This is a genomic window from Rhizobium sp. F40D2 (genome assembly GCF_051810745.2).
In the GTDB taxonomy this organism is placed as follows: Bacteria; Pseudomonadota; Alphaproteobacteria; order Rhizobiales; family Rhizobiaceae; genus Rhizobium.
Genome location: NZ_JBPWQX020000002.1, coordinates 230,687 through 345,358, shown reverse-complemented (window position 1 = coordinate 345,358; position 114,672 = coordinate 230,687). Strand labels below are relative to the sequence as shown.

Annotated in this window: 97 protein-coding genes and 18 pseudogenes (2 of these 115 only partly in view); 56 read left to right on the top strand and 59 right to left on the bottom strand. The window is 59.9% G+C overall.

Going from position 1 to position 114,672, the window contains the following annotated elements; genetic code table 11:
- From ACS4RS_RS26365 to ACS4RS_RS26355, 3 genes are all read left to right on the top strand, one after another.
- Window positions 1-1,376, top strand: partial view of an aminotransferase class V-fold PLP-dependent enzyme gene (locus tag ACS4RS_RS26365; RefSeq protein WP_439012983.1) — the 3' portion only. The gene continues 124 nt to the left of window position 1, outside the view; only the last 1,376 of its 1,500 coding nucleotides appear in the window; its start codon lies off the left edge, out of view; its stop codon occupies window positions 1,374-1,376.
- A complete protein-coding gene (locus tag ACS4RS_RS26360; protein WP_439012982.1) occupies window positions 1,369-2,247 on the top strand; it encodes an MBL fold metallo-hydrolase in 879 nt (292 codons plus the stop codon). Before ACS4RS_RS26365 ends, ACS4RS_RS26360 begins: the two co-directional genes overlap by 8 nt.
- A gap of 86 nt (window positions 2,248-2,333) precedes the next feature.
- Window positions 2,334-3,113, top strand: coding sequence for a TSUP family transporter (locus tag ACS4RS_RS26355; RefSeq protein WP_439012981.1), 780 nt, complete (start codon window positions 2,334-2,336; stop codon window positions 3,111-3,113).
- A gap of 235 nt (window positions 3,114-3,348) precedes the next feature.
- On the opposite strand, the pseudogene ACS4RS_RS26350 reads toward ACS4RS_RS26355, so the two are convergent.
- Window positions 3,349-3,594 (bottom strand): annotated as a pseudogene (locus ACS4RS_RS26350) (molybdopterin-dependent oxidoreductase); the annotation flags it as partial.
- A gap of 71 nt (window positions 3,595-3,665) precedes the next feature.
- Between ACS4RS_RS26350 and ACS4RS_RS26345 the strand changes: the two are divergent.
- Together ACS4RS_RS26345 and ACS4RS_RS26340 are read left to right on the top strand one after the other, a co-directional pair.
- Window positions 3,666-4,364: a DUF1223 domain-containing protein gene (locus ACS4RS_RS26345; RefSeq protein ID WP_439012979.1), complete on the top strand. Its 699-nt coding sequence runs from the start codon at window positions 3,666-3,668 to the stop codon at window positions 4,362-4,364.
- A 387-nt stretch (window positions 4,365-4,751) separates the two neighbouring features.
- A complete protein-coding gene (locus ACS4RS_RS26340; protein ID WP_439012978.1) occupies window positions 4,752-4,886 on the top strand; it encodes a hypothetical protein in 135 nt (44 codons plus the stop codon).
- Window positions 4,887-5,060: 174 nt separating this feature from the next.
- Here the strand turns inward: ACS4RS_RS26340 and ACS4RS_RS26335 are convergent.
- From ACS4RS_RS26335 to ACS4RS_RS26320, 4 genes and pseudogenes are all read right to left on the bottom strand, one after another.
- A pseudogene (locus tag ACS4RS_RS26335) lies at window positions 5,061-5,270 on the bottom strand (hypothetical protein); the annotation flags it as partial.
- A gap of 115 nt (window positions 5,271-5,385) precedes the next feature.
- Window positions 5,386-5,967, bottom strand: coding sequence for a hypothetical protein (locus tag ACS4RS_RS26330; protein WP_439012977.1), 582 nt, complete (start codon window positions 5,965-5,967; stop codon window positions 5,386-5,388).
- Window positions 5,968-5,998: 31 nt separating this feature from the next.
- On the bottom strand, window positions 5,999-6,604 hold the full coding sequence (locus tag ACS4RS_RS26325) for a hypothetical protein (RefSeq protein WP_439012976.1): 606 nt from the start codon (window positions 6,602-6,604) through the stop codon (window positions 5,999-6,001).
- Window positions 6,605-6,766: 162 nt separating this feature from the next.
- Window positions 6,767-7,195 (bottom strand): SyrB2 regulator, encoded by a 429-nt coding sequence (locus ACS4RS_RS26320; RefSeq protein ID WP_439012975.1) that lies wholly within the window; start codon window positions 7,193-7,195, stop codon window positions 6,767-6,769.
- Window positions 7,196-7,515: 320 nt separating this feature from the next.
- Between ACS4RS_RS26320 and ACS4RS_RS26315 the strand changes: the two genes are divergently transcribed.
- Both ACS4RS_RS26315 and ACS4RS_RS26310 read left to right on the top strand, forming a co-directional pair.
- On the top strand, window positions 7,516-7,833 hold the full coding sequence (locus ACS4RS_RS26315) for a PepSY domain-containing protein (protein WP_439012974.1): 318 nt from the start codon (window positions 7,516-7,518) through the stop codon (window positions 7,831-7,833).
- 28 nt (window positions 7,834-7,861) lie between these two features.
- Window positions 7,862-8,455, top strand: coding sequence for a general stress protein (locus tag ACS4RS_RS26310; RefSeq protein WP_439012973.1), 594 nt, complete (start codon window positions 7,862-7,864; stop codon window positions 8,453-8,455).
- 107 nt (window positions 8,456-8,562) lie between these two features.
- On the opposite strand, the gene ACS4RS_RS26305 is transcribed toward ACS4RS_RS26310, so the two are convergent.
- The 4 genes from ACS4RS_RS26305 to ACS4RS_RS26290 all read right to left on the bottom strand — a co-directional run bounded on the left by ACS4RS_RS26305 (window position 8,563) and on the right by ACS4RS_RS26290 (window position 14,408).
- Window positions 8,563-8,829: a DUF2277 domain-containing protein gene (locus ACS4RS_RS26305; protein ID WP_439012972.1), complete on the bottom strand. Its 267-nt coding sequence runs from the start codon at window positions 8,827-8,829 to the stop codon at window positions 8,563-8,565.
- Window positions 8,830-9,180: 351 nt separating this feature from the next.
- Window positions 9,181-11,025 (bottom strand): glycoside hydrolase family 15 protein, encoded by a 1,845-nt coding sequence (locus tag ACS4RS_RS26300; RefSeq protein ID WP_449314089.1) that lies wholly within the window; start codon window positions 11,023-11,025, stop codon window positions 9,181-9,183.
- 7 nt (window positions 11,026-11,032) lie between these two features.
- Window positions 11,033-11,815: a glucose 1-dehydrogenase gene (locus ACS4RS_RS26295; RefSeq protein ID WP_439012970.1), complete on the bottom strand. Its 783-nt coding sequence runs from the start codon at window positions 11,813-11,815 to the stop codon at window positions 11,033-11,035.
- Window positions 11,816-12,134: 319 nt separating this feature from the next.
- Entirely contained in the window at window positions 12,135-14,408 is a 2,274-nt protein-coding gene (locus ACS4RS_RS26290; protein ID WP_439012969.1) for a cation:proton antiporter domain-containing protein, read from the bottom strand.
- 231 nt (window positions 14,409-14,639) lie between these two features.
- Here ACS4RS_RS26290 and ACS4RS_RS26285 point away from each other — a divergent pair, with 231 nt between their 5' ends.
- On the top strand, window positions 14,640-14,834 hold the full coding sequence (locus tag ACS4RS_RS26285; protein WP_439012968.1) for a hypothetical protein: 195 nt from the start codon (window positions 14,640-14,642) through the stop codon (window positions 14,832-14,834).
- 81 nt (window positions 14,835-14,915) lie between these two features.
- Here the strand turns inward: ACS4RS_RS26285 and ACS4RS_RS26280 are convergent, their stop codons facing one another.
- From ACS4RS_RS26280 to ACS4RS_RS26265, 4 genes are all read right to left on the bottom strand, one after another.
- Window positions 14,916-16,115: an enolase C-terminal domain-like protein gene (locus tag ACS4RS_RS26280; protein ID WP_439012967.1), complete on the bottom strand. Its 1,200-nt coding sequence runs from the start codon at window positions 16,113-16,115 to the stop codon at window positions 14,916-14,918.
- 18 nt (window positions 16,116-16,133) lie between these two features.
- A complete protein-coding gene (locus ACS4RS_RS26275; RefSeq protein WP_439012966.1) occupies window positions 16,134-17,495 on the bottom strand; it encodes an enolase C-terminal domain-like protein in 1,362 nt (453 codons plus the stop codon).
- A 64-nt stretch (window positions 17,496-17,559) separates the two neighbouring features.
- Complete coding sequence (locus ACS4RS_RS26270) at window positions 17,560-18,726, bottom strand: enolase C-terminal domain-like protein (RefSeq protein ID WP_439012965.1); 1,167 nt, start codon at window positions 18,724-18,726, stop codon at window positions 17,560-17,562.
- Between the two features lie 54 nt (window positions 18,727-18,780).
- A complete protein-coding gene (locus ACS4RS_RS26265; protein ID WP_439012964.1) occupies window positions 18,781-19,491 on the bottom strand; it encodes an FCD domain-containing protein in 711 nt (236 codons plus the stop codon).
- 208 nt (window positions 19,492-19,699) lie between these two features.
- Between ACS4RS_RS26265 and ACS4RS_RS26260 the strand changes: the two genes are divergently transcribed.
- From ACS4RS_RS26260 to ACS4RS_RS26235, 6 genes and pseudogenes are all read left to right on the top strand, one after another.
- Complete coding sequence (locus ACS4RS_RS26260; protein WP_439012963.1) at window positions 19,700-21,178, top strand: extracellular solute-binding protein; 1,479 nt, start codon at window positions 19,700-19,702, stop codon at window positions 21,176-21,178.
- 73 nt (window positions 21,179-21,251) lie between these two features.
- Window positions 21,252-22,210: pseudogene (locus ACS4RS_RS26255) on the top strand (carbohydrate ABC transporter permease).
- Complete coding sequence (locus ACS4RS_RS26250; RefSeq protein WP_439012961.1) at window positions 22,207-23,097, top strand: ABC transporter permease subunit; 891 nt, start codon at window positions 22,207-22,209, stop codon at window positions 23,095-23,097. Before ACS4RS_RS26255 ends, ACS4RS_RS26250 begins: the two are co-directional and overlap by 4 nt.
- A gap of 123 nt (window positions 23,098-23,220) precedes the next feature.
- Window positions 23,221-24,318, top strand: coding sequence for a sn-glycerol-3-phosphate ABC transporter ATP-binding protein UgpC (locus tag ACS4RS_RS26245; protein WP_439012960.1), 1,098 nt, complete (start codon window positions 23,221-23,223; stop codon window positions 24,316-24,318).
- Window positions 24,319-24,351: 33 nt separating this feature from the next.
- Window positions 24,352-25,515, top strand: a complete 1,164-nt coding sequence (locus ACS4RS_RS26240) for an enolase C-terminal domain-like protein (RefSeq protein WP_439012959.1) — start codon at window positions 24,352-24,354, stop codon at window positions 25,513-25,515.
- A 21-nt stretch (window positions 25,516-25,536) separates the two neighbouring features.
- Window positions 25,537-26,283: a ribonuclease activity regulator RraA gene (locus tag ACS4RS_RS26235; RefSeq protein ID WP_449314088.1), complete on the top strand. Its 747-nt coding sequence runs from the start codon at window positions 25,537-25,539 to the stop codon at window positions 26,281-26,283.
- Between the two features lie 78 nt (window positions 26,284-26,361).
- Here ACS4RS_RS26235 and ACS4RS_RS26230 read toward each other — a convergent pair whose 3' ends face one another.
- Entirely contained in the window at window positions 26,362-27,048 is a 687-nt protein-coding gene (locus ACS4RS_RS26230) for an FCD domain-containing protein (RefSeq protein WP_439012957.1), read from the bottom strand.
- A 170-nt stretch (window positions 27,049-27,218) separates the two neighbouring features.
- Between ACS4RS_RS26230 and ACS4RS_RS26225 the strand changes: the two genes are divergently transcribed.
- From ACS4RS_RS26225 to ACS4RS_RS26185, 9 genes and pseudogenes are all read left to right on the top strand, one after another.
- Complete coding sequence (locus ACS4RS_RS26225; RefSeq protein ID WP_439012956.1) at window positions 27,219-28,253, top strand: 4-hydroxythreonine-4-phosphate dehydrogenase PdxA; 1,035 nt, start codon at window positions 27,219-27,221, stop codon at window positions 28,251-28,253.
- A gap of 73 nt (window positions 28,254-28,326) precedes the next feature.
- Window positions 28,327-29,319, top strand: coding sequence for a tripartite tricarboxylate transporter substrate-binding protein (locus ACS4RS_RS26220; protein ID WP_439012955.1), 993 nt, complete (start codon window positions 28,327-28,329; stop codon window positions 29,317-29,319).
- Window positions 29,320-29,393: 74 nt separating this feature from the next.
- Window positions 29,394-29,894 (top strand): tripartite tricarboxylate transporter TctB family protein, encoded by a 501-nt coding sequence (locus ACS4RS_RS26215; protein WP_439012954.1) that lies wholly within the window; start codon window positions 29,394-29,396, stop codon window positions 29,892-29,894.
- 33 nt (window positions 29,895-29,927) lie between these two features.
- Complete coding sequence (locus tag ACS4RS_RS26210; protein ID WP_439012953.1) at window positions 29,928-31,466, top strand: tripartite tricarboxylate transporter permease; 1,539 nt, start codon at window positions 29,928-29,930, stop codon at window positions 31,464-31,466.
- A gap of 36 nt (window positions 31,467-31,502) precedes the next feature.
- Entirely contained in the window at window positions 31,503-32,441 is a 939-nt protein-coding gene (locus ACS4RS_RS26205) for a TIM barrel protein (RefSeq protein WP_439012952.1), read from the top strand.
- Between the two features lie 22 nt (window positions 32,442-32,463).
- On the top strand, window positions 32,464-34,164 hold the full coding sequence (locus tag ACS4RS_RS26200) for a dihydroxyacetone kinase family protein (RefSeq protein WP_439012951.1): 1,701 nt from the start codon (window positions 32,464-32,466) through the stop codon (window positions 34,162-34,164).
- A gap of 88 nt (window positions 34,165-34,252) precedes the next feature.
- Window positions 34,253-34,408: pseudogene (locus tag ACS4RS_RS26195) on the top strand (LysR family transcriptional regulator); the annotation flags it as partial.
- A 40-nt stretch (window positions 34,409-34,448) separates the two neighbouring features.
- Entirely contained in the window at window positions 34,449-35,057 is a 609-nt protein-coding gene (locus ACS4RS_RS26190; RefSeq protein WP_449314087.1) for a J domain-containing protein, read from the top strand.
- Between the two features lie 5 nt (window positions 35,058-35,062).
- The gene (locus ACS4RS_RS26185) at window positions 35,063-35,428 is read left to right on the top strand and encodes a LysR substrate-binding domain-containing protein (RefSeq protein WP_439013270.1); all 366 of its coding nucleotides are present in this window, start codon (window positions 35,063-35,065) and stop codon (window positions 35,426-35,428) included.
- A gap of 9 nt (window positions 35,429-35,437) precedes the next feature.
- Here ACS4RS_RS26185 and ACS4RS_RS26180 read toward each other — a convergent pair whose 3' ends face one another.
- The 3 genes and pseudogenes from ACS4RS_RS26180 to ACS4RS_RS26170 form a co-directional block, all read right to left on the bottom strand.
- A complete protein-coding gene (locus ACS4RS_RS26180) occupies window positions 35,438-36,115 on the bottom strand; it encodes a gamma-glutamylcyclotransferase (RefSeq protein WP_439013269.1) in 678 nt (225 codons plus the stop codon).
- Window positions 36,116-36,195: 80 nt separating this feature from the next.
- Complete coding sequence (locus tag ACS4RS_RS26175; protein WP_439012949.1) at window positions 36,196-37,032, bottom strand: alpha/beta fold hydrolase; 837 nt, start codon at window positions 37,030-37,032, stop codon at window positions 36,196-36,198.
- Window positions 37,033-37,485: 453 nt separating this feature from the next.
- Window positions 37,486-37,683 (bottom strand): annotated as a pseudogene (locus ACS4RS_RS26170) (hypothetical protein); the annotation flags it as partial.
- A 292-nt stretch (window positions 37,684-37,975) separates the two neighbouring features.
- On the opposite strand from ACS4RS_RS26170, the pseudogene ACS4RS_RS26165 reads away from it, so the two are divergent.
- The 10 genes and pseudogenes from ACS4RS_RS26165 to ACS4RS_RS26120 form a co-directional block, all read left to right on the top strand.
- Window positions 37,976-38,053, top strand: a pseudogene (locus ACS4RS_RS26165) ((R)-mandelonitrile lyase); the annotation flags it as partial.
- A 148-nt stretch (window positions 38,054-38,201) separates the two neighbouring features.
- Window positions 38,202-38,591, top strand: a complete 390-nt coding sequence (locus ACS4RS_RS26160) for a response regulator (RefSeq protein WP_439012947.1) — start codon at window positions 38,202-38,204, stop codon at window positions 38,589-38,591.
- 77 nt (window positions 38,592-38,668) lie between these two features.
- A complete protein-coding gene (locus tag ACS4RS_RS26155; RefSeq protein WP_439012946.1) occupies window positions 38,669-39,523 on the top strand; it encodes a transglutaminase family protein in 855 nt (284 codons plus the stop codon).
- A gap of 52 nt (window positions 39,524-39,575) precedes the next feature.
- Window positions 39,576-39,735 (top strand): annotated as a pseudogene (locus tag ACS4RS_RS26150) (cysteine hydrolase); the annotation flags it as partial.
- Window positions 39,736-39,749: 14 nt separating this feature from the next.
- A complete protein-coding gene (locus ACS4RS_RS26145; protein WP_439012945.1) occupies window positions 39,750-40,085 on the top strand; it encodes a helix-turn-helix domain-containing protein in 336 nt (111 codons plus the stop codon).
- Window positions 40,078-40,497, top strand: a pseudogene (locus ACS4RS_RS26140) (type II toxin-antitoxin system HipA family toxin); the annotation flags it as partial. The gene ACS4RS_RS26145 and the pseudogene ACS4RS_RS26140, both read left to right, overlap by 8 nt.
- Before the next feature lie 462 nt (window positions 40,498-40,959).
- The gene (locus ACS4RS_RS26135; RefSeq protein WP_439013268.1) at window positions 40,960-42,123 is read left to right on the top strand and encodes an MFS transporter; all 1,164 of its coding nucleotides are present in this window, start codon (window positions 40,960-40,962) and stop codon (window positions 42,121-42,123) included.
- Between the two features lie 233 nt (window positions 42,124-42,356).
- Window positions 42,357-42,947, top strand: coding sequence for a TetR family transcriptional regulator (locus tag ACS4RS_RS26130; protein ID WP_439012944.1), 591 nt, complete (start codon window positions 42,357-42,359; stop codon window positions 42,945-42,947).
- Between the two features lie 10 nt (window positions 42,948-42,957).
- Window positions 42,958-43,245 (top strand): YciI family protein, encoded by a 288-nt coding sequence (locus ACS4RS_RS26125; RefSeq protein WP_439012943.1) that lies wholly within the window; start codon window positions 42,958-42,960, stop codon window positions 43,243-43,245.
- A 3-nt stretch (window positions 43,246-43,248) separates the two neighbouring features.
- Window positions 43,249-43,559, top strand: a pseudogene (locus tag ACS4RS_RS26120) (DNA-3-methyladenine glycosylase I); the annotation flags it as partial.
- A gap of 307 nt (window positions 43,560-43,866) precedes the next feature.
- On the opposite strand, the gene ACS4RS_RS26115 reads toward ACS4RS_RS26120, so the two are convergent.
- From ACS4RS_RS26115 to htpG, 3 genes are all read right to left on the bottom strand, one after another.
- Window positions 43,867-44,916: a methyltransferase domain-containing protein gene (locus tag ACS4RS_RS26115; RefSeq protein WP_439012941.1), complete on the bottom strand. Its 1,050-nt coding sequence runs from the start codon at window positions 44,914-44,916 to the stop codon at window positions 43,867-43,869.
- Between the two features lie 173 nt (window positions 44,917-45,089).
- Window positions 45,090-46,148 carry an alpha/beta fold hydrolase gene (locus tag ACS4RS_RS26110; RefSeq protein WP_439012940.1) on the bottom strand — a complete coding sequence of 353 codons (1,059 nt, stop codon included), beginning with the start codon at window positions 46,146-46,148 and terminating at the stop codon, window positions 45,090-45,092.
- 500 nt (window positions 46,149-46,648) lie between these two features.
- Complete coding sequence (htpG, locus tag ACS4RS_RS26105; protein WP_449314086.1) at window positions 46,649-48,538, bottom strand: molecular chaperone HtpG; 1,890 nt, start codon at window positions 48,536-48,538, stop codon at window positions 46,649-46,651.
- A 306-nt stretch (window positions 48,539-48,844) separates the two neighbouring features.
- Here htpG and ACS4RS_RS26100 point away from each other — a divergent pair, with 306 nt between their 5' ends.
- The 3 genes and pseudogenes from ACS4RS_RS26100 (at window position 48,845) to rsgA (ending at window position 52,130) form a co-directional block, all read left to right on the top strand.
- Window positions 48,845-49,027 carry a hypothetical protein gene (locus ACS4RS_RS26100; RefSeq protein ID WP_439012939.1) on the top strand — a complete coding sequence of 61 codons (183 nt, stop codon included), beginning with the start codon at window positions 48,845-48,847 and terminating at the stop codon, window positions 49,025-49,027.
- A gap of 265 nt (window positions 49,028-49,292) precedes the next feature.
- The gene (locus ACS4RS_RS26095) at window positions 49,293-50,477 is read left to right on the top strand and encodes an MFS transporter (protein ID WP_439012938.1); all 1,185 of its coding nucleotides are present in this window, start codon (window positions 49,293-49,295) and stop codon (window positions 50,475-50,477) included.
- Window positions 50,478-51,077: 600 nt separating this feature from the next.
- Window positions 51,078-52,130, top strand: a pseudogene (gene rsgA / locus ACS4RS_RS26090) (ribosome small subunit-dependent GTPase A).
- Between the two features lie 18 nt (window positions 52,131-52,148).
- On the opposite strand, the gene ACS4RS_RS26085 reads toward rsgA, so the two are convergent.
- The 10 genes and pseudogenes from ACS4RS_RS26085 to ACS4RS_RS26040 form a co-directional block, all read right to left on the bottom strand.
- Window positions 52,149-52,394, bottom strand: coding sequence for a hypothetical protein (locus tag ACS4RS_RS26085; RefSeq protein WP_439012937.1), 246 nt, complete (start codon window positions 52,392-52,394; stop codon window positions 52,149-52,151).
- 696 nt (window positions 52,395-53,090) lie between these two features.
- Window positions 53,091-53,606: pseudogene (locus ACS4RS_RS26080) on the bottom strand (aminotransferase class I/II-fold pyridoxal phosphate-dependent enzyme); the annotation flags it as partial.
- A gap of 270 nt (window positions 53,607-53,876) precedes the next feature.
- Window positions 53,877-55,475, bottom strand: coding sequence for an MFS transporter (locus tag ACS4RS_RS26075; protein WP_439012936.1), 1,599 nt, complete (start codon window positions 55,473-55,475; stop codon window positions 53,877-53,879).
- Window positions 55,472-55,915, bottom strand: coding sequence for a DoxX family membrane protein (locus ACS4RS_RS26070; protein ID WP_439012935.1), 444 nt, complete (start codon window positions 55,913-55,915; stop codon window positions 55,472-55,474). Before ACS4RS_RS26070 ends, ACS4RS_RS26075 begins: the two co-directional genes overlap by 4 nt.
- Window positions 55,916-56,075: 160 nt before the next feature.
- Window positions 56,076-56,250 (bottom strand): annotated as a pseudogene (locus ACS4RS_RS26065) (hydrolase); the annotation flags it as partial.
- Window positions 56,251-56,481: 231 nt separating this feature from the next.
- Window positions 56,482-58,463, bottom strand: a pseudogene (locus ACS4RS_RS26060) (amidohydrolase).
- Window positions 58,463-58,750 (bottom strand): XapX domain-containing protein, encoded by a 288-nt coding sequence (locus tag ACS4RS_RS26055; protein WP_439012933.1) that lies wholly within the window; start codon window positions 58,748-58,750, stop codon window positions 58,463-58,465. Before ACS4RS_RS26055 ends, ACS4RS_RS26060 begins: the two are co-directional and overlap by 1 nt.
- A 65-nt stretch (window positions 58,751-58,815) precedes the next feature.
- A complete protein-coding gene (locus ACS4RS_RS26050) occupies window positions 58,816-59,505 on the bottom strand; it encodes an isochorismatase family protein (protein WP_439012932.1) in 690 nt (229 codons plus the stop codon).
- A 537-nt stretch (window positions 59,506-60,042) separates the two neighbouring features.
- Window positions 60,043-60,960, bottom strand: coding sequence for a LysR substrate-binding domain-containing protein (locus ACS4RS_RS26045; protein WP_439012931.1), 918 nt, complete (start codon window positions 60,958-60,960; stop codon window positions 60,043-60,045).
- An 89-nt stretch (window positions 60,961-61,049) separates the two neighbouring features.
- The gene (locus ACS4RS_RS26040; protein ID WP_439012930.1) at window positions 61,050-61,982 is read right to left on the bottom strand and encodes a VOC family protein; all 933 of its coding nucleotides are present in this window, start codon (window positions 61,980-61,982) and stop codon (window positions 61,050-61,052) included.
- A 116-nt stretch (window positions 61,983-62,098) separates the two neighbouring features.
- Between ACS4RS_RS26040 and ACS4RS_RS26035 the strand changes: the two genes are divergently transcribed.
- The gene (locus ACS4RS_RS26035) at window positions 62,099-62,998 is read left to right on the top strand and encodes a LysR substrate-binding domain-containing protein (protein ID WP_439012929.1); all 900 of its coding nucleotides are present in this window, start codon (window positions 62,099-62,101) and stop codon (window positions 62,996-62,998) included.
- Window positions 62,999-63,122: 124 nt separating this feature from the next.
- On the opposite strand, the pseudogene ACS4RS_RS26030 reads toward ACS4RS_RS26035, so the two are convergent.
- The 9 genes and pseudogenes from ACS4RS_RS26030 to ACS4RS_RS25990 form a co-directional block, all read right to left on the bottom strand.
- A pseudogene (locus ACS4RS_RS26030) lies at window positions 63,123-63,398 on the bottom strand (hypothetical protein); the annotation flags it as partial.
- A gap of 182 nt (window positions 63,399-63,580) precedes the next feature.
- Window positions 63,581-64,618 (bottom strand): DUF4365 domain-containing protein, encoded by a 1,038-nt coding sequence (locus tag ACS4RS_RS26025; protein WP_439012928.1) that lies wholly within the window; start codon window positions 64,616-64,618, stop codon window positions 63,581-63,583.
- A gap of 12 nt (window positions 64,619-64,630) precedes the next feature.
- Window positions 64,631-65,163: pseudogene (locus tag ACS4RS_RS26020) on the bottom strand (NADH-quinone oxidoreductase subunit B family protein).
- 12 nt (window positions 65,164-65,175) lie between these two features.
- The gene (locus tag ACS4RS_RS26015) at window positions 65,176-66,690 is read right to left on the bottom strand and encodes an NADH-quinone oxidoreductase subunit D-related protein (RefSeq protein WP_439012926.1); all 1,515 of its coding nucleotides are present in this window, start codon (window positions 66,688-66,690) and stop codon (window positions 65,176-65,178) included.
- A 13-nt stretch (window positions 66,691-66,703) separates the two neighbouring features.
- A complete protein-coding gene (locus tag ACS4RS_RS26010) occupies window positions 66,704-68,167 on the bottom strand; it encodes a hydrogenase 4 subunit F (RefSeq protein WP_439012925.1) in 1,464 nt (487 codons plus the stop codon).
- Entirely contained in the window at window positions 68,164-68,829 is a 666-nt protein-coding gene (locus tag ACS4RS_RS26005; RefSeq protein WP_439012924.1) for a hydrogenase-4 component E, read from the bottom strand. The genes ACS4RS_RS26010 and ACS4RS_RS26005 overlap by 4 nt, the downstream gene beginning before the upstream one ends.
- Window positions 68,829-69,785 (bottom strand): NADH-quinone oxidoreductase subunit H, encoded by a 957-nt coding sequence (locus tag ACS4RS_RS26000; protein WP_439012923.1) that lies wholly within the window; start codon window positions 69,783-69,785, stop codon window positions 68,829-68,831. Before ACS4RS_RS26000 ends, ACS4RS_RS26005 begins: the two co-directional genes overlap by 1 nt.
- The gene (gene hyfB / locus ACS4RS_RS25995; RefSeq protein ID WP_439012922.1) at window positions 69,776-71,797 is read right to left on the bottom strand and encodes a hydrogenase 4 subunit B; all 2,022 of its coding nucleotides are present in this window, start codon (window positions 71,795-71,797) and stop codon (window positions 69,776-69,778) included. Before hyfB ends, ACS4RS_RS26000 begins: the two co-directional genes overlap by 10 nt.
- Complete coding sequence (locus ACS4RS_RS25990) at window positions 71,794-72,183, bottom strand: helix-turn-helix domain-containing protein (RefSeq protein WP_439013267.1); 390 nt, start codon at window positions 72,181-72,183, stop codon at window positions 71,794-71,796. Before ACS4RS_RS25990 ends, hyfB begins: the two co-directional genes overlap by 4 nt.
- Before the next feature lie 543 nt (window positions 72,184-72,726).
- On the opposite strand from ACS4RS_RS25990, the gene ACS4RS_RS25985 reads away from it, so the two are divergent.
- Window positions 72,727-73,083 carry a DUF302 domain-containing protein gene (locus tag ACS4RS_RS25985; RefSeq protein WP_439012921.1) on the top strand — a complete coding sequence of 119 codons (357 nt, stop codon included), beginning with the start codon at window positions 72,727-72,729 and terminating at the stop codon, window positions 73,081-73,083.
- Between the two features lie 41 nt (window positions 73,084-73,124).
- Here the strand turns inward: ACS4RS_RS25985 and ACS4RS_RS25980 are convergent, their stop codons facing one another.
- From ACS4RS_RS25980 to ACS4RS_RS25970, 3 genes are all read right to left on the bottom strand, one after another.
- Entirely contained in the window at window positions 73,125-73,820 is a 696-nt protein-coding gene (locus ACS4RS_RS25980; RefSeq protein WP_439012920.1) for a VIT1/CCC1 transporter family protein, read from the bottom strand.
- A gap of 209 nt (window positions 73,821-74,029) precedes the next feature.
- Window positions 74,030-75,391, bottom strand: a complete 1,362-nt coding sequence (locus ACS4RS_RS25975) for an ATP-binding protein (protein ID WP_449314085.1) — start codon at window positions 75,389-75,391, stop codon at window positions 74,030-74,032.
- Window positions 75,388-76,047: a response regulator gene (locus ACS4RS_RS25970; RefSeq protein ID WP_439012918.1), complete on the bottom strand. Its 660-nt coding sequence runs from the start codon at window positions 76,045-76,047 to the stop codon at window positions 75,388-75,390. The genes ACS4RS_RS25975 and ACS4RS_RS25970 overlap by 4 nt, the downstream gene beginning before the upstream one ends.
- A 131-nt stretch (window positions 76,048-76,178) precedes the next feature.
- On the opposite strand from ACS4RS_RS25970, the gene ACS4RS_RS25965 reads away from it, so the two are divergent.
- The 6 genes from ACS4RS_RS25965 to fba all read left to right on the top strand — a co-directional run bounded on the left by ACS4RS_RS25965 (window position 76,179) and on the right by fba (window position 82,021).
- The gene (locus tag ACS4RS_RS25965; RefSeq protein WP_449314084.1) at window positions 76,179-76,460 is read left to right on the top strand and encodes a PepSY domain-containing protein; all 282 of its coding nucleotides are present in this window, start codon (window positions 76,179-76,181) and stop codon (window positions 76,458-76,460) included.
- Window positions 76,461-76,495: 35 nt separating this feature from the next.
- Complete coding sequence (locus ACS4RS_RS25960; protein ID WP_439012916.1) at window positions 76,496-76,843, top strand: hypothetical protein; 348 nt, start codon at window positions 76,496-76,498, stop codon at window positions 76,841-76,843.
- A gap of 30 nt (window positions 76,844-76,873) precedes the next feature.
- Complete coding sequence (locus tag ACS4RS_RS25955) at window positions 76,874-77,344, top strand: DUF2271 domain-containing protein (RefSeq protein WP_439013266.1); 471 nt, start codon at window positions 76,874-76,876, stop codon at window positions 77,342-77,344.
- Between the two features lie 18 nt (window positions 77,345-77,362).
- Window positions 77,363-79,549: a PepSY domain-containing protein gene (locus ACS4RS_RS25950; protein ID WP_439012915.1), complete on the top strand. Its 2,187-nt coding sequence runs from the start codon at window positions 77,363-77,365 to the stop codon at window positions 79,547-79,549.
- Entirely contained in the window at window positions 79,530-80,468 is a 939-nt protein-coding gene (locus tag ACS4RS_RS25945) for an FAD:protein FMN transferase (RefSeq protein WP_439012914.1), read from the top strand. Before ACS4RS_RS25950 ends, ACS4RS_RS25945 begins: the two co-directional genes overlap by 20 nt.
- A gap of 488 nt (window positions 80,469-80,956) precedes the next feature.
- Window positions 80,957-82,021: a class II fructose-bisphosphate aldolase gene (fba, locus tag ACS4RS_RS25940; RefSeq protein WP_439012913.1), complete on the top strand. Its 1,065-nt coding sequence runs from the start codon at window positions 80,957-80,959 to the stop codon at window positions 82,019-82,021.
- Window positions 82,022-82,028: 7 nt separating this feature from the next.
- Here the strand turns inward: fba and ACS4RS_RS25935 are convergent, their stop codons facing one another.
- The 7 genes from ACS4RS_RS25935 to ACS4RS_RS25905 form a co-directional block, all read right to left on the bottom strand.
- Window positions 82,029-83,771 (bottom strand): FAD-dependent oxidoreductase, encoded by a 1,743-nt coding sequence (locus ACS4RS_RS25935; RefSeq protein WP_439012912.1) that lies wholly within the window; start codon window positions 83,769-83,771, stop codon window positions 82,029-82,031.
- 43 nt (window positions 83,772-83,814) lie between these two features.
- Complete coding sequence (locus tag ACS4RS_RS25930; protein WP_439012911.1) at window positions 83,815-85,344, bottom strand: FGGY family carbohydrate kinase; 1,530 nt, start codon at window positions 85,342-85,344, stop codon at window positions 83,815-83,817.
- A gap of 37 nt (window positions 85,345-85,381) precedes the next feature.
- Window positions 85,382-86,224 (bottom strand): DeoR family transcriptional regulator, encoded by an 843-nt coding sequence (locus tag ACS4RS_RS25925; protein ID WP_439012910.1) that lies wholly within the window; start codon window positions 86,222-86,224, stop codon window positions 85,382-85,384.
- Window positions 86,225-86,374: 150 nt separating this feature from the next.
- Entirely contained in the window at window positions 86,375-87,322 is a 948-nt protein-coding gene (locus ACS4RS_RS25920; RefSeq protein WP_184380959.1) for a D-ribose ABC transporter substrate-binding protein, read from the bottom strand.
- A gap of 111 nt (window positions 87,323-87,433) precedes the next feature.
- The gene (locus tag ACS4RS_RS25915) at window positions 87,434-88,486 is read right to left on the bottom strand and encodes an ABC transporter permease subunit (protein WP_439012909.1); all 1,053 of its coding nucleotides are present in this window, start codon (window positions 88,484-88,486) and stop codon (window positions 87,434-87,436) included.
- A 22-nt stretch (window positions 88,487-88,508) separates the two neighbouring features.
- Entirely contained in the window at window positions 88,509-90,053 is a 1,545-nt protein-coding gene (locus ACS4RS_RS25910; protein ID WP_439012908.1) for an ATP-binding cassette domain-containing protein, read from the bottom strand.
- Window positions 90,050-90,706, bottom strand: a complete 657-nt coding sequence (locus ACS4RS_RS25905; protein ID WP_439012907.1) for a DUF2291 domain-containing protein — start codon at window positions 90,704-90,706, stop codon at window positions 90,050-90,052. The genes ACS4RS_RS25910 and ACS4RS_RS25905 overlap by 4 nt, the downstream gene beginning before the upstream one ends.
- Window positions 90,707-91,495: 789 nt before the next feature.
- Here ACS4RS_RS25905 and ACS4RS_RS25900 point away from each other — a divergent pair.
- The 8 genes and pseudogenes from ACS4RS_RS25900 to ACS4RS_RS25865 form a co-directional block, all read left to right on the top strand.
- Complete coding sequence (locus ACS4RS_RS25900; protein WP_439012906.1) at window positions 91,496-93,070, top strand: FGGY family carbohydrate kinase; 1,575 nt, start codon at window positions 91,496-91,498, stop codon at window positions 93,068-93,070.
- Between the two features lie 32 nt (window positions 93,071-93,102).
- On the top strand, window positions 93,103-94,614 hold the full coding sequence (locus ACS4RS_RS25895) for a glycerol-3-phosphate dehydrogenase (RefSeq protein WP_439012905.1): 1,512 nt from the start codon (window positions 93,103-93,105) through the stop codon (window positions 94,612-94,614).
- A gap of 11 nt (window positions 94,615-94,625) precedes the next feature.
- Window positions 94,626-95,558, top strand: coding sequence for a TIM barrel protein (locus tag ACS4RS_RS25890; protein ID WP_439012904.1), 933 nt, complete (start codon window positions 94,626-94,628; stop codon window positions 95,556-95,558).
- A 70-nt stretch (window positions 95,559-95,628) separates the two neighbouring features.
- A complete protein-coding gene (locus ACS4RS_RS25885; RefSeq protein WP_439012903.1) occupies window positions 95,629-96,564 on the top strand; it encodes a sugar-binding domain-containing protein in 936 nt (311 codons plus the stop codon).
- A gap of 99 nt (window positions 96,565-96,663) precedes the next feature.
- Complete coding sequence (locus ACS4RS_RS25880; protein WP_439012902.1) at window positions 96,664-97,440, top strand: DeoR family transcriptional regulator; 777 nt, start codon at window positions 96,664-96,666, stop codon at window positions 97,438-97,440.
- Entirely contained in the window at window positions 97,437-98,207 is a 771-nt protein-coding gene (locus tag ACS4RS_RS25875; RefSeq protein WP_439012901.1) for a triose-phosphate isomerase, read from the top strand. The genes ACS4RS_RS25880 and ACS4RS_RS25875 overlap by 4 nt, the downstream gene beginning before the upstream one ends.
- Before the next feature lie 11 nt (window positions 98,208-98,218).
- A complete protein-coding gene (gene derI, locus ACS4RS_RS25870) occupies window positions 98,219-98,674 on the top strand; it encodes a D-erythrulose-4-phosphate isomerase (protein ID WP_439012900.1) in 456 nt (151 codons plus the stop codon).
- A gap of 17 nt (window positions 98,675-98,691) precedes the next feature.
- Window positions 98,692-99,077, top strand: a pseudogene (locus ACS4RS_RS25865) (ATP dependent DNA ligase); the annotation flags it as partial.
- A gap of 33 nt (window positions 99,078-99,110) precedes the next feature.
- Here ACS4RS_RS25865 and ACS4RS_RS25860 read toward each other — a convergent pair.
- The 7 genes and pseudogenes from ACS4RS_RS25860 to ACS4RS_RS25830 all read right to left on the bottom strand — a co-directional run.
- Window positions 99,111-99,332 (bottom strand): annotated as a pseudogene (locus ACS4RS_RS25860) (restriction endonuclease); the annotation flags it as partial.
- A 376-nt stretch (window positions 99,333-99,708) separates the two neighbouring features.
- Window positions 99,709-99,990: a hypothetical protein gene (locus tag ACS4RS_RS25855; protein ID WP_439012899.1), complete on the bottom strand. Its 282-nt coding sequence runs from the start codon at window positions 99,988-99,990 to the stop codon at window positions 99,709-99,711.
- Between the two features lie 231 nt (window positions 99,991-100,221).
- Window positions 100,222-102,810: an AAA family ATPase gene (locus ACS4RS_RS25850; RefSeq protein ID WP_449314083.1), complete on the bottom strand. Its 2,589-nt coding sequence runs from the start codon at window positions 102,808-102,810 to the stop codon at window positions 100,222-100,224.
- Window positions 102,807-103,496: an ABC-three component system middle component 1 gene (locus ACS4RS_RS25845; RefSeq protein WP_439012897.1), complete on the bottom strand. Its 690-nt coding sequence runs from the start codon at window positions 103,494-103,496 to the stop codon at window positions 102,807-102,809. Before ACS4RS_RS25845 ends, ACS4RS_RS25850 begins: the two co-directional genes overlap by 4 nt.
- On the bottom strand, window positions 103,493-105,841 hold the full coding sequence (locus ACS4RS_RS25840; RefSeq protein WP_439012896.1) for an ABC-three component system protein: 2,349 nt from the start codon (window positions 105,839-105,841) through the stop codon (window positions 103,493-103,495). Before ACS4RS_RS25840 ends, ACS4RS_RS25845 begins: the two co-directional genes overlap by 4 nt.
- 400 nt (window positions 105,842-106,241) lie before the next feature.
- The gene (locus ACS4RS_RS25835; protein WP_439012895.1) at window positions 106,242-107,444 is read right to left on the bottom strand and encodes an ImmA/IrrE family metallo-endopeptidase; all 1,203 of its coding nucleotides are present in this window, start codon (window positions 107,442-107,444) and stop codon (window positions 106,242-106,244) included.
- A 31-nt stretch (window positions 107,445-107,475) separates the two neighbouring features.
- The gene (locus ACS4RS_RS25830) at window positions 107,476-108,192 is read right to left on the bottom strand and encodes a hypothetical protein (protein ID WP_439012894.1); all 717 of its coding nucleotides are present in this window, start codon (window positions 108,190-108,192) and stop codon (window positions 107,476-107,478) included.
- 347 nt (window positions 108,193-108,539) lie between these two features.
- Here ACS4RS_RS25830 and ACS4RS_RS25825 point away from each other — a divergent pair, with 347 nt between their 5' ends.
- Genes ACS4RS_RS25825 through ACS4RS_RS25815 form a run of 3 tightly spaced genes read left to right on the top strand, consistent with a single transcriptional unit; the run spans window position 108,540 to window position 110,564 of the window.
- The gene (locus tag ACS4RS_RS25825) at window positions 108,540-109,193 is read left to right on the top strand and encodes a DUF433 domain-containing protein (protein WP_439012893.1); all 654 of its coding nucleotides are present in this window, start codon (window positions 108,540-108,542) and stop codon (window positions 109,191-109,193) included.
- A complete protein-coding gene (locus tag ACS4RS_RS25820) occupies window positions 109,190-109,606 on the top strand; it encodes a DUF5615 family PIN-like protein (protein WP_439012892.1) in 417 nt (138 codons plus the stop codon). The genes ACS4RS_RS25825 and ACS4RS_RS25820 overlap by 4 nt, the downstream gene beginning before the upstream one ends.
- Before the next feature lie 22 nt (window positions 109,607-109,628).
- The gene (locus tag ACS4RS_RS25815; RefSeq protein WP_439012891.1) at window positions 109,629-110,564 is read left to right on the top strand and encodes a DUF2971 domain-containing protein; all 936 of its coding nucleotides are present in this window, start codon (window positions 109,629-109,631) and stop codon (window positions 110,562-110,564) included.
- A gap of 107 nt (window positions 110,565-110,671) precedes the next feature.
- On the opposite strand, the gene ACS4RS_RS25810 is transcribed toward ACS4RS_RS25815, so the two are convergent.
- Together ACS4RS_RS25810 and ACS4RS_RS25805 are read right to left on the bottom strand one after the other, a co-directional pair.
- Window positions 110,672-111,319: a hypothetical protein gene (locus ACS4RS_RS25810; RefSeq protein ID WP_439012890.1), complete on the bottom strand. Its 648-nt coding sequence runs from the start codon at window positions 111,317-111,319 to the stop codon at window positions 110,672-110,674.
- 4 nt (window positions 111,320-111,323) lie between these two features.
- Complete coding sequence (locus ACS4RS_RS25805; protein ID WP_439012889.1) at window positions 111,324-112,463, bottom strand: RHE_PE00001 family protein; 1,140 nt, start codon at window positions 112,461-112,463, stop codon at window positions 111,324-111,326.
- A gap of 328 nt (window positions 112,464-112,791) precedes the next feature.
- Here ACS4RS_RS25805 and ACS4RS_RS25800 point away from each other — a divergent pair, with 328 nt between their 5' ends.
- On the top strand, window positions 112,792-113,700 hold the full coding sequence (locus ACS4RS_RS25800) for a nucleotidyltransferase and HEPN domain-containing protein (RefSeq protein ID WP_439012888.1): 909 nt from the start codon (window positions 112,792-112,794) through the stop codon (window positions 113,698-113,700).
- A gap of 135 nt (window positions 113,701-113,835) precedes the next feature.
- Here ACS4RS_RS25800 and lov read toward each other — a convergent pair.
- A pseudogene (gene lov, locus ACS4RS_RS25795) lies at window positions 113,836-114,672 on the bottom strand (blue-light-activated histidine kinase); it runs 200 nt beyond the window's last position.

Below are 114,672 nucleotides of genomic sequence, written 5' to 3'. Positions count from 1 at the left end.
CGAAGGTCGACGGCCCGTTCGGCCCTAAGGACCTCGTCTATGCCGATTATGTGGCTTCAGGGCGCGCGCTCGGACAGATCGAAGAATTCATCCTAGAAGAAGTCCTTCCGTACTACGCGAACAGCCACACCGAGGCATCCTACTGCGGAGGGATGATGACCCGCCTTCGACGGGAAGCACGCTTAGTCATTGGAGAACTCTGCGGAGCCGATAAACAGCATGCCGTCATCTTTGCCGGATCCGGCGCGACTGCGGGCCTCAACCGGCTGGTGAACCTGCTGGGGGTCACCGATGCGATCGCGGCCGGCAAAACGGTCCGCGTCGTCCTTGGCCCATATGAACACCACTCGAACATCCTGCCATGGCGCGAGAGCGGAGCGGAGGTCATCGAAATTGCCGAGGGCAACGATGGCGGTCCCGATCCTGTCATGTTGCAGAAGGCCCTGGAGGATGCCTGCGCAGATTTGACCATTTGCTCGTTCTCTGCCGCATCGAACGTCACCGGCATTCTGACAGACGTCGCGGCGCTCACGAAGATTGCCAAGGCAGCGGCCGCCAAAGTCGTCTGGGACTATGCAGGGGCCGGACCCTACGTGCCGATTGCGATGACACCTGAGCATGGTGCCGAAATCGACGCGATCGTCGTGTCTCCTCACAAGTTCCTGGGCGGGCCAGGGGCCTCCGGTGTATTGGTCGTGCGGCACGACGCGGTGGTTACGAACAAGCCATCCTGGCCCGGTGGCGGCACGGTTAAATTTGTTTCACCCACGGGTCATGATTACAGCGACAGCCTGGAGTCTCGGGAGGAAGCAGGTACCCCCAACGTCATCGGCGACATTCGCGCGGCACTTGCCTTTCTCGTCAAGGATGCGATCGGCGTTGATGAAATCAAGCGGCTGAACGACGAGTACACGCGGCGCGCCTTCGCTGCGTGGAAGGACGTTTCGGAGATCGAGCTGCTTGGCTCCACCTCGATCCCACGCCTGCCGATCTTTTCGTTTCGGGTGCGCGATGGCAAGGGCGGCTTCATCCATCAGCAATTGGTCACGCGGATGCTCAGCGACCGGTTTGGCATTCAGGCCCGTGGCGGCTGCGCCTGCGCTGGCCCCTACGTGCATCGACTGCTTTCCATCGACACCCCGACGTCGCAGCGCATGCGCCAGGCGATCCTGGATGGCAACGAAATCGAGAAACCCGGATTCACGCGGCTCAACCTGAGCGTACTTACCTCGGACGAAAAGGTTTCCTTCATTCTGGATTCGGTGGCGCAACTCGCGCGGGATGCACCGGCGTATGTTGCCCTCTACGTCTTCGATCCCGCGCGGGCGATCTTCTCGCCCATCGCGTCCGCTCGACAGGAGGCGGTCTGTGCGTAGACCCGACGTCGCCGCCTTCTTCGACCCGCCTACCTCCTCGATCCAATACGTGGTCAGCGATCCGCAGACGAAGGCCTGTGCGATCATCGATCCGGTTCTCGACTTCGATGAAAAGTCAGGATCGACAACGACCCACAACGCCGAGATGCTGTTGGACCACATTCGGGGTCAGGACCTGCGGCTACACTGGATTCTCGACACTCATCCGCATGCCGATCATCTTTCAGCCGCCGCCTATCTGAAGGAACTGACCGGCACGCCGACGGCCATCGGGAACCGCGTGACGGACGTTCAGAAAATCTGGTCGAAGATTTACAATCGGCCGGATCTTCCCGTCGACGGCAGCCAGTGGGATCGGCTTTTCTTCGACGGCGACACCTTCTCTATTGGGAATATCGAGGTCGGCGTGATGTATTCGCCCGGCCACACACTTGCCTCGATCACCTACGCGGCCGGCGACGCCTTGTTCGTTCATGACACTGTCTTCATGCCGGACAGCGGCACTGCCCGTGCGGACTTTCGCGGTGGTAGCGCCCGGTCTCTCTGGTCGAGCATTCAGAACATTTTGGCGTTGCCCGGCGATACGCGCGTCTTCGTGGGGCACGACTATCAGCCCGGCGGCCGGCCGCCGCTCTGGGAGAGCACGGTGGAACGTCAGAGGGCGGAAAACATACATGTCGCGCATTGTGCTTGCGCTGAAGAGTTCGTCTCCCTTCGGGAGGCACGGGATCGGACGCTGCCAATGCCGAAGCTCATACTCCACGCGCTGCAGGTCAACATCAACGGCGGCCGGCTACCGGAACCCGAAGGCAACGGCCTTCGCTATCTCAAGCTCCCGATAGGCGCCCTTCAAGGTTCCGTCTGGTGCTGAGCAACCCGATCGCCGCTCGGCGATACGGCACCGCGCCCGCCGAGTTGAACGACTGAACATTCCATGCTCAAGCGGGATCCGGAGAAATGTCGTTAGATCTTTTTCAATATGGGATGGGGACTTTCAGCGGCGCTCTGGTCGGCTTCACCCTCGCCCTTCTGGGCGGCGGCGGCTCCATCCTTGCCGTCCCGCTTCTTATTCATGCAGTGGGACTGACCGACGCCCATACTGCTATTGCCACCAGCGCCGTTGCCGTTGCCGCGAATGCGTTGATCAGTCTGGTCATGCATGCGCGCCGGGGAACAGTGATATGGCGATATGCAGGACTATACTGCGCGACGGGGATCCTCGGAGCGCTGCTCGGCGCATCGATCGGAAAGATGCTCGATGGGAACCATCTGCTTTTGTATTTCTCGGGGCTGATGATCGCCATCGCCATCTTGATGCTGCGCCGAATAAGCGTCGCCAGCGAAAATAGCTGCGTCTTCGAACGTCGCAACACAAGGAAGGTTCTTGCGATTGGTGGTGGGAGTGGCGTCGTCTCGGGCTTTTTCGGAATAGGCGGTGGTTTCCTGATTGTCCCCGGCCTGGTGTTTTCGACCGGTATGCCAACGATCAATGCGGTGTCGACCTCTTTGGTCGCGATCGTCGCGTTCGGTTCGACGACGGCTGCCACCTATTCCTTCTCAGGTCTCGTCGACTGGCCGCTGGCCGCTGTCTTCATCGCCGGAGGCGCGTTCGGCGCCGTCCTCGGCTGCACACTTGTGCACCGGCTCAGGCCATATCAATCTGCGCTCAACAGTCTTTTTGCGGGCGTCATCCTCATGTTCGGCATCGCCATGGCGTGGAGCACCCTCCTCGGCTAGCTCGCCGTTGGTGCCCGGTCGATTTGCTTTTGTGCTTCCACATCCTCAGACGCGGAAGCGTTCCTCCAAGCTCAAGTCGGGCATTTAACGGTGCTCGATGAGGTACAGCGATTGCCGGCGCCGTTTGCGGAGCTGCGGGGGATCGTTGCCGATCGGCGCGCTGGCGGCGAGCGGTCAATGCAAGTTCTGTTGCTGGGATCGGCGTTGCGAGTTCGTCGATAGCGAAACCGGCGATGCCCTTGCCGCCCCACTGGCCGGCGAAACTCTCCGTGATCTCGATCCTCATCAGATATTTCGCATGCTTGAAGCCGAGGTGGCGTTCGACGCGCAGGTGAAGCGGCGCGCCGTGGGCAAACCTCCAGATCCTTACCGTTCATCTGGCAGGCGAGGATCGTCCGCGGTGAAAGGCGTCGATGAGATCGAAGCTCTCAGAATGGGTTCGGCTATCGTCCAGCGTCTGTTCCAGCAAGCCGTCACAAAAGCGTGAAGCTGTAACGAGTGGTGCTTCCGTTGCGAAGGAGGGGGAGAGGCAACCACCAAGGGAGTAATGCCATGAAACACTCGACTGGCTTGAACCTCGCAATCGCCGTGGCGATCTTGACTTGCAGCTCCGCCGTGCAGGTCCTCGCCGGGCAATCACCGGCGATCGTCGAACTGTTCACCAGCCAGGGCTGTTCTTCCTGCCCTCCGGCCAACGCCAATCTGGTCAGGCTCAGCAGCGATCCCAACGTGCTGGCACTGAGTTTTTCGGTCACCTACTGGGACTATCTCGGCTGGAAGGACAGTTTCGGGAAGAAGGAATTCACTGACCGGCAGGTGACCTATGAGCCTGCGCTCGGTCAATCCGGCGCGTTCACGCCGCAGATGGTCATCAACGGTCATCAGTCAATCGTCGGCTACGATCTCTCTGAGATCCGCCGTGTCATCGCCTCCGAGCCCGCTCTGTCCGGGCCCCGCATCGCACTATCGGCAAACAGCGTTGTCGTCGACGCCGCCCCAAAAAAGCCGGCTGCAGCCGATATCTGGCTGGTGCGCTATGACAAGGGCATCGTGCAGGTTCCGGTCGCCAGAGGCGAAAATGCCGGCGAGACGTTGGCGCATGCCCATGTCGTGCACGGGCTGCAGCGTCTCGGCACGTGGCAAGGCGAGATAGTGGCGTTTCCGATCCCCGCTGTGAGCGGGAGCCTGAAAAGGGCCATCATCGTCCAGGAACGAAAGGGTGGAAGGATCCTTGCCGCGGCGAGCGATTGAGGAACGCTGCGTCCACCCTCGCTTCCTTCCGAGACGGCAAGGCAATGGTGCAAGCGGGGGCTCATGGACAGAATCACAGCAACAATGACCTGTCGAAGCGCAAGAGCGGCAGGTTAAGATACCACATGGTCGTGCGCGTCGGTAGCACGTCATGGATTGGCAATTCGGGAAAGCAATACATGCTCGGATTTGGCAAACTCCCCGCGGGAGGCACTCGTCGCGTCACTGCTCGCCATGAAGCTCCTCGGCTTTTTACGGTCGAGCCTGATGCGTTGGCGCGGCCTGACCTGACTTACAGGCCTCCTGATGCCTGTGGCACTGTTGGCTGCGTATTGGCTTACCTAGAAAAAGGGGCCGACATTTCCGCCCGTCGGGGCGGTCAACAAGGTGTTTTACGTGCTCGCTGTCGGGACGGCGATCGGCTTTGCCATTGAGATGGCGGCCCTGCGCGCGGTGCGCGTTCTCGCGCTTTTGCAGGTCTCGATTTTTCTGATCACACCGATCTCATCGAATGTCACGTGAAGCCTCAATCGCCTCTCGCAGGGCCTTGCCGAAGCCTCTCCGCGAGTAAGGCTTGAGAAGTAGTTTGGAGCTCGATGCAGCGCCGATGCGTTCGATATCTGCGTAACCGGTCGTCAGGACGACGGACAGGTTTGGATACTACACGGTGATCTTGCTCGCCATCGCCCGGCCGTCAACGGCGCCGAGGCCGCCGTAGCGCAGAGCCTCTTCGAAGCGTGCGAGCGCCGGTTCTTCCTTGTCGCACTCGACGAAGATGACGCGATCTTTGGCCCGCAAGAGAGCCGGCATTGCAAGCCAGCCCTTGGATTCAGCCAATCGGATCCACGCGGCAAGATCGGTCAGGTGCCATCGGCAGCGATGGGAGATTCTCGCGCTCACTGCACCGGAGCGAAGAAGTAGGAAATCAGCCGCTACTTGCCTTTCCTCTCGGTAGACACGATCGGACAATATTGCTCTTCAGGCAATCGAGATATGGAGATAACTCACGGCCCGTAGCATCTCAGGAAACGCCAAAGCGCTCGAGCATTTTTCGAAGCCGCGTGTTCTGCTGACGAAGACGGTTCGCCAGCAATGCCTTGAGGTGCCGATTTTCCGCGTCAAGTCCAACCAGTTCATCGAGCGGAGTCTCGACTTCAGCGGTTGCCGATCGCTTATCGCCCGCATTTGTCGTTCTATCGAGATGAACTTCCGGACCCGTGTCGCCCGCAGCAGTCGTCGCATCTAGACGGCGTCGCCTGGCGCGAGGCTTTTTCGATCGTGGCATAGAGTTTGCGGGGTCGCGATCGTTTTGCGATGAAACCGATTTCACCGATTCGGTCAACGAAGCGCTGCCCTGATTTTGGCTGCCGCTTTCGATGCGGTCATCGATTTGCCGTTGCGGCGTTCGATCCGACTGCACCTCGTTGCCCTGGCTCAACGTTTCCGATCCCGTTCTGGATTCGAAAAGATGCGGCGCATCAGTCTCGACTTGACGCGCAAAAGCCTTGAGATCGGTGTTTCCCCAAATCGAAACTGGCGGCATCGTAGACCGTCGGCGCTTCGACTTGAGTTCGACAATGAAATTTCGTTGCGGCGTTTTCATCTGTATCCAGTCTTCCAATCGCGAGCCAATCTCACGACACTCCAAATCGTTCGAGCATCTTCCTGAGCTGAGCGTTCTGCAGGTCGAGCTTTTGCGCCAATTGGCTTCTCAGCTTTTTGATGTCTTCGTCAAGGCTTGCCACGTCATTGAAGAAGGAATCGCGTGAGGCCGAGGGTTGTGAACGCGGATCTTCAAGTGCGGCGATAGCGCTTTGCGCGGCCACGCCGGCCTTGGCTTTCTTCCCAGGTGCACGACGTTTGACAGCCGGCTTGTTTCGTTGCTTTCCGGTGACGTTACGTGGCGCCGACATGTCCGCTTCTGCGCGCGAATGATCGCTTTCATCATCAGGTGCAGCTGTCCGAGGCTCTTCGACATCGACAGGCGACTCTAAAGCCCGCGCGGCATGAGGATCGCTTTCGACCGCCCTCGAAGCCGCTGGCGCCTGATCGACCGGAGTACCTTTATCGTCATCCGCCTTGACGGACGGTTTCGCTGAAAGGGACGGACGCGTCGGCGTCGGATCTACCTCGCGTTCGAGAGCCCCGGGATCGGTATCATGACCGATCGCGCTCTCTTGTGCGTTCGCCGGCCTGCGTCGGGACGTCAGGTCGGCAAGAAATCTCCACGGTGTTTTCATAGTGTTTCAACCTCGGGCAACCCGGACCGCAATCCTGCTGCCACTACTATATCCTCACTCGCCATTCGGCCGGGCACGACGAAGCGCGCCCGGCGAGTATATCGCCTGCTGAAAAATGCCGCGCCAGATGGTTATTGCAACCGGCCCCGCTGCGCTCGCCGATCAGCCGACCCCGAGCCGTCTGCGCAGTTCGGCATTTTCCTGTCGCAGCTTTTCGGCAAGGGTTTTGCGAAGTCGCTTGTTCTCTTCTTCGAGTTGAATCAGGTCTTCCAGCTCATCGAATGCCGGCGCGGACGTCGCTGCCGCCTCGACAGGCTTCGCCGTCGTTTTCCTTGGAGCGCCCTTACGCGCGCTTCTGCCATCCACAACCTTCGTCTCGGCAGCCTTGCGCTTTCCTCTCCTGCCTCGCCCGTCAACGGTCGCGGCGCTTGCGGTCGGGGGCAGCTCGGTGACCGAGGGCGATCCGGCGGGAGCCGCTTCGGCAATTGCCTTTCCACGCCGCGGCGCACGCTGCTTCCGGATCACGGGTTTTGCCGCAGTATCTGTCTCCGCCGCCCCTGCAACGGAGCCTGTATTAGTCTCGTCAGCCATCAGCCATCTCCTTTAAAGCCAAGTCTCTTTTCGACCGACTTAAAGTTGGAGTCAACACGTGCTTGGACTGTTGGCAAGCTGGTCGCTCTCCGCCAGCAGCATCTCAAGACGCCGATGCTGTGGAAGGCGTCGAATCTGCAGCACAATTGTCCTCGTCAACGATCTTTGCAGTGCCCACTTTCCAGCGCGGGCGCGCTGCGAGTTCAACAGCAAATCACGCAAAACACTTTGCGCTTTAAGTTCTGGGACATGGAACGAATTGGGTCGCATGGGGTTTGGTGATCACGGATCAAAGAGGTTCGGCACGAGAGGAAATTCCCATGAACAAGTTCATTTTCGCCGCAGCGCTTCTAGGCGCTTCAGCATTGTCGGCCATGGCTCAAACGGCACCAGCAACGACAAGCGACGGCAAGACGCCGGCCATCGCGACGCCTGGGTCGAACAATGCGACCGCCCCGGTGGAAGGCGCCAACAGCTTCACCGAGGGGCAGGCCAAGGACCGTATTGAAGAGGCCGGTTATACCGACGTCAAAGACCTCAAGAAGGATGACAAGGGCATCTGGATGGCATCCGGCATGAAGGATGGCAAAGCCGTCGTAATCGCTCTCGATTATCAGGGCAACATCGTCGCCAAGTGACGCAACAAATCCTCGAGGAGAAATGACTATGAAAACGGTAACTGGACTTTTCGACGATTATACCGACGCAAGCTCCGCAGTCAGCGCGCTTGAATCCGCCGGCGTTCCTTCCAGCGATATCAGCATCGTTTCCAATAATGCCGACAATCGCCACGGCGAACATTCTAACGCAGGTGAAGGCGCGGGTGCCGGTGCCGGCATCGGCGCAGTCGTCGGCGGCGCCGGCGGCCTTCTCACAGGCCTCGGCTTGATGGCCATCCCCGGCGTTGGCCCCGTCGTCGCAGCCGGCTGGTTGGCGGCAACCGCCGCGGGCGCCGCCGCCGGTGCTGTTGCTGGCGGGGCGACAGGGGGTATTATCGGCGCAATGACGAGTTCCGGCGTCTCTGACGCTGACGCCAACGTATATGCCGAAGGCGTTCGCCGGGGTGGCTCATTGGTCACTGCCAGGGTTCAAGACGCGCTTGTCCCGGAAGCGGAAGCGATCCTCAAGCGATCCAATTGGGTCGATCCGATTGAGCGCCGCGCGGCCTACACCAAGGAGGGGTGGACGAGGTTCGATGACGCGCTCGATCCCTATAGCCCAGAACAGGTCGCAAAAGAACGTAGCCGTTATCGGCTCTGAAAGGTCACGAGCGCGCCCCTCGAGGGCGCGCCGCTGAGGCGTCAACCTGTCGTCGGGCTTCATCCCGGCACGATTTTGCCCAGTGGGACCTCATGGGCACTTGCCCCTTAGGCGAAGCGCTTCGCCGTTCTCGCGAGCGCTTTTGCGGCAACTTCCTCTCGGTCCCGAGGAGGTTGAGAGGTCTCCAGCGAACTCAGCAGCTCCTGGGCGCACCTCGCGATCGAAAGGACCGCCTGCTCGAACGCCGCCTCGTTGCGTTTCGACGGCTTGGTGGTTCCACTTAACTTTCGCACAAACTGAAGCGCAGCGCCATGAATCTCCTCATCCGTCGCTGGAGGGTCGAAATTGAAGAGAGGTTTGATGTTTCGGCACATGGTTTTCTCCCGATCGTTTCCTCTCTCGTGAGAAGAAATTGCGTCCTCTAAAAGCAATCGCATGAGTGTGAATTACAATCGAGCTAGGAGGGCGACCAATCCAGCGAGGCGGGAGCAACGCCCCACAAGCAGACATTGCCGCCGCTATCCGATGACTCGGAACGGAACAGTGCCCTTTTCATCAGCAAGTAGTCCACTTGTAAGGGAGGCACATCATGCAAATCCAAGGTGTTTATGCCGCGCTCGCGACGAGCCAGTATGGAAAGTGCGGAGAATTTCTATACCCAACTTTCGAACGGGAGCGTGATGAAGGATTTTCAGCAGCGTCCCAGAATGCGATATTGGCGTGGCTTACAACGCATCCGGGGAAACCTTGTGCGGCTTGTTCGGCGCGGTCTTTTCAGCCCGCTGCCGCGCCGGTCCTCCCGCGCTGACAAGATTGTGCGCGGTGTTGATCAGGCCGATGTGCGAAAAGGCTTGGGGGAAATTGCCGAGCAGGCGCTGGCCGACGGTGTCGAACTCTTCTGCGAGCAAGCCGAGATCGTTACGAAGGCCGAGCAAGCGGTCGAATAACTTGTGCGCATCCTGTCGCCGCCCGGTGAGCACATACGCATCAGCCAGCCAGAAGCTGCACGCCAGGAATGCGCCTTCGTCGCCACCGACCCCGTCGTCGGTCTGGTTCGTCGAGTAGCGCATGACGAGCCCGCCCCGCAGGAGCTCCCGCTCCACCGCAGCGATTGTGCCAATGATGCGAGGATCATCGACTGGTAAAAAGCCGACCTGTGGCATCAGCAGCAGGCTCGCATCTAGCGTCTCGCCGCCGTAATATTGGACAAAGCTGTTCTTTTTCTCATCGAAGCCGTGGGTGCAGATTTCGTCATGAATTTGTTGGCGCACCTCACGCCACTTTGCAACCGGGCCTTCAAGACCATACCGCTCCGTGCAGATGACGGCTCGGTCGAATGCTACCCAGGCCATCATGCGCGAGTGGGTGAAAGCGCGTGGCGGCCCCCGCACTTCCCAAATGCCGTGATCGGGCGTCTGCCAAGCAGTCACCAGGTGAGTAAGCAGCACCTTTTGCAGCCGCCAGGCCTCATCTTGCGATTGCAGCTCGGCACCGCGCGCTGCGTTGAGAGTGTCGATCAGTTCGCCATAGACGTCGAGCTGCATCTGGCCGGCGGCGGCGTTGCCGATCCTGACGGGAATGCTTCCTTCAAATCCTTTGAGCCACGACACTTCGAACTCGGGCAACCAACGCTCCCCCGCGATCCCGTACATGATCTGGAGTTGTTCCGGAGCGCCGGCAACTGCGCGCAGCAACCATTTCCGCCAATCCTCCGCTTCTTGGCGATATCCCGAATTCAGCAACGCATAGAGCGTCAGCGCTGAATCGCGCAGCCAGCAATAACGATAGTCCCAGTTGCGCGTACCCCCAATCTTCTCGGGAAGCGAGGTGGTGGGTGCAGCGACAATCCCGCCCGTCGGGGCGTAAATTAGCATCTTGAGGGTGATAAGCGAGCGAACCACCGGCGCTCGCCATGCGTCCGGCATATTCTCGAAGCTGCCGTGCTTTACCCATTCCCGCCACCAGGTTGTCGCTCGATCGAGTTCCTCCAAGCGATCGCGGACGAAGTGCGGCTGCTCGTTGGAAGGATGGTACGACATCGTCAACGGCACAGTGTCGCCTGCCCTGATCGAGAAGCGTGCGTACGTCTTCATATTGCGGCCTTTGAGCGCCAGGTCGGTATGGAGTTCCACCGCGTTGGGGCCGGCGATCGCACTCAGGCCGTAATCCTTGCGCCGCACCCAGGGCACCGCCTGCCCGTTTTCGAACCTCAGCACGAGTTCCATCTCCATTTCGACAGTCCCCGAAATGCCGGTCACGATGCGAATTAAATCAACATGGCGGTCGCCTTCGTTGATCGGCATGAAATCGGTGATGGTAACGACGCCGGTCGCCGTCTCGAACCGGGTTTCCAGGATTGCAGTATCGTGAACGTAGCGCCGGCTCGTTTCCCTTTTACCTACTGGCGCGATCTTCCAGCGACCGTTGTCGGCAGTGCCCAGCAGTGCGGCAAAGCAAGCGGGTGAATCAGATCGCGGCAGGCATAGCCAATCGATCGATCCATCCTTGCCCACGAGCGCTGCGGAGAGCATATTTCCGATCAGTCCGTAGTCCTCGATGCGCTTGGCCATATCCCAATCACCCGCCATGCGCAAAGGAGGGATAGTCGGTCATGCCGCCATCCACAAAGATCGTCGTCCCGGTGACGTAGCTGGCGGCATCGGACGCCAGCATGACGGCAATGTTCGCGACGTCTTCGGGTTCGCCGATACGGCGCAGTGGGATCTTCGTAAGCAAGTCCCTGTGGCCTTCGACATCCCGCCAGACCGCCTGATTGATCGGCGTGCGGATCGCGCCCGGCGCGATGCAGAGAACGCGAACGCCATGCGGAGCCGCTTCTTGCGCTAGCGATTTGGACATCATCGAGACGCCCGCCTTGCTGGCCGTATATGCGCTGTATCCGGCCCAGGCGATCACCTCATGAACGCTTGTGGTGTTGAGTACCACGCCCGAACTCTGCGCAACCATGCGTTTCAGGGCTTCGCGCGCACACAGATACGTTCCCTTCAGGTTGACGTCGAGGACCTTGCTCCAGGCATCGGCGTCTGCTTCCCAGCCGAGGGCGCGTTTGCCGTCGATACCGGCATTATTGACCAATATGTCGATGCCGCCCCACACATCGTCTATGTTACAAAACATCGTCTCGACCGCTTGGGCGTCGCTGATATCCGCCATCAACTGAAGTGCCTCGCCACCAGCGGCGGAGACTTCCTCGACGAGCGCATCGGCTTGTTTCGGGTTGACCAAATAGTTGATCGCAACTCGTGCACCCTCGGCAGCGAACGCCTTTGCGATCGCGGCTCCCAGACCAGAGTTGCCTCCTGTCACCAGAACACGTTTATTGGTCAGCCCGAGATCCATCGTGATTTCCGCTGAATCAGTCAAATCGCTCCACGCGCTACAACCCAGTAACGCCAGAGGAAATGCGTTGTTCCGGGCCAACGAGCCAGCATCGAATGAATGGCTGTGACATCGCCAGGCTTCCATCGGTCCCGAACCTGCTGGGCGATCGTTCGATCAGGGCCTAATTCAGAGCCGATGCACGCTTGGCCATCGCTGCCGCCCTACGGAATTTGGCGAGCAGCAGACCATGTTCTCGCCGCAGCCCGCCGGCAGGCGACGTGCGAAGGGCGGCGAGCAATCAGCCTGTTCGGTGCTAATGTCCTCGGCGGCCATGACTTTATGTCTCAACAAAAACGAACGAACGATCAGCCGTTTCGAGAAGCGTATCTGCAACTGTGCCGTAAGACAGATCCTCGCCGGCACGCCTGCTCACGCCGAGAATGATGAGGTTGAACCGCCCGCGACGCGCGTGTTTGAGTATGGCGAGTTCCGGCGAGGAGCCTGTCGACACGACCTTGTCGATATCAATACCGTGAAAAGAAGCGATTTGGTCGAGCTTTCGAAATGCGGCCCTGTGAGGGTCGCTCACGTCGCTCACGCGAGAAACCAAGGTTGCCTGCTTGCTATCACGGAAGTAGACGGCCGTGATTGTAGACCCGGTGGCTTTCGCAACGACGAGAGCAAATTCGGCAGCTTTCATCGATCGCTCGGTGCCGCTGACAGGCACAAGAATCCGAAGATCGGCGTCTTTTTCCGGCAGCCGCCCACGCGATGTGATGATTGCTGTTGTGCCCGCGAAGGCCGAGATCATCGACGCCAGTCGATCAGCGTAGCCGCCCTTTGCGCTTGTCGTAGGCTCCACCCCTAGGAACATTAAATCATGCCCCTTCTCTGAAGTCTCGGTCAGCACTTTTTGAAGCTCGGCGTCCTTCTTGCGGACACTGATATGAAGTTCACCATTACCTTCGCCGACCTCCCCCACCGCCGCCTGGGTTTCGACGGCTTTCTCAGCAGTCGATTGAACGCGCTGACTGATCTCCTTGGCCCGATTGTCCGACCTACCTCCCGCATCAGCCTGCCTCATTGCGGCACCGTCATCATCTTCGACATCGAGAACCGTCACCGGCATCTTTCTCAATGCGGCAAAGTGACCTGAAAGTCGCGCAGCGAGGTCGCCGTTTGCGGAATGATCGATGGCAAGCAAAATACGCTCGAACTTCGACAGGAAGCTATCCTTCTCAAAAGCCTCCGACGCAAGCCGTTCCTTCTCGTCCTCGCGCATCGGCAATCGCCCCAAGGCCCAGCGGAGCGTCGGCGGCATCGCCATGGTCGTAACGACCGCCATCGCAACGATGACCGAGAAGAGCCGCTGGTCCAGCACCCCCACCGACAAACCGATTGACGCAACGATCACCTCCGTCGAGCCACGGGCATTCATGCCGCAGCCGAGCGCTATCGCTTCTGCGTTCGAAAAGCCTCCGATCTTCGAGCCGACGAAGGCTCCCCCGAACTTGCCCAAGCTGGCAATCAGGATCAATCCGGTCGCGAGAAGCAAGGTCGCTGGATCGACAAGGACGCTCAGATCCGTGTGCAGTCCGGTCAGGCCGAAGAAGACCGGCATGAACAGCGCCGTCGTCAATGCGCGCAGTTGTCCTTCGATCTGGCGAGTGAGGATCGGTGATTGACCTACCAGGATCCCGGCGACGAAGGCACCGAGCACGGTGTGAACGCCAATTGCGTTGGTCGCGATCGCCATCCCGCCCATAATGGCGATGATGGCGCTCAGAACCGGCAAATCGCTCTTGAAATTGTCGTTGGTCCAGCGAATGATCTCGAATACCATGCGCCGCCCGATCGTAAAGCTGAACGCCATGAAGGCGAGCGTGCCGATGACGCTTTGAGCAAGCGTCGAAAGATCAACCGCTCCGTTTTTTGCCAAGCTGAACGTCACGGCAATGATGACCCAGCCGATCGTATCGTCGATGATCGCCGAGGCGACGATGAGCTGCCCGACATTGCGGCGCATGAAATCCATCTCGCGCACGACGGAGGCAACAATCTTGACCGACGAGATGGAAAGGGCTGTCCCGAGAAAGAGCGAGGTGACCAGGCGCTCACCCGCATTTGGCAGAAACGTGGGCGGTATGAGCTCACCCACAGCAAATCCCAAAGCAAAGGGAATGGCGATCCCTGTCAGCGAGACGCCAGCCGCGGCGCGGCGCAATCGGATCGCCAGCGCGAGATCTGTTTCCATGCCGGCAAGGAGAAGGAGAAAAAGAATGCCAAGTTGCCCGACCGCGTCGGTCATCGCTTTCTGGGTCTCGTGCCCTGGGAAAAGTGCGGACTGGGCACTTGGCAACACGAGTCCGAACACGGAAGGTCCAAGCAGAATGCCGCCGATGATCTGGCCCATAATCGAAGGTTGACCCATCCGGACCATCAGTTCGCCAAGCAGTCTCCCCACGACGACGAGGACAATGATCTGAATGAGGAATAGGGCCTCCGACGGGGAAGAGGATTTTTGTTCTGCCGCCCATGCCAGATTGTTGCTGACGAGGATGGAGATCGCAATCAGCGGCACCGTCCATGGGGATAGCTGTGACGAGTTCATTCCAGCTGCCATAAAGAGAAAGCCCCCGGGGATATTGCTACCAAACGAGGAGTAGCGTTCGCAGTTCCGCTGCGGCCTTACTTAGTTCAATCCTTGGGGAGCAGCGAATCCCATCTGGCAGGAAAGAAGGGTGGAAATTCCCCAACGCCTTGCCCGCATCCGGCGATTGATTTTCAAGATCATGGAACTGTCGCAGCCCGAAACGAATTTCTTCTCGAAAGGAGCAGCGTCATGATCAACGAAAAATATTCGCCAGAAGAGCTCGCCAAACGCTATCAGATCGGCCCTCAGCAGGCCGCGCGTTATATCGTACGGTTCGGCGCCGATCGCAAGGAGCTCGATGCGCTTCTCGGTTCTTCTTCAAGAACGCCCGTCCATCGAAGCGCCGAAATCGAGCGGACAGCCACTGACGTCGCACTCGGTTAAAGGATACAAGCGCCAAATGAGCCAGGACAACCAGCAGGGTAGTGGCGGCCGACAAGCTCGGCACGGCAGGTGGATGGAGGTTCAATCGAAAAAGTCCGCATCCTCTTCCCTGAGATATCTCCTGGCCGCTTCAGCGTCGATATCGAGGCCCAGCCCCGGCGCTTCCAGGAGGTCCACCATGCTGTCCTTCACGATTTGCGGCGGCAAGCCGATTACCAGATCCTCCCACCAGGGGTCGGAGGCGGTCGGATATTCGAACGCGATGTAATTTGCCGGCAACGTGGCGCAGACATTGATCAGCGCGCCGAGGCCCAGCAGGCCGTTGGCGGTGCCGTGCGGTGCCATCAGGATCGAGTGCATGTAAGCGTGCTCGGCGACCCATTTGAGCTCGGCAATGCCGCCAATATCGGCTGGATCAGGGCCGATGACGCGTACTGCCTGCGTCTCGATCAGTTCCTTGAAATTATGCCGCAGGTAGATCTGCTCACCAGTGTGAATTGGCGTCGAGGTGGAGGTTGTCAGTTCCCGATAGGCCTGCGGATTGACCCACGGCACGTAGTCGCCAGTCAGCATGTCCTCGAGCCACATCAAATTGTACTTTTCGACCGCGCGAGCGAACTTGATCGCATCGGGCAACATCCAGCCGGGACCGCAGTCCAGCGCCAGGCTGACTTTATCGCCCAGCACTTCCTTCATCGCGATCACGCAGTCGAGCATGTGATTGAAACCGCGCTCGCTGATCACACCCTGATCCATGGCACCGTGATAGCCGGCCTTTTTCTGCGTCACGCCGTAGTGGAAGTCATCGATGGTGTCCTTCATGTTGGAGTGGAACGAGATGCCTTGCTTGATCATGAAGAAGTTCTGCGGCTGCTCTATCATCCACTTGACGTCGGCGGCGTAATCCTCCGGCCGGTCGCCCGTGCGTTTCCGGCGAACAGAGCCGTTATAGACGCGCACCTTGTCCCGCACCTTGCCGCCGAGCAGTTTATAGACGGGCACACCTGCGGCCTTGCCGGCAATATCCCACAGCGCATGCTCAATTGCGCTCACCGCCGCGCCATAGGGCTTGAAAGAGCCGCGTTGGCGGATCTTCAGCATGACTCGCTCGACGTCGGTCGGGTCCTCGCCGATCAGCGCGTCGCGAAAATGCAGCACCCAGGGCTTCAGATAGGACTTGGTGAATTCGACTTCGCCCAAGCCGTAGAGGCCCTCGTCCGTAACGATGCGGACGATCGGGTGTTTGCCGATGACGGCACAGCGGAGATCGGTGATCTTCATCTTCGGTTTCCTTTCGCCTCAGCTCCACGTGCGATCCCAGGAATACTCGTCGTCCCAGTGGTTGGTCGGCTGCCAGATGCCGGTGATACCCGGCTGCAGATGCTGCGAGATCACCTCGTCGACGACATCGTCAATCCCTAGGCCCGGCTTGTCCGGAACAGTGACGAAGCCGTTTTGCACCAAAGGCTTCGGAAGGCCGGTGACGATATCGTCCCACCAGTCGACATCGGCCGAGTGGTATTCGAGCGCCATGAAATTTTCGGTCGCGGTCGCGACATGTGCCGCGGCCATTGCGGCGACCGGACTTTCCGCCATATGGATGGCCATGGCGACACCACGGTCCTGCGCCATATCGCCGATCTTCTTGGTCTCGAGGATGCCCCCACTGGTGAGCAGGTCCGGGTGAATAACGGAGACGCCGCCGCTGGCCAGCAGTGGCTCGAAGCCCTCCTTGAGATAGATGTCCTCGCCGGTGCAGATCGGCACCGTGGTGGCGTCCTGCAGTTGTCGGTACTGCTCGGTATACTGCCAGGGGATCACATCCTCGAGCCAGGCTGGCACGTATTTTTCAATTCGCCTGGCAAGGCGAATGCCGTTCTGCATTGAGATATGGCCGATATGGTCGATCGCAAGCGGCACATCCATGCCGATGACCTCACGAACCTCTGCGATGTATTGCTCGAGCAGGTCGAGACCCTTGTCGGAGAAGTGAAGGCCGGTAAACGGGTGCTGGACGTTATGCAAATCGTAGGCAGCATTTCGGACACGCCGCTCTTCAATGGTTTTCAGCGGCCCGCGACTGGGACCGTTGCGATATCCTTCCAATGAGCCGGCAGGAAAGACGACCGCACCGGGCACATCCGCGATCTGCATCAGCCCCAGATCCATCTTGAGGAAGGTGAAGCCAAGCTCCATACGTTGCTTGAGGCGCTTGCCAGTTTCGGTGCCGCTCGGCACGGTTGCGTCGGTATCGCAGTAGACGCGCACTTTCTCCCGAAAACGGCCGCCGAGCATCTGGTAGACGGGGACGCCATAGGCCTTGCCGGCAAGATCCCACAGCGCGATTTCGACCGCCGAGACGCCACCGCCTTGCCGGCCGTGGCCCCCAAACTGCTTGATCCGGCGGAACAATCGGTCGATGTTGCAAGGGTTCTCGCCAAGCAACCGGCTCTTCAGCATCAGCGCGTAGGTGGCGCTGGCGCCGTCGCGCACCTCGCCAAGCCCGACGATGCCCTGGTTGGTGTAAATCTTAAGCAGCACGGAGGTGAACGGCGCACCAACGATTTCAGCGACCCGCATGTCGGTGATGCGAAGGTCGGATGGCTTGGAATGCGTGTTCACCCGATTGAGCGCCTCCTCGGCCCCATCTGCCTCTGGCATGATTTATCCTCGTTTTGGTCGGGCGGGCTGGTCGCCGCGCAAGCTGGGGCGGCGGAAAGCGCTGCTAGTCCAGCTCTATCTCGTGGTTTTGAAGGTAGTCTCGGTTCATTTCAACGCCGAGACCGGGCTTTGGCGTAAGCTTGAGGCTGCCGTTCGAAACATCGAGTGGGCTGTCGATGAGGTGATCGTATTTGCCGAGGTTCCACCCCGACGTCTCAAGTTTGTAGAAGTTGGGAACGGTCATCATCACCTGCGCTCCCGCAACTACATTGATCGGCCCTGCAGCGTCATGCGGCGAGACCGGGATGTAGTAGGCTTCGCATAGGGCGGAAATCTTCTTGAGTTCAGTAATGCCGCCGGTCCAGGTGACATCAGGCATGATGTAGTCAGCGAGCTTGTTTTCGAGCACCGGCACGAAATCCCACTTCGTGTGGCCGCGCTCGCCCCACGAGATCGCGGCGCTGACCTTCTCACGAACCTGTCTGAGAGCGTTGAGGCTCTCCGGTGGACAAGGCTCCTCGAGCCAGTCGATCTGACCAGCTTCCTCAAGGCTTCGACAAAGGCGAATGGCGGTGGGAACGTCGAAGCGGCCATGCGCATCGATGAGGATGTCGACGTCAGGGCCGGCCGTTTCGCGGATGAGGGCCGTCAGTTCGGCGGCCTCGCGCTCATCCTTGCGGGTCATGCCGCCATCGAGGTAGCCGTCCCGCTGTTCGCGAGCCTGTCCATCCGCGGTGCGACCTTGCTGGGGAAAAGGATCGAACTTGAGCGCCGTATGGCCGGATTCGACGATGTCTCGAATTTCGCGGACCACAGCCTCATTGCTGGTAAATTTGGCCTGGTTGGGGTGGGTGTAGAGCGCAATATCATCGCGTACCGGTCCGCCCAACAGCTCGTAAATCGGCTTACCCAGGACTTTGCCTCGGATGTCCCAGAGGGCTATGTCTATGGCGCTCACGCATTCGACTGCGGCGCCGCGACTGCCCATATAGGTGAAGCTGCGAAATATCTTGTGCCACAGATACTCGATACGCGCCGGATCCTCGCCTGTCACAGCAGCACCGATCTGCCTTAGTATGGTGCAGAGGGCGCGATTGGCGAGCCTTGTCGTGGTGGTGATTTCTCCCCAGCCGCTCACCCCCTCATCGGTCGTCACTTCGACGAACAGATACTCTCCCCAATAGGAAGCCTCGGACTTGATCAGCCACGGCCGAACGCTGGTGATTTTCATCTCAACTTCCTTTGTCTGAAGTGGCCGGGATAACGATATTCCGGGCGATCTCTTCTATCCTGCCCGAGCGGCGTTCCGCGCGCGCATGTGTTCGAGGATGTGCCGGCCGGAGCCCTCGACATGGCGTCCAATGAGGTCGCCTGCCTCGTTCGCATTTCCCGCTTTTACATGGGCGATGAGCTCGCGATGCTCGCTCAGGATCGCGGCACGCCGGGCGAGCGTGAAGTTGAAACGCCGGCTCACGGCACGAAGCACTTCGCGATGCTTCCACCAAAGCTCGGCGGCATGGCGGTTGTAGTGCCTTTGGTACATGACGGTGTGAAAGGCGGTGTCCAGCTCGCTGTGCCTGAACGTGTCGGCGAAGTTGTTCTCTTCAATCAAGTCTTGGATGCGTTCGAGTTCAGCAATGTCCTCGACGGTGGCCATATTCACGAACCATCGCGTCAGTGCCGGCTCGATCAAGACTCCTATCTCGTAGATGTCCCGAACAAAATCCTGATCTATGGGCCGGACGCGGGCTCCGCGGTTAGGAACGAAGGTGACAAAGCCCTCCCCGCGCAACAATTGCAGAGCCTCGCGCACGGGGTTGGTCGAGGTGCCGTGGCGCCGGGCGAGATCGGTGACAACAAGCCGTTCGTTGGCAGCAAGCCGCCCTTCGATGATGTCGTCCCTGATCAGTTGGTAGAGCGAGGCGCCCTCGCTGGAGGCCCCGATCGCGTCGATCCCCTCAGGTGGCTGCGCTCTAAAATCACTTGTTTCGGCCAAAGCTGTCCCCAATCAATACATATATTGCTTCGATATCACGCGAGGTTTATCCAAACAATGTACGATTTCTCCAGTTGACAGGCAATCTGCAATCTGGAAACGTATGATCTGTCCAAAGAGATACATTGGCCGAAAACGTCCCGCAGCCAATGGGCAAAGACCGCTCGCCTCGACGCAGAGCGGCATGGGAGAACCTGGAGGATACCTTATGACGAGGATTTCACTCGGTGGTGCCGTCCTGCGCGGTGCTGTTTCCACTGCTTTGATGGTATCGTTGATGTCCGCGTCGGCGCTGGGAGCGCCGGTCGACCTGAGCAAGTGGTCGCCGGAATATGTGCGCTCCATTGCCGGCACGCAGGATTTTGACACGGCGGCCGATTGCGGCAAGGTGACCCCGCTCGACTATAAGGGGCGACTGACGTTCTGGTATCAGGGCGTGTTCGAGGGCGACCCTGACCTCCTGCGCCAGTATTACAAAGAGTTCTTCGAGACCTTCCGCAAAACCTATCCGAACATCCAGCTTGAAGAGCAGGCCCTCACCTATAACGACCTGCTGGACAAATTCCGGACCGCGCTCCTTGGCAATGCAGCACCCATGGCGGTCCGCCTGCAGATCCTTGGTGGCACGGAGTTCGCCGCAAAGGGCTATTTGCAACCGCTCAAACCCGAGGATGTGGGATATTCGACCGAGGATTTCTGGCCCGGCGCAATGAAGGCTGTAACCTGGGATGGGGTGACCTACGGCATTCCGACCAACAACGAGACGATGGCGTTCATCTGGAACGCCGACATCTTCAAGCGTGCAGGCCTCGATCCGGAAAAGGCTCCGGCAACCTGGGACGACGTCGTCAAGGATTCCAAGCAGATCCACGACAAGCTCGGCATTGCCGGTTACGGCCTCGTGGCTCGCAAGAATGCCGGCAATACGCCGTACCGCTTCATGCCGCAGCTATGGGCCTATGGCGGTGGCGTCTTCGACGAAGCGACCGCCAATCCGACCTATAAGGAGGTTGAGCTCAACAGTCCGCAGAGCAAGGCGGCACTGCAAGCCTCCTACGATATGTATGTTCGCGACAAGTCGGTTCCGGTTTCGGCACTCACCAACCAGCAGGCCGACAACCAGCCACTCTTTCTCGCTGGCCAGCTCGGCATGATGATCTCGCACCCGTCCGACTATAACGTCATGCTCGACCTGCAGAAAAAGGCGACGGATACCGACAAGGACAAGGCGCAGACCGTCATCGACAACATGCGCTACGGCCTGATTCCGACTGGCCCCGACGGCAAGCGTGCCGTCGTGTTCGGCGGCTCCAACATTCACATCCTGAAGCCCGAATATGTCGAGGGCGGCAAGGTAGACGAGCCGGCTGCAAAGGCGATCATCTGCATGTGGACGAGCCCGGAATGGTCGCTGAAGATGGCCTATGCCGGCTCGAACCCGGGAAACCTTAACGGCTTCAAGACCAAATGGATGAAGGAACGTCTTGATAACATAAAGTTCCTCGATGTCACGACCTCGATGCTGCCATACGGAATTCCGTTCCCGGCGCTGCCACAGTCCCCCGAGATCATGAACATCATCGTGCCGGACATGCTGCAGAATGCCCTGACCGGGGCCATGACAGTCGACCAAGCAGCCGACGACGCGGCCAAAAAGGTAAAAGACCTGATGGACGGCGGGCTCTAGTCGAAGCCAGACGATCTGACCGGCTGCGCCTCGACTGCAGCCGGTTTGTTCCGAAGAACAAGGGCGCGGCACAGTGACGATCTTGACTGGCAAGGCCGAGGCTCTCCGAAGACCGCAACCCGATAGGTCCGGCGTGCTGCGAAAGATTTGGGAGCATCGGGCCGACTACGCCTATGTGCTTCCTGCGATCGCCGTGATGCTCATCGTCATAGCCTACCCTATTTACTACACGATCGAGCTGTCGTTCTTCAACACACCGCCTGGCCTGCAGTTGCGGGACAAGATTTTCATCGGCTTCGACAACTACATCGCCATCCTCACAAGTCCGGTGTTCTGGAAGGTCACCTCGAACACTCTCATCTGGACAGTGGGATCCACTTTTGTCTCATTTGTCCTGGGGTTTGGCTGCGCCCTGGCGCTCCATCGTGACTTTGTCGGCCGTGGCATCCTGCGCGCCGTCCTGATCATTCCCTGGGTCATCAGCGCGGTCGCCGCGTCCTATATCTGGAAGTGGATCTACCATTCCGACTTCGGGATCATTGGCGCGGTGCTGGTCGGCCTCGGATTAGCCGACCGGCCGCCGAATTTCATCGACAGCGTCAGCACGGTGCTGCCCTCGCTGATCGTCGTCAATATCTGGCGAGAGTTTCCGTTTGCCATGATTATGATGATGGCTGGCCTGCAGACGGTTCCCGACCAGTTGCTGCGCGCCGCAAAAGTCGACGGAGCCAATGCATGGCAGCGGTTCTGGCACGTCACCTTTCCGCATTTGAGAAACGTCTCGACGGTGACGATCCTTCTGCTGGCAGTGGCCAACTTCAATTCTTTCATCATTCCCTGGATCATGACCGGCGGCGGGCCGTCGAACGCATCGCATATCTGGATCACCCACATTTACGAACTCGCTTTCGGCCGCCAGCGCTGGGGGTGGCATCGGCCTATTCGGTGCTGCTGTTCGTGATCCTGATGTCGCTCGGCTACTTCTACGTCCGTGCGCTGAGTGGCAACGAGCAGAAGGACGGGAGCGAATGAGCACAATGGCCGAGACGGCTCATCGAGGCGAGGCGCGTCGCCGTATGCGCATCGATGGATGGCGGTGGGGCGGACGCATCTTCCTTGTGTTCATGCTGCTTTACACCGCATTGCCGATGGTCTGGATGCTGATCACCTCGATCAAGTCCGGCTTCGCGGCCATGCAGTTCCCGCCACAATGGTGGCCGGACCAACCCACCCTTGCCAGCTACCAGAAGCTGCTCGATCCGCAAAACAGCGTCGGCCAGGATTTCTTACGCTTCTTCTGGAACAGCCTTTTCGTCTCCACCGCCACGACCATTCTTTCGGTGATCGTGGCGGTTCCTGCGGCATACGCGTTTTCACGCTTCACCTTCCCGGGCCGGAACTTTCTGTTCTTCGCCGTCTTGCTCCGCAACATGTTCCCGGCGGTGATCTTCCTCGTGCCGCTCTTCATCCTGATGCGCGCAATCGGGCTGGTGAACACGCATGGGTCGCTCGTCCTCACCTACCTCACATTCGGCCTGCCGCTGGCAATCTGGCTCCTCAAAGGCTTCTACGACAATATCCCGGTGCAACTCGAGCAGGCGGCGCGCATTGACGGGGCAACGCGGTTCCAGGCCTTTTTCCTGATCGTGATGCCGCTTTCGGCGCCAGGAATTATCGCCACGGCGATCTATTCCTTCATTGGCGCGTGGAACGAGTACATCTACGCCTACACCTTCCTCTCCAAGAACGATCAGTTGACGCTGCCGGTCGGCATCCAGCGCTTCTTCTCGGAAAATACAACGGACTTTCCGGGCCTGATGGCGGCCAGCTTCATGATGAGCGTACCCGTCGTGGTCCTGTTCCTTGTCCTGCAACGATACTTCGTACGGGCGCTTACGGAAGGCGCAGTCAAGCACTAGAACAGGATGATTTCTGGCCGGTCGGTCTAAAATCGGAATCCTGTTCTAAATTACAGAGTTAGAGCATGATTTCGTCCGAAAACCGCTCACACTTTTCGGCATTATGTTTCAGAGGAGTTGCCGGTGGCCCACGTGGTCCTTCAAGATCTGGTCAAGACCTATGGTAGCTTCAAAGCTGTCAACAATGTTTCGCTGACGGTCAACGACGGCGAATTCGTCGCGCTCGTCGGCCCTTCAGGCTGCGGCAAGACCACCACACTCAACCTGGTGGCGGGGCTCATCCCCATCACATCCGGCGACATCGTCATCGGCGACCGGGTGGTCAACGACCTCGACCCCAAGGACCGGGACATCGCAATGGTGTTCCAGAACTACGCGCTCTATCCGCAGAAATCGGTCTATAAAAATCTGGCGTTCCCGCTGCAGATGCGCAAACTGCCAAGGGTCGAGATCGACAAGAAGGTCAAGGAAGCAGCACGCGTACTCGACATGACGCAGCTGCTCGAACGCAAGCCGCGCGAACTTTCAGGCGGACAACAGCAGCGCGTGGCGCTGGGCCGCGCCCTTGTTCGCGATCCGGCGGTATTCCTGATGGATGAACCGCTCTCCAACCTCGACGCAAAGCTGCGCGTGCAGATGCGGTCGGAGATCAAGCGGTTCCACCAGGACCTCAAGGCGACGATCATCTACGTGACGCACGACCAGCTCGAAGCGGTCACCATGGCCGACCGGATGGCGGTGATGAACGGCGGCTACCTGCAGCAATACGATTCACCGGCGCAGGTCTTTGCCCATCCGGTGAACATGTTCGTCGCCAGTTTCGTCGGCAGCCCGGCGATGAGCCTTGTTCCGCTGGAGGCATCAACGGCAGGCGGCAACACCGTGTTGACGAGCGCGGAGGGCTGGCGCCTCGAGCTCTCGCCGAACAACGCTCGGAAGGTCGAGAGGGCAACAACCAGGAAAGTCGTGCTCGGTGCACGTCACTCGACGATCAAGCTGCACAAGAGCGCGATGCCTGGAAGCATCCCCGCCAAGGCCTACACCGTGGAGCCGACCGGAGACGTCACCTTCGTACAGGCGTTCCTGTCCGGCGCCATCGTCAATGTCAGCGTGCCGCCAACCATTGCCGTCGCGCCCGACGAACAGATTTGGCTCGAGTTCGATCAGGAGCGGATGCATCTGTTCGACGGCGAAACAGAAATGGCCCTCAAGGCCAACTGAGACCCAGCGGATGCATTTGGATGGAGGGCGTTGATGACGACGAAGCTTAAGATCACGGCGATCAAGCCCTATCCGGTATGGGTCGGAACGCGCAACCAGATGCTGGTCAAGATCGAGACCGACAACGGCGTCTTCGGCTGGGGCGAGAGCGGCTTGAGCGGTCGCGAGAAGGCCGTGGCCGGCGCCATCGAGCACTATCGCGAGTTTCTCATCGGCCGCGATCCGATGCAGATTGGTCGGATCTGGCAAGAAGTTTATCGCAGCCAATACTTCGAAGGCGGGCGTGTCCTGCAGGCGGCGATTTCAGCCATCGACATTGCCCTTCACGACATCAAGGGTAAAGCGCTTGGGGTGCCGGCCTACGAACTGCTGGGCGGCAAGCAGCGCGAGCGCATTCCCACCTTCGCCTCGACCGGTGACGAGGCCGAGGGCGAGGTTGCCATCGAACGAGCCCGCGAACTACGCGCACAAGGGTGGCAGGCGATCCGCTTTTTCCCCATCGGGCAAAACAGCAAGGACATTTTTGAGCCGCGGGAGTCGATCGGCGCTACTGCAGCTATGCTGAACAAGGCGCGCCAGGTGCTGGGCGATGACGTCGTCCTCGGCATCGATTATCATCATCGGTTGTCGGTGGCAGAGGCGGCGAGCTTCTGCAACAAGCTCGGCCGTGGTGTGCTTGATTTTCTCGAGGAGCCGATACGAGACGAGACACCCGAGGCCTACGAATCCCTGCGCACGATGACCGACATCCCGTTCGCGATCGGAGAGGAATTTGCCAGCAAGTGGCAATTCCTGCCCTATATCGAGCGTGGCATCCATCAGTTCAACCGGCTCGATGTTTGCAATGTTGGCGGGCTCACCGAAGCGATGAAGGTCGCCGGCTGGAGCGAGGCGCACTATGTGGACCTGATGCCGCACAATCCGCTCGGCCCGGTCTGCACGGCCGCGACCATCCATTTCGCCGCCGCCGTGCCGAATTTCGCGTGGCTCGAGACAAGGGCGCCCGAAGCAAAACTGGGCTTCGATAATTCCGACTTCTTCCCCGTGCAGCCACGGCTCGACGGCGCCGACTATCCCGTCAGCGATTTTCCGGGGCTCGGCGTCGAGGTCAACGAAGAGGCAATCAGGGCGGAGAGCTTTCGGTTCTGGGAAGCGCCTCACCTGAAGCGCCGCGACGGTTCTGTCACAAACTGGTAGTTTCATCCACCGGAGCCAAAAATGACCCGCAAGCACGACATTCCGCGACCGCCCAAAGAGCTGATCGACGCACTGAAGGAAATCGGCGCCGCGACGGTTTCCGGCACGCTCGGCCACATGGGCTTCCGCAATCCGCACATGGTCGGTCCCGTGCCGCAGAACCGCGGGAAGTCGATCGTCGGGCCAGCCCTGACGCTTCAATTCATGCCGCAGCGGCCGGACCTCTTCACCGAGGGAGAATATGCAGATCCGGAGACGCAGTTGCACCGCCATGTGCTTTATCAGGTGCAGGAGGGCGATGTGGTCGTGGTCGACGCACGCGGCGACATGAGCTCGGGCGTCTTCGGCGATATGATGTCGACCTATTTCAAAGGCAGAGGCGGCGCCGGCATCGTGATTGATGGGTGCATGCGCGATCGGCCCAATGTCGAGAAGCTGGATCTGCCTCTATGGCTGCGCGGCTGGACGCCCAACTATCACGTGCAGACCGGCATCTATCCCAACGCCGTCAACGTTCCGATCGCCTGCGGCGGTGTCACGGTAATCCCCGGAGACATTATCGTCGCCGACGATGACGGGGTGGTGGTGGTTCCAGTCGCAATGGCCCCGAAGGTAATCGAAGAATCACAAAAGCATCACGATTGGGAGGAGTTCTCGCGCGTAAAACTTATGGGGGTCGGGTCATTGCAGCGCTACTATCCGCTGCATGACGACGCCCGCAAAGAGTACGAAGAGTGGCGCAGAACAAACCGCCTGGGAACAACTTAGCCAATGGATTACCCAGGCGGGCGGCGAACTTTCCGGGGTATCGCCGGCAACGGTCATACATGTCCACCGATAGTGGCGTCAGAGGACGCCGCGAACGCGTTCCCACGCGTTTGAAAGATGGCGCCCTAGGACTTCGGCAAGTCTTTCCTTGTCGCGCGCTTCGAGCGCCGCGATCATCTCTTCATGCTCGGACACAGCGGCAGCCCATTTCTCCGGCCCTTCGTGTCCGATGAACCGAATCCGCTTCAGCCGCGTCTGCAACATCGCCTGGATCTCGACGAGCGGCGTGTTGCCCGAGAGCGCGACGATCGCCGTGTGAATGTTCTGGTTGAGCTTGTAGTATTCCAACCTGTCGCCGGATTTGTAGCACGCGACCATGCGATCGTGCATTGCCCGCACAGCAGCCACGTCTGCGTCGGTCGCGAATTGGCAGGCGAGCCGTCCCGCAAACTCTTCCAAATTCAGCAACACGGCCAACATATCCTGCACGTCTTTGGGGCTGAACCGCTTTACGATTGCGCCTCGCGAGGGAACAAGCTCCACGAGCCCCTCGCTTGCCAGATACTTGATCGCTTCGCGTAGCGGCGTGCGCGAAACGCCAAGCTGCTCGCCGAGTTGGCCCTCGTGCAGCCGTGTTCCAGGTTCCAGGCGTCCCTCGATGATCATGTCACGTAGGCGGTTGACCAGCGTATCATGCAGCGCAGTTCGGCGTATCGGCCCCGGCCCGCTGTCTGCGGATGCGTCCAAGCTGCTGATATCATCCATATTTTTCCACCTTCGAAGCCCTTGGGGCCTCCGGAATCGTCGCTAAGGAAAGCATACCGGGCAAAGATCGGCCGTCAATAAAAAATGCTGCATACAGAATACAAAAGACTTGATGCGGATTGACCAATGCCGTATGAACCCTGCATACAGAATGCAGCGGGAACTTGATCATGACCAACAGCGGAACTGAAACACGGCCTCTCATCGCGCTCGCCATGGGCGATCCGGCCGGTATCAGCCCGGAACTCACCGCTCGCTTGATCGCGCACGACGACGTCAAGGAAGCGGCGCGTCTTGTGGTAATCGGCGATCGCCGCATTCTCGACGAGGGCGCCGAGGCGGCCGGCCTGGCGCTCGACCTGGCTATGGCGACCCTGGAGGATTTCGAGACAGCGAGCCAAGATCGACACGTCTTTATTGACCTTGGCCATCTCGACCCGGCGGATGTGCAGCGAGGCGAAGCGACGCTTGCCGGCGGCACCTTCGCGACGACCAATTTCCGAACAGCCCTCGAACTTGCCGACACAGGCAAGGTGAAGGCCGTCTGCTTCACGCCCTTCAATAAGAAGGCGATGCGCTATGCCTATCCAGGCTATGACGACGAGATCCGTTTCGTTGCCGATGTCATCGGCTTCAAGGGCAAGGTCCGCGAGTTCAACGTCCTCGAAAAGGTCTGGAATGCGCGCGTCACCTCGCATATCCCGCTGAAGGACGTGGCTGCGGCGCTCTCCGTCGACGCAATCCTCTCCGAGATCGAACTCACCATCAATTGCCTGAAGTATGCCGGCTATGACGATCCGAAGATTGCGGTCGCGGGCCTCAACCCGCACGCAGGCGACGGCGGCTCCTTCGGCATGGAGGAGATCGACATTATCGAGCCCGCCGTGGCGGCGGCCAAGGCACGCGGCTTTGCCGTGGATGGTCCGTTTCCGGCCGATACGGTCTTTCTGCGGGCGCTGAAGGACGGCTTCCAGGCGGTGATGACCATGTATCACGACCAGGGCCAGATTGCCATGAAGCTCATGGGCTTTGACAAAGGCGTCACCATGATGGGAGGACTGCCGTTCCCGCTTTGCACGCCGGCCCACGGAACGGCCTACGACATTGCCGGCAAGGGCATCGCGGATGTCGGCGCAAGCCGCGAAGCGCTGCTTCTTGCCACGCGCATGGCGAAAAAAGCCGCCACGATTTCCGCCGCGGCCTGACGTTCGCGCGCCATTCAGCCTATGCCGGCATGGAGGAGGTCTCATGCCGGATCATCTCAACGGAGGAGCTAAGATGAAGAAGTCCCTGATCATTGCCTGTCTGGCGGCCGCCGCCGGAAGCGTCGCGCTGCCTGCACTCGCCTTCGAGCCGGAGCGTCCTGTGGAATTCGTCGTGACCGCTGGTCCCGGCGGCGGCACCGACATCTTCGCGCGCACCATCCAGTCGATCATCGTCAAGTATGGATTTATGAAAGCGCCGGTCGTCGTGGTGAATAAAGGCAGCGCCGGCGGGGCCGAAGGCTTCGTCTATGCCGCCACCGCCAAAGGCGATGCCTACAAGCTGACCTTCGGCACCAACAATGCCTATCTCTTGCCGGTTCGCGCCAAGGTGCCCTATACGGCGGCCGACCTGACGCCGGTCGCAGCACTCGCTTCCGATGAATTCGTGCTGTGGGTCAATGGCAAGTCCGACATCAAGACGGCCGCCGATTTCATCACCAAGGCAAAGTCCGCGCCAGGCGAATTGAAAGTTGCCGGAAGCCAGTCGAAGGACGTAGACCAAATCCTCACCTCCATGATCGGCGAGGCGACGGGAACCAAGATCGGCTATGTGCCGTTCAAGAGCGGCGGCGAGGCTGCCGTACAGCTGGCGGGGGATCACGTCGCGGCGAACGTCAACAATCCGAGCGAGAATCTCGGTCAGTGGCAGGCGGGTTTGGTCAAGCCGGTCTGCGTCTTCAAGTCCGAGAAGCTGAAGAGCGAAGGCAAAGCCGCCGGCAACCAGAGCTGGAGCGATATTCCGACCTGTAAGGAGTCCGGCATCCCGATCGACAATTACGCCATGCCGCGCACTGTCTGGCTGGCCGCTGGCGTCGAGCAGGACGTGATCGCTTTTTACTCCGGTGTGCTGAAGCAGGTGTCCGAGACGCCCGAATGGCAGAAATACCTCGCCGACACCTCCCAGTCCGGCACCTATATGACTGGGGCCGACCTGACGGCCTTCATCAAGACGGACGAAGCCGCGGTCAGCGGTGTGCTGAAGCGCGAAGGCTGGCTTGCGAACTGAACCTCCCGAGGTATGAGGTTCCTGGCGGGCGTTATGATGACGCCCGCTCACTTTCGGAAAGGTGGTCGTGACTCATGAGTGAGAATAGTGCAAACGGTCTTTCCCGCTTTGCGGTGGAAGCAACCGTCGCCCTTTTGACAGGCGCCTTTGGCGTGGCAGTGGCCTACGGCTCGCTCCAGGCCGGCGCAGGCTGGACCGAGATGGGGCCGGATGCCGGCTATTTCCCCTTCTACATCGGTCTACTGATTGTCGTCGGCAGCCTTGCCAATCTGGCTGTTGCTCTCGTCAGGCACCGCGGCAGCGGTGAGATGTTCATCGATGCGGCGCGCTTTAAAGTCGTGCTTGGCTTCCTGCTCCCGCTGGTGGCCTTTGCAGCGACTTCAACCTTCCTCGGCCTTTACGTTGGTACCGCGCTTTATATCGCCGCCACGATGGTCGTTCAGGGCGGCTACAAATGGTGGATCGGCGTCATTGCCGGTGTTGGCGTCGCCTTCTGCTTCTTCATCATTTTCGAGATCGGCTTCAAGGTTCCGCTCCTGAAAGGTCCCGTCGAGGCTTTCTTCGGGATCTACTGATCCCGAAAAGTCTCCTGTCTTCGGAGGAAAGACATGGAAAACATCGGTCTTCTGATGGACGGTTTCGGCCATGTGCTGAGCTTCAACCATCTCCTGCTCATGATGCTGGGCGTCACGCTCGGAATTCTCGTCGGCGTTTTGCCGGGCCTTGGAGCGCCGAACGGCGTTTCGCTGCTCCTGCCGCTCACCTTCTCGATGGATCCGATTTCGGCCATCATCCTGCTCTCATGCATGTATTGGGGGGCGCTTTTCGGCGGCTCGACCACATCGATTCTCTTCAACATCCCGGGCGAGCCTTCCTCGGTCGCCACCACCTTCGACGGTTATCCCATGGCCAAGAAGGGTGAAGCGAGCCGGGCGCTGACACTTGCTTTCGTCTCTGCCGGACTCGGCGCGCTCGCCGGTGTTGTCATGATCACGCTTTTGTCCGGCTGGGTCGCAAATTTCGCGCTGCGTTTTTCTTCACCGGAATATTTCGCCGTCTATTTTCTCGCCTTCGCGAGCTTCATCTCGATGGGCGCCCAGTCGCCGTTCAAGACGCTGGTCTCGATGATGATCGGCTTCGCGCTCGCCTCTGTCGGCATGGACACGATCTCCGGCAACCTACGCCTCACCTTCGACATCCCCGAGCTCATCAAGGGTGTCTCCTTCCTAATTGCCGTCATGGGTCTTTTCGGCATCGGCGAACTGCTGCTGACGACAGAGGAGGGCCTGCGGTTTGACGGCATCAAGGCCCGGGTAAAACTCAGCGAGGTCGGCCGCACGCTGGTCGAAATGCCGCGCTACTGGTTCACCATCGCCCGTTCGACCCTCATCGGCATCTGGATGGGCATCACGCCGGCAGGTCCCACCGCGGCTTCCTTCATGAGTTACGGCGTCGCCCGGCGCTCTGCCAGTGACAAATCGCTATTCGGCAAGGGCGATCCGCGCGGCATTGTTGCGCCGGAGACTGCCGATCATTCCGCCGGCACTTCGGCTCTGCTGCCCATGCTCGCGCTCGGTGTGCCGGGCTCGGCGACGGCGGCGGTGATGATGGGCGGCCTGATGATCTGGGGCCTCACTCCGGGCCCGACACTCTTCACCGATCGACCGGATTTCGTCTGGGGTCTGATCGCCTCCATGTATCTCGGCAATATCGTCGCCGTCATCCTGGTGATCGCAACCGTGCCTCTCTACGCCTCGATCCTGCGGGTGCCCTTCGCCATCATCGGCCCGATCATCGTCGCCGTCATTTTCTCCGGCGCATACCAGGTTGCAAATGCGGTAAGCGACATGTGGCTTGTCCTGCTCTTCGGCCTTGTGGGCTACGTGTTCAAAAAGCTCGACTATCCGTTGGCCCCGCTCGTTCTGGCCATGGTGCTCGGCGACAAAGCCGAGGATGCGTTCCGCCAGTCGATGCTGCTTTCCGACGGCAAGCTCTCGGTCTTCTGGTCGAACGGTCTCGTCACCACCCTGATGCTGGTCGCCCTGGCGATGCTCTTTTCGCCGCTCGTCTTCTGGCTCTTCGGCATCTCACGCCGCCGCAGGCTCGGTGTTGCCACCCAAGACCACGATCGCACGCCGGCGGCCTGAGCAGCCTTCCTCCACGCCATGAAACAGGAATTGACGATGACCGCGACCGAATACATCTGGACCCGCGACACCTGGCCGATCGCAGCCGCGATGATCCAATATCCCAACCTTTTGCCGGATGGTCGGTCGGTTCAGGACCAATCGGTGGAGGAATGGGCCGCGACGCTCGATGATGTCGTCGACGCCGGCTTCACCGAACTCGATCCGACCGACAGCTGGCTGCGGCTTGCGGACCTTCCGCCAGCCCGCCTCGACGGCTTCATGGCGCTTGTCCGCTCCCTCGGCCTCACCGTGCCGGCGATATCGACCTCGCGCCGGAGTGTCATCGACGCCGAACATGGCGACGCCTATCTCGCCTACAGCCACCGCGTCATCGACACCGCAAATGCGATCGGCGCGGGCGCCGTTTCCTTCGGCCTTTTCGAACCGCTGACGGCGGACCAGAAGAAGGCGCTTTGGTTCTGGACCGTCGACGGCGCCAAGAATCCGGACGATCCCTCAACCTGGCGCAAGGCCGTCGCGCGCATTCGCGAACTCGGCCGCCATGCGGAGGAGCTCGGCATCGAGGTTTCGCTGGAGATGTACGAGGACACCTATCTCGGCACGGCTGACGATAGCCTGCGTTTCGTCGAGGCGGTTGGCCTGCCGAATGTCGGCATCAACGCGGACATCGGCAATCTCCTGCGCCTCCATCGCCCCGTCGAGCATTGGCAGGCGATGATGGAGAAGATCGCGCCCTTTGCCAGATACTGGCACGTCAAAAACTACACGCGAACCGAAGACCCCATCAGCGGCGCAATCGTCACCCATCCGGCGTCGCTCGAATCCGGCGTCGTCAATTACCGGGCGGCGATCCGCATGGCGATCGCACACGGTTTTCGCAGCGCCTTCCTCTGCGAGCACTATGGCGGTGACGGCCTGTCCGTTTCCGCCGCCAACCGCGATTATCTCAGGCGGATCCTGCCGCGCAACTGACACACGACCAAGGACGAACACGATGACAACGATCTTCGATGCTCCGGAGGACTTTGCCGCCACTGCGCTTGCTGGTTTCGCCGATATCTACAGCCGCCATGTACGCCTGGTGCGAGGTGGGGTGGTGCGCGCCACCATAGTGCCGGCCGGCAAGGTCTGCGTCATCATTGGCGGCGGTTCCGGTCACTATCCAGCCTTTGCCGGCTACGTCGGTCCCGGCATGGCAGATGCAGCCGTCGCAGGCGACGTCTTCGCCTCGCCCTCGACGGCTGCCATCGCCCGCGTCTGCCGCCAGGCGAACCGCGGCGGCGGCATCCTGCTCGGCTTCGGTAACTATGCCGGCGACGTGCTGAACTTCGGCGTGGCGGCCGAACGCCTCGTCGCCGAGGGCATCGATGTGCGCATTCTTCCCGTCACCGACGACGTGGCGAGCGCGCCGGCCGACTCAATCGGCAAGCGCCGCGGCATCGCGGGCGATCTCGTGGTTTTCAAGATCGCGGGCGCAGCGGCGGAGGCCGGCCTTTCCCTCGATGAGGTGGAACGCGTCGCGCGCCATGCCAATGCAAACACAGTCTCTTTCGGCGTCGCATTTGCCGGTTGCACGCTGCCTGGCGCGGCTAACCCGCTCTTCACCGTGGCAAAGGGCCGTATGGCACTCGGCCTCGGCATCCATGGCGAGCCCGGCATCAAAGAGGAGGCAATCGTTTCTGCAGGTGAACTGGCCTCCCTCCTGACCGACCGCCTCCTTGCTGAGCGCCCCGTCGGTGCAGCACGCGTGGCGGCTGTACTGAACGGGCTTGGTTCAACGAAATACGAAGAACTCTTCGTGCTCTGGACTGCCGTCTCGACGCGGCTGAAGAACGCGGGACTCGAGATCGTTGCGCCGGAGGCCGGAGAATACGTGACCAGCCTCGACATGCAGGGCTGCTCGCTGACCTTGATGTGGCTGGACGCGGAACTTGAAACCTATTGGACCGCGGCCTGCGACACGCCAGTGCTCAAGCGCGGCGGCGAGATCCGCACGGAGCTGGCGACCAACGTCATCGCCAACGAGGACGCAGCCCCGATCTACGGCCCGTCAACCGATGCAGGCCGAACGGGTGCGGCCTGCATCGCCGGATTGATCAGCCGCGTCGCCGACGCGCTTAAGGACGCGGAAGAGGATCTGGGCCGGATAGACGCCCTGGCCGGCGACGGCGATCACGGCCAGGGCATGCGCCGAGGTTCGGCTGCCGCACGTGAGGCCGCCGACCACGCGGTTGCGGCAGGCGCTGGTGCAGCAAGCACGCTTGCGGCTGCGGGCGACGCCTGGGCGGATCGCGCCGGCGGCACCTCAGGGGCGATCTGGGGTCTGTTACTGCGGGCCTGGAGCACCGCGCTTTCGGATGATGAGGTAATCGATGAAGCTGCGGCAGCAAAGGGCGCACGCGCGGCGCTCGACGGCGTGACACGGCTTGGCCGCGCCCGCCTCGGCGACAAGACGCTGGTCGATGCGCTCGTGCCCTTCGTCGAGACGCTGGAAAGCGCCGTTTCAGCGGGAAAACCACTCAGGACCGCCTGGGTCGGCGCCGCAGCAGCGGCACACGCCGCAGCCGACGCGACCGCAGCCCTTACTCCGAAACTCGGCCGCGCCCGCCCGCTCGCCGAGCGCAGCGTCGGCCACCCGGATGCCGGGGCTGTTTCTCTGGCGTTGGCGGCGCGAGTCGTCGGTGAGGCCCTATGAGCGAGGCCAGTTATATCGCGCGGTCCAGCCGGCAGTTGTGGGGAAGTGCTGGCAAAGCAGCTGCGCGGTGCGCTCGGCAAGCTCGAATGAAGATGGTAAGCTGGTTCGCGTTCTTCCGGTGTGTCATGGCATGAACGGGCTGGTCCATCTCGTGTTCACGACACGAAAAGGCCTCCCGCCAGCCGTCCGGAAATTCATCGACAGTCTCGCAGCCGGCTTTCCACACGAGGCTCTGGCGCGGTAGCGCCCTTGTCGTGTTCAGCAGCATGGCCATATAAGGCGCGATGACCACTGATTCGAAGATTTTTGTCGGCCTGAGACCGACGCGAAAGAAACCGGCTGAACATCGCGAAACGAGTGGCCCGAGATGCCAATGGGACGGATGCGACAAACAGGGCATGCATCGCGCCCCCGTCGGCGCGGATGCTGAAGGGTTGTATCTGCTGTTTTGCCATAGCCACGCAAAACAGTATAGCGAAGGCTACAATTACGTCACGAAACTATCAGATCCTGTCACGGCCCGCTATCAGAGGGAAGCCGCGAGTGGCAGCCGCCCTACTTGGGGGGTTAGAGTCAATCACTCTACTGAAACGCCCCTTCCCTCCTCAATTCGCTCCGGGACCGCGAAAACAATCAACGCAAGAAAAAACGCTACACAAAGGCAAGCGGCGAAAGCGGCCGTTCCCTCCCGCAGACTTAAGGTGCTGGAAGCAAAAGCATTCGAAACACTCGATCTCTCACCGAACGCGACGCCGGATGAAATCAGAAGTCGTTACAAGCAGAAGCTCAAGATGCACCACCCCGATGCAAACGATGGAAACCGCGCATCAGAGGAGGCGCTCCGGGCGGCGATCGACGCCCATCGAATCCTGAAGCTCAATGGCTTCTGCTAGGTGCGATACGCACTGATACGTTGATAGAATGGAACGCAGGTCCCGGCCGGCGAGGGCGTGATCTGTCGGACGGCGGATCGAGCATGACGATCTCGGCTGGCCGAGCCTTCAGTGCCAACAATGGTGAGATGCTGGTTGACATGGCCGCAGATGGCGCAGGCGTTGCCATGCTCCCGGGCTTCCACATCTCAGAGCAGCTGCGCAACGGGCGACTGGTAAATGTCTTGAAGGGCGGGGCACCGCCTGACTTGTGGCTGACGCTATTTTATCCGCCACACCAGGCGCTTCCACCACGCATCGCCTCGTTTTCCAAGTTTTTTGAAGAACAGGTGCCCGCCCACATGGTGACGCTGGATGGACCCTCGGTTTGAACGGCCTCTTCAGGCCGACTGTTCAGCCATGATCCGTTCGGCGACCAGCGCCTGCAAATGCCATAGATTCCGGTCGCGTATCCCTTCGGCCTCAAGATCGACGATTGTGTTGTGCAGGTACTGCGCACACGACCCACCCTGCCCACAGGCATTGGCGATCAGCATCGCCGTGGTGTCCGCCGGCAATGGCTTCGTCAGGCCGGATCGCTTGGTGCTTGCCCAAAACGTCAGTGCCGTTGCGGGGCCATCAGCTGTCTGCACGCGAACCCACCGTACCATCTCGGCGACTTCATGGTACTTGATCTCCCGGGCGACCAATGCACGGAGATCCTGGCGACGGCGCTCGTCTGACAGGCGCAGCACGATGCCGTCGCACCTTCCACCTCGCTCGAGAGCCATCATCAGGCCCGGCTGTTCGCTGGTCGCCCGCCAACGTTCGATCTTCAATGAAAACGAGCGATGCCAGCCGAAGGCGGTTGCAGGCATTCGGGCCGCTGGCGCGAACTCGGGGTTCCAGATCAGGGAACCGTAGGCGAAGACCCAGACGGGGTCGCTGCCTGCCTCGCGCTCGATCCTGTCGACCAGACAGTCGAGTCCCGCGTCGGAAAGAGGTGTCCATCCCGGCTCGGGACCGTCATCTTGGACGTCCCGGAGTGTCAAGGCAACGAGTTCGGGGGTCAGCATCATCATTGCCTATTTCCAAGATGGAGAAGCATCGCATCGTTCGGAGCCGCGGTTGCTTCGGTATCGCGGCCCCGAGGATTTTGTCAGGACTGGACAAAGGACAGAAGATCGGCGTTTAGCACGTCTGCATTGACGGTCAGCATGCCGTGCGAGAAGCCCGGATAGGTCTTGAGCGAGCCATTCTTCAAAAGCTTGGCAGACTTCAACGCGGAGTCGGCAATCGGCACGATCTGGTCGTCCTCGCCGTGGAGGACGAGCGTTGGGACCGTGATGGCTTTCAGGTCTTCCGTCTGGTCAGTTTCGGAGAAGGCCTTGATGCCGTCGTAATGAGCCTTGGCTCCGCCCATCATGCCCTGCCGCCACCAGTTCTGGATCACACCCTCCTGGACTGTCGCGCCGTGACGATTGAAACCATAAAACGGGCCTGCCGGAACGTCGCGGAAAAACTGGGCGCGGTTTACCGCGAGGGCCGAACGGAAGCCGTCAAAGACCTCCATTGGCAGGCCTTCGGGATTTGTATCCGTCTTCAGCATCAGCGGCGGCACGGCGGAAACCAGAACCGCCTTGGCGACACGACCGCTCGGCTGGCCATGCTTGGCCACGTAGCGGGCAACTTCGCCGCCGCCGGTGGAGTGGCCGATGTGGACCGCATTCTTCAGGTCGAGATGTTCGGCAACAGCGAAAGCGTCTGCAGCGTAGTGATCCATGTCGTGACCGTCGGAGACTTGAGAAGAACGGCCATGGCCACGGCGGTCGTGGGCAACGACGCGATATCCTTTCAACAGGAAGAACAGCATCTGTGCGTCCCAATCGTCCGAGGACAGCGGCCAGCCATGGTGGAAGACGATCGGTTGGGCATCCTTCGGACCCCAGTCCTTGTAGAAGATTTCGACGCCGTCCTTGGTGGTTACATATGCCATAGTGTCGGTTCCTTCGGTTGGGTTGGTGGCGGGAGCAGCATCGGCTGCGAAGCTGGGAGAGGCAGAGGTTGCCATAGTCGCTGCGGCGGCGCCTGCGGACAGTAGCGCGCTCCGACGCGTCATGGAGGAAAGGGTCTGGGTCATCTCGCGTCCTTTGATTTCGTCACTCAAAACATCAGGCGACGTTGCGTTCGTCTGATGGAGGGATAATGGCGCAGACACATGCGTCCAACAATTGCGATAAAACTGCGGAATTTATTTCTAAAATTGCAATAATCATCGATGTCACTGGGCCTCGGGGAAGTCAGCGGCTGTAGTCGCCTGCCGCCTCCCCATCAGCGCGATTGGGCGCACGGCAGATCCACCCAAATCCGAAAGCCGTGGAAGACGTCGAACCGGCGACCGGCAGCCGGCTGTTGGAAAGTAACGGCGGACCGAGTATTGCGAGCTCACTCAGTCGTTGCCGTAACGTCCTTCAAGTGAAGTCTTCACCCTTCTCGCCAGCGTCTCCATGTCGAACGGCTTCGTCATGACCTCCATGCCCTGCGAAAGATGACCATGATTAAGCACAGCATTTTCGGCATAGCCTGTGATAAACAGGATCGGAAGGTTCGGCCGCTTCTCACGGACAGCATCTGCAAGCTGCCTGCCGAATGTCATCCAGGCGCCCCTTGCGGTTTGCAGCAGACGCTTGCCGGCTTCGGTTGGCGAGACGCTGCGCGTGCTTCGGATAAGCAGTCGAACGCCGAGTCGCTCTGCCAGGACGCGGATGGTCTGGCTCAGCGTCGACTGGGTAATGGCCAGCTTGCCGGCCGCCCGCGTGAAACTGCGTTCCCTCTAGGTTCATTCGGATTATAGCATCTAATCATGACCCGGCAGGGGTTCACGGGGCGGGCTACGGGCATAAGGGCTTGTGGTCTTCTGACTGCGGCACCGTCCGCGTGACCCGCTTCTCGCAGCCAATGATGCGCGGCGCGGCTCATCCGCACTGGTGACCTTCGAACCCGGCGCCCGCACAGCCTAGTATACCCACCCGCGGAACGAGACATCGGGTGTACACCAGCTGTCAATATCTTGTTGCTGCGCCGCAACATTGATGATTTGATGATTCTCGTCGCTAAACTCTTTGCTGGGCAATCAAGTTGTTAGATGGCCACGATCAAAAACACGTGATCCTGATTGTAGAAGAGAACAGGATCCTCCGCGCGCAGGCGGTCGTTGCGTGTAAGGCGTCAGGCTATGGGACAGCCGAAGCATCCAATGGCGCAGATGCGCTGGAGACCCTAGAAAAGCGGGACGACATCAGTCTCGTGTTCACCTCCGTTAATATGACAGGCCCGATAGATGGCGTCCAACTCGCAGTGCGGATTCATGCAAGATGGCCAAAGCTAGCGATTGTTATGACGTCCGGGGTCGTAAATCTGCGGCAGTCGTTGCTACCGCACCGCTTTAGATTTGTCAGGAAGCCGTACGCTACCGAGCCCCTAATGACATGCTTCAAGCTCCTCATTGAATCGGAGTATCCAGAAGAAGTCTCGTCGCCTCAATGGAGTCAGTAGTGCAGGAACACTTCGCGAGCGCCGTTTCGCTGACCGCGTCTGAGATAGACTGAACCTCTGACGGCCGGGAAATCATTATGAAACTTCAGATCAAGCATCGAACGACCTACCGCTACTTGCGGCCCGTCGGGTTGCTTGCCCACCGCCTGATCCTGTCGCCCCGGACCGACCAACAGCTTCGGATCTCTTCTTTCAGCATTGACTGTTCTGCGAGCGGGTCAATCGACTGGGCGAAGGACGTTTTCGGCAACACGATCGCAACGGCAACGTTTTCTGAACGGACCTCCGAACTGACGATCTCCAGCGCTGCCATTGTCGAGCAGACCGCCGACCCGTGGCCGGTCTTCAATATAGACATGTCGGCGCATTCCTACCCCTTCACCTACTCGACCGAAGACGAGACCGACCTCGGCGCGTTGGCTGTCGCGACCTCTCCTGGTAGTCGTGTGGCGGATTGGGCCCGAGCGTTCGTTGGCAGCCGCCCGACCGATACGCTTTCGCTCCTGAAGGATATCAATGCCGGTGTTCTGACAAATGTCAGCTATCGCATCAGAGACGAGGAAGGCACACAGTCGCCGCAACAGACACTGGAGCAGGCCAGTGGCTCATGCAGGGACATTGCAGCGCTTTTCATTGAAGCTGTACGTTGCCTGGGGTTTGGCGCGCGTGCTGTCTCCGGTTACATCTACGACCCGCGGGCATCTGTCGACGACGGCGGATCGACACATGCCTGGGCGGAAGTCTATCTTCCGGGAGCCGGTTGGATCGCGTTTGATCCCACCCATCGGCGAGTGGGAGAAGCATATCTTATTCCCGTAGCGTTTGCCCGCAACAATGGACAGATCATGCCTGTTGCCGGCGGATATACGGGACTGCCTGACGATTTCCTGGATTTGGACGTGTCAGTAAAGGTGGTCGAGATACGAGAATAGCGACAGATGACGTTCGCCTGCTCTACTCAGTCAGGTCATTGGTCCGGACGCGCGCGAGACCAATGACCGCGGCAATGAGTGTCGGCTCGCCGAGGAGAGGACGGAAAGCTATTCTTCCCGAATTCAAAACCGCAGCCATCGCGATGATCCGCGCGCAAGGCGCAGTTGGCTGGACGGCCCATGTCGACGATATTCTTCCGACCAATCTGTAGTGCGAAGGTGGCAAATGCCGCCACCTCATAATTCTCCGGCCGCTATGCGGCGCGCGCTGCGCAAACTGGGGGCAGACATCCACGACGCACGTCGACGTCGCCGCCTGCTTATGGCGGTAGTAGCCGAACGTGCCTTCACCTCGCGCTCAACGCTTCAAAAGATCGAGGCCGGCGACACCAATGTCAGAATCGGCATCTATGCGGGCGTCCTCCAGGCACTCGGCCTGCTAGATGGGCTGAGCCAAGTCGCCGACATCAGTAGCGACAGCGTCGGCCAGGCTCTGGCCAGTGCGGAGTTGCCCAAGCACGCTCACCCAAAGCGATCGCCGGGATCGTCACGCGATGGCTGATTTTGAAATTCATCTCAACCTTCACGGCCGCACACGTCCGATCGGACTGGCGCGGAGCAATCGCGTCCGTGGGGCCGAAACGATCATGTTTGAGTATGACCGTGCCTGGCTTGAGGACCCCGACCGCTTCTCGCTGGAGCCTGCTCTAGCTCTGAGCCGGGGAGCGTTCGCCCCACCCGCCGGCCTCGCAACATTTGGTTCTATTGGCGACTCAGCACCCGATACCTGGGGCCGACGCCTCATGCAACGCTCGGAAAGGCGCATGGCTGAGCGCGATCGCCGGGCCGTTCGCACGCTGGCCGAAAGCGACTATCTGCTTGGCGTCGCTGACGAGACGCGGCTCGGCGCGCTCCGGTTCGGCTGGGTTGGAGAGGAGGAATTCGAAGCGCCGATCCGTTCCGGCGTCCCTGCGCCGGGTTCTTCGCCTTCACGCTCGCCCAGGCTCGCGCGATCATTAAGGAAGTCGCAACCTCCACCGCAACGTGGCGCGAGACTGCAAAAGCGGTCGGTGCGCGGTCAGCCGAGATCGAGTGTAGGACCTCTTGCTGACTGCGATCCCAGGCACGAGCAGCTAGGCGGCGTACGACGAGATGGACGCTACTTGTCTATCGTGACCACACGGGCAATTCCTTATTTTTGCGGTGCGATGAAAAAACACAAACAGCACCTGCTCGACACCGCGAACGACAAAATGCTCGCCGCCTTGAAAACAGTGTGTACTGCCGATTTGCACGAGACTGTGGCGATGCCTGCAATTAAACAGTCAGAACAGCCTTTGCTTTGATTGATATTGCGGCAAATCCGCGAATGCGTGTCGAGGGGACCGATCATCGTGACCAGCCTACGCCTAAGGGGTGAGATTCTTGTCGCCCTCATGATCGCTTGCGTTGCCACCTGCTATGGTTTCGGCCTCAGCCTCTTTCCGCAGATTATCCCCGACATGCGTCGTGACCTTGGCTTCGACTATGGATTTGTGGGCGCCGTCACCGGCCTGGTCCAACTTTCCACGGTCGCTTTCGCCTTGCTCGGCACCTGGCTCGTCCACAGGATCGGTGCCGCACGGACGGTGGTCGCCTCCGTGTCGCTCTGCGGGCTTTGCCTAGTGAGCATACCTGCCACCGGCAACATCTATGTCACCGCTTGCCTTCTCATGGTCGCTGGCGGGACCGGCGCATCGACCTTCGTTCCGATGATCGACCTTGCAACGCGCGTCGTGAACACAGAGCAACGCGGTTTTGCCATGAGTCTGATCTCCAGTGCTCCGTCCTATGGCGTTCTGATCAATAGCGCGTTGGTATCGGCATTCGCCGGCAGCGGTCACTGGCGGATAGCCTGGTACGTCACGGGCGGGGTCACCATCACGCTGGCTGTCACCGTTGCTGTGCTCTTCGTTCGAACGGGCCTCTTTGAGGAGACAACAGGTCAGGAAACGGCCACCGCAGTTGGGGGTGGTTCGCCGAGCCTTCGCGCGATCATGCCGTGGGGGGCGCTGATTTTCGTCCTCGGCTTCGTCAATGGCATGATGCCCTATCCCTATCTCACCTATCTCTCTCCGTTCTTGCGGGAGGAACTGGGCTATTCGGTCGGTTTTGCCTCCTGGCTCTGGGCAACCGTCGGAGCAGTTGGGATAGGCGCCGGTTTCGTCGTCGGGACGATATCGTCACGGCTTGGATCACGCTACGCCATGCTTGCCTGCTATTCGAGCTTCCTCATTGCTGGCGTTCTTGTCGTCATCGATCCCTCGATGGAACTCGCTTTGGCGTCGGCTATCTTCTTTTCGCTCGGCTTCTACCCGATTTACGGTCTGCTGCCGGTCTATGTCTCGCACCGCGCCCGGCCCCGCCTCGCAGTGACGGTCCTGGGCGTCTGCACGGTGCTCCAGGGCATCGGCGGTACCACCGGAAACTTCTTCGGCGGCGTGATCAAGACGTCGACCCAAAGCTTCGGCGGCATCTATCTCGCCGTAGCGGTCATGGCTTTGATCGCAGCGGTAATCACAATAGCGTTGCCAAAGGAGGACCGACGGGTTCAGCCATAAGCCGTTGCGGGCAGCTTGACTCACGGGCGCATCGAAAAGCAAGACCTAGGAGGGCCCGAAGGGATGCTGCGAACCTATCAGTCGCCAACGTCCAAGCTTCGCAAGAGCTAAACTCCTGCATTTTGCCTCGAAAAACACTTGATACCCGTAGGTCAAATGTCCTAAACATCTCTAGGTCAGTCGTCCTAGGCGTTAAGCCGAATTTGGCAACGCATAGGCTGAGGAGCCGGAACTTGGTCGCCGCGATTACGAGACAGCACATTGTCGAGTCTGCCGACAGGCTCTTTTACGAGCGAGGTTTCGAGGGCACGTCCTTCGCAGACATCGCGGCAGTGGTCGGGCTTTCGCGCGGCAACTTCTACTATCACTTCAAGATGAAGGACGAGATTCTCGAAGCCGTGATCGCCCACCGCATTTCAAAGACCCGGGCGATGCTCAATTCGTGGGAGGTCGAAGCAAACAACCCGGCCGATCGCATCCGCAGCTTTATCCATATTCTGATCACGAACCAGACGAAGATCATGGCATATGGCTGCCCGGTCGGCACGCTTTGCAATGAGCTCGCCAAGCTCGATCATATTGCCAAGGACAGAGCTGCCGCGCTTTTCACCTTGTTCCGCGACTGGCTGTCGCGCCAGTTTTCAGCGCTTGGCCACGAGACCGACGCCGATGAACTCGCCATGCACATTCTGATGCGCAGCCAAGGTGTTGCAGCGCTCGCGACCGCGTTTCGCGATGAAGCGTTCGTGCGCCGTGAGGTGGAAGATATGTGCCAATGGCTGGCAGCACAGCAACCCGATCCCTTCACCCATATAGAAACATGAGGAGCCAATTATGTTCGTCGTTACACTCAAATTCTCAACCAACAAGGCTAAGGCGCCTGTTTTGATGGACGGGCACAATGCTTGGATCAAGCGAGGGTTTGATGAGGGCATTTTCCTCCTTACGGGAAGCATACAGCAAAGCGCAGGTGGAGCGGTTCTCGCCCACAACACCTCCCGCGCCGATCTCGAGGCACGGGTTCAGGAAGACCCTTTCGTTGTGGAAGAGGTGGTCACCGCCGATATCCTCGAGATCTCGCCCGGCCGCACGGATGACCGGCTGGCTTTTCTCAGGGCGTGAGAGATGACCGCGACGATCTTGGGGCCGGTGGGCAGGCGCGCTGCCGCTGGTGTGCCGCCGCTCCAGACCTGATACTTTGCCACGACAACGAGCGCGGCTTTCCCGTCGATGATGACCACCGCCTTTTCGAAAAACTCTGCTTGGAAGGTTTTCAATCCGGCTTGAGCTGGCGCACGATCCTGGCCAAGCGGGAGAATTTTCGATCTGTTTTTCTCGGCTTCGATTTCCTTCGAATTGCGCGGCTCATGGACGCCGACAACCAACGCTTGCTGCAGAACCCGGGCATCGTGCGCCACAGAGGGAAAATCGCCGCGCGATGGCGTGTTGCCACTGACGCTGAGGACCAAGGGCCGTTATCCCTGAAAACCGTTAGGGCCACGAGCACGTAGCAGGACGTTATGAGATCTTTGAGTGCGCTTTAAGGTATCTTGAGGATGTAACTATCGCGTATCTGAAATACGCGATAGTTACAGAATATGCCCCCTTATCTCGGTGGCGAAAACATGGACAAGACGCGCGGCCACCGTCACAAAGATCAGGGGATCTGCTCCCCCATCTCAACCGCTCGTCTGAAGAAGATCCCCATCACTTCCAGCGATAACGTCCTGCTTGCACCCGCCCTCAGGTCGCTTCGAGAATCATGTTGAGCGAGGTCTCAGCCGCCCGCCGAACGCGAGTGAAGCCACCGGACCGGATCACCTCGGTCAGACGCTTCTCCCCCGCTTGGGCACCAAGTGCGAGCCCCGTCTCCTGCGCCAGCGAGGTTGGAACGCAGATCATCGTCGAGGCTGAGTAATAGAGCCGTCCGACCGGATTGATGTTGTCTTCCAGCTTGTCGCCGGCCATCGGTTCGACCACCATCCACGTGCCGCCGTCCTTGAGTGCTTTGCGAATGTGAGTTGCCGCTGTCTTGGGGTCGCCCATGTCGTGCAAGCAGTCGAAGCAGGTGATCAGGTCGAAGTCGCGCCCCCCGAAATCCTGGGCCCGGCCAACTTCGAAATGCAGGTTCGTCAACTCATGCGCTCGGGCGTGCGCGGTCGCAGCGGCGATCGAGCCCGGATGGAAGTCATAGCCCGTGAATCGGGAGTCAGGGAAGGCCTGTGCCATCAGGATGGTCGACAGCCCATGCCCGCATCCAACGTCGGCAACTATCGCTCCCGCGTTCAGCTTGTCGACGACGCCGTCCATTGCCGGAAGCCACTCCTGCACGAGGGCGTTGACATAGCCCGGCCGGAAGAGCCGTGCCACGGCGCAGAACATGCAACCGGCCTGGTCGCCCCAGGCAACGCCTCGCCCGGTCTTGAAGGCCGACTGCACCTTCGGCTGGTTTTCGACCATTGCAGCAGCGGTATCGAACGCGCCAATCAGGTTGACGGGGCTGTCGGGTTCGGCAAACACGAATGCCTGTTCGGGAGTCAGCGAGAACCGGCCGTCCTCGTGGTGTATGTAACCCGATGCCGTCTGGGCAGCCAGCCACTCGCGCATGTAGCGAGGCGAGCATCCCGCAGCATCGGCAAGTGTGTCTGATGTCGCCGGTCCGATCTTCCTGAGGGTCTTATAGAGGTCAAGAGCATCTCCGATCCGCACCAGCGGCACGCTGACTGCTCCGCCAAGGTCGCCAAGCACGCGGCCCACGAGTTCATTGAGCGCTGTTTCGTTGACTTCAGTCATGTCGATTTCCTCCTGTCGCTAGACGACGTCTTGCCGCCCAAGACCCGGAGGATGATCGCCATCCAGAACGATTGCATGAGGCGCAAGTCCCGGGCCGGCGAGGAAATCCGGCCATGCGGGGGACAGATGTCCCATTCGGTCGCACGAAGGAGGAACTCTGCCCGCGATGCCAGCTATCTGGACAGCGCGATGACGATCGCCTGCGAGCGGCTGCGCACGCCAAGTTTGCCAAAGATGATCGATAGCTGGTTGCGCACTGTCTTCACGCTCTTGCCGGCGCGCTCGGCGATCGCACGGTTGTCGAGGCCCTCTGCGACCAGGTCGAGAAGGGTCGCCTCGGCTTGTGTCAGACCCGCTTCGCGAATGGCCAGCGGACGCGAGGGCGGGTCCTGCCCAACGAAGGCGGCCAGTTCGGCCTGGAAGGCAATCCAGGCTGGTTCGTCCGGCAAAAGCACGTGGTTCTTGCTCTCAAGCGGTACGAAGCGTGCTCCCGGGATCGCGGCGGCAAGCTTGCAGCCCTGGTCGAATGGCACGCGCATGTCACCACGGCTGTGCGCGATCAATGTCGGGACACGAAGCGTCGCCGCGAGGTCCAGCACATCTATCCCCTGCATGTTCCAGAGCAGTTGCGCAGCAACATCGCCCGCCGCCGTCAAACGCTCGAGATCGCCCCACCAGCGATGTTGTTCAGGTGTCCCATCTGGAATGAAGAGATTGGTGAAGAACTGGGCGAACGCCGGATTGTCGCGTCCCCAGCCTATACGAATGAAATTGACAAGAGTCTCCGCTTCCAGACGCTCGGCGTCGGTCTGGGCTCTTGTCCGGGCACCTTGACCGTAGGCGTTGAGGAGCACCAGATGCGACACGCGCTCTGGATGCCTTGCGGCATAGGCGATGGCAAGAGCGCCACCCTGTGAAAGACCGAGGAGCACGAATTGCGGCTCCTCGATTGACGCTGCAACGGCATCCAAGTCCGCATGCCACGCGTCAACCGAGAGGTCGGTGACATACCGGTCTGACAAGCCGCAGCCACGCGGATCATAGCGCACGAACCGGTTGCCGGCGGAAAGCGCCTGGACCCACGGCCGCCACACCGGGCTCTGCAGATCGTAGTCGACGTGACTGAGCCAGTGCGCAGCGCGCAGAATCACCGGCCCCTTCCCGCAGGACGCGAGAGCGATCCGCGTACCATCTGCTGAGGTGCAGAACCCTATGGTCTGGCCGAGCTTCATTGGCAAAGAATAGCGCAGTGCAAAGTCTGATAACAGACACACGCCACCAGCTTTTCACTGTCGTCGCATTAATACAGGCCGCGCACTGTGGTAGAAAAAATAGATCTTCGTCGTCGAGCTCAGATAGCAAGCAAGACTTTTCCCCGAGCACAAGCAGGTAGCGGACCAGCCACTAGGACATAGACCAGTTTCTATGTTTAAACGCCCGACAGGATCCGACCAAGCCGCCTAAGTGCGTTAAAATTAATAGTTTGAGGCGTAATACAGTATGCAACTTCGCTGCGAATAGTTGTCGCGGCGGACTCTCTTATCCTTGCAGTTTCGTCGAGGTCTTGGAGGCAGCGGGGAATTCAGTACGTGGGTGCCTACTCCGCCATTCTGCGATGGCGGCGGCCCAACCGTCAGGCCACAAAACGCCGTGAACGCACCGATGAGGGCAGGAATATTCGGCGAAATGTGGTGGAGGTTGGTCCTGACCAACCCCCACCTTTCCCCCGTTGCTACGAAGGCACCGACCTCTGGAGGACCCGTGCAAGCCGCTCGGCAAATCGCCGCGGATCTGCTGGCCGATCGCCATCCAGAATACGCGCCTGGTCGAGCAGTAGGAACGCGGCGTCCTCCTGGTACGGGGCATCACCCTCCACGCTCGCAATCGCTTTGATTAAGGGGTGCAGCAAATTAATCTCCAGGATCGGCTTGGCCGCATCTTGAAGGCGACCGGCGTTTCGCAGGATTTTTTCCATCTGTCTGTCATAGCCGTCTTCGGGCGCTACGAGGCAGACCGCACTCTCCGTCAGACGGTCGGAAGCCCGGACATCGGCAATCTGGTCGGCAAGTTTTTCCTTGGCGAATGCAAGGAAGGTCGCAGCGCTGCCGTTATCCTCCTCCTGGACTGTCTGGCCATCAAGCTTTGCAAACTGTGCCAGATCCGAAGTACCCTGCGTGATGGACCTGAACGCCTTGCCTTCAAAGTCTGGAGCATTCATCGTCCAGAAGCTATCGATGGAGTCCGTCAAAAGCAGCACTTCGATGCCGCGCGCCCGGAACCCTTCAAGCTGTGGTGATGCCTTAAGCTGATCGAGGCTGCCGCCCGCCAGATAGTAGACGGCGTTCTGGCCTTCCTTGGCATCTTTGACGTAGTCGGCAAGTGAACGGTAGCCTTCGTTCGATGCGGACGTCCGAAACCGAGCAAGCGCCAAGAGCTGAGCGCGTCGCTCGAAATCTTCGTAGATGCCTTCCTTGAGGACTGCCCCAAAGTTCTCCCAGAACTTGAGGAAGGCCTCGGCGTCACTTTCAGCCAGTTTCTCTATCGCGGTGATGATCCTGCTGGTGATGCCTTTTCGGATCGCCGTCAGGATCGGGCTTTCCTGGATCATCTCGCGAGAAACGTTGAGCGGGAGATCAGCGGTATCGACCAACCCACGTACAAAGCGCAGGTATCTCGGCAGTAGATCCGCATCATCGGTGATAAACACCCGCTTGACGTAAAGCTTCATCCTGCCTTTGCGCTCGGGATCGAACATATCGAAAGGCTGCGCTTCGGGTATGAACGCCAAAGCCGTATATTCCTGCCGCCCTTCAGCGCGGAAATGTACGGTCAGCGCCGGTTCATCGTACTGCCCGGAGACGCCACGATAAAAGTCCGTATACTCTTCCTTGCTGACATCGCTCTTCGACTTCGTCCATAGTGCGGTGCCGTCCGTTATCTGGACTGGCTCGTTGCCCGGTTTTTCAACAAGGCTGATCGCAACTGGCACGTGGCCGGATTGTTCCTTGACGATACGCTCGACCGTCCAGCGGGACGTATATTGCTTGGCGTCCTCCATCAGATGCAAGACAATACGTGTCCCACGGGATGGAGCTACAGTGAGGGCCGTTTCCGGGCTGACGCTATAACTTCCCTTGCCGTCCGAGGTCCATGTCCAGGCTTCCTGCGTTCCGGCCCGACGGGAGATCACATCGACGCGCTCCGCCACCATGAAACAGGAATAGAAGCCGACGCCGAACTGCCCGATCAATTGAGCACCTTCAGCGGCTTTGCTCGCTTCAATTCGCTCCATAAACGCCCGGGTTCCCGATCTCGCGATCGTTCCCAGCGCCTCGATCATTTCGTCGCGGCTCATGCCGATGCCATTGTCCTCGACGACAAGCTGCCGGTTCTCTTCGTCCAGCGTCAGCGTGATCCGGTTTTCGGCATCAGCCCCAAGGAGTGACGGGGTCTCGATCGCCTCATATCGAAGTTTCTCGCAGGCATCGGCCGCATTCGAAATCAGCTCACGCAGAAATACATCCCTGTCCGAATAAACGGAGTGAACCATCATGTGCAGAAGGCGGGCGACGTCGGCCTCAAAGACGTGGCTTTCAGCGGTCTGTTCTGCAGTCTTTGTCATGTGCTCGGGTTCTCCAGTAAAGCGAATTTGCGCCGATGAAATGGCGAAACAGGTTTGAAAAATCAAGGTGGGAACAGCTGTGATCGTGATGGAAACACGAGCCGGCCAATCCTCGCAGCGTCTCTTCGAGAACCGCCTGGCGAATGCGGGCTCCAGAAGGCGTTAGGGCCTTTCGCTGGAGCGGTGCAGTTTTCCGACACATCGCCGCCTCCTCTATCAATCGAGCCATCCGTCGGAACCCGAAGCCCACCCCATTGTTACTGCCGTATTGAGCCCAATGATTAACAGACATGAAAGGAGCCGCGTGTGGACGAGGACAGGAAGGCCCAATTGGCCATCGAGGGGACGGACAAAGAGCTGAACCAGGCAAAGAAGAACCCTCAAGCCGGGCCACATGCTCAAGATTACTTGACCGACAAGAGCAAAACGCCAGGCGCCGGATCATTGCCGGAGCGGGATGAAGAGGCGGTCACGCCGGGGTCAGGCTGATAGATCGAAGGCGTATCGAAACCAATCTGCTCGCTATAATTGGACCGAGATATTGGTTTTTCAAATCGACGCATGGGAGGGCAGCTTAAGTCTCAGCGAAGGCGAGGCCGCCTGCCTATTCTAGGCAAATTGCGCCGGCCTCCGAGAGCGCATTCTGTGACGCATTCCCTTATAAAGAAGTTTCGATCTACGGCCCTGTGAGATAGACATCACAGGTCCAATCGCGCGTGTTGCGCTTCGACAGACCAATACTTGGAGTTGCATCATGAAAATCGCGCCGCAGCAGCGGATCTATGTCTGCTTCTTTCTCTTCGCTGTGTCGCTGGGCGCGCTGCTGTCGAGGATGCCGGATTTGCAGGTTGCACTTGGCGTCAATAAGTCCGAGCTTGGGTTGACGCTGATAGGGGCTGCGATCGGCGCCTTGATTTCGCTGACTCTATCTTCGCCCTTGATCGCCCGGCTCGGCGCACGCACGACGGCATTCATTACTGTTCTCGGCACGTCTGCGCTGCTGTCGCTGGTGCCATGGATCGGTGCGGCGCCGGTCGTTTTCTGTGTGCTCTTCGTCGAGGGGCTGCTGGCCGGCGCACTGGAGATCAATCTCAATGTTGAGATCGACCGCATCGAAGCGCAGCTAGGACGCGGCGTGATGAACAGGGCGCATGGTTTCTGGAGCCTCGGCTTCTTCGTCATAGCGCTTGTCTCCTCAGTCGTCCGCCAAGCCGGCATTTCGATGGAGCTCCATCTCGCCGTGACCTTTTCAGTGGTTCTTGTCATCGGGATCTGGGCGATTTCCGGCATGCGGAATGCGCCGGTGCGGCTCGTGTTGCATGAAGATAAGGCACCGCTGGTAGCCCTTCCCACCTGGGGCCTGATGCCGCTCTGCGTGATCGGCATCGCGGCCTTCCTCGTCGAAGGCGCCGGGATCGACTGGTCGGCGATCTATATGCGCGACGTGTTTTCAGTCGAGCCCTTCATTGGGGGACTGGGATTGACGCTCTTTACCTTCTGCATGGCGCTGGCGCGCCTGTTCGTCGATCCGTTGGTCGATCGGTTTGGCGCGCGGGCCGTCGCCACGATGTTGCTTGTTCTTTCGGCTATCGGCATCTGCGCGGTGTCGGGGGCGCCGCATCCGTATGTCGCGCTGGCGGGCTTTGCCATGATGGGCGCCGGCTGCAGCGCGGTCTATCCTCTCGCCGTCTCGGCGGCGGCCCAGCGCACAGACCGCGCGGCGCATCTCAACGTCGCCGCCCTCGGCCAGATGAGCTTTGTCGTCTTCTTCCTGGCGCCGCCGCTGCTCGGCTTCATTGCCGAATATGCTGGCATCCGTATATCCTATCTCGTCTGCCTTCCGCTGATCATTTACGCGCTCTTTTCGGCAAAGGCGCTTGCCACGCGCCGGGCTGCCGCCGGCGGTAGCGCTGCGACTGTTCGGAGCGTCAACGGGTGACGGATTGCTCTGCCGGTGTCCGGCCGCGCGATTGGTTCCGCGCAAAGCCCAAACGGGCGCGTCGCAGCGGCGTGCCTGGTGCTTTCCCCAAGCAAGACGGCTGGCTCTGCAGATCGCCTTGCGAGATTGGAGGTCAGACGCGGGCGCTGGGCGCATGGCCACTTGCTCGTCGCCGAGTTTATCAACCACGTCGGTGAGCCGACCGCCCTCGTGCGCCATTGATCACCTGTAGACCGCTCCGGCGGTGACTCTTTGCAGACGAACGGTGGTCTTGATCGGGATCTGGTCGGCGTTGGCTAATCGTGAAGCACCTGATAGGTAGATCGCCGAGTATGAGGTCTTGGCACCATCTTCAGAGAGAACCTCGGACCGCACTGGAGAGCTTGTGATGGGCTGAAAGACATCGAAGGTCGAATACGTGAATGGCTATAAGATCGTTCAAGTTGAAGGGCCTGCCTTCAAGGTCTGCGACGGCGACCGCCAGCTCGGGGATGATTTCCCCTACCCCGGCGAAGCCGCTGCTTACGCAAGCTCGTTGCCAAAACGGGATCATCCACGCAGCTAGGCGAGAAGCCGCGGAAGATCATTCAAGAACCCTTTCTGACAACTTTACCAAATGTGGAACAAGATTTGACCAGCCCCCAACTTTCTTCACCGCTGGAACTGCTCGGGTGGTCTGAATTCTTCGCGGACCAAGTCTAGCCCAGCGAAGCGGACTTGATCCCCCGACGCATCGCTTCAGTTCATCGGGCACGGATCGAGGCGATCGATATCACCGGGCCGGTCGGACTGGGATTTCCATCCAACACCAGTACTGGTGACTACGCGGTGGGGGACTGGGTTCTTGCCGATGCACTGACTGACCTGCTTATCAGACGTCTCGACCGAAAAAGCGTCCTTCAACGACGCCCGGAAGGTGGACACGGCCAGCAACTTGTTGCCGCCAACGTCGACACCCTGCTGATCGTGACCTCGTGCAACGCCGATTTTAATCTTGCACGGCTGGAACGTTACCTGATCATGGCCAACCAGGCCGGGACCAAGCCGGTGATTGTGCTGACGAAGGCTGACACTGCGGAAGATGCCGGCATCTTCCAGGCGCAAGCGGAGACTTTGCAACGCGATCTGCCTGTCATTGCCTTGAATGGGCGCTCAGCGGACGCCGTTTCCCTGTTGAGGCCTTGGTGCGGCGTTGGCCAGACGGTTGCGCTGGTGGGATCCTCTGGTGTCGGAAAATCGACGCTGGTGAACACCATGACCGGGCCTGGCTCTGACGCAAAGCAAAAAACCGGCGCCATCCGCGAATATGACTCGCAGGGCCGGCATACAACTACGTCCCGATCTCTGCACGCAATTTCAGGCGGCGGCTGGGTCATCGATACACCAGGGATAAGAACGCTTTACGTAAGTGATGTTGCCGACGGGATAGACACCCTCTTTGCTGACATAACTGAACTGGCGCCACTTTGCCGCTTTCGCGATTGCACCCATGCCCATGAACCTGGGTGCGCGGTCCAGGCGTCTGTCAAAAGCGGTGCCCTCGTCGCTGATCGTGTGGAACGCTGGCGGAACCTGCTTGCAGAAAACCGCGACCGAACACCGGTCGTGAGCGGACCCCGCGGCAACAAGATCGTTCGCAAGAAGAAATATTGAAGTGTTGAATGTCGGCGCTCAATGATTGTGTTTGCGGTCAAGAAGACTATGCAAGCGGCCACTCCCGCTTGTGAGGGATATGTCTTTGAACAACCGCGATATGAGGCGCGGTCGCAATCCTTGCCTCTCATCGATGAGGATGAATGACATCCTCTTTATCTCGATCGTGATCACGCCTACATTGTCATGGCGACGATAATTCCCGGAATCCATCGCTTGGAATCCATTCTCAACCGCCCAGGCGGCTATCATATCCGCGTTCATCAAGGTCCTGCTTTAGGAGATGAGGACGTGCTTTCACTAACTGTCCCGCTCGCGAAAATCGCTTCGCAGTCCTATGGATACCGTAACTGAAACGCTCTAATCCAGCCGAATCCGTCCAGGATTAAAGTTCCTGCTTAGGTGTTGCGAGAAAGACTCGAAGCAATCGCTGTAAATCGGTTAAGGCTCGCCCGAGGCCCCGCGTTTAGTACTCTAGGGATCAAACGTCCGACACGCTATTTCGACTTCTTGGCATAACGCTAATTTATCGAACTGCGGCATACTCGGCATCCGTCAGATCGAAGCGCGGCTAAGGCGTCTATTGGGGCCGGGAGGCCAGATCCGGCCTTCCGGAAGTGGCTCAGAAGCGTCTCTAAGGCCCGCTTCAACAAGTTGGAGGTCGCCGGGATCCAAACCATTGGGACGCGAACCTCCGCCTGCCGCAAGTAATTACTGAAGATCGCCTGAGGTCGACGGAGACGAACTTCACCTTCGATCAGCGCGGAATGATCCGCGGCCCCGGCATGCCGGCGGCATCATCTGATCGCTTCTTGCCCGGTAGGGCATCCGCATCACGACCCGGAAGCAACCGGCTCCATCCAACAAAACAGTGACGGCGCAACGAACAAGCCGCCCGATCAACCTTCCAGAAGAAGAACGTTTAACAAAACGCCCTATTTGGGCCGATTGACCTCAAATGACCAGCACCGGCACGATATGGCTCGGATTGGGCACATGCGGAATGCCGCTCTGATCGAGCAGCATCCGGAGCTTGCGCACCCGATCCTGATGGCGGGCGCGCTCGAACTGGCTGACCTTCAGGTGCTGGATCGAGGCGACGGCGCCGGCAGCAAGCGCCGGCGGCAGCGCCGTGGTGAAGATGAAGCCGGAGGCGAAGGAACGGATGAAATCGCAAAGCGCTGAAGACGCGGCGATATAGCCGCCCATCACCCCGAAAGCCTTGCCGAGTGTGCCCTCGATGACGGTCAGCCGGTCCATCAGCCCCTCGCGCTCGGCAATACCGCCGCCGCGCGGGCCGTACATGCCGACCGCATGCACTTCGTCGAGATAGGTCATTGCGCCGTATTTGTCGGCGAGGTCGCAGATTTCCTTGATCGGAGCGATATCGCCGTCCATCGAATAGACGCTTTCGAAGGCGATCAGCTTCGGCGCCTTCGGATCGGCGGCCTTAAGCTTGGCTTCGAGATCAGCGACGTAAAAACTCGCCATTTTCGATAGCGGCAGCGACCTGAGCGAATTCGGGTTCGAGTTCGCGAGTGCCTCTCGCCCCTCTATTTCGTTGGTTGTTGGAATGAGCGCCACGCTTCTCCCCGCGGCGCGACGCGTCCTCATTCATTCGTCCCCGCTTGCTTGTCTAGGAAACACAACCAGCGATGACACCATCCAGCAGCGGGAGGAGGATGGCCGGCTTGCCAGCCACTACGGAATGGGAAGGGCGGTCGACGCCGCCCCTGCCCTTTGCCTTTACGCAGCTCCCGGCCGATTGATCGTCAGGAAGTGGCGCACGACGGGTCTTTCTGGGCCCGCATGAAAGGTCAGAACCTTGCCCTGCAGATCCGCATCGGCATTGGAAACACGCTTATGCTGACGAAGGTGCTCAGCCCAGGATTCAACCATGAACCATTCGACGATTTTTTCCGGATCGGCCGAATCCTCGGTGACCCCCCATCCATAGGCACCATCGCGGCGGCGTTCATGGGATAGCGTATCGAGCGCATGAAGGAACGCGCTGCGATGCTGCTTCTCGACCTCGTACTCGATCAGGATCAGGACGGGACCACGGTCATGGGCAACGGGTTCGGCGACAAGCGGCTCGGGCCAATGGTTGGACGGCACCATGTCGGCATCGCCTGTTGGAAGCTTGATGCGGTGCATGATGAAGCCTGCGATAAGAAGGCCGGCGGCGCCGATGACCAAGGTCGTCTGAATGCCGACGGCCTCGCCAACCGCACCCCAGCCCAGGCTTCCGGCGGTCATCGCGCCATTGAAGACGGTCAGATAGACAGCGAGACCACGACCTCGCACCCAGTTCGGGAGGACGGCCTGCGCTGCGCCATTCAGCGTCGTCAGCGCGGTAATCCATGCTGCCCCGAGGAAGAGAAGAGCGATGATGGCGACGATCTTCGGCGGGGCAAGCGACAGGATGCCCATGACGATTGCTGTGATCAGTGCCGCGCCGAGAAGCAGGCCGTCTGAACTCAGGCGTTCTCGCAGCTTCGGCATGGCTAGGGCGCCACCGATTGCGCCGGCACCGACCGAACCCAGAAGGATTCCGTAGAAGCTGGCATCACCACCGAGCAATTGCCGGGCAACGAGCGGAAGCAGTGCCCAGACGGCGCTGGCAAAGGCGAAGAAGGTGGCGGCGCGCAGCAGGACGACGTGGAGCGGCCCGCTGGAGCGCGTGTAGCGAAGTCCGGCCCGGAAGGCACCGAAGAAGTTCTCCTGAAGAGCATCGTTAGAATTTTTCGCCCGGGGCCACCAGACCAGTGCGGCAATGACGAAAATGTAGCTGGCAACGTCGGCGCCATAGGTGATCCCGGCACCGAGGGCGGCAAGAAGCAAGCCGCCGGCGGCCGGGCCGATCGAACGGGCGATGTTGATGCCGAGCGAGTTGAGCGCCACGGCGCTTTTGACGTCCTCTCGCTTGACGAGTTCAGGCACGATCGCCTGCCAAGTCGGCCCCATCAGCGCGGCACCGATGCCGCCGAGGAAGGTCAGACCAATAAGGGCGCTGACGGACAGCATGCCCGTCTGGGACAGAACCATCAGCGAGATGCTCACGGATGCGAGCAAGAGTTGGACGGCGATCAGGAATTTGCGGCGGTCGAGGATGTCGGTGAGAACGCCTGCCGGAATAGCGAGAAGGAAGATCGGCAGGGTGCCGGCTGCCTGAACCATGGCGACGGCGGCAGGTGATGCGGAAAGATCCGTCATCAGCCACGAGCTCGCAACGTCGCGCATGAAACTGCCGGTGTTGCCAAGGACCGTGGCGATCCACAGGACCGCGAAGACCGGCTGTGCAAGGGGCGCGAAAGTTCCCCCGGACGATTTTGCAACGCTCATTTGCCTGCTCCCTTGGTGAGATCGAACGCTGCAACAAAGACGAATGCGCCTGCGAGGCCGAGGTGCTCGAAGAAGGCGTTGGTTGCCATCATCCGGTCCATGCCCGGGGCCATATCCCAGAAGCGGAGGGCGATGAAGGTCGCGAGAAGCGTGAAGCCAGCCAGCGCCAGGGCACCTGCCCAGCGCAGGAAGCCCGAGACCACCATGGCTGACGCCGTCAGCTCGAACACGATGACCGCGATTGCAAAACCGGCAGCCGGATGAAGACCGAAGTGATCCATCTCGAGCAGGGCACCGTTAAAATCGAAGATCTTGGTGATCGGACCCTGGATGTAGGCGGCGCAGAGTGCCAGCAGCGACACGGTGCGCGTGACCGGAGAGCCGACGAGCCGCGTTAGACTGCTTCGGATTGGATTCAAAGCGTGAGATTGGTAGGTCATAACTGCTCCTGCATTTTCGCCGATCAGATCGAGCGGCCGCGTTTGATGGAGCGATAGTGGCCGGTTACTCCCTCACCAACAATTGCAGCAATAGTTTTCATTTAATTGCGAATTCTGAAATTATCGGAGACAGGGATCGTAGCCGGCACCGTCGCAGGCTTTACACGGGGTGGATCATGTTCCGGGCGTAGGCCAGTCCAAATCCCGTAGCCGTCGGCATGAGCTTCAACGATGGCGCGAGCATCGCTGTAGCTTTCCTTGCGGGTCCAATCGCGCTGCAGCTTCAGAAGGACCTGGGGCCAGGAGGTCATCATTGCACCCGCAGCCTCCATCCTACAGGCGAGACCAGCCTGCTGGTCGATCAAGAGGATGGGAGGCGCTGAAGGTTCAAGGAGAGGAATGGCAGACATTGGTAGCTCCGATATTGGACAGGATACGCCAAATAGGTTTGTCGGCCTGGTGTTAGCGAAACGATTGAGACACCCAGACAGCACCTCCAGCTTAAGCATTGCGGTGTTGGCTTGAACGGATCGGCTCTATCCGATCCGTTCAAGGCTTTAGTAGTTTCATACGGCCCAGCACGAGCAGCCGAGAGCGCCGAAGAAGCCCTTCAGGTCTGCGATGGGAAGTTTGGATGTCCAGGCTCCGGCATGGTCATGGCCATGCACACCGCAGTCGCTCGCGCATCCGCAGGTCGAGATTGCCGTGCGGCGCAATGAACGGGCACCAGCACCCCCGGTTCGCCCCAGGCGGCGTAGCCGCCGAATTTGCGGACCGGCGACCAGTCTGGCATCGCGGGCGGGACGTCGTTCTCGTCGAGCGTCCTGAACTCGCCCGCTCCGTAGACAACCTTGCCGCCGACCATTGTGAGTTCCGAGGTCAGGAACGAGATCTCATCCTCGGCGCAGGCGAAGAAGTCCTTGTCCGGCACGACGAGGTCGGCGAACTGACCCTTCTCGATGCGACCCTTCTTTCCCTCCTCATTGGAGAACCATGTGACCTTTTCCGTCCACATCCTAAGCGCGGTTTCGCGGTCGAGGCAGTTGGCCCGCGGGTAGAGCTGCATGCCGCCGATAGTCTTGCCCGTGACCATCCATGACATCGAGACCCAAGGATTATAAGAGGCAACGCGAGTGGCGTCGGTGCCGGCCGAGACGTTGACACCCTTGTCGAGCATCTTCCTGATCGGCGGGGTCGCTTCGGCAACGCCATGGCCGTAACGCTCAACGAAGTATTCGCCCTGGTAGGCCATGCGATGCTGCGTGGCGATGCCGCCGCCCAGAGCAGCGATCCTGTCGATTGAGCGGTCGGAGATTGTCTCGGCATGGTCGAAGAACCAGTTCAGCCCTTCGAGCGGCACGTCCTTGTTCACTTTCTCGAACACGTCGAGGGCGCGGGAGATGGTTTCGTCATAAGTCGCATGTAGACGCCACGGCCAGCGGTTTTCGGCCAGAACCCGCACGACTTCCTCGAGCTCGCCTTCCATTTCCGGGGCCATCTCCGGACGCGGCTGGCGGAAGTCCTCGAAATCGGCAGCGGAGAAGACCAGCATCTCGCCAGCGCCGTTGTGGCGGAAGTAGTCGTTGCCCTGCTTGTATTTGACCGACTGCGTCCAGTTCAGGAAGTCCTGCTTCTCCTCCTTCGGCTTCTGCGTGAAGAGATTGTAGGCAAGGCGAACGGTCATCTGGTTCGCATCGGAGAGCTTCTGGATGACCTCGTAGTCGTCAGGATAGTTCTGGAAACCGCCACCCGCATCGATCACGCCTGTCACGCCAAGACGGTTGAGTTCGCGCATGAAATGGCGGGTGGAGTTGACCTGGTAGTCCAAAGGAAGTTTGGGTCCCTTGGCGAGCGTCGAATAGAGAATGCCGGCATTCGGTTTCGCGAGTAGCAGGCCCGTCGGGTTGCCGTTGGCGTCGCGGGTGATCTCGCCGCCCGGCGGGTTGGGCGTGTCTCGCGTATAGCCGACGGCGCGCAGAGCGGCACCGTTGAGCAACGCGCGGTCATAGAGATGCAAAAGGAACACGGGCGTGTCCGGTGCGACAGCGTTGATTTCTTCGATCGTCGGCAGGCGTTTTTCCGCGAACTGATGCTCGCTGAAACCGCCGACGACGCGCACCCATTGTGGGGCTGGCGTGATCGCCACCTGGCGCTTCAGCATGTCCATGGCATCCGCCAACGAACGCACGCCGTCCCAGCGCAGTTCCATGTTGAAATTAAGCCCGCCGCGCACGACGTGGGTGTGGTTGTCGATCAGGCCAGGCAGGACGCGCTTACCCTTGAGGTCGACAATCTTGGTGTTGGAACCAGCGAGTGCCATGATGTCGCCGTCGGATCCAACTTCGAGAAAGAGACCGTCCTTGACGGCGATTGCCGTCGCATTCGGATTGGACCGGTCAAGCGTGGTGACGCGGCCATTGTGAAGGATCAGGTCTGGATGCATCGTGGGTACTCCGGTCTTTAGTGGATCAGCGGCGTTCGCCGGGGAGAAGAGGTTCGAGAACGCTAGGCTCGATGCGCCTCCCAGAAAGGATCGACGCGTCGTCATCAGCTATGTTCCTCCATCTTCGCCTTCGCCTGATGAACACCGAAAATGCTGTCGTCGCCCTTGGGTAAATGGCCGAACATGTGCGGCTTGATTTGGTGGATCCACGAAACTGCGGCCGGCTCCTTATTCATAAGTGTCTTGGCGAACGGTATCAGTTGTTCGCCGACCAGAATGCCGAGGAGGCCGACGAGTGCGATGACCGGTGGGGCGGGCGAACGCACGTTGAGCAGGCTGTAGACGATGCCAACCAGCAGGCCCGCGCCAAGCGACAGAAGGTAGACTTTCATGGGATGTGTTCTCCGGTTGCGAGAAAAGCCGCTCCGATGGGATTGTCGGAGCGGCGGGGAAAACATTACTTCGCGGGGTTCGGGCCGATGCGGTTGCCGTGCTTGACGCGTTCCTTGGCGCCGTGAACCATCGTGTAGGCGTAGTCGATGCCCATGCCGTAGGCGCCGGAATGCTCTTTCACGAGCGTGGTTACCGCCTCGTAGGTCTCTTTACGAGCCCAGTCGCGCTGCCATTCCAGCAGAACCTGCTGCCAGGTGACTGGGATCACGCCAGCCTGCACCATCCGGTCCATCGCGTACTTATGCGCGTCGGCCGAAGTGCCGCCAGAAGCATCGGCGACCATGTAGATTTCATAGTCAGGAACGTCATGGAGCGCGGAAAGCGCGAAGGTGGTGTTGCAGACTTCGGTCCAAAGGCCGGACACGACGATCTTCTTGCGGCCGTTGGCGGCGTTCTTCGCTAGCGCATCGCGAACGTTCTGATCGTCCCAGGAATTCATCGAGGTACGCTCGAGGATGTCGTTCTCCGGATAGACGGAGAGCAGTTCCGGAAAGGTGTTGCCCGAGAATGAGAGCGTCTCGACCGTTGTGATCGTGGTCGGAACATTGAAGATCTTGGCAGCTTTTGCGAGACCGACGACGTTATTCTTCAGCGTCTGACGGTCGATCGACTGGACGCCGAAAGCCATCTGCGGCTGCTGGTCGATGAAGATGAGCTGGCTGTTTGCCGGGGTCAAGACTTCGAGCTTAGACATGATATTTTCCTTTTGGTTGTTGGGACCGCGAATGCGGCTGGTTATGAAATGAGCTTGACTCCGAAGAGTCGAAACCGATGCTTCCACGGACTTCGTCGCCTCGGCCGCTGAAAGGAAATGTAGCGTGATGGGCGCTTGTAAAAAATTGCAGTATTAATTGCGATAGAATTGCCCTTATCGCAATAATCACTTTGGGTTCGACTAGGGTATGAATGTCGCGCGGGGCTGCGCCGTGAGGCCATTCGTTCCAAATTGTTCTTAGGGAAATTTCATTCGGACAGTCGGCCCTGAGGTAGTTCGCGATCTCACGACGACGTTGTCTTCTGTTTACTCTCAACAACCACGATTCCAAGTTAGAGGTCGCTTTATGCCAAACGAGGAACCAAGCTCCATGTCGCAGCCCACCCCATTGTGGCCCCCTCAGGCCTCCGCCCTCTCGGGCGATGGCTCACATTGGCCGTGGGAGATAACTTCAAAGGAGAGATTGGAGAAGCCCTTCGTTGTGGAGTAACTATCCATCAATATGGATAAAGCCCCCTAGGATGCGCGGCTGCCATCGTCGTAGGCAGAAAATACGCCTGCAACCCAGTCTGCAAAGACCTGATACTTGAGGCTCGGAAACCGGCCCGCTGGCCTTACAATGTGAACGGGATAGCGTGGTGGCGCCCAATCGTTCATGATTGGGACTAGGGCGCCACGAGCGATGTGGGGCCGTGCCAAGAATTCAAATGTCTGCCCTATACCCAGCCCTGCTAGTATTCCTTGCAAATGCGCCGTCGCATCACTGGTGGAGAGCTTGATCGGGCTATAGATCTCTATTTTCTCCCCGCCTTTCATCAGTCGAACGGGTGCCGCTTTCAGACTGCGTGCGAAAAAGTACTGCACGAAGATATGATCACGCTGCAGATCCGATGGCGAAGCTGGCACGCCGTGCTTTTCGAGGTACCCCGGGGTTGCGCAGGTCACTATCTCGACGCTGCATAACTTCCTCGCAACAATCGATGAGCCTGGTAGATCGCCGGCACGTATGACGCAGTCTATACCCTCTTCGACGATGTCGGCCTGACGTTCTGTTACACCAAGATGTAACTCGATCTCTGGATAGAGCGCGTAAAACTCAGGCAACCGGGGGATCAGAATCGCATTGGCGAAGGTCCCTCCTACGTCAACCCGAAGTTTTCCCCTGGTGGCCAGGCGCCCACGGGTGGCCTCGTTGTTCATTTCATCGAAATCGGCGATCAGGCGAATGGCGCGCTCGTAATACGCGACGCCCTCAGACGTTACGGTGACTGAACGTGTCGTGCGTTCGAGCAGTTTGAGGCTCAAGCTTGCCTCGAGATCCTGAACAAGCTTACTCACAGTCGACCGTGGTGCACCCATCGTGTCTGCAGCCTTCGCAAAGGATCCGGCCTCGACGACACGAACAAAGGCTCGGATTGCTCCCAATTGATCCATTGGCATATCTCCATCGAAATTCGCGTGTGCGACTGTCTTCGGCTCAATTATCAATCAGTTGCAAAAGACACCGGTTTTCTGCGGTATTGTCAGGCTGCCAATGGCTCGAGATTGGCTTGGATCTGATCCCGGAACGCCTCATATCGGCTCGGCAGCTTGAGTGCTTCTCCGAGATGCGCGGTGTCCTCGTCGCGATTGAAACCAGGCTCGTTCGTGGCGACCTCGAACAGGATACCGCCCGGCGTGCGAAAGTAGATGGCCCAGAAATAATCGCGGTCGATAACAGGGGTGACCTGGTAACCTGTGTCCATCAACGCCTTGCGCACATCGAGCTGCTTCTCGCGATTATCGACGGCAAAGGCAACATGATGAACCGAACCCGCACCCTGTCGGGCAAACGCCGTCTTCGGCAGCGCTTCGAGATCGATCGTATCTGCTCCGTTTCCGCCCGGAACGATAAATCGGGTCACGTCACCTTGTTTCCCGGCGCGCTGATAGCCCATGAAGCCGAGCAGCTCCTCGGTTGCTGCGGTATCATGGAGGCTGAGGCGTGCGCCGGCGAAACCGCGGATGGCCGCATCGCTCGGGACGCCGTCGGCAAGCCATGGGGCGCGGGTGTCGTCAGCAGACTCGATCAGCGCCAGGCGGTCGCCGTCAGGCCCCATGAAGCGAAGTCGGTTGGCGCCGAAGACGGTATCCGTTTCCAGCCCGTCGACTCCCTGGGCGGTGAAGCGATCCTGCCAGAATTTCAGCGCACCCTCTGGCACGGAGAACTGTGTTTCGCCGACCTCGCCCACCCCGGGACGGCCCAGCATCATGTTCTGGAACGGAAAATACGTCATGACTGTCCCCGCCGAGCCGTTCTCGTCACCATAATACAGATGGTAGACGCTCGGATCGTCGAAGTTGACCGTCTGCTTCACGCGGCGCAGGCCAAGCGTGTCAGTGAAGAAGCGGTTGTTCTCCCGCGCATCCGAAGCCATCGAGGTTACGTGATGCAGTCCTTTGATATCCTTGATCATGTCGAAGCCTTTCAATGGGCGTTGGGTTCAAGTGTTGAAGTGAATGTAGCCAGCTTGAACGCCAACTAAAATTGCAATATTCCTTGTGAGTGAGTTGCAATTATTGAAACAATGACATGAATGATTACAAAGCTCTCCGGACCTTCCTCCTCGCCGCCGAGAAGCGGAATTTCGCCCAGGTCGCCCGCGAACTGGATATGACACCCGCAGCCGTTACGCGTGCGATCGCAGCACTTGAGGCCGAACTCGGCGTGCAGCTCTTCGTGCGCACTACGAGGCAGGTGTCGCTGACGACAGATGGCGCGATCTTCGCCGCACAGATCCAGCCCGCGGTGAAGACCCTTGAAGACGCGCGGCGCGAGGTGATGAATGCCCACAAGGCCGACGAAGGACGCCTGCGGATCAGCGCGCCGACATGGTTCGGCAAGACGGTACTGCCGCCGATCCTGTCGGGATTCAAGGAACGCTACCCGAAGATGAGCTTCGAGATTTCCCTGTCCGACGGACTCGTAGACATCGTCGACGACGACTACGACCTGGCGATCCGCATCTCGTCGCAGCCCTCGGACAAGTTCACGATCTGGAGAAAAATCCGGGTGGTGCCGCGCATCCTGGTCGCGGCGCCGGGCAGCCGATTCGCCGATATGGAGCATCCCAACCAGTTGAAGCCAGACGACTGCCTCGCCTATAGCGGTGAAAGCCGGCGTGAGAACTGGGTTCTGTCGGATGGCGGGTCGAGCATGACGATATCAGCTGGTCAGGCGTTCAGCGCCAACAGCGGCGAAGTTCTGGCGGACATGGCCGCCGATGGTGCGGGCGTTGCCCTGCTGCCAGGCTTCAATATCGCCGACCACATTCGAAGCGGCCGTCTGATCCACATCTTCAAAGGATGGGCGCCGCCGGACCTGTGGCTGACACTGTTCTATCCACCCTATCAGGCGCTGCCACCGCGCATCGCATCATTCTCGAAGTTCTTCGAAGAGCAGGTTACGGCCCATATGGTGATGCTGGAGTAACGCGTTCCTTTAGATCTTCAAGTGCCTGAAGACTGCCTTCAGGCTCGACGTAACGCGCGCAGCTTGGCGGCGACCATTTCCTGGAGCTGCCACAGGTTTCGATCGTAAATGTTGCAACCCGCCAGATCTTGTTCGAAGATGAGCCGCCGATCAGTTTGGCTGAGGTGGGTGAGCGGGGACACGATCCGGGAGTATCCGCCGCTTCTCGGCATGGAGGTTTCAGCAGCGCAATTGCCGCGAGAAGTGGATCGTGGCGACTCACTGAGCGGAACTTGAAGACCTGAAGGAACGCACCGGCGTATTTGTTGACGGCTGCATATTGCTCGGCTGCTACGGTCAACGGCGGTACCTCGTAGTCGTCGACCATCGACTCAAGCTCAGGTTTCATCCGAAGCAGCCGTGTCATCGCCCGACTCCATCCACGACCGCGCGGAGCGTTGTCGAATCGGGCCGGACAGAGAAATCAAAGCTCGCGCATGTCGTTGGCAATCCACAGAGATCGAATGCCGCAATCCGAGCTACGGCCTTGTTCTTGCTCTTTCGGCCTTATCGTACGATTTCGAACTGCTCTTGTTCCGACACCTATTCGTCTTTATCGCGATGCTCGCGCAAGAACCCCCGGCTCCGCCAGAACGCCTCTACTTCTTGCGCCGTGACATAATCCTCGGATTCCGGTGCGCACGGCTCCTCCTCATCGGGGTAACCCGCCACCAGAAAGTCTTCGGCCTCGAGATAGGCCTCTGCCTCGGGTCGAAGTTCGACCTCGAGAACGTGCACAGCAACCTCGTCGGAATATTCCTTGATCGGCTCGGCGTAGGAGTAGGTCGCCCACGGGAAGAGCCTGATCATGACATTATGCAGATTGTCGGCCCGAAGATGATAGTCGATCCGGATATCCGGCTCATCCCTCTCCGCTTCGCCGATATAGATCTGTAGGTTGGAAAAGATCGCTGTCGTATCACCCCACTCGTCCCACACGAAAAAAGTCGTCTGATCCCGAACCGCCTCCATAAGCTCTCGATCAAGGGCAAAGGCGGAGCGCATCAGCGACTCCTGATCGCTGGCAATGGCCTCGTCGAAACAGAGCTTGGCGTTGGCGTCCAACACGTTGGCTGCCGGAACAACCATCTCCCACCCCGACGCCCTTTCCGTGCAACTCTCTTTGTTGGCTCTTTGCCACCGCATCGTCCCGCTGCCGGCATCGACGATGACGACACAGACCGGCAACGAGTGCTTCGTCCAGTAATCGAGGTAACTGTTCTCGCCCCGATGGACATAATCGCTGCCGTCTTCAGACCACGATTGTATCAATCCGATCTGAAGGGGCAGGAACCTTCCGGTCGGCCGACCGCCATCAAGAATCTCGGCCCGCGCATCGATGCCGGCCTTCGAATCTGGCAGCCGGCGGAAAGACCATTTGAAATCTCGGACGAACACCTTTTCGACAGCATCGATTGCGATGCGTGTGGCGGGATCCACACGATGGCCGGGAAGCGCAATGTTACGGCGACGCCGAGGCGGCGGCCGCGCGATCCAATGCCAGGTGGTCTCAAGCAGCGCGAGTGCCGCCGCGGTCAGCGTGGTGATTGCGATGATTCCAGCCTGCAGAAGTTGAACCATAGAAACTGCCCGTCACGAAACGCGACCCTCCTCGTTCACATTTTCAAGCAGCCCGAGCAGGCCCTTAAGGATATCCGTCGGCGAGGGGGGCATCCTGGAATGTGCAGATCGACAGGTATAACCTTCGAGACCCCGCCGAGGACGGCATAGCTGCCCGAGAAGCAGCCTCCGTCGCGACCACAGTCCCCGAGGGCAACGACCCATTTGGGATCGGGCGTGGCGTTATAAGTCCGTTCGAGTGCCTGCGCCATGTTGCTGGTCACCGGGCCTGTAACAAGCAACACATCGGCATGCCGCGGCGAGGCAACGAAACGAAGACCAAAACGCTCGATATCGTAGAAGGCATTGCTGAGTGCATGCATTTCCAGCTCGCAGCCGTTGCAGGACCCGGCATCGACGGCGCGGATCGACAGGCTGCGTCCCAACCGTCGGCGCGCACTCCTTTCGACGGCGGCGGCGAGCTGTGTCATCGCAGCATCGGAAACCAGCGGTCTCGGTTCGGTCAGCGGCGGTCGGATGAGACTTTCGAAGAGGAGCTTGCGCATGACGAACTGCCTTCAGAGATCGTGACCGGAATAGGAGCAGTTGAACGATTTGTTGCAAAGAGGAAAATCCGCGACGATATTGCCTTCGACAGCGGCCTCCAGCAGTGGCCATTGAAACCAGGATGGATCGCGCAGATGACAGCGTTCGATCCTGCCCTCCTGGGTCAGCCGCAACCAGACCAGCACGTCGCCGCGAAAGCCTTCGACAAGCGCCATGCCCTCCCGGCCCTCGTTGATGACGGGAATATCCCTCATGATCGGACCATCCGGCAGCTTATCGAGGATCTGGCCCAGCAGTGAGAGGCTCTGCTCGACTTCGCGAATGCGGATCCAGACGCGGGCATTGACATCACCCTCGTTCAGCACCGGAATCTCGAATGAAAGCTGGTCGTAGGGCGGGTAGCGCAGGGCATCGCGTGCGTCGAAACCGCGCCCGGAGGCGCGCCCGACATAACCGCCGGCGCCGTATTGGCGGGCAAGCTCGCCTCGCAGCCTGCCGGTTCCAACCGTTCGATCCTGAAGCGAGGCCGTGTTGTCATAGAGTTCCACCAAAGCTGGCAATCTTCGGTGAATTTCATCTAGCAGGGTCTTCAGGCTGGCGCGTCCGTCTTCGCAGAGGTTGACGGCAACGCCGCCGGGGAGGATGCGGTCGCGCATCAACCGGTGGCCGAAGGCGGTATCGGCGGCACGAAGCACACGTTCGCGCAGCACGGCGCAATGGGCCAGCATCAACGGAAACGCGGCGTCGTTGCAGATGGCGCCAATGTCACCGAGATGGTTGGCGAGCCGTTCCAGTTCGGCCATCAAAGCCCGCAGCCACACCGCGCGGGGCGGGGCGACAACTCCGATCGCTGCCTCCGCCGCATGGACAAAGGCATAGGCAAAGGCGACCGTGCTGTCGCCGGACGTTCGCCCAGCGAGTTGTGTTCCGCGGAGCAGATCCGTGCCGATCATCAGCGCCTCGATCCCCTTGTGGACATATCCGAGACGTTCTTCGAGACGGACGACCGTTTCGCCGTTGGCCGTGAAACGAAAATGCCCCGGCTCGATGATGCCGGCATGCACCGGGCCGACCGGGATCTGATGCAGACCGTCACCCTCTGAACGCAGGAAGGTGTAGGGATCGGGCTCGGCCAGAGTTGCTGCCCGCTCGCCAAGCGGGTAGCGCAGATCCCAGCGTCCATGATCGAGCCATGGGCGGATGTCCGGCAGATCCCGTGGCTCCAACCCGGTAAGGTCGCGAATCGCCCGCTCCAGCCTCAGCGCGGGCGGATGATGTCGTGCAACGGAGGGATAGCCATCCGCCAGTCCTTCAAGGCTGATGACAGCGATCGTGCCGGCGGGTTCATCGAGGAGGGCCATGTAAACCGCGTGCGCTTCTCCCCAAAGGCCGAGCAAGGTGAAACGCCCTTCTGCGAGCTCCAGTGCCGTCGATGTCCATGCCGCTGGATCGAGGACAGCGCGCGGCCACGGCGCATGATGTTGAACCGCCCGCCCCTGCTCAATCAGATCGCTTAGCGCCGACATCTTTTCCCCCGCATCATCGAAGAAGATTGGCAATATGCTGGAACCAGGCGACCAGCGGCGGCGGCAGATAGATGCCGGCGACGAGCACCAGCGCGAGATGAGCATACATCGGCAGGTACGACACCTGGGCCGGCGCCGGGTTGCCGCGCGGCTGGCCGAACACGGCCCCTGTCAGCCTGAGCAGCAGAGCACCAAAGGCGATCAGCAACCCGAAGACCAGCGGAATTGCCAGCAGCGGCTGCCTGGCGAAGGTCGAGCTGACGATCAGAAACTCGCTCATGAATATGCCCGCCGGCGGCAGGCCGGCGATGGCGATGACCGCGGTGAGCAGACCCCAGCCAAGCCCCGGATGCGTTTCGCTCAGGCCGCGGATGGCGGAGAGCCTCTGCGTGCCCTTAACCTGGACGATATGACCGACGGCAAAGAAGATCGCCGATTTGGTCAGCGAATGCATGACCATGTGCAGCAGCCCGGCAAAATTGGCGATCGGCCCGCCCAGGCCGAAGGCAAAGACAATGATGCCCATGTGCTCGATCGAGGAATAGGCGAACAGGCGCTTGATGTCCCGGCGACGGTAGAGCATGAAGGCGGCGAAGATCAGCGACGCGAGGCCCATCGTCATCATCAGCGGTCCGGGAGCAATCGCCTCTGGGCTGGCCGACAACAGCATCTTGAAGCGTAGCACGGCATAGAGCGCGACATTCAGGAGGAGGCCTGAAAGGACCGCCGAGATCGGCGTTGGCCCCTCGGCATGGGCATCCGGCAGCCAGGCATGCAGCGGTGCGAGACCGACCTTAGTGCCGTAGCCGAGCAACAGAAAGATGAACGCGACATTGAGGAGCGCCGGATCGAAGGCGGCGGCATGGTCGATCAGAATGGTCCAGACCATGGCGTCGTAACCTTCGCCCACCACCGGCTGCGCCGCCAGATAGACCAGAATGGTGCCGAAGAGCGCGAAGGCGATGCCGACGCTTCCCAGAATGAAATATTTCCAGGCGGCTTCGAGCGCTTCATGCGTGCGATAGAGGCCGACCATCAACACGGTCGTCAGCGTCGCAAGTTCGACGGCAACCCACATCAGGCCGATATTGTTCGACACGAATGCGAGATTCATACCGAACATCATGATCTGATACATGGCGTGGTAGAAGCGGATATTTGCCGGCGTCAGCCGCCCGGTCTCCAGTTCATGAGCGATATAGCTGGCGCTGAAGATACTGGTGGTGAAGCCGACGAAGGCGTTGAGGACGATGAAGACGATGTTGAGATCGTCGACGAGGAGATATTGTCCCGGTGCCGGGCGATCGGTGACGAACAGGCAAAGGGCGGCAAGCAGGGTCAGCAGGCTTGCAAGGACATTCAGTCGCGCCGTCGTCCGGTAGCCGGGCAGGAGCGCCAGAACGGCCGCCGCCGCGATCGGTATCACGAGGACAGCCATTACGGCATCGAAGGCCAGGACAGGGGAGAAAGCGTTCATTTTCGCTTCCTCCCCTTGAAATCATCGAGCGCTCGGACATCGACGGTGTCGAACCGCTCGCGGATGCGGAACAGGAAGACGCCGATGACGATAAAGGCGATGAGGATCGAGAAGGCGACACTAATCTCGACCACCAGCGGCATGCCCTTGGCGCCGGTTGCGGCAAGCACCAGTCCGTTTTCCAGTGACATGAACCCGACAACCTGGCTGACGGCATTGCGGCGGGTGACCATGATCAAAAGCCCGAGCAATAGCACCGACAAGGCAAAGGCGAGATCCTCCCGTGCCAGCGGATCCGCTTCCGGCGTCACCCGCAGCATCACGACCGTTGCCAGCGCGACAAGACCGATCCCAGCGAGCATGGTTGGGCCAATGCCGACAACGGTCTCGATCTCACGGTGGATGCCGAGCTGACGGATCATGCGATGGAGCACCACGGGGATGACGATGGCCTTGAAGACGAGGGCGAGTGCCGCGGTCACGTAAAGATGCGGCGCATCCTGGATGAAGGCCTGCCATGCCACCGACAGCGTCAGTATCAGCGAGTGCAGGGCAAAGACGTTGAGCAGCGCGTAAAGACGGTCCTGATAGAGCATCATCATGCTGACCAGCACCAGGCCGCCGGCGAGCATATGGGCTATGTCGAAGACCGGTCCGTCCATTAAAGACTCCTCGATACGAACCGCAGGAGGGTGGCGAGCAGCGCGAGCATGAGCGCTGCGCCGAGGAATTCGGGCACGCGGAACACCCGCATCTTGGCCGTTGCGGTTTCAAACAGCGCAAGCAGCGCTCCGCCGGCAGCAAGCTTGGCGAGGTAGGCGAGCAGACCGGCCAGATAGACGACAGGACCGGTCCCAATGACGGCCAGTTTCCACGGCGCAAAGATGCAGGCGATCAACGAGATGTAAAGCAATAGCTTAAGCGATGCCGCGAGCTCGATCATCGCGAGATGGCGCCCGGAATATTCGAGCACCATGGCTTCGTGCACCATGGTGAGCTCCAGATGGGTCGCAGGGTTGTCGACCGGAATACGGGCATTTTCGGCGATCGCGACCATGACGAGGGCAATCAGGGCGATCGCCAGTGAAACACGCAGGCCCACCTGTGATGACGTCATGAAGGCGGCGATGGACGAAAGCTGGGTAGAGCTGGCGATGAGAGCCAGGGTGAAGATGATGAGCAGCATCGAGGGCTCGGCGAGCGTCGCGATCATCACCTCGCGGCTGGATCCAATGCCGCCGAAGCTGGTGCCGACATCCATGCCGGCAAGCGTCAGAAAGAAACGGGCGCTGCCAAGCAGCGCGACGATGGCGATCAGGTCCGCGGTCCAGCTGAAGATGAGGCCGGTGGCGAAGGTGGGGATGGTGGCGGCTGCGACCCACGTGACGGCGAAAACCAGATAGGGCGTCACCCTAAACAGCCAGGAAGCATTTTCGGCGAGCACCACTTCCTTGCGCAGAAGACGCAGGAGGTCACGATATGGCTGGATCACAGAAGGCCCGCGCCGACGCAACAACCGCGCCTTGACCAGGCGTATAAAGCCTGTCAGCAGCGGCGCGAGCAGCACGACGAGCGCCATCTGGAATGCCTGGATGAAAAGAGCCGAGATCAGGACCATAGCGCCAGCACCAGAAGCAGGAAGACGAGCGCGAGAAACACCAGGCTGAGATAACGCCGGATCGTGAGAAACTGCAGGTGGTTGAGCTTCTCGGCCACAAATCCGACGGCACCTGCGATCGGCAGGTAAAGCCCTTCCCAGATCAAATCATGTGTCTCGACGGCAAAATGCGCCGAACCGAGATCGCCGGGCGCTGGCATGTCGACCCGCTCGCGCGCCCTGAAGATCAGCGTGCCTAAAACGCGGCGGATCGGCTGGGCAAAGCTGCCAGCGCCATATTGCGTCGCCGGGCTGATCTCGGGAAAGCCGCAATCCCAGGCGGGCGCCCGGCGGAGCCGCCGTGACGCGAAGAGGTGGATCAGATAGGCCGTCAGCGACGCCGAGAAGATTGCGAAGGTGAAGACGAGAAGGCCGTTGTAGGAACTGCGGCTTTCGGCGATCGGTACGATCGAAAGCCACGGAATGTCTGTCTGCACCGGCATGCGCTCGCCGATCAACGATAGCGTCACGGGCGCGAGGCCGTCGATGACGACACCCGGCAAGACGCCGGCGACAAGGCAAAAAGCCGCCAGTACGGACATCGCCACCAGCGAGAAGCGGTCGACCTCTAGCGCCTGTTCAGCGACAATGGTTCGAGGACGGCCGAGGAAGGTGACGCCGAATGCTTTGACGAAACAGGCGACAGCCAGCGCTGCCGACAGGGCGAGCAAGCCGCCCACCGCCGGCACCAGGATCTTTGGGCCCCATTGCGGCAAAGCAGGGCTTTGCAGGATCGCCTGGAATGCCAACCATTCGGAAACGAAGCCGTTGAACGGCGGCAGGGCGGAGATCGCGACGCAGCCGATGAGGAAAAGGAAGCTGGTGACCGGCATGCGGTGGATGAGGCCGCCGAGCTTGTCCATGTCCCGCTCACCCGTTGCCGTCAACACCGCGCCGGCCCCGAAGAAGAGCAGGCTCTTGAAGAAGGAGTGGTTGAGAACGTGGAACAGCGCGGCCGTCAGTGCCAACGCGGCCGCCAGACCCATGCCGTTCGCCTTGAAGGCGAGCGCCAGTCCGAGGCCGACGAATATCACGCCGATATTCTCGATCGTGCTGTAGGCCAGCAGGCGTTTGAGATCGCTCTCCATCATCGCATGCAGGATGCCCATTACAGCCGTGCCGGCGCCGAGCACAAGGACGATGACGCCCGACCACCATGTCGGCGCGTCGATCAGGTCGAAGACCACGCGGATGAAAGCATAGACCGCGACTTTGGTCATGACGCCGCTCATCAGAGCCGAAACGTGGCTTGGCGCGGCCGGATGTGCCAGCGGCAGCCAGACGTGCAACGGCGCGAGGCCGGCCTTGGAGCCGGCGCCGAGCAGCAGCAGGATGAGCACGAGACCAGTCGTAAATGGCGTATGGTCGGACATCCGCATGGCGGCAAAACCATAGCTTCCGTCAGCCCCGGCAAGCAGCCCGAAGGCAAGCAGCAGCGCGAGCGTACCGAAGCTCGCCATGACGATATAGAGATAGCCGGCCTTGCGGTTGCCAGCGTCGCGATGATGGGCCATCACCATCGCCCAGGACGCGAGCGACATGAACTCCCAGGAGATGAGGAAGTTGAAGGCGTCATCGGCCACGATCACAAGGTTCATGCCGGCGAGAAAAGCTGGAAAGAACGGCAGCACCCGATGCGGCGCATGTTCGTGACGGCCGTAACCGAGACCGTAGAGGCTGGAGAGCACGCCGCCGAGATTGACAATCACAAGGAACAGGGCCGCAAGCGCATCGATCCGAAAGTGGCTCCCGAGCCACGGCAGACCGAGAGGGAGGACAAGCGCCGACGCCTCGGCCGCAGGAAGAGCCTTGGCAAGACAGGTGAGCGAAATAACGAAAGCGACGGCGGAGAAAACCAGGCTTGCACCGTAGACGATGGGCGTGGACAAGGCCGAGCGGGCGATCAGCACGGCGAGCACAGCCGTCCCGAGCAGTGCGACCACACATGACAACAGGACGGAAACCGATGTCACGGGTCATCCCTCGCTGCGGGAAAGGGCTTTGATGGTTCCGTCGTTCCGCTCTTTGGTGGCTTGATTTTCACCCTGAGCCTGACCCCTCGCCCGCCATCCGTGCTGACGGCTCCCTCGTTGATCACCTCGACACCGGCGCTTTCCAACGCCGCCAGCAAACGCATCAGGGTGTCGACATTGCCGCGCACGACATCGGCGCTTGCCTCCATGCGCTGAATTGTCGGGACAGAAATTCCCGCCAATTCGGCCAGTTGGCGCTGGTCGATACCAAGAAGGGCCCGGGCGGCCCGCATCTGAGCGGCAGTGATCACGATTGAAGTATCGCTTATCTTGCGCAGACTCTGACAATTGACACCTATGATGTGCCTATTGATGTCTGAAATCAATATACTGATGCGCCAGCATCGTTTTGACGAACCTGTTAAGCAAACGAGCCTCGGGAAGATTGGCGTCATCGGCGCAAACCTTCGACAGCCGTGGCCATCGGCGCGCTAACAGCTAGCTGGTGGTCGAGGCGGCCGTTGCCAACGACGCGTTGTGTAGCACGAAATAGATCAGCGAAGCTGGCCACGGAACAGGCGTGGTGGAAGCGCAACCGATACAACCATACGCCGATCCTGGCATCGATGGCCGAAAAAGCCGCAGCGGACGGATCTTTTCCAGGTCGCGCGCTTCCCATGAGGGCTGACGCCGCCGTCGAGGCCAAGTCTGCTTCCAGTCATACAAGATGACGGTCTCTATGACCGAGAGCGCGAAGCGGACGTTCAGCGAGCTAATCCTCCATTTCCGATTGGGCGCCATTGCGAAAGTGAGCGATGCTCGCCCTGATGGGATACGAACCGGTGTTCAGCGCGCAAGATTCTGCTTCACATCAATGACTTCCGACACATAAGAACGGAGGGCGATGGAGACCGGTGTTTTTGCATTTGATGACCTTACCTTCGAACGCCGTCCTTCGCACGAAGGCGGCGCTCTCCAGGCACGGCTTCGGCGTTTTGACGGAGATCGACGTCAAGGCGACGATGAAGAAGATCGATGCCGATGTCGACGATTACCTGATCCTTGGATCGTGCAATCCGCATATGGCGTATGAAGCCATGACGTTGGAGCCAAAGGTGGGAGCCATGCTGCCTTGCAATGTGATCGTGCGGTCACTTGGCGCTGGTGACGTGATGGTCAGTGCAGTCGACCCCGTGGAATCTATGCGGGCAATCGACAACGATAGTCTGGCTAAACTGGCAGAAAGCGTCCGTTCCAAGCTCTCCGAAGTGATCGCCGAAGTTTGAGTCTTTGTCCGAAAGCACCGCTTCGGCGAAGTGCAGACCGACTAGACTGCCGTCCCTACCAGTGCGCCGATTCCTGCTGTCAACGCCATGGCGAAGGCGCCCCAGAAAGTTACACGGACACTTGCCTTTACAACGTCGGCACGGCCTGCCTTCGCTCCGATGGCGCCGAGAAGCGCAAGGAAAATCAGCGATGCGATGGCAACCGAGTAGACCAGTGTCCCCAAGGGCGAAAGGATAACCATGAGCAGGGGCAAGGCCGCCCCGACGGCGAAAGTCACTGCCGAGGTCAGGGCGGCTTCGATCGGGCGCGCCGCCATATGTTCGACAATTCCAAGCTCGTCGCGCGCATGGGCCTCCAGCACATTTTTTTCCGTCAGTTGCACGGAGACCTGCCTTGCCAGATCGTAAGTGAGGCCTCGCAAGACATAAATATGGGTCAATTCATCAAGCTCCGCATCTGGCTGGCTCTGAAGCTCCAAACGTTCGCGAGCGAGATCGGCCGCCTCGGTGTCCGCCTGTGAGCTGACAGAGACGTATTCGCCCGCAGCCATCGACATGGCGCCTGCGACAAGGCCCGCTACGCCCGCCACCAGCACCTCTGATGTTCCCGCCGACGCCGAGGCGACACCCATGATAAGACTGGCGGTCGAGACGATGCCGTCGTTCGCACCTAGAACAGCCGCACGCAGCCAGCCAATACGGGCGACGAGATGGCTTTCGGAATGTACTCTGCTCATCCACTTACCTCGATCGCCGCAGACTCCTGCAGCCTTCCGCTATCTTGTGAAGGAAAACCCGGGCGCACTCAACAGAGATGAGACAACGAACTTCGGTTGATGCCGTCATCGACGCCGCGCATTCCAAGTCATCTTGGCGATCCCGGCTTCCAAGTCGGTTCCGCGGAGTCCAGAGGTGAAGAGGTGCGCGCGTGGTCAAAGACGAGCCGTCAGGTGACTGGTAAGCTCACACGCACCTCGATCCCCTCACCCTTCCCGCGACGAGGAGAGACGACGTCGACAGCGGCGCCCACGCGATCGGCAATTGCCTTGACGATGGCAAGCCCGACGCCGCTCCCAACGGTCTCGAGGTTGCCGCGCTCAAAGCGATGCATCAGCCGGTCCATCACCTCTGCAGGAAGGGTTATGCCATCATTGGCGACCGTAAATAGACCTCGCTCGTCGAGGGTAACCTCGACTCGCCCTCCCGGTACTCCGTGTTTCAGCCCGTTTTCTATGAGATTGCGGGCAAGAATGCCAACTGCGTCGGGATCGAGCGACGACATCACGGGCCTTTCAGGCATTGTCAGGTCAATCCATCCCTGTCCGGCACGTTCGAACTCCTTTACGGTCATTTGCACGACTTCCCTCAGATCCGATGGCTCGTCGGCGCGCAATCGTCCACCCTCGGCGCGTGCGAGCTGCATCAGCTTTTCCGCCATGCGCATCAGGCGCTTGAGTGACATTTCAATTTCCTTGGTGCGTTGCGCCGTCTGCTCCTCTTTCGTCTCCGATCGAATGCGCTGGGCTTGGGCGATCGCGCCGGCAACGGGCGTGCGAAGTTCATGCGCTACGTTCGCGGCGAAGGTTCGCTCAGCGTCGAATGCAGCTTTCAACCGGGCAAGTAGCTGATTAATCCCCGCCGAGATCGGCAGCAGTTCACGCGGCATACCGGTTGCGATCAATGGCGAAAGGTCTTGCGCCCCGCGACGGGCAAGTCCTTCTTTGAGGTCGCGGACGGGACGCAGCGAGATCCGGACCGCCAAGAGGATCGCCACCAGGCTAAGTGGAATGACGATCAACAGCGGCAGCATCAGGCCGAGCAGCATCTTCTGCGACAGGTCCCGACGGCGATCCAGCGGTTCGGCCACAGCGATGATCAGGTTTTCGTCGGTACTTGCTGCATAATAGAGCCGGTGCGTGTCGGTGCGCGAAAATCCCTGCTTCTCGAAGGGAGGAAAGACCGAGGCGTCCGCTCCCTTGGAACCAGTCAGAATACGACCCTGCCTGTCACGCAGGACGAACGTCACAGCCTCCCCGTAGCGGGCTTCGCTTTCAGGCCGCGCACCGTGACCAGCGTCATCCGCCTCATCATCGTCGGACGTCCCGCGCCCGTCGTGTCCCTCGCGCAGGTCGTGGCGGGCAATCGGCAGGATGCGTTCGGCAGTGGCTTTCAGCCCGTCGTCGTAAACCTCTTCCATGTCTCGCCCGAGGCGATGTGCCGTAACAACGGCGGCAGCGAGCCACAGAATGGTGATTGAGACGCCGACCGCGATTGCCAGACGCGCCTGAAGCGAAGACAACATTCTCATTGCCGTCCCAGTCTATAGCCCAATCCGCGCTCTGTTTCGATCACCTGTGCCCCCAGCTTCTTGCGCAACCGGCTCACATGAACCTCAATGGCATTGCTGTCCACCTCCTGGTCGAACGAATAGAGCCGTTCCTCGAGCTGCGTCTTGGAAAGCAACTGACCGGGACGCTGGACGAAGGCCTCGAACAGCACCCATTCCCGTGCCGTCAGGACGACGGGTCTGCCGTTCAGTCTAACACTGCGTGCGGCCAGATCGATCTCCAATGGTCCGAGCGTGACGATCGGGTTCGGGTTGCCCGTATAGCGACGCGCGACAGAACCGATACGTGCGGAAAGTTCGTCTAGATCGAAGGGCTTGACCATGTAGTCGTCCGCGCCGGCGTTCAGACCGGATATCCGGTCGGAAACCTGATCCAGCGCCGTCAGTATGATCACGGGCGTCGCGTTCCCGCGTGCCCTCAAGGCCTTAAGGAAGGGAATGCCGAGGCCGTCGGGCAACATCAGGTCGAGGAGGACGAGATCGTAGGCGGCAGAGACGAACGCGTCGCCCGCCTCGTCGAGGCGGCTCATCCAATCGACGGAATGACCATCCGCGGCGATCTGGTCGCGGATGGCCGTCCCCAGTGCCCTATCGTCCTCAATCAGCAGAACCCTCATGCAGGATTTCTCCATTCGTCGCCTCTGTAGTCCATCCGCCAGCTTACAGGAAGCTGAAGCAAAGTCTCGGCGTCCGTCAGGTGGCGGTCAGTCTGCGGCCTGAATTATCGGTGCGACAACGAGAGGAACCAATGATGAAGACCGGCATCCTGCCAACCGTGACCCTTGCGATCATGGCGGCAACATCTGCCCAGGCAAGGGAACACTGCGAAGCTCCGATCCGTGACTGGAAAGGACGCGAGGCGGTTCGTGCGCTTGCCGAGGAGCGCGGCTGGACGCTGGGACGCATCAAGATCGATGACGGCTGCTACGAAGTCTACGGGACGGATGAAACCGGACGCCGCTTCGAAGCGAAGATCGACCCCGCGACGCTCAATGTCATCGAAATCGAGGACCGCCGCAACCATCGGTGACCCTCGCTCTTGCCAATCCCAAAGGAGACACACCCATGAAACGCCGCAAACTTCTTCTTGGCGCGGTTGCCGGCACCAGCATTCTCGCCGCCTTCGCCAGCATGGCCTTACCCCTCGATCCACTGAGGCTCAGTGGCACCGACATCGTGAGGGCGGACTACCGCGAACATGAGGGCAAGGGCCACCGCGAGGGATATCACCGGCATGGCGACGGAGATGACCGCTACGCCGCTAACGACTGTCGCGGGCAAGGTGACGATGATGATGATAATGATAGCCGCGCTGAGTGCGGCGGTCGCAACGCTCCCATGCCCCAGAACGCGTCACCCCCGAGCAACAGCCTGTTCACGCCCGGCAGCAAGCCCCGCGCCCAGATGAACTGACCGTACCCGAAAAGGAGATGAACAATGAGGATGAAGTCCTTTCTGGCAATGCTGGCAGTCACCACGGCACTAACAATGCCCGGTCTTGCACTCGCAAGCGAAGTGACTTTCGCCACCAACATGCGCAACTATGGTGGAGATGGAGCCTATCTTGCCTATTACGTGACCGATGCGCAGGGCAAATATGTCGGCAGCCTGTGGATGGCAGGAGGCAAGGCGCGCTACTACCAGCATCTGAGCGGCTGGTATCGGGCCACAGGTGGCGACTCTGGCGAAATCAACGGCATTACCGGAGCAAGCGTCGGTTCCGGCCGCTCGCTCAAGATCACACTCGACCTTGCCGATACCCTCTTTGATGCCGGCTACAAACTGCACATCGACTCCGCCGTCGAAGACATGCGCGAGAGCGCCAACGAAATCGTCGTGCCGCTAACCTCGGCCGGATCGGGCCAAGCGGCTGCTGGCAGCCGCTACATCGCCGACTTCACCTATACGCGCTAATCTGCAAGGAAAATTGCCATGATCCGGTCGCTCCACCGCTGGTTTGGGCTGATCGCCGCTGCGCTTATCACCGTTATCGCCGCGAGCGGTACGGCACTCTCCGTCTTCCCGGCCATTGAGGGGCTCTCCACGCCCGTGGCTCAGGACCTAAGTGTCGCGGAACTCACGGCACGGATCCAGTCAACGGAACCCTCAGTAGAACAGATCAAGCGCGCACCGTCCGGCCGGATCACGGCATATTATTTCGACGGCGACCAGCCGGCATCTGCTATTATCGATCCGGCAACCGGCTCGCCCACTGGCAGCGCTGACGCGTCGGCGGTCGAGCGTTGGCTCACAAATCTTCATCGCGCGCTTCTCCTCGACGATAGCGGCCGCCTCATCGTCGCCAGCGGCGCGGCAGCCCTGGCGGCACTCAACCTGTCCGGCCTTTTCCTGCTGGCGCGCCGCGCCGGCGGCTGGCGCCATATCTTGAAACCCGCAAAAGGCGTGGGCGACAGACGCTTTCATGCCGCTATCTCGCGGCTTGCGCTGCCCGGCCTGCTTCTGTCATCGCTGAGCGCGCTCTGGATGACTGCCTCAACATTCGGTTATCTGCCCGCGGGTGCCGGCGCTCCGCCCTTCCCATCGCAGGTCAGCGGAGCTGTGGGCGCTCAAGTCGCCTCCATACCCCTTCTGCAGGAAACCCCGATCGACACGCTTCGCACCCTCAGCTTTCCGGCTGCCGGCGATGCGAGCGACGTGTTTACCCTGAAGACGGCTGCTGGCGAAGGCTATATCGACCAGGGCACCGGCAAACTGCTCGCCTGGAAGGATTCGAACCAGGTCGATCGCCTGACAGACGTCATCACCATGCTGCACACCGGCCAGGGGATGGCGTGGCTCGGCCTGCTTCTCGGTGTTTCCGCACTTGCCGTTCCTGTCCTCAGCTGGACCGGTCTCGCCGCCTGGTCCAAGTCGCGTGGCGGGAAGAAGAGCGGTTCCGAGGCCGATACCGTCATCCTGGTCGGCAGCGAGGGCGGCACGACCTGGGGCTTTGCCGAAACGCTGAGAAGATCGCTTTCGGAGCATGGTATGCGTGTCCATGTCGGTCCAATGTCGAGCTTCGAACCCGCACGCTGGCCCATCGCGCAACGGCTCATCCTTCTTGCCGCCACCTACGGCAACGGCGAAGCCCCGGTGTCCGCGCAAGGTTTTCTGGAGCGCTTTCAGCGCGCGCCTGCAGACAAAGCGCTTTCGCTTGCGGTTCTGGGCTTCGGCGACCGCAGCTTCCCCGCCTATTGCGGTTACGCAGCCGACATCGCGCGGCTGGCGGAAAAGAGGGGCTGGGATAGGCTACTGCCCTACGACACGGTCGACCGCCAGTCGTCACAGGATTTTTCCCGCTGGGGCCGTGATCTCGCGCAGATCCTCGGACTCAGCTTCGAGCTCGACCACCTCCCCACCAGACCGAAGACCTGGGAGCTTTCACTGGTCTCGCGGCGCGACTACGGCACAAGCGTTCAGGCGACGACCGTGATTTTGCGCTTCACCCCGCCGAGGGTGCCCTTGTGGCAGCGTCTGGCCGGCAACGCATTCCCCCGGTTCGAAGCCGGGGACCTGGTCGGCATCCTGCCGGAAGGATCGGAAGTGCCGCGCTTCTACTCGCTCGCTTCTGGCACGAAGGACGGGTTCCTCGAAATCTGCGTCCGCAAGCAGGCAGGCGGCCTCTGCTCCGGACAGCTGACAGCTCTGGAACCCGGGCAGACGGTGACGGCCTTCGTTCGTTCCAATCCGAGCTTTCGGCCTTTACGCAGCGGCAGACCGATCATCCTGATCGGGGCGGGCACCGGTATCGGACCTCTTGCGGGATTTGCTCGCGCGAATACGGCCCGCCAGCCCATGTATCTTTATTTCGGAACACGTCATCCGGCGAGCGATGCTCTCTATGCGGAGGAATTGGCGGGCTGGAAGGAGGACGGCCGGCTGGCAGGTGTGTCAACGGCCTTCTCGCGCACTGCAAATCCGGCCTACGTCCAGGACATCCTGCACAAGGATGCCGCCAGGATCGGTAGACTCATTACGGCAGGCGGCCATATTCTCGTCTGCGGCGGCCGCGACATGGCGGCAGGCGTTGCCGCCGCTCTCGCCGATATTCTGATACCGCAAGGGGTAAGTCTTGCAACGCTCAAGGCGGAGGGTCGCTATGCCGAAGACGTTTACTGATCTCGCCCGCCATGCCCTAAACGGTCCCACCATGGGTACGCGCTGGTCCGCACTCTTTCACATGCCGGTCGACTTCGAAACCACAGAAGTCCACGCCGCTATGGCGGACGCCGTCGCAGAGGTCGACCGGCAGATGTCCATGTGGAAGCCCGAAAGCGATCTCAACCGCCTGAACGCCGCTTGCTCCGGCGAATGGGTCGCCCTTCCCGAGCACCTGATGAAGGTGCTCGGGATGGGTCTTGCCATCGGCAAAGCCTCGGGCGGAGCCTTCGACATCGGCATGGGCGACGCTGTCGCCGCCTGGGGTTTCGGAGTTGCAGAGATTGACGAAACGGCAATAAATCTTGCCCGCCTCGCAGGCCGCAAACCGACCCATGACATGCTGGAGCTCGATCCGGCCAATCAGCGAGCGTTCAAACATGCCGACATTCAAATTGACCTCAACGGCATCGCCAAGGGCTACGGTGTCGATCGGCTGGCGCAAACCGCAAGTCAGCACGGTGTAGAAGCGGGGCTTTTCGCGATCGATGGAGAGCTGCGCGCGCTCGGCAGGCAGCCGAATGGCAGAGGTTGGGCGATTGCGGTCGAGAAACCCGACCGTCACGAACGTGCGCCGCATTCCATCATCGAGCTTGAGGATGCAGCCGTCGCAACGTCCGGGGATTATCGCCATTGGGTAGATGTTGGCGGGTATCGCTTCTCACATACCATGGCCCCCCCTCTCGGCATGCCGCTCAAAAATCCGCCCGCCTCGGCGACGGTGGTCGCAGGCGATTGCGCGAGCGCCGATGGCTGGGCGACGGCAATGATGGTCCTTGGTGAGGCAGGTCTTTCATGCGCCGAACAAGCCGGCCTTTCCGTTTTTTTCCTGTCGCGGGATCGAATGAGATGTCGTGGATGCGGCATATTTAGGCATTGATCAGAAGCCGCGTTGGCGTTGATCAGGCGCAGCTGAAACGAGCGGGCGGAGGACATTCCTGATACTCTGTTGAAGCACATCTCACCGCTTAGTTGGCAGCATACTAACCTGACCAGCATAGACACCTGGGATGCGGAACATCACAACGGATTTCGATCCTTCCGGCTGGGCTGCGGCGTGCAGCATAAGTGCCGGGCCCGTTCGCCTTATCCTGCGATTTCGTACTCCTCCTGCTCCACCCCATCTCCGGCAAGGGGCATGGCGCGCCATCTCTTCAGCACAGGCAACGATTTTCATTCGGCTCGTGCATGCGAAATGACTCTTGAGAAATATCACGCTGTTTGTGATATTGTTATTTCTGATTGTTGCATTCCTCCCCCTATGCGATTTAGCCTATTAAAATAAGATGCTTGAACGGGTCCCGCCCGGGCTCTAGTTTCGAGGAGATGGCGGCGTTTCGATCGACCATCGATATGGGGGAATCTTGGATGGCTCGCATTACGCTTAGGCAACTGCTCGACCATGCTGCGGAGGAAGGCTACGGCGTTCCCGCTTTCAACATCAACAACATGGAGCAGGCGCTCGCCATCATGGAGGCCGCGGACGCGTGTCAGGCGCCGGTTATCATGCAGGCGTCGCGCGGAGCCCGCGCCTATGCCAATGACATCATGCTCAAGCATATGATGGATGCCGTCGTAGAAATCTATCCGCATATTCCGGTCTGCGTGCATCTTGATCACGGCAATGATCCGTCCAACTGCATGACGGCGATCCAGGCGGGCTTCACCTCGGTGATGATGGATGGTTCACTGAGGGCGGATGCCAAGACGCCCGCCGACTGGGCCTATAATGTCGGCGTCACCAAGATGGTGACTGATATGGCGCATTTCGGCGGCATCTCGGTTGAAGGCGAACTCGGCGTTCTCGGTTCTCTCGAGACCGGCATGGGCGAGGCCGAGGACGGCCACGGCGCCGAGGGCAAGCTTTCGCATGACCAGCTGCTGACCGATCCGGACGAAGCCGTGAAGTTCGTGCGCGAAACCAAGGTCGATGCGCTTGCCATCGCGATGGGCACATCGCACGGCGCCTACAAGTTCACCCGCAAGCCGGACGGTTCGGTACTGGCGATGAACGTCATCGAAGAAATTCACCGTAAGCTCCCGAACACACATCTCGTCATGCATGGCTCGTCCTCGGTTCCGATCGAACTGCAGGAGATCATCAACAAGTATGGCGGCCAGATGAAGCCGACATGGGGAGTGCCGGTCGAGGAAATCCAGCGCGGCATCAAGAACGGCGTTCGCAAGGTCAACATTGACACCGACGGCAGAATGGCGATGACCGGCCAGATCCGCCGCGTGCTGCAGGAGGACCCAAGCGAGTTCGATCCGCGCAAATATCTGAAACCGGCGATGGCGGCGCTGAGCAAGCTCTGCAAGGAGCGCTTCGAACAGTTCGGTACCGCCGGCATGGCGGGTCGCATCACGCCCCTTCCCGTTTCGGAAATGGCAAAGCGTTACAAGTCCGGTTCCCTCGATCCGGCTTTCTCTTGAAACTGGGTTAGCCCGACGCCGGTCGCAGTGTCTTTTCCGGCTCGCCGGCAACCTTGCCTGTCAGTGCTTGGCCGTGGAAGCGGCTCAGCTGGCTGATAACGTCCTGGATTTCGCTGGCCGTTCGTTCGGCATTCCAATCGAGCGCTGCCTCGGCAACGCCGGCGATTTCCCGCAGGCCTGCCAGCGTCAACTGGCCCTTGATCGCAAGCGTCGTGCGGCGCATCACGATGTCCGACAGGTGGACAACGATTTCGTTCCGGACGATCCAGTCGATCTCGCGGAGACTGTAACGCGGCGCACCCGTCAGGCGCTGCTCGTCGGTATAGCCTGACGCAGAAGAAAGCAGGACTGCGGCCGTCGTGCCGTAGCGGCCGAGCAGTTCGTCGGCACGCTCGGCGGCAACGCCGCTGCGTGACGCGGTATCCCTGATCCAGGCGCTACGTTGGTGGGCGTCAACCGGAAAGAGCTTTCCGCCGCCGATCGCCAGATAGCGTGTCGACTGGCTGCGGCTGCGCTGCAGCCGGGAGAGAACGGTGTCGGCGACCTCTTCCGCAAAGCCGCGAAACGTCGTCCACTTGCCTCCGACCAGCGAAATGATCGGAAACGGTCTGCCCTTCTCTGGCTCCTTTACCGGCGCTGAGTGATCGCGGCTGATCAGGCCCGGTGCGGCCGCATCCGATGCCGGCAGCGGGCGGATGCCGCTATAGCTGTAGACGATCTGATCGCGATCGAAGCGGAGCGTCGGAAGCAGCGAACGGACGCTTTCGAGGAAATACTCGGTTTCCGGCTCCTCGCAGCGGACATTGTCCGGATCGTTGGCTGGAATGTCGGTCGAACCGACCAGTGCCAGCCCGAGATAGTCGTAGACCAGGCAGATGCGGCCGTCGTCGGCCTCGAAATAGATCATGTGGCCGTTGAGGCTTCGCACCAACTCGGGATGGTCAAGCAGGATATGGGAACCCTTGGTGCCGCCGATCAGGTGCGATGGCGCGCCGAGCAAAGTGTTGACATGATCGATCCAAGGACCTGCCGCGTTGACGACCAGCTTGGGGGCAACGGTGACATCGCGACCATCCGGCTGCCGGAAGGTCAAACGCCCTTCTGAAACGGCAGCCAGTGTCGAGAAATTTGCCGCGAGGCTCCCCGCATTCGCATCGAGACCATCGCCCACAAGCTCATAGACCAGCCGCTCCGGCCTGCTGATCTTGGCATCGTAATAGATGCCGCCGGCGACGATGGCAGGGGTGACATGCGGCATCTCCTTGCGCGCCTGTTTCTTCAGGATCAGCCGGTGGCGCGGCATGACCTGGTCGCGTGAACCGAAGAAGTCGTAGAGCCGAAGCCCGATCTTGATGAGCACGGCTCCGCGGCTGCGTGGCGCCGTCTTCGACCCGAAGAGCGTCCTGATTGCTGCCCAGATACCGCGGGTCCAGGAAAAGACCGGAATGAAGGTCGGCAGCGGCTCGACGCAATGCGGTGCGTTTTTGAGCAGTAGGTTTCGCTCAAGCGTCGACTGCGCAACCAGTCCGAACTCACCCGTTTCCAGATATTTCAGGCCGCCGTGGATGAGCCGCGATGGTGCAGCGCTCGTGCCGGAACCAAAATCGGCCTTGTCGACGATCAGGCAATTGACACCCTGTAGTGAGAGGTCGCGGAACAAGCCGGCGCCGTTAATGCCCGCCCCGATGATCAAAACGTCGATATCGTTCTCGCCGAGGTTGGAGAAGCGCTGCTGCAAATCGGGGGTCATGCTCGTCGTCCTAAATTGCCCGCCGCGGCAGGCATTTGTCTTTTCAGTTTGCCGATTGTTCCGGCGCAAGCGCGGCAATCCTAGGCCAAAGGGGGATCATCGCGTCGGCAATGTCGCGGAACACCTGGTAACGCTTCTCATAATCCGCTCTGCGGGCCGCATCGGGCCGGCAAGTCTTTGCGATGGAGGCAGTGTCGCGCGGATCGCTTTGCGGATCGGCGAAGACCCCGACGCCCGACCCGGCGCAAAGCGCAGCACCCCAGGCGGCCGCCTCATCCGTCTCGGTTACCGTGACCGGCATGCCAAGCACATCGGCAAACATCTGCACGACGGCAGGATTGCGCGAGATGCCTCCGGCGAGCCGCGCCTGATCGAAGGCAAAGCCGTCGCGAAGCGCGTCGACATGAATGCGATGATTGAAAGCGATGCCCTCAAGCACGGCGCGCAGCATGTCGCCACGGTCGTGCCATCCACCGAGCCCAAAGAAGGCGGCGCTGGCCGCCGCACCATAGGGCGAGCCGAACAGATAGGGATGAAAGAGCGCGGTCGAGGGGCGCTCGAAGGCGGCCTCGATCTCGGGCGCCAGCAGGGCGTGGATCGAGTTGCCTTGCACCGCGCCATTCTTCCGTTCGGAAGCGCAAAGCGTGTCCAGAAACCAGTCGTAATTCGCTGTCGATGCCGGGGAAATCGACATGCTGTTCCAGATGCCGGGTGCAATGCCGTTGCGGCAGAACCAGCGCCGGTCGACACGCGGTTCCGACGAAAGCGTCTCGTTGATCGAATAGGTCCCGGCAATGACCGCGACAACGCCCTTCGCATAACCCCCTGCCCCGAGCGCCGGGGCCGTGACGTCGTGCAGACCGGCAACGACAGGCGTTCCCTCGGCAAGGCCCGTCAGCTGCGCGGCTTCACGGGTCACGCGTCCGACGATCTGGTCGGAGCGCGAGGCTGGTGGCAGGGCGTGGACGAGATCCTGCAAGCCAAACAGCCGCAGCGCATCCTCGCTGTAGTTCTGCGTCTTGACATTGGTGAAGGAGGTGCTCGCTTCGGTGCGGTCCGTACCGATGGTCCCGGTCAGGCAGAACCGCAGCCAGTCCTTGCAGCTGATGAAATGGCCGATGCGCTTGTGGCGCTCAGGCTCCATTTCGCGGATCCAGGCAAGTAATGCCGATGGCGCGGAAACGTGCGGGACCTGTCCCGTCAGCTCGATCGCCAGGTCGGCGACGTCGCTTTTCGTCCACCGGTCAACGATCGGCCCTGCCCGGCTGTCCAGCGAGAGAACGGCCCGGCCAAGCGGCTTCCGGGCGTGATCGAGCAAGTAGATGCCGTCTCCATGCGCGGTAGCGGCAATGCCCTCTATCTCGCTTGCCGGTCGCCCGCTGAGCGAAATCGCTTCGCGGATGGCATCGGCCGTCGCCTTCCACAATTCATCCATGTCGCGCTCGATATGGCGCGCCTTCGAAATGAACTGCGTGACGCGGCGCCGTGCGGCTGCAAGCGGCGTGCCGTCGATATCGAAGATGACCGCCTTGGTGACTGTCAAACCACTATCGATCCCGAGCAGTGTCGGCATTCACGTTTACCTCACGAGGGGCAACGGGCCCGCGCCGTCAGGTGCGCCCTCCGGCGCCCTTGGCGATGACCACGTTGATATCTCTGGACCGCATGCGGTCGATGTGCACCGGCTGGGTCTTGTCGTCGACGATAACGACGTCGAACTCATCCAGTGCTGCGAAACTGTGGAGTGCGCGCCGTTCGAATTTGGTATGATCGGCAAGCAAGATGCGTTTTACGGAACAGTCGAACATGGCGCGCTTGGTATCGACTGTTTCAGGAGACTGGTGCAGCACCGTGTCATCGCTGATCGCCGACATCGAGATGAACGCGACATCGGCCCTGAGAGCCCTGATCTCGTTGATGGTTATGCGCCCCATGAAGGCATTGCACCAATTGTAATATTGGCCGCCGAGGGCGAGCAGCGTGACGTCGTGCAGGCCCGTCAGCGCATTCATCAACGTCAGGGAATTGGTGATTGCGGTGACCGGCACCTTCGAAGGCAGATGCGCCGCCATCTGAAGTACCGTGGTCGAGTCATCGAAAAAGATCGCCTGTCCAGGTTCGACGAATTGCATCGCCGCCTCGGCGATCAGCTTCTTTTCCACCGCCTGACGGTTGGACCGGTAGACGTCGCTGGATTCGATGAGATTGGTCGCCGCTGCAGTGACGATGCCGCGCGTCTTCCTGAAGAGGCCGCGGCTGACGAGTTCATCGACATCTCGGTGAGCCGTCATCAGGCTGATCCCAAAGCGATCGGTCAGGTCTTCAATCCGCATCGAGCCTTCACCCATCACGGCCTCCGCAATCATGCGGCGGCGCGCGATCTGGCGCGTCTGCCGGCTGTCGCTGGTGAGCTGGTCCAACAGATCGTCGTCCCGGCTGGTCTTCTGTGTCACGGGTCACCCCTGTCGCTGAATTACGGATCCCAGCTTCGTACAGTGATTGCCGCGCCAAGGCAAAAAGGTGAAACGCGACCGCCGGCTGGACCGCCGGCCATCGCTTCCAGCATGAAAATGAGGGCGCTCTTGCGAGCGCCCTTTACCGTTTTACTGCGCCAGAACGAACGGGCCGGTGTACTTGTCGATGTTGTCCTTGGTGATCAACAGGCAATCGAAGAGCTGCTTCTCGCTCTTGGCACCCGTGTTGCCCGTCTTGATCAGGTTGTCGGCCTGCTTGACGGCTTCTTCGGAGAAGACGGCAACCGGTTGGAGGACGGTGTACTGGAGTTCGCCCGCCTTGATGGCAGCAACTGCATCCGGCGAACCGTCGAAGCCGCCGACCTTCACATTGGAAAGCTTGCCGGCTTCCTTGAGTGCGGCGATCGCACCGAGCGCCATTTCGTCATTGCCCGAGATGACGCCGACGATATCCGGGTTGGCCTGCAGCATGGACTGCATCTTGTTGTGGCCCTGGGTGCGGTCCCAGTTGGCAACTTCCTTGGCGACCTTCTTCAGGTCCGGATACTGCGAAAGGACGGTCTCGTAGCCGTTCGAACGCGTTGCGGCATTGTTGTCGGACGGCGCGCCGAAGAGTTCGGCATAGTTGCCCTTGTCGCCGATTGCCTCGACCCATTGCTGTGCGCCGAGGGCGGCACCCTGTGCGTTGTTGGAAACAAGCTGCGCCTTGGCCAGGCCTTCCTGGTTGATTTCGGCGTTGACGAGGATGACCGGGATGCCGGCAGCAACGGCCTTCTTGACCGCACCGACGGAACCGTCGGCATTTGCCGGGTCCAGGATGATCGCCACCGACTTGTTGGTGATCGCCGTATCGATCAGGTTGCTTTCGGTATTGGTGTCACCCTTGTGGGCGTTGACCGAGGCCGTGTAGCCCAGCTTTTCGGCGGTCGCCTTGGCGACATTGCCTTCCGTCAGCCAATAGGGATTCGACGGATCGTTGACGATGATCGTCATCATCCCCGCTGCCCAAGCGGAGCTTGCAAGAAGCGGTGCCACGGCCGCTGCGGCCAGAAGTATGCGCATGCCTTTCTTAAACATAGTCTCTCTCCCATTCGTGAGTTCAGTTATTGCCGGGGATCCGGCAGTGCTTTCCCCAATCGGCTTCGTGGACTCCAGCCTGCCGTCGTGGACAAGTTTCGGTCTCAGCCGTCAGGACGATTTGACCCGGCGGCCGTATTGGATGCTGTTCATGAGGACGGCGAGAACGATCACCGCGCCGGTGAATACTGTCTGCCAGTAGGCCGAGACGCCGATGATCACGAGGCCGTCCGAAAGGAAGCCGATGACGAAGGCGCCGAGCATGGTCCCGCGAACCGTACCGCGGCCGCCGGTCAGCGCCGCGCCGCCGATGACCACGGCTGCGATCGCCGTCAGTTCGTAGGTTGTGCCTGCCGTCGGACCGGCGGAGGTCAGCTGCGAGGAGAGGACCAGGCCGGCGATTGCGGCACAGACGCCCGAAAGCACATAGACGATGATCTTCACGCGCTTGACCGGGACGCCGGAGAGGTCGGCTGCACGCTCGTTACCACCTGAGGCGTAGAGCCAGCGGCCGAAGGCGGTGCGGCTCAGCACGATGCCGCAAACGATGGCGAGAACCGCAAGCACGATGACTCCGATCGGAATGCCTGCGAGCCGATTGAAGCCGAGCCAGTCGAAGCCGGTATTGCCGAGTTCCGGACGGCCGCCGAGATTGTTGTAGGTCAGGCCGTTGGTCATCAGCAGCGCGATACCGCGGGCCACGTAGAGCACGCCGAGGGAGGCAACGAAGGCCGGCACCTTGAGATAGGCGATCAGCACGCCGTTGACCGCACCGACAAGCGCACCGAGCGCACATGTGATGACGACGACGGCCCAGACCGGCGGATAGAGGATGACGCCGAAATAGGTGAGCGTGACGCCCTGCATCAGGAAACCGGCGATGCAGCCTGCAAGCCCAAGCGTCGAGCCGACCGACAGATCGATGCCGCCGTTCAGGATGACGAGCAGCATTCCGATCGCCAGAATGCCGAAGATCGCGACGTGCGACGCCATGATCAGGAAGTTGTTCAGCGTGAAGTAGTAGGGCGACAGGAACGAGAAGACCGCGATGATGACGATCAGCGCGAAGAAGGCCCGGCCTTCCAGGACGAGACGCACGATATTGGTATTGCGCTTCTGCCCGCTGGAAACTGATTTCTTTTCGGTGACGTCTGTGACTGACATAATCAGTGCTCCATAATCCAGGCTAGTGCGCGACCACGGCTTCGCCGGAGGCGGCCATGATCTTTTCCTTGGTGACATCCGAGCCGAACTCGGCCGATATCCTGCCGCGATGCATGACGATGATGCGGTGCGCGATGCTCAGGCATTCATTGACTTCGGACGTCGAGTAGACGACCGCCAATCCCTGCTTGGCGCGCTCCGCAAGCAACTTGAAAACTTCCGACTTGGCGCCGATGTCGATGCCGCGGCTTGGCTCATCGAGCAGGATGACCTTCGGCTGGGTTGCCAGCATCTTGCCGATGACGACCTTCTGCTGGTTGCCGCCGGAGAGCGAGCCGATCGAAGCTGCACCGCCATCGGTTTTCACATGCACCCGCCGGATCGCGTCATTGACGAGATCGCGCTCCCGATGGCCGGAGGTGAAAAGCCCTTTGGTGAAAGCGCGGATACTGGCAAGCGACAGATTGGAACCGACCGTCATCGTCTGGACGAGGCCGTCACGCTGGCGATCTTCCGGCACAAGCACGAGACCGCTGGCAATGCGTCCGGCGATGCTGAGCCCACTGACGTCCTGTCCTTCGAGCAGAACCTGTCCGCCACTTGAGCGCAGACGCCCGGCAATGCACTCGAGCAGTTCCGTGCGCCCGGCGCCCATCAGCCCGTAGATACAGACAATCTCGCCGGCACGCACCTTGAGAGACAGACGATCGACTGCATTATAGGCAGCGCCGGAGGGACCGGGGACACTGAGGTTTTCGATGGAAAGCGAGACGTCACCGAACGGGTGACCTTGCGGCGGGCTGCCGAGGTCGAAATTCTCGCCGACCATGTTGCGGACGATCCATTCGAGATCGATATCCTTGCGCTCGGCATAGGCCGTCATGTTTCCATCGCGCAGAACGACGGCGTGATTGGTGATCTGCAGCGCCTCTTCCAGATGATGCGAGATGTAGACGATCGACACGCCGCGGCTCGTCAGGTCGTGGATGACCTTGAAGAGCACATCCACCTCAGTCGCGCTCAGCGCCGAGGTCGGCTCGTCCATGATCAGGATGCGAGAATTGACGGAGAGGGCTCGCGCAATTTCGACAATCTGCTGCTGGCCGAGGCGAAGGTCCTCGACGCGCGCCAGCGGATCGATGTCTTCCTCGAGCTCTTCCATGAGCGACCGGGTCTGACGCTCCTCTTCAGCGAAGTCGACGACACCGCCCTTGATGATCTCCCGGCCCATGAAAATATTGTCGCGGACACTGAGATTGGGGGCGAGGCTGAGCTCCTGGTGAATGATCGAGATCCCGCGCTCGCGGGCATGGGTCGACGAACTAAAGCTGATCGGCGAGCCGTCGAGAATGATCTCGCCGGAGCTTGGCTGCGCCACACCCGAAAGGATCTTCATCAGGGTCGATTTGCCCGCGCCGTTCTCTCCGAACAGCGTTGTGACCTGGCCGCGATGGATGTCGAAGTTCACACCCTTGAGGGCGTGAACGCTGCCGTAGGATTTTGCGATGTTGCGGGCTGCGAGGACGACCTCGCCTTTCGCCCCGTTGCTGCGTTGCGGCTGGCTCATTTGAGCTCGACCTTCACCGGCGTGACGAGCCAGTTCTTCGGGTTGATGAGCTTGAAGACGCCGACGACGGTCGCCTGCTTTCCGTCCAGGGCGTCAGCATCCAGGCCCGCAAGAACCGCCTTCTTCATCTCGTTATTGATGGCCGAGCCGGCATCCTGATACTGGATCTGGTTGGTAAACTGGCCGAATTCGATGGTGCCGGTTGCATCGCGGAGGTCCGTGCCGTTGACCGCAGGGCCGGTCTGGACACGGACCACCGTCTCGGGAGGCAACCCATCAATCTTCATTTCGTTGGTGTTCGACTTGCGGGCGCCGAAAACGCCGGTCAGCGTGACGGGAATGACCGGTCCGGTGCTCGTCGCAGTGCCGTATTTCTCGGCCGCCGCCTTCTTGTCGGCGGCGATGGCGACCGCGAGATCAGCGGCCGCCATTGCCCGCTCCTCGACATTTGCTTTGATCCTCGGGAACTGCTCGGCGCCGAAGGTTTCCGGAGAGAATGCCTGCTGGCGGACATCGTTTTCGGAACCGATCTTGACGACCGTCGTATCGAACGCGATCGCTGCAACGACGATGACCGCCAACGCAGCGCTGACAAGAAGCCCGCCATTGCCGCTGCTCGGCTTTGATGCTGCATGATCGGACGAGGTACTCATGTCCGGACGGCCTTTGGCTTGGAATGGCAAGATGGGAAGTGCTAGCGCGATGATGATCGCAGGCGCGCTGAAGCATTGCGTCGCACCGGAAGAAAAACCGGCGGGCCGCCCGCAAGGGCGCAACTCTGGACGAAAATTCGCATTGGAAGCCTCCTCAACAAGACCGTCGGCTGTCTCCTCCAACCGCCCGGGCCTGCAAATTCTCCATCGGGAAGCGCGCTTCCGTGATAGAAGTATGTTACTTATGCCGTAAATGATGTTATATATTTTATGAGCTGTCAACGGCACTTTCACGACAGCTCGACTGAAATTCGCGATCTCACATCTTGCTCATCACGCTGCAGCGCAGCAACAAATGACAGGAAATGCAGATGCCTTCGCACCTGTTATTCCATCGGGATGCGGCATCATCCCTCTGTTATTCATGTAAAAAATTACAAATCGAGCCTTGCGCGCATTGCCATTTTCGATGCTGCATGCCGATAGCACGGCGGCGCTAAGCCAAGTTCCTTGCCCTCTTATTTTAGATGAAAAAAATTACATCGCCAGAAAAATCTTACTGGTATTGTGGTATCTTTATGTTATGTTTTGTGCGAAGTTAAGTAGGTTCTCGCTGCACGCCGGATCTGGGATTTTCCAGGAGGCGCGCTTGCCGTTCCCCGTGAAAGGACCGACGTTTCAGCCGGATGCATCATCCTAGATGAGTTTAGGGATCGGGAGGATTTCAGATGAATTTGATGCGCGTATTGCCCGCTGCGGCGCTTACGATGGTGGCGAGATAGGCTTGCGATGACATCGACCCAGAAGATCATAATTGGCATAGATGCCGGCACCTCGGTCATCAAGGCCGTTGCCTTCGATCTATCCGGACGCCAGATTGACACAGCCTCCGTTCGCAACAGATACACCACCGGAGACAATGGCTCGGCAACACAGTCGCTGGATCAGACCTGGCTCGATTGCGCCAGCGCGTTGCGTGGCCTTAGCGAAAAGGTCCCGGATCTTGCATCGCGCACGGCAGCCATCGCCGTCACCGGACAGGGCGACGGCACCTGGCTCGTCGGCCACGGCAATACGCCGGTAGCCGATGCTTGGCTGTGGCTCGACGCGCGCGCCGCGCCGACGGTGACGGCGCTCGCCGGCGGAACCCAGAACCGCGCCCGCTTCGAGGCAACGGGCACTGGCCTCAACACATGCCAGCAGGGCGCGCAACTTGCCCATATGGACCGCTTCACGCCCGACCTTCTCGATCGGGCGGAGGCGGCGCTGCACTGCAAGGACTGGCTCTATCTCAACCTAACAGGCATGCGGGCAACCGATCCATCGGAGGCAAGTTTCACCTTCGGCAACTTCAGAACGCGCCAGTATGATGCAGTGGTGATCGACGCGCTCGGCCTTGACCATAGACGCAGGCTCCTGCCCGAAATCATCGACGGCAGCGAGGTCAGCCACCCGCTGACATCAGAGGCGGCGAAGGCCTGCGGGCTTCTTGTCGGAACGCCGGTCTGCCTCGGCTATGTCGACATGGTGATGACGGCGCTTGGTGCGGGCGTGCGCAGCGACGCTCGCAACGCCGCCTGCTCGACGATCGGCTCGACCGGCGTGCACTTGCGCGCCAAGTCCGTTGCCGACGTTCAGCTCAATCGTGAGGGCACCGGCTATGTGATCGCCCTGCCCATCCCCGGCATCGTCACTCAGGTCCAGACCAATATGGGTGCCACGATCAACATCGACTGGATCCTGGATGTCGCCGCCTATCTCATGGCCGAGGCAGGCAAGCCTGCTTCGCATGCAGACCTCATTGCGCGCATCGACGGCTGGTTTGCACAAAGCCGACCCGGGGCGGTGCTTTACCATCCCTACATTTCCGAAGCGGGCGAACGTGGGCCTTTCGTCAACGCCAATGCGCGCGCCGGCTTCACCGGGCTTTCGATGCGTCACGGCTTCCCCGACCTGCTGCGCAGCGTGGTCGAAGGGTTGGGGCTTGCCACCCGCGACTGCTACGCGGCGATGGGCGCGATGCCCGAAGAGCTGCGGGTCACGGGCGGGGCAACACGCTCCGCCGCTCTTCGTCGTTCACTCTCGGCCGCCGTTAACGCACCGATCCGCCAGTCGCGCCGCGAAGAGACGGGGGCGGCCGGCGTTGCGATGATGGCCGCGGTGGCTGTCGGCGTCTATTCCAGCATGGACGATTGCATTGCCGACTGGGTGACGCCGCTCCTCGGCGATGCGGAGACACCGGACGCCAGCGAGGCCCACCGGTTCGACCGGCTCTTTTCCGCCTATACCGATGTGCGCCAGGCAATGGCGCCCGCCTGGGACAAGCTTGCCGAAGCCGCAACGACGTCGCCGGTGGGCGCGTAATTCTGATGCAGCAGGCATCGAAGGAGCATGACATGACCGAACCCGAACTCCTGGATCTCTTCGTCATCGGCGGAGGCATCAACGGCGCGGGAATCGCACGCGACGCTGCGGGCCGCGGCCTGAAGGTTGCGCTGTGCGAAAAGGACGATCTGGCACAGGGAACCTCTTCGCGCTCAGGCAAACTGGTGCATGGCGGTCTGCGTTACCTCGAATATTACGAATTCCGCCTGGTGCGTGAGGCGTTGATCGAGCGTGAAGTGCTGCTCAATGCCGCGCCGCATATTATCTGGCCGATGCGCTTCGTCCTGCCGCACAGCCCTGAGGATCGCCCCGCATGGCTCGTGCGGCTCGGCCTCTTCCTCTATGATCATCTCGGCGGCCGCAAGAAACTACCAGGAACCCGCACGCTCAACCTGCTCCGCGACCCGGAAGGCACGCCGATCCTCGATCAATATACACGCGGTTTTGAATATTCCGATTGCTGGGTAGACGACGCCCGCCTCGTGACCTTGAATGCGGTCAGCGCAGCGGAAAATGGCGCTCTGGTGCTGACCCGCTCGCCGGCCGTGTCGGCCCGTCGGGAGAATGGTGGCTGGACCGTGGTCACGAAGAACAACTCCACAGGGGAGACGCGAACCTTCCGCGCCAAATGTCTGGTGAACTGCGCCGGCCCCTGGGTGATGGACATCATCAATCGCGTCGCCGGTTCGAACTCCGGCCGCAATGTCCGCCTCGTCAAGGGCAGCCACATCATCGTGCCGAAGTTCTGGGCGGGCGCCAATGCCTATCTGGTGCAGAACCACGACAAACGCGTCATTTTCATCAATCCTTACGAGGGCGACAAGGCGCTGATCGGGACGACCGATATCGCGTACGAAGGCAGGGCCGAGGATGTTGCCGCCGACGAGACAGAGATCGAGTATCTGCTCAAGGCGGTTAATCGCTACTTCAAGGAAAAGCTGCGCCGCCACGATGTACTGCACAGCTTCTCCGGCGTGCGCCCGCTGTTTGACGACGGCAAGGGTAACCCGTCCGCCGTTACCCGCGACTATGTATTCGATCTCGACGAGACAGGCGGCGCTCCGCTGCTCAACGTTTTCGGCGGCAAGATCACCACATTCCGTGAGCTCGCCGAACGCGGCATGCAGCGCCTGAAGCACATCTTTCCGAACATGGGCGGCGACTGGACGGAGAAAGTGCCGCTGCCGGGCGGCGAAATTCCGAACGCCGATTATGAGAGCTTCGCCAACAGCCTGCGCGATATCTATCCCTGGATGCCGCGCAAGCTCGTGCATCACTACGGCCGTCTCTATGGCGCCCGCGCCAGGAACGTGGTTGCCGGCGCGACAGGCATGGAAGGGCTCGGGCGGTATTTCGGCGGACAGCTCTATGAGGCCGAGGCCCGTTATCTCGTCGCTATGGAATGGGCCGAAACGGCCGAGGACATCCTCTATCGCCGCACCAAACATTACCTCCACTTGAACGAAGCGGAGCGCGCGGCTTTTGGCGAGTGGTTTGCTTCAACCCGCCTTGCCGCCGCCTGAAGGATGCCGCCATGCCGCTGACCCTTTCGCTCAATACCAATCCGCTGGTGAACCGCTTCGCCGACCCAGACGACCTCATCGACACGGTTGCGAGGGATCTGCGGATCCGCGACCTCCAACTGACCCACGAGTTCATCAATCCGAGCTGGCAGGCGCCGGTCATCCGCCGCCTGACGCGCACGATGAGCGCCGCGCTGAAGCGCACGGGGGTGCGGATCACCTCGGGCATGACCGGCCCCTATGGGCGTCTCAACCATTTCGGACATCCGGATGCCGATGTCCGCCGCTACTACGTCGACTGGTTCAAGACCTTCGCCGACATCACCGCCGATCTCGGCGGCAACTCGGTCGGCACGCAATTTGCGATCTTCACCTATAAGGACTTCGACGATCCGGCCAGGCGCGAGGAACTGATCAAGATCGTCATCGATTGTTGGGCCGATGTTGCCGAGCACGCTCGCGCCGCCGGCCTCTCCTACATGTTCTGGGAGCCGATGAGCATCGGCCGCGAGTTCGGAGAGACGATCGCCGCCTGCCTGTCGCTGCAGGAGCGGCTGGCATCGGCCGGAATGGCCATCCCGATGTGGATGATGGCGGATATCGATCATGGCGACATCACATCCGCCGATCCCCACGACTACGACCCCTATGCCTGGGCGCGCGCCGTCCCGCAGGTATCGCCGATCATCCACATCAAACAGAGCCTGATGGACAAGGGTGGGCACCGGCCCTTTACCGCCGAATTCAACGCCAAGGGCCGCATCCAGCCGGCACCTCTGCTGCAGGCGCTGGCCGAAGGTGGGGCGAAGGACAATGAAATCTGCCTGGAACTCTCCTTCAAGGAACGCGAGCCGAATGATCGCCAGGTCATCCCGCAGATTGCCGAAAGCGTCGCCTTCTGGGCGCCGCATATCGACACCGGCGTCGCTGACTTGAACATCTGAGACAGGGATCTTTAAAAGGCAGCACTGCTATACGGCGAAATCGCCGCATGACCTTCGAAAAGGAGCCGTGATGACGGACGCCGATGATACGCTTGCCGTGCGTGCTGCCTGGCTTCATTATGCCGGTGGCCTGACGCAGTCCGACGTTGCTCGCCGCCTTGGCGTGCCGTCGGTCAAGGCCCATCGCCTGATCGCAAGAGCGGTTGCCGATGGCGTCGTCAAAGTCACCATCGACGGGGATATCGTCGAGTGCGTCGAGCTGGAGATGCAGCTTTCGGAACGGTTCGGGCTTCAGTACTGCGAGGTCGCACCCGATCTCGGCGAGGAAGGCTTGCCGCTCCGCGCACTCGGCCATGCCGGTGCCGGCTATCTCAAGCGTGAGATCGAGCGCGGCGACAATACGGTCATCGGCCTTGGTCATGGCCGGACGCTCTCCGCCGCTGTCCAATATATGCCGAGGGTGAGCGCGAAGAACCTGCGTTTCGTCTCGTTGCTTGGCGGCCTGACACGAAACTACGGTGCCAATCCCTATGACGTGATGCATCGCATCGCTGAAAAGACCGGCGCCCATGCCTTTGTCATGCCGGTTCCCTTTTTCGCCAATACCGGCGAGGACCGCGAAGTGCTGAAGTCGCAGCGCGCCGTCAAGGAGGTCTTCGACCTTGCTAACAATGCCGACCTGAAGCTCGTCGGCCTGGGAACTGTCGATGCCGAGGCGCAGCTTGTTTTGTCCGGCATGGTTGAACCCGGTGAAATCGACGACATTGCCGCCGCAGGCGGCGTCGGCGAGATCCTCGGACACTTTTTCGACGCCGACGGCCACATCCTCGACACCGCGTTGACGGCGCGCACGCTCTCTGCGTCTTTCCCCAAGACCATGAAAGAGCGGCTTGTGGCGCTGGCGGGCGGACAGTCGAAAGTGCCGGCCATCCGGGCAATTCTGAAGAGCCGTCGTCTTTTCGGGCTGATCACCGACGAGCGAACCGCGCAGGCATTATTGATGTAGCGATCGAAAGCAACAATATTTTATCGCAAAATAACATTATTGATGTTGATTATCACGCATGTTTCGTTATCTTGACATTAAGCGAGGGTGGAGAGCGGGATGAGGCGGGAAGAGCGGCAGCAGTTGATCGTCAACCTGCTCGTCGAAAACAAGACCGTCGATCTCGACGACCTTGCCGATCGCTTCACCGTGTCAAAGATGACGATCCATCGCGATCTCGATGATCTCGAGCAGGCGGGTGTCCTGCGCAAGGTTCGCGGCGGCGCGACCATTGACGCCGGAACGCAGTTCGAAAGCGACTTCCGCATTCGCGAGCGCCAAGACAACGAGGCCAAGCTGGCCATGGCGAAGACCGCGCTGGAACTGGTCGAGCCGGGGATAACGGTGATGGTAAATGACGGCTCGATGGCGGCCGTGCTCGGCGAAATGCTGCTGCGGAAGCGACCGCTGACGTTGATCACCAACAATGCGGCGATCATGGAGCGGCTGAAAGGCGAAACCGGCATCACGTTGATTGCGCTTGGCGGCATCTATTCGGCGAAATTCAACGCCTATCTCGGCGTCGTCACCGAGGAGGCACTGTCGCGGCTGAGGGCCGACATTGCCTTCATTTCTACGCCCGCCGTCAGCGGCAGGCTCGCCTATCACATGGACGACAATGTCGTGCGCGCCAAGCGGGCAATGATCGCGTCCTCGACCAGGACCTGTCTTCTGGTCAATCACCAGCGCATCGGCCACACCGCCCTGCACGTCATGGCGGATCTGGCCGACTTCGATGCCGTTATCACCGACAGGGCACCCGATGCTGCTGTTCTGGAGGAATTCGAGCAGGCGGGCATCACGCTCACCATTGCATCAACGCAGGATCCTACATGACCGAAAAGCCGCGTTTCTGGATTGGCACCAGCTGGAAGATGAACAAGACGCTTGCTGAAGCCGAGCATTTCGCACGCGGTCTTGAAGCTGCCGATGCCGCGCGCGACCCGCGTATCCAGCGTTTCGTCATTCCGTCTTTCACGGCCGTGCGCGAGGTCAAGGCGAGGCTTGCCAAGACCTCGGTGAAGGTCGGCGCGCAGAACATGCATTGGGCCAACCAAGGTGCCTGGACCGGCGAAGTCTCGCCGGTGATGCTGAGGGACTGCAATCTCGATCTCGTCGAGCTCGGTCATTCCGAGCGGCGCGAACACTTTGGAGAGACCGACGAGACAGTGGGTCTGAAGACCGAAGCGGCCGTTCGCCACGGTCTCATCCCGCTGATCTGCATTGGCGAGACGCTTTCCGACCGCGAAGGCGGAAAGGCCGCCGACATCCTCGCGACCCAGGTGCGCGGCGCGCTTTCGAAACTTTCCAGCGCTCAAAAGGCTGCCGAAATCCTGCTGGCCTACGAGCCGGTCTGGGCGATCGGCGAGAAGGGCATCCCGGCGACTGCAGATTATGCGGATGCCCGCCAGTCTGAGATCATCGCCGTTGCCGAAGCTTTGCTGGGCCGCAAGATCCCCTGCCTTTATGGTGGGTCGGTCAACCCGCAGAACTGCGAAGAACTGATCTCGAGCCCGCATATCGACGGGCTCTTCATCGGCCGTTCGGCCTGGAATGTCGAAGGTTACCTTGACATCCTGGCCAGATGCGCCGCCAAACTCTGAGGAGAAAGACAATGAAGCTTGCCATTGCAGGAGACAGCGCCGGCGAAGACCTCGCCAAGGTTCTGGCCAATCATCTGAAGGACCGCTTCGACGTGTACGAAGTCTCGCGCACCAGCGCCGGTGCCGATCCTTTCTACGCCAACCTTTCGGATCGCGTCGCCTCAGGCGTCATCGACGGCACCTACGACAAGGCGATCCTCGTTTGCGGTACCGGCATCGGCGTCTGCATCTCGGCCAACAAGGTTCCGGGCATCCGGGCCGCCCTGACACACGACACCTATTCGGCCGAGCGTGCCGCGCTTTCCAACAATGCGCAGATCATCACCATGGGAGCCCGCGTCATCGGAACCGAGCTGGCAAAGTCGATCGCTGATGCGTTTCTTGCCCAGACCTTCGACGAGAACGGTCGCTCTGCTGGCAACGTCAAGGCCATGAATGATCTCGACGCGAAGTACAGCGCCCGTTGAGGGATGCGGAGGGTGCTGAGATAGAACTGCCGGCCGAAGACCTTCTCGAGCACGGCTGCCATCGTCATCTGGAAGGCATAATCGCCAAGCATCGCGACCGCCCCAACCGTAGTCGCCGCATGGGCGACTGGCTGAAAATAAAATGCGTCTAGAGCGAGCTTCGTGATTGTCGGCTATGAGAAGTCGGCATCCGCCCGTTGTGGGGCATCGGCAGCCTCCTGCTGGCCGGCAGACAAGGCTTCGACCGGGTTTACGTTGGATCGGTCGGGACTTGTTTCAGTGCCAGAGATGCTGAAGACCTGAAAAAGACGCTCGATCGGTTGAAGATAAGCTGGCCGGTCGTTGCCCTGAAGGGCAAAGCCTCGTCTTCGTGCAGCCGAAGCTGTCGCCGAAATCGAGTTTTTGCGACAGGATCTTTGGATGCGGTTCAGGCGAGCGAACGATGCTCCCAAAGCGCCGAGAGAGTACGGACGGCAATGGCATCATCGCAATGCTGCAGGAAATAGCGGAGACGCTTTCCCTTTGAACCTCCATTCACGGCATATTTTGGATCGTCGATGTTGATCTTGAGCTCCGAGGCAAAGAAGTCGGAGAAGTTCGCATCAGAGAAATCCAGTACAAAGCCCTGGCCCCGGATGAAGTCGACGAGATCATCCACGAGACGCAGATCAATGGATCGAATCGAGCTAAGATACGAGACTCGCTCGGCATCAATCTAAGTGCACAGGGCTTCGCGGTGTCATAGCTGGCCCAGCTGGACCGAAAGAGGGTTGCCTTGTTGCTTTGCGACCTTTGCGACGGTTGCCAGAAGATCGAAAACGCTCGCTGCGGTTACCCTTCCTCGGTGTCGAGAAGCATCGCGACGTCATAATAATGTCGTGAGAAATATCGCGGCGTGGCCGTCTCCGACCGGCAGTGCGCCTCGGCGTGGAGAGCGGTGCCCTTTCCCAAAAGGTCCGCTGGGCGGACAGAACGGTCTGCCGCCTGTGCGATTTCAGTCGCTCGATCGAGGTGGTGTTGCCCTTCAGCAGGGCTTACCGACGCTGATTGATGCTGCCGTTCCCGTAGTTCGTTTGAGCCTTCTCGACGCTTGCCATCGCCCGTTGCGCATTGGCTTCGGTGTGCTCGGTAGTGGCCTTTGCCCGAGCAACCAGCGCCCGTTGCTCACGATCGTCGAGGCGAGCAAGGATTGCACCCTTGGCGACGTGGTCGCCGACGTCGGCACGCAGATCGACGACGAAGCCGGACACATTGAAGCCAACCTTGGATGCGATGCGTGCCTCGACCGTGCCGAGGCCGAAGACTTGCAGCGGCACGTCTCGTTCGGCGGTGGCAACCTGAACTCGACGGGGCGCAGGAACATCTCCCATTCGGCAATACCCACGCCAACGACAGCGGCAAGTGCGATGGCGAGCGCAACAATGCGCTCGGATCTTGCCTTGCCGGCCGCGCGATCTTCTTTCTTCGTGGCGACCATAGGGGCCGCCTTCGTGCTGGGACTTGGAACTTCAAGCAAAAGCATTCCCACGCTTCAAGGCAGGTGTTGCTCATGCTGTGCTCTGGTAGCGGCGCTCGCAATGACGTGGATCAAAGAACGCAGCCCCGCGCCCCCCGATCGTAGGCTCTTGCTCAGTGAAACTTCTGTGCCCTTCGCGAGCGGGTGTCAGCCGCTTCTGAAGCTCTTGGAGGTGAGCGCCCGGATCCGCCAGCGCTTGCTCGCCGCCGGCCGCCCGCATCTGGTCCTTGACCACGGCAAGCTCCTCCTCAAGCAGGAGGTCTTGATTGACGGCGGTGAGCTCCTTGAGGCGTTCGTCGAGCAGTGTCAGTTCCGTCGACGCGCTGCGAGCTTCATTTCTTCCCGACTCAAGTTTGGCCCGATCGGGAACACCAGTCAGTCCAAATGCCGTCCACTGCATTGCCAGCTGTTGCGCCGCAGCAAGAGCGTTCCTCTGCGCCAGTTCCGCGGCAGCGAGTTCGCCCTCGCGCGTGCCGAGTTGCTCTTGAAGCGAAGAGGAATCGGCGCGCGCGGTTGCGGATAGACCGTCCAACTCATCCATTTTGTCGCGCGCCTGCTGGAGCTCATTTCGGCGCGTAGCAAGGAGCGTACCGAGCTCGTCGAGGGCAGATGTCGTGAGGCCGCGCGCCGCGATTCTTTCCCCGCAATCTCGCTCCTCTGCTTGAAAGCTGGCAAGCCGAGTTTCGGCGGCGGCGATACGGCTTGCAAGCCGTTCGATTTCGCCCGAAGCAGTCGAACGCTGTTGTTCGGCGGCAAGCGCTACGGGTTGTTGTTCAGCAAGACCTACCTGCGCAGACCGAAGCTCAAATTGCGCCGCACTATGACGCGCCGAAGCAAGAGCGGCAAGATCGTCTGCCTCGCCGGCGTTCAGCGCCTGACGCAGCGTATCGCCCAGGGCCACGGCACGTTGACGAGCTTGTTGAGCCTCCGGCTCTAGCTTCCCTGGTTGGGCAAGAATGGGCGCGAGGTCCGCGATACGGCCCGAGAGGGCAGCGGCTTCGCTGCTTAGACTTTCGACCCGTTCGGCGATCGAAGCGACGCGGGCATTACCAGACCGTGCCGCCTCATTTGCAAGCAATCTAAGCTGGCCGGGAGGAAAATGAGACTGGCAGACCGGACAAGTGTCATCGTCTTCGTGTATGTGGCTTGCAACCGAGGCGACTGCGGCGGCGATGGCGCTTGCATGACGTTCAGCCTCGGCGAGATCCCGCCGGAGGGCCTGAAGTGCCGCCATGAGCGTGTCACGCTGCTGGACCGAAGTATCATACTCGCTTCTCACTTCGGCAGCGGCTGCCACTGCCGCAGAGAGGACAACATCCTTGGCAGCGGCATCGGCGGCAAGTTCGACGAGGCGCGTTGACGTGTCGAGATCAGTGCGTGCCTTGGTGGCGATCGCCAAGAGCCGCGCGGCTTCGGCGGCCGCGGTCGCATGTGCCGCCACTATTGCATCGGCTTCGCCGAGCTGCCGGCGCTGCTCCACCAACGCAGCATTTTGCACGTCGAGTTCGGAACGTGCTGTAGTTATCTGAAGCAGGAGCCCGTCACGTCGAGCGAGATCGGCACGATTCGCTTCGAGCCGGGCAATATCAGCGTCAATAATGGCGACGATCCCCGCCTGAGCCGTTGCGGCTTCGCTCGCTGTAGCCAACCTCTGCTGGGCGTCAATGTTCGAGGTACGCGCCGCAGCCAGTTGCTGACGGGCCCGCACAAGGCTTGGGTGATCGTCTGGTGTGAATGCAGCTTGGGCTTCGTAGCGCCCGATAAGGTCTTCAGCGCTCGCCAGCTTTGTGAGACGATCCTGAGCCTGTGCTTGGCTGCTTTCGAGGAGTCCGGCGAGCCTTGCAAGCAGTTGGCTGCCACTTTCACCTAAGGAACTGACGGGACCGAGCGCGGCTATGCGGTGAATCTCGGCTTCCAGCGCCGCCGCTCGGCTGCGGACTTCCTCTTCGCTAAGGCCGCCGGAAGCGCGAACCGCCAGCCGCAGGCGATCGAGCCGGGCCTGCCAGCCCTGCCAGTCCGCAATATCCTTTTCGATCGCGGCAATCGCTGCCTGCTCGGATTTGATCCGGTTACCAAAGGCAAGCGTAGTCGGTCTACCGCGCAAGCGCGTCCGGATCAGTTCGAGGCGGTCGACGCCGCTCGGCCCCTTCAGTGCGGCCCATTGATCGTCGGCCTCGCGGCTAGTGAAGCGTTGCCGCTCTGCCTGACCCAGAAAGTGCGTCATGGCTAGGTGTGTGCCTAAATCTGTAATCTGTCCTCGACCGGGTTTGGAAAGCAGCGAGGAAACCAAAGTTGCCGATGGTATCTCTTTGGCACTACGCCGCACTGGTTCGTCTTCGGAGAATTGGAGCGTGACCGAATGGCTGTCGCGTTCTGCGCCATTGCGGGTAAGGTAATCGGCATCAGGAATGACAATCTTGCCCGACCGCGACACATAGGGCGTGAAGCGACGAATAATGCCGGTCAGCGCCCATTCGATGCCATCAAAGAAGCTGCTTTTGCCGAGCCCATTTGTGCCAGTCAGCAACAGCAGTCCAGGGGTAGCCGGCAACGCAACCCTAAAGTCGCCGAACGTACGGAAATTCTGGATCTCGATACTGGAGAGGTACACATCGCTCATGAATTGACCCTCTGCTCCCATGCACGCACCAGTGCTTCAACAATGTCCTCACCTGACCGCTCATCATCTCCTTCAAGAGCAATCGCATCGAATTCTTCCGCCGTGCTGCGCGGTAAGCCCGCAGGCGTCGGCTCATCGAGGTCGAGAGACTGATCTATGATGACTTCGTCATCCTCGTGCCATGGGCGCGCGAGGAAGCTCCGGCGGACGAAATCGCCAAAACTATCACCGTCCCGCTCTGCATCGCGCGGCCTCAGCCAGGCGAGCTTTCGGGCCACGCGATCATCACGCTCGAGAAAAAGTCCGAGCGACCTCCATTTGCGTTCCCACTCGGAACCGCGTGGCCCGAGGAGAAACAGCTGCAGGTCGAGGCTCTCGTTGGCGCTGAGGAAGGAACGCGCGACGACACATTGATTGCGATAGCGCCGCAATGTCTCTCGCACAGCTGGCAGCGTCGGCGTTTCGGGAAGCATGCCGAAGATAACAGTATAGCGTCCTATCTTCAGGGCCTTGACGTAGGAAGGCAGCTCACTGGGATCAAGTCTTGCCGCGGCGCTGGTGCCGCCGTTGAAATTTTGACCAGCGAGTTGCGGCCGGTCGCTGACTGAAAGCTCCCGTTCGCTTGCATTCTTCACAACCCGCTGCACGAATTCCGCTAAAGCGCCTGAAATGGTCGGTTCGCTCATACGGTCTCCTCCTTGCGTTCGATCGCTCTCAGCAAGAGCTCGGAATGCTGGTGCTCTACTTGCTCAAGAAGCGTCGTCAAGGCTGTGACACCCTCGGTGAGGGCCTGGATCAATTCCTGGCTGAGCCACATCATCATAGGACCGGACCCGGCGGTTTCGGCAAGCGACGGCTGCCCTGCTCCGATCGTGGCAAAGGGCTCCTCCGCTTTCCGAGCCAGATCCAGTCGGCCTTCAAGCGCGAGCAGGACGAAATTTGTATGCCAGTCATGGGTACTCGCACACATCCCGGGACGCTTGCCCAGAATGCGATCGGGCGCACAACCATGACCAGTTCGCTCATTTCCGGCAATCTCGCGAAGCAGATTGCCGGGGCGAATGCTTCGCGGTGCTGTCTGGCCCCAAACCGACGCGATGGCAAGGGACAACGCGGTGCCGCCGATTATGGAAGAAAGCTTACGCGGCCCCACGAGCACCTGCACGGCATCGCCGTCCTCGTCGGTGGCGCTCACCATAAGCCGAAGGAAACGGCTGAGTAGTGCCGGTTCATCGGTGAAGGCTTCCTGCCAGGTCTTCCACGTCTGCCGCATCAGGGCTCTTAAGTCCGGCGCGATCTCCAACCCAACATAGCCTGCCGGATCGTCCTGGTTCAGGAGATAACCGTTAAGATGATTGTCGATCCTTGCGAGAACCCAACTATCCAGCTCGCGATGGACAATTGCAGCAAGCCGCGCTGAACCGGTAGACTGCCTGACTTGCCACCCGCCGCCCGGGTTTCCGCGAATAAGCTTCGGCATGGCCATGCCGCTCGCATGTGGTGATCTCGACGTCAGCAATTCCCACGGTTTCGCCCAGTCCAGAGGCTCGGCGTGAACCACGACATTGGACGCATGTACAGCGACCCGCAGCATCGCGCCTCCGATCGGCCCCATCTCTGAAGGCGCCTGCCTAAGAGTTACGTTGAACGAAGTGCCATCACTCCACGCCTCCCCGATCCGGTCAGCCCCGCGATCGCTGGACCATTGGACATCAGTGCCATCGATACTGAGATGAACCATCATCGGCATAGAGGCTGCCGCTAGGGCGGTCAGTCGCCTTGAGCCCGTTAGATGAGCTTCTCGCGCCTTTTCTCGGAAGAAGTCCTGAGCGTCGTTCGACAGCACCGGCACTAGCGTCGCAGCGCCCAGTCGAGCAAGCCACTCTTCATGTCGCTGCTCATAGTCGCCGAGCAAGTCGGTGAAAGGCTCGCGAACACTCTTCCTGTCTGTTCCTCTGCGGATGATCACTTCGTCCGCGGTGATCAGTTCTCCGTCGCAATCGAGCTGAAAGGTCGGATCATCCTGCGCAGGCGTATAACCGGCGACCCTTGATACGGTGTCGCACGCGATGTGTCGGAAAGCATGTCCAGCAGTTGTCTGGCAGGCCCTGATTGTAGCGAAGGTGGCCAATCGGTTGAGAACGGCAGAGCCGAGTGTGAAAACGGCCTTGTCTCTGGTCTGCAGCGTCATCTGGACGCCGGGACGGAGCTTACGGGCAATCTCGGCAACAAGACCGTTCGCCTCAATAAGCGGGTCGATCCGATCGGTATAGGATTGAAAGAGATTGAACTCATTGCCATTGGCCTGCGCCACGCGGGCTTCGCTTTCGATGGCGAGTATTTCGCGTTCGAGATCCTTGCGGTTGGGATAGGTCGCGATGGTGCGAATCAGCGCCGCGTGGTTGAAACTGGCAAAAGCAGCTGCCACGAAGTCGATAAGTCCGCCATCGCCACTACCGCTGACGAAATAGTGGGGATTGGCGCGACCTCGGATCTCAGCGCCCGGAATGCCGGCATTGTCCCAGTAGCTCTTGTCCCCGATGCCGCGGACGGTCTCAGTTGCTTCCAGCCCGAACCCGAATGCCAGAATGATGATCTGGAATGCGTCCGTCCGTTCCACGCCAGCACCGAGATCGAGAGCAGTGAGCTGATAGCCACCTCCGTCGAGCTCCTTAATGGCTGTAACTTTGTGGCGCTTGCGCTGTGATAAATTTCTGGTTCGTCCAGCAATTTCCTCGAATTGCCGCACCACGTCCTCCCGCACGTCCTTCGACGGGCCGGCATCCCAGCCGAGCAGTGGAAGGTCAGCGATTGGATCGTCAGAGTTGCCACGCGGCCAATTATAGATATGAGGATCAAGCTTCCTCTGGTCTGTCCCCATCTGCAGCTTCAGCAGATCGTCGGCGGACTCGAAAAGAACCACCTCGCCATCGCAGGCAAGAGCGGCCGAGGCGGCGGCAGTAATCCCCGCAGCACCTCCGCCAACGATAGCAATTCGCGGACCGTCCCGCAGCATATCCTGCTCGGCCAAGGCGTGTATTAACGCCATAGCGCGCACTTGTTGCGAATAGAAAGTGATCCGTTGGTCAAAGCACCCGAGTACGTAGGCACCTCTACGCCCCTGGATTGAAGCGCCTTCGATTACGCTGAGCGGACCCAAAGGAATGTTAACCAACGGTCACCACTCTCGAATATATGCAACAATGTCTGATCGGACGCTCATTTAGCCTGATATCCCCCATGCAAATAGAAAAGACACCTTATCGGCCAGAATGTTGATTCCTCCACCAACACTCGCCATAAAGTTTCATGCAATGATAGGAGCTATCGGGTGCGGGGATCTTCCGCAAGTGTCCTGAAAACAAAAGTAACGGGAGCTTTCCCTAGGTCGTAAAACTGACACGAATCCCAGATGCGATCCCTATGACGGCTCACTTACTCCTGTTTGGTGGGAAAGGCAGGATCGTCGACGATCCGCCAGCTTGCCTTTCGGATGTGCTGTCACGAAGTTTCAGGCTGATCAACTCGCCGGTCTTGGAAAACCAGCCAGGTGGCAGAGCTGCAAGGTTTTCGATATCGCCTGCCTTCATGGTGAACTCTACGCTCAGCAAGTCTGATTTGCTGCGCACAGCCGAATCCACGATCAGTTGGAGGCCATTGGCGAGAATGGTAGGCTCCGAGATCGGCCAGTTTCTATCCAGAGGCTCTTCCCGATTCCATCCTTTCGCTGAGTAGAGCTTATAAAGCGACGTCGCATGGTCCGCTGGAACGAGGTCGAGATCGGAAAGACGCCGAATCTGCCCTTTGACCGAAACGCGCCAGCGTTCTTTCAAGGTCAACAGCGACGCAAGGGAGGCATTTTTTACCTCATAGGAATACGTCGTAGCGGGCATCAGGAATGCGCTTGCAAATCGAAAAGCCTGCCGTTCGATCTCCTTGAGATCCTTCTTCAGTTCGTCCTCGGTAACACCACGATGCAGTATCGCATGTCCAAGCTCGTGCGCAGCGTCCATCTGCCGACGCGGGAATGACATTTTATCAGTCGACAACAAGATGTGTGGCCGGCTGCTGCCGTAAGCCCAGCTGCAGAGACCATCCAGCTTGGACGTCCCCATTTCGATGGAGCCGACAATGCATCCGATACGCTCAAGCAGCGGCATCATATCAATGCACGGGCCATCGCCGACACCCCAGTGGGCGCGCAGATCAGACGCGATCTGTTCGATATCCTCGTCGCGGAGCTGCTTGTAGGACGCACCTTGCAATACATCCGGGATATCGACGTCCGGAAAATCCACATAATGCTCCACGATGCTGCTGATTTCCTGCAGCCAGTGCATTTGGGATTCCTGGTAGTTCAAATCTTTGACCAAGGTCGACGCCAAGGTGCGATAAAACAGAGGCCGGTCGCTTCTGGCGACCGGTCTTAGAAAATACTCTCTGCGAACGTGGAGGTGAGCGGCCAATTCGGCTAACGCATCGGCATCAGGGGCGCTGGTCCCGTCCTCCCACCGGGTGACCGTGCTGGGATTGACACTTATCAGGCTGGCCAATGCCTTCTTGCTGAGAATTCTTCGCGCTGCTCTCGCCTCAATCAATCTTTCTGGGATGAACCCTGGAGTTCCTACACGCATGCATTTCCTTCCCCGGCTTCAAAAGCACGGGTCACTTCGTATTTCTCTCGTCGTTATCACCCTCACCAGGCTGCTCTGGCGGTATGAACGGCTTGATCGTCTTCTTCAGGCTGATGATTGGCGCCTTCGCGCCAGCGCCAGACGAAGGCAAAGGCGCAATTACCGCCTCATCGGCATAACCTTCAAGGTATTTGTCGAGCGGCTCATAGAAAAGATACTGCTCGTAACCTGCATCGATCACACCGATCGCGAATTCACTGATCTTCCCTGCCCGTTCGCGGTCCCGGGCGACAAGAAACAGCATAAAAATGTCCCCGATCTTCGGTCCCGCCCCATCGAGATCCAACCGCGGGGAGAGATAATAATTGAGCGTTACCCCAGCCTTGCGCGACATATTCCTGACCGGAAGTGCCTTGGGTTCGGGCATAGCCGCAAGCCCGAATATGATGCCCTGTCCATTGTGCTCAAACCGCATAAACGGCTGGAAGATCTTTAGGTCCGTGAGGGGGATGATACCGTTGGCCAATAGCGCGCCACCGTGAAGTTCGCAGCTCTCCCGGAAAGCTTTTTCCATCATGCGGAAGCGAGCCTGCCCTTCCAGCTCTCGGCTTGCTTTGGTATCCAAGCCAGCATGATCGCGGACCATAGTGAACGCTTTGAGGGCGGAGGCGCGCAGCCGGTCTTCCAGATCCAGGAAGAGATTCTTGAACAAGGCCGGCGGGAACCGCCTTTTGATAAATTGCTCCACTGTCCGCTCCGAATCGAATTGCTTAATACAGGATTTATATATGGAAAAATTGCGTAATCAGCAAGCTATCGAGTCGCGTTAAGCGTCGAAATAACACGTAGGGCACAGATTCCTCATGCACGGATATCCACAGGAGCGGCGTCGCCTCGAGCCAAACGAGATAAAGAGAGTTTGAAGGCTCCAATGAAGACATACCGCATCGATAGCGCGAAGACTCTGCTGCGCAGGCAATTGGGCCACAGTTGAAGCCAAAATTCGCGAGGGCCGTTCATTTATCCCCAAGGCTTGATATCGGCGTCATCAAATTATATATTCCGACCTATCGGAAGAATTAATAGGAGCCCACCATGCCCGCAGTCGCAGAAATGCTGAAGGCGAGCGAGGCTGCCGTCGTCTCGCGCGTGAGCCTTCGCGACGTCAATCGTGTCATCGATGAGCACATTCTGCCAGAAGCGTTCGTCTCGCTGGACAACGGTCGTCATGTCCTGGCCGCGGCCTGTTCGCTGATTGCCTTCTATTTCGAGAGCGCCCGCCGTCTCACCGCGGAGGAGCGACTGTTTGCTATCCGGATCGCAGAGGACCGACTGGCAAGAGCTCGCACCCTCCCCTGGCCCGCACTGTTGCGAGAGGACTGGACCGTGCACCACGAGTTTCTGACGATCGATCTTATGCCCTTTATGAGAGGTGCGAGCGAACGGCTGGACGACCTCGCCGCAGCGCGAGACGCCGTCACGTCCTCGCCCGATATCCTTGGCGGGACGCCTGTCATCCGCGGCACCCGCGTTCCGGTTTATGATGTTGCCGCATCCGTAGCCGCGGGCCATTCGACGGAGCGCATCCTTGAAACGTGGCCTAGTCTTGACGAAGAGAAGATCAGGCTCGCGTCAATCTATGTGGAAGCAAATCCCTTGCGTGGCCGGCCGCGCGGCGCCGGCGAGCTTCCCGAAGGCTCGGTCATCATCGCAGACCGCCGCGTGCCCCGTCGCAGGAAAGCGGGATGAAGTTTCTGATCGATGAGTGCCTCAGCCCTGAACTGGCTAAGATGGCTCTGGAAAAAGGTTATGGTGAAACCAGCCACGTCGTCTGGATGAAACTGGGTGGTCTGAAAGACTGGGAGCTTAAACCGATCATTCTTGAGGGCGACTGGACCTTCGTCACCAAGAACTCGGTCGATTTCCGCGGGCCGAAAGATAAGCCCGGAACAAAGGGGCAATATGCCGACGTCGCTATCCATGCCGGGCTGATCTGTCTCAACGGACCGCCTGGCATGGACCTCGACATGCAGATCGAACTATTCGAGCAGGCACTGGTTGAACTCGATAACGACGAAGATCTCGTCAATCGAGTTCTGGAAATTTCCCTCGAAGACGAGGAAGAGTTGCGCGTGCTCAGGTACGCCCTGCCGAAAGAGTAATCATAGCATCCGCGAGGGAAATATGGCTGAGGCAGCCAAGCCGCCAAAACTCCTGTACAAGTATCGTGCGTTCAGTCCTCGCCTTCTCGACATGCTGGTCGCCGATGAGCTTTACTATTCAGATCCCCGCGACTTCAACGACCCCCTCGATTGTCGCCCAAGCCTCGATGTCGATCTATCCAATGATGAGTTGGAACTGGTTCTCAGCCGTCTGCGGGAACGGCGTGTTCTTGCCGAGATGCAGGCCGCCGCAAAATCACTGAAATATCGTGGCCCGAAAACCATCGACCACATAGCACGGCATAGTCAGAAGGAAGCCAGCCAACTTCTTCAAGAGATCCGCTATCATGCGACGGATCCAAGCTACGAAGGAGACGACCCGCTCCGCTGGCTTCTTCGCCAGTATCTCGAGGAGGAACTCCTGCGGCGTTATGATCGGGGAATCGTCTCCTTCGGCTCGCGTGCAACGTGCCCCCTTATGTGGAGCCATTATGGCGATCAGCACAACGGGATTTGCGCCGCCTATTCTATTCCACCAGACGCAAAACCAAATCTGCATAAGATCAGCTACGGCGGCAGTCGAAAGGTTCTGGCCAGTGAGGTCGCCGTAATGGATAGCGACAGTGAAGCTCGTCGCCGGGTCGATAATGCTGTTCTCCTTCGCAAAGCCGCAAGCTGGGGCTATGAACGCGAATGGCGCCTGATCGGGAAACGCGGCGCTCAGGATTCTCCGCTTGAACTCGAAGAGGTCATCTTCGGAATACGCTGCAAATCGACAGTCAAATTTACCATCGTCCAAGCGCTCACAAACAGACGCCGGCCCGTGCGATTTTTTGAGATGCGGGAGGTCTCTGGCACATTCCGTCTTAAGAAATACGTCCTCGACGCCGCTGAGCTCGCGGCCTCGCTCCCCCGACGATCGCGCTTGGTTTATGAAATGTTCGAGAATTTAGAATGATCAGCTGCGACTGCGAATTGTGGCTCCCCGCCGTCACAAACGGAAGGGCAACGATGGATGGAGATTCGTAACAGCGGCAATTGCAGCCACATCCGCCTTCCAAAGCGTCAATCCCTTGTGGCGAACACGTTCTGAGTCCCGAGCACCTTCCCGCCCGAGTCCATATAACCATCGTAGGCGCGTCGAACCTCGTCATCCAAGAATGCACCAAAAATGCTTCCAATCTCCAGCGACGTGAAATGAAAGAGCTGCGTCTTGCTCTGCGTGTCCGAAGCGATCAGCAAGCCGTCCGGCAGATAGGCGCTTCCGGAAAGAACGCCGATGACACGAGCATGCAAGATTTTGTCGGAGATAACTTTCGGCTTGCGTCTTTCGAGACGTCGCGCCGTCATATCATAGTTATTGAAGATCTCGCTCGCTGTTCGGCTCACGAATGGCTCGCGCCATTCAACGTCTTTCTTAACGCCAATCTCATAGACCTCCAGAGGCGTGTCGCGGAAGCGATCCGTCACCAGACGGCATTCGATCAGCCGCCGCATGCAGACGGCGGCGATTCCAATCGCCCGTTCCAGCATGTGATAAGGATTGTGCTCGGTACGCGCCTCCCCAAGAACCTCCTCAAGGTGTAGCAGTATTCGACGGCGCTGCTCTGCAAGTTCGTTCTTCCACGTATAGGATTGCCAATCGGCGGAACCTACGCTTCCCATTTTACGAGCGTCCTCGATACGGGCTTGTATGCCTTCCTCCGTCATCATTGCTTTAGACGATCCCCCACGCCCTATATCTTCCCCTGCCCGTCATCTCGCGCAAACCGAGCTCGCTAACGATCCGCAGCGCCGACTGCGGCTTCATCTTCAATACCTCGGCCACGATGCCCGCGGAGACAAGCGGCCGAGCGATGACCAGGTCGATCAGCTCCGGCAGTCTTGAGGATGTCCGCCGACCGACCAACTTCCGTTCCATCATCTGCCGCGCAAGAGCCAGCCGATCGTGTTCTTTCAGGCCGGTGTCGGCCGCGGCAATCAGCCCCTGGGCAATCGCAAGGAGGCGCACATCGCGATCGCGATGCCTGCGCCGGTCGACGGGAACAGATTTCAGGCCGAGATTGACGGCCGCAAGATGGGTGCCGGTGGTGACGCCAGCCTGCCGCAGGATCGACGCGGCCAGCAACCGGCCGAGCCACGGCGCGTGCTGCAGCACCGAAATTTCATTCCAGGCGTCGATGGAGACGATTGCCTGTAGGACCGCCGGTAGGTCTTGGACCTGCCGCAGCACACCGCGCCATTCGTCAAGCCGCGCGTCTTCGTCCCAATCAAGATCGTAGATCATCGGATCTTTTTCTTGCGCGCCGCCACCGCCGGGCCGTGTTGCATTCTCGATGGCGGCCTCCGATCTGGCCAGTACCGCATCGATGGCGGTATAGTCGACACCCGGGAGGCTTTCGCCACAGTCATCGGCGTCTTTCCCCTCCCCTCCCGGAAGGATCGCGACCACACGATTGGCGGCGACCGTCTCCGCTTCTTCGGTGGTGACAAACGTCATGTCCGAGGCTTGCCTGAGCCTGCGAACACCGTCAGACGAAAGTGCCCAGCCTGCCGGCTGGGCGGCGACGCGCCGGCGGGTTCTTAGAACGTCGCTGGCGATGGTCAGTTCGTGGGTTGGGGCGCGAATATCCTTCGTGGCGTCGTGGAGAACCAGATCTTCGAGATGCACGAGTTCACCGTCGATCCACAGCGAGGCGCAGGCGTCGGCAAAATGCGTCCGCTGAATCCAGCCCTCGCCGATGGGCGAACGGGCAATGCGCTCATCAAGACGGGTCAATGCCGAACCCGCGTCCGAAATGGGTCGCAGTAGGCTCTGGATAGGCAATCCGGCGAGATCATAAGACATTGAAATCATGGTAAATGATTTGCTAAATGAACTCTATCTTTATTTTATGGTTCGTTACAGGGTGATATCTCTGGGACGAGATCTCACTTCCGATAAGTAATGCTTATCGGAAGCGAGAGGTAAAATTAAGTTATACTACAAAATCCGAACCAAACTTTTTAACATTTGCTGCATGCTGACTTTGAATACATTCATAGGCGCCAGACGATCGGTTGCGTTTTCCTTGCCAATCTCTCAACAGCGTTGATAACCCGGTTCTGCCACTGCCGGAGAACCTCCGCTGATATCCTAAAACTGCGGGTGGACGCTGCTGCATCTTTCGCCTATCGATGTTCCCATGAAGTCGTCGCTCGATCACATCCCGCTTCGCAAACAACGCGAGATTGGCCGCGTTTTGGAGATCCTGCACGAGGAATTCGAAGACGCACTGAAGGATGGCACGGCGGAATTCAAGAAGCGCGGGCGCATCCTGAAGATCATCCTGTTTGGCTCCTACGCCAAGGGTGGCTGGGTGGATGAACCCTTCACGATGAAGGGTTATCGGTCGGACTTCGATCTTCTGATCATCGTCAACAACCGCAAGCTCTGCGAGTTCGCCGAATACTGGCACAAGGCAGCCGACCGGCTGATCCACGACAAGTCGATCGAAACTCCGGTGAGCTTCATCGTCCATTCCAGGCGGGAGGTGAACACCTACCTCAAGGAAGGGCAATACTTCTTCTCCGATATCCGCAAGGAAGGCATTGTTCTCTACGAACTCGATGATGAGCCGCTTGCGGAACCCAAGCCACTCTCACCGGCCGATCGACTGCGGGTGGCAAAGGAGCATTTCGAGGATCGGTTTTCACTGGCGCAGACATTTCTGAAGGGATCCAGGTTCTATGTTGGCGAGAAAGAACTTCGCGTGGGTGCCTTCGAACTCCACCAATCAATCGAGCAAGCCTATTCCTGCGTCCTCCTTACGCTTACCAATTATGGTCCGCCGTCCCATAACATCAAATTCCTCCGCTCTCTCGCCGAGGAACAGAACCGGCGTCTGGCCGAAGCATTTCCTCGCGATCAGCACCGTGAGCGCGCCTGGTTCAACACCCTAAACGAGGCCTATGTGAAGGCGCGGTATTCCAAGCATTTCGAGATTAGCGAGGAAGCCCTTGGCTGGCTTGCAGAGCAAACCGCCTTGTTGCTTGAGCTGATTAAGACGGTGTGCTCAGAGCATCTGGCGATGCTTGAGCGAAATGGCAGGTAGCGGCGTCGCGCGATGGTCCGTCCATGAGCTGTTTGATCTATCGATCCAGTCACCGATCGAGCGACGGCTTTATGACCAATTTCAGGCCATTCCATGTTGCGTCGATCAGGGCTGAAGGCGGCTGTGCCACATCCGTCATCGGGCCGCAGAGCCGGCAGAAGGAACCTCTATCTCGATTAGCAACCCATCATCCGACCAAGTTTTCTCAACACGCCCCTTCAGCTGTTTTTCGACCATCGCGCCGACGATCACCGTGCCAAAACCTCGTTTGGTTGACCGCGGCGCCGTGCCAGCGCCCGCCTCCTCCCACCGAAGCCTGAAGCCGGCGTCCGACGGTCCGCGCATCCAGCTGATGGAAAGCCTACCTTGAGGCACGGCAAGCGCACCATGACGGGCTGCATTGACGGCGAGCTCATGAAGAACGAGCGCAACCGGCTGAACAACCGTCGCCGGCAGCCTGATATCCGGTCCGCTTAAAGCGGCACGGGTCGCTGCAAACGGCGTCACCTGTAGCCGAACGATCTCCTCGACGGAAATGTTCGCCCAACCTCGTTCAGCAAGCAGATTATGTGCACGCGCAAGCGCCTGCACGCGATGCTGGATGGCGGCGGCATAAAGGGCCGGGTCGTCGGAGTTGCTGAGGCGAACGATGCTGTCAACGATCGCAAGGACATTTTTCGACCGGTGGTCGACCTCCATGAGCAGGCGATGCTCGGAAGCCTCCAGCGCCTCGACCCGCCGATACTCCGTCATGTCGATTTGCGATCCAAAAAATATAGGATCCTTCCTTCATCCCCATGGATGGGGCTCAAGTGCAGGTGGTTCCAGAATGGCTCTCCACTTTTCTTATAATTGAGGATCTCGACGCTGAGGTCACGCTCCTCGGCGATGCCGGCGCGAATTTCGGCAACAGCAATCGGTGAGGTCGCAGGCCCTTGCAGAAATCGGCAATTGCGACCCACCACCTCGTCG

Bases quoted from the DNA above. Each gene is read 5' to 3' on its own strand.
- ACS4RS_RS26095 (WP_439012938.1), top strand. From the start codon at position 49,293: ATGAAAATCGCGCCGCAGCAGCGGATCTATGTCTGCTTCTTTCTCTTC.
- ACS4RS_RS26240 (WP_439012959.1), top strand. From the start codon at position 24,352: ATGACGACGAAGCTTAAGATCACGGCGATCAAGCCCTATCCGGTATGG.
- ACS4RS_RS25955 (WP_439013266.1), top strand. From the start codon at position 76,874: ATGAAGTCCTTTCTGGCAATGCTGGCAGTCACCACGGCACTAACAATG.
- ACS4RS_RS25935 (WP_439012912.1), bottom strand. From the start codon at position 83,771: ATGACCCCCGATTTGCAGCAGCGCTTCTCCAACCTCGGCGAGAACGAT.
- ACS4RS_RS25920 (WP_184380959.1), bottom strand. From the start codon at position 87,322: ATGTTTAAGAAAGGCATGCGCATACTTCTGGCCGCAGCGGCCGTGGCA.
- ACS4RS_RS26055 (WP_439012933.1), bottom strand. From the start codon at position 58,750: ATGAAAGTCTACCTTCTGTCGCTTGGCGCGGGCCTGCTGGTTGGCATC.
- ACS4RS_RS26275 (WP_439012966.1), bottom strand. From the start codon at position 17,495: ATGCCAGAGGCAGATGGGGCCGAGGAGGCGCTCAATCGGGTGAACACG.
- ACS4RS_RS26295 (WP_439012970.1), bottom strand. From the start codon at position 11,815: ATGGATCTCGGGCTGACCAATAAACGTGTTCTGGTGACAGGAGGCAAC.
- ACS4RS_RS26045 (WP_439012931.1), bottom strand. From the start codon at position 60,960: ATGGATCAATTGGGAGCAATCCGAGCCTTTGTTCGTGTCGTCGAGGCC.
- ACS4RS_RS26180 (WP_439013269.1), bottom strand. From the start codon at position 36,115: ATGATGCTGACCCCCGAACTCGTTGCCTTGACACTCCGGGACGTCCAA.
- ACS4RS_RS26325 (WP_439012976.1), bottom strand. From the start codon at position 6,604: ATGAAAACACCGTGGAGATTTCTTGCCGACCTGACGTCCCGACGCAGG.
- ACS4RS_RS26050 (WP_439012932.1), bottom strand. From the start codon at position 59,505: ATGTCTAAGCTCGAAGTCTTGACCCCGGCAAACAGCCAGCTCATCTTC.
- ACS4RS_RS26015 (WP_439012926.1), bottom strand. From the start codon at position 66,690: ATGTCGGCGCTAAGCGATCTGATTGAGCAGGGGCGGGCGGTTCAACAT.
- ACS4RS_RS25820 (WP_439012892.1), top strand. From the start codon at position 109,190: ATGAAGTTTCTGATCGATGAGTGCCTCAGCCCTGAACTGGCTAAGATG.
- ACS4RS_RS25825 (WP_439012893.1), top strand. From the start codon at position 108,540: ATGCCCGCAGTCGCAGAAATGCTGAAGGCGAGCGAGGCTGCCGTCGTC.
- ACS4RS_RS26345 (WP_439012979.1), top strand. From the start codon at position 3,666: ATGAAACACTCGACTGGCTTGAACCTCGCAATCGCCGTGGCGATCTTG.
- ACS4RS_RS25930 (WP_439012911.1), bottom strand. From the start codon at position 85,344: ATGCCGACACTGCTCGGGATCGATAGTGGTTTGACAGTCACCAAGGCG.
- ACS4RS_RS26070 (WP_439012935.1), bottom strand. From the start codon at position 55,915: ATGACCTACCAATCTCACGCTTTGAATCCAATCCGAAGCAGTCTAACG.
- ACS4RS_RS25965 (WP_449314084.1), top strand. From the start codon at position 76,179: ATGATGAAGACCGGCATCCTGCCAACCGTGACCCTTGCGATCATGGCG.
- ACS4RS_RS26215 (WP_439012954.1), top strand. From the start codon at position 29,394: ATGAGTGAGAATAGTGCAAACGGTCTTTCCCGCTTTGCGGTGGAAGCA.
- ACS4RS_RS25910 (WP_439012908.1), bottom strand. From the start codon at position 90,053: ATGAGCCAGCCGCAACGCAGCAACGGGGCGAAAGGCGAGGTCGTCCTC.
- ACS4RS_RS26235 (WP_449314088.1), top strand. From the start codon at position 25,537: ATGACCCGCAAGCACGACATTCCGCGACCGCCCAAAGAGCTGATCGAC.
- ACS4RS_RS26270 (WP_439012965.1), bottom strand. From the start codon at position 18,726: ATGAAAATCACCAGCGTTCGGCCGTGGCTGATCAAGTCCGAGGCTTCC.
- ACS4RS_RS26315 (WP_439012974.1), top strand. From the start codon at position 7,516: ATGAACAAGTTCATTTTCGCCGCAGCGCTTCTAGGCGCTTCAGCATTG.
- ACS4RS_RS25970 (WP_439012918.1), bottom strand. From the start codon at position 76,047: ATGAGGGTTCTGCTGATTGAGGACGATAGGGCACTGGGGACGGCCATC.
- ACS4RS_RS26250 (WP_439012961.1), top strand. From the start codon at position 22,207: ATGAGCACAATGGCCGAGACGGCTCATCGAGGCGAGGCGCGTCGCCGT.
- ACS4RS_RS26190 (WP_449314087.1), top strand. From the start codon at position 34,449: ATGACCACTGATTCGAAGATTTTTGTCGGCCTGAGACCGACGCGAAAG.
- ACS4RS_RS26320 (WP_439012975.1), bottom strand. From the start codon at position 7,195: ATGGCTGACGAGACTAATACAGGCTCCGTTGCAGGGGCGGCGGAGACA.
- ACS4RS_RS26075 (WP_439012936.1), bottom strand. From the start codon at position 55,475: ATGAGCGTTGCAAAATCGTCCGGGGGAACTTTCGCGCCCCTTGCACAG.
- ACS4RS_RS25950 (WP_439012915.1), top strand. From the start codon at position 77,363: ATGATCCGGTCGCTCCACCGCTGGTTTGGGCTGATCGCCGCTGCGCTT.
- ACS4RS_RS25805 (WP_439012889.1), bottom strand. From the start codon at position 112,463: ATGATTTCAATGTCTTATGATCTCGCCGGATTGCCTATCCAGAGCCTA.
- ACS4RS_RS25945 (WP_439012914.1), top strand. From the start codon at position 79,530: ATGCCGAAGACGTTTACTGATCTCGCCCGCCATGCCCTAAACGGTCCC.
- ACS4RS_RS26000 (WP_439012923.1), bottom strand. From the start codon at position 69,785: ATGGTCCTGATCTCGGCTCTTTTCATCCAGGCATTCCAGATGGCGCTC.
- ACS4RS_RS26225 (WP_439012956.1), top strand. From the start codon at position 27,219: ATGACCAACAGCGGAACTGAAACACGGCCTCTCATCGCGCTCGCCATG.
- ACS4RS_RS25880 (WP_439012902.1), top strand. From the start codon at position 96,664: ATGAGGCGGGAAGAGCGGCAGCAGTTGATCGTCAACCTGCTCGTCGAA.
- ACS4RS_RS25850 (WP_449314083.1), bottom strand. From the start codon at position 102,810: ATGAGCGATGTGTACCTCTCCAGTATCGAGATCCAGAATTTCCGTACG.
- ACS4RS_RS26135 (WP_439013268.1), top strand. From the start codon at position 40,960: ATGATCGCTTGCGTTGCCACCTGCTATGGTTTCGGCCTCAGCCTCTTT.
- ACS4RS_RS26285 (WP_439012968.1), top strand. From the start codon at position 14,640: ATGATCAACGAAAAATATTCGCCAGAAGAGCTCGCCAAACGCTATCAG.
- ACS4RS_RS26290 (WP_439012969.1), bottom strand. From the start codon at position 14,408: ATGAACTCGTCACAGCTATCCCCATGGACGGTGCCGCTGATTGCGATC.
- ACS4RS_RS26310 (WP_439012973.1), top strand. From the start codon at position 7,862: ATGAAAACGGTAACTGGACTTTTCGACGATTATACCGACGCAAGCTCC.
- ACS4RS_RS26175 (WP_439012949.1), bottom strand. From the start codon at position 37,032: ATGGCATATGTAACCACCAAGGACGGCGTCGAAATCTTCTACAAGGAC.
- ACS4RS_RS26305 (WP_439012972.1), bottom strand. From the start codon at position 8,829: ATGTGCCGAAACATCAAACCTCTCTTCAATTTCGACCCTCCAGCGACG.
- ACS4RS_RS26280 (WP_439012967.1), bottom strand. From the start codon at position 16,115: ATGAAGATCACCGATCTCCGCTGTGCCGTCATCGGCAAACACCCGATC.
- ACS4RS_RS26205 (WP_439012952.1), top strand. From the start codon at position 31,503: ATGACCGCGACCGAATACATCTGGACCCGCGACACCTGGCCGATCGCA.
- ACS4RS_RS25885 (WP_439012903.1), top strand. From the start codon at position 95,629: ATGACGGACGCCGATGATACGCTTGCCGTGCGTGCTGCCTGGCTTCAT.
- derI (WP_439012900.1), top strand. From the start codon at position 98,219: ATGAAGCTTGCCATTGCAGGAGACAGCGCCGGCGAAGACCTCGCCAAG.
- ACS4RS_RS26125 (WP_439012943.1), top strand. From the start codon at position 42,958: ATGTTCGTCGTTACACTCAAATTCTCAACCAACAAGGCTAAGGCGCCT.
- ACS4RS_RS26355 (WP_439012981.1), top strand. From the start codon at position 2,334: ATGTCGTTAGATCTTTTTCAATATGGGATGGGGACTTTCAGCGGCGCT.
- ACS4RS_RS25835 (WP_439012895.1), bottom strand. From the start codon at position 107,444: ATGCGTGTAGGAACTCCAGGGTTCATCCCAGAAAGATTGATTGAGGCG.
- ACS4RS_RS26230 (WP_439012957.1), bottom strand. From the start codon at position 27,048: ATGGATGATATCAGCAGCTTGGACGCATCCGCAGACAGCGGGCCGGGG.
- ACS4RS_RS26035 (WP_439012929.1), top strand. From the start codon at position 62,099: ATGAATGATTACAAAGCTCTCCGGACCTTCCTCCTCGCCGCCGAGAAG.
- ACS4RS_RS26145 (WP_439012945.1), top strand. From the start codon at position 39,750: ATGCCGCCACCTCATAATTCTCCGGCCGCTATGCGGCGCGCGCTGCGC.
- ACS4RS_RS25900 (WP_439012906.1), top strand. From the start codon at position 91,496: ATGACATCGACCCAGAAGATCATAATTGGCATAGATGCCGGCACCTCG.
- ACS4RS_RS26220 (WP_439012955.1), top strand. From the start codon at position 28,327: ATGAAGAAGTCCCTGATCATTGCCTGTCTGGCGGCCGCCGCCGGAAGC.
- ACS4RS_RS25895 (WP_439012905.1), top strand. From the start codon at position 93,103: ATGACCGAACCCGAACTCCTGGATCTCTTCGTCATCGGCGGAGGCATC.
- ACS4RS_RS25815 (WP_439012891.1), top strand. From the start codon at position 109,629: ATGGCTGAGGCAGCCAAGCCGCCAAAACTCCTGTACAAGTATCGTGCG.
- ACS4RS_RS26115 (WP_439012941.1), bottom strand. From the start codon at position 44,916: ATGACTGAAGTCAACGAAACAGCGCTCAATGAACTCGTGGGCCGCGTG.
- ACS4RS_RS25960 (WP_439012916.1), top strand. From the start codon at position 76,496: ATGAAACGCCGCAAACTTCTTCTTGGCGCGGTTGCCGGCACCAGCATT.
- htpG (WP_449314086.1), bottom strand. From the start codon at position 48,538: ATGACAAAGACTGCAGAACAGACCGCTGAAAGCCACGTCTTTGAGGCC.
- ACS4RS_RS25980 (WP_439012920.1), bottom strand. From the start codon at position 73,820: ATGAGCAGAGTACATTCCGAAAGCCATCTCGTCGCCCGTATTGGCTGG.
- ACS4RS_RS26085 (WP_439012937.1), bottom strand. From the start codon at position 52,394: ATGAACGCGGATATGATAGCCGCCTGGGCGGTTGAGAATGGATTCCAA.
- ACS4RS_RS25845 (WP_439012897.1), bottom strand. From the start codon at position 103,496: ATGAGCGAACCGACCATTTCAGGCGCTTTAGCGGAATTCGTGCAGCGG.
- ACS4RS_RS26300 (WP_449314089.1), bottom strand. From the start codon at position 11,025: ATGGCCAAGCGCATCGAGGACTACGGACTGATCGGAAATATGCTCTCC.
- ACS4RS_RS26155 (WP_439012946.1), top strand. From the start codon at position 38,669: ATGAAACTTCAGATCAAGCATCGAACGACCTACCGCTACTTGCGGCCC.
- ACS4RS_RS25800 (WP_439012888.1), top strand. From the start codon at position 112,792: ATGAAGTCGTCGCTCGATCACATCCCGCTTCGCAAACAACGCGAGATT.
- ACS4RS_RS25875 (WP_439012901.1), top strand. From the start codon at position 97,437: ATGACCGAAAAGCCGCGTTTCTGGATTGGCACCAGCTGGAAGATGAAC.
- ACS4RS_RS25915 (WP_439012909.1), bottom strand. From the start codon at position 88,486: ATGTCAGTCACAGACGTCACCGAAAAGAAATCAGTTTCCAGCGGGCAG.
- ACS4RS_RS26110 (WP_439012940.1), bottom strand. From the start codon at position 46,148: ATGAAGCTCGGCCAGACCATAGGGTTCTGCACCTCAGCAGATGGTACG.
- ACS4RS_RS26010 (WP_439012925.1), bottom strand. From the start codon at position 68,167: ATGAACGCTTTCTCCCCTGTCCTGGCCTTCGATGCCGTAATGGCTGTC.
- ACS4RS_RS26025 (WP_439012928.1), bottom strand. From the start codon at position 64,618: ATGGTTCAACTTCTGCAGGCTGGAATCATCGCAATCACCACGCTGACC.
- fba (WP_439012913.1), top strand. From the start codon at position 80,957: ATGGCTCGCATTACGCTTAGGCAACTGCTCGACCATGCTGCGGAGGAA.
- ACS4RS_RS26210 (WP_439012953.1), top strand. From the start codon at position 29,928: ATGGAAAACATCGGTCTTCTGATGGACGGTTTCGGCCATGTGCTGAGC.
- ACS4RS_RS26200 (WP_439012951.1), top strand. From the start codon at position 32,464: ATGACAACGATCTTCGATGCTCCGGAGGACTTTGCCGCCACTGCGCTT.
- ACS4RS_RS25905 (WP_439012907.1), bottom strand. From the start codon at position 90,706: ATGAGTACCTCGTCCGATCATGCAGCATCAAAGCCGAGCAGCGGCAAT.
- ACS4RS_RS25975 (WP_449314085.1), bottom strand. From the start codon at position 75,391: ATGAGAATGTTGTCTTCGCTTCAGGCGCGTCTGGCAATCGCGGTCGGC.
- ACS4RS_RS26260 (WP_439012963.1), top strand. From the start codon at position 19,700: ATGACGAGGATTTCACTCGGTGGTGCCGTCCTGCGCGGTGCTGTTTCC.
- ACS4RS_RS26005 (WP_439012924.1), bottom strand. From the start codon at position 68,829: ATGGACGGACCGGTCTTCGACATAGCCCATATGCTCGCCGGCGGCCTG.
- ACS4RS_RS26330 (WP_439012977.1), bottom strand. From the start codon at position 5,967: ATGAAAACGCCGCAACGAAATTTCATTGTCGAACTCAAGTCGAAGCGC.
- ACS4RS_RS25810 (WP_439012890.1), bottom strand. From the start codon at position 111,319: ATGATGACGGAGGAAGGCATACAAGCCCGTATCGAGGACGCTCGTAAA.
- ACS4RS_RS25985 (WP_439012921.1), top strand. From the start codon at position 72,727: ATGACCTTACCTTCGAACGCCGTCCTTCGCACGAAGGCGGCGCTCTCC.
- ACS4RS_RS25890 (WP_439012904.1), top strand. From the start codon at position 94,626: ATGCCGCTGACCCTTTCGCTCAATACCAATCCGCTGGTGAACCGCTTC.
- ACS4RS_RS26040 (WP_439012930.1), bottom strand. From the start codon at position 61,982: ATGATCAAGGATATCAAAGGACTGCATCACGTAACCTCGATGGCTTCG.